Here is a 109,980-nt window from a genome sequence, read left to right on the forward strand (position 1 = left end):
GGAACAGCAGTGCCGAGACGCCGATGAGGCCAACGGCGAAAGCCACCGGCCGGTCCTCGTAGATCTGCCGCAGCCGGGAGACGAGGCTCTGTGGCTTCTTACTGGTCTTGTTCGGGTCTCCTGCTGGACTCTTCCGGGTCTCGTCGTGGTCGGTCATGGGTCTGCATCCCTTCTGATCGGTGTGTGGTCTGGTACTGGGCGGTGGATGGTCTCGTCGAGGGCTGGTGCGGGTCCCGTCAGAGCCCCGACTTCAGCGGCACGACGATGTCGCCGACCATGAGCACCAGGCTCATCGACAGCATCGCCAAGCCGATCACGTAGGCGACCGGCAGCTGCCTGGCGACGTTGACGTGACCGGGATCAGGTCGGCTGAACCGCCGTGCCAGGCAGCGCCTGGCCCCTTCAAAAGCGCTGCCCGCGATGTGGCCGCCGTCCAGCGGCAGCAGCGGTATCAGGTTGAACACCCCGATGAAGAGGTTGAACGAGCCGACCACCAGCCCGAGCAGCGCAGCCTTGCCGCCGATGTCGAGGCCGGGTTTGGTAGATGCCGCGACCTCGCCGGCGAGCCTGGATCCACCGATGACCGACATGGGTCCGTCCTGGGCACGCTCGCCCTGACCAAAGATCGCCTGGGCGACGTTGTACACCCGGGCGGGCAGCTGCACGATGGAAGACACTGCGTGCCCGGTCATCTCACCCATGCGCTCCATCGTGTAGACCGGGCCGTGCCTGGTCACCACCTCGCGGGACTCCGGCTCGACACCGAGGAAGCCCACTGTCGCGGTCTGCTTCGGGCCGCCACCATCGAGGTCCCGCGGCATGGCGATCGTGTGCGAGGCCTGGAGCTTCACCTGCGTACCATCGCGCTCCACCTCCATGGCAGCGACGCTGTCGCCGTTGGCGTGGATCAGGTCCGACAGCTGTGACCACGAGGTGACTGGCTGGCTGTTGAAGCTGACGACCACATCGCCGGGACGCAGCCCCGCCGCCCGGGCGGGGGAGACCTGGTCGCTGTCTTGGCACGCAGTGCGCTTGGCGTCCTGGGGGATCACGCAGTCGGAGACGACGGAAACCGCAGGGCGGCCGGTCGGCTCGACCGAGTGCACGCCGTAGATGCCATAAACACAGAGGAAGCAGAGGAACGCCAAGGCGATGTTCACCCCGGGGCCCGCCACCATCACCAGGATCTTCTTCGCCGCGGGCAGCTTATAGAACAGACGGTCAGCGTCGCCGGGTTCGACGAGCTCGAACTCCGCCGCCCGGGTCTGCGAGACCATCTGTGCGAACAGGCCCGTGTTGGACTTGCGCAGCGTGAGGGGCGCATCCGGGGTCGCGGCGCTGGCTGCAACGAGGACGTCGCTGTGAGCTTCCTGGCGTGCCGGCGCGGCTGCTGTATCGGCTGGCACCTGCTCGCCGCGGGAAATCTGCTGCTCGCGGTCCGTCTCGGGCGGGAACATACCGATGATCTTCACGTAGCCGCCGAGCGGGATGAGCTTGATACCGTACTCGGTCTCGCCCTTCTTCAGGGACCAGACCGTCGGACCGAAACCGACCATGTACTGGCTCACCCGGCACCCGAACTTCTTCGCGAAGTAGAGGTGCCCCAGCTCGTGCAGCGCGATCGAGACGAAGATCGCGGCCAGGAAGATCACCACACCGAGCGCGTACAGGGCGACCTCCGGACCCGTCACGGCGTGTACCCCTCATCGGGCCGGCTCTGTGCGATCGTCATCAATGCATCCCCTCGTCGTGCCTCGTCTGTCGATGCTCTATCGCGATAACAGCGAACATCGACTCGTATACGTCAATTCTCGCATGTCGAATGTCATTCAGACAGGACGCGGCATTGATGCCGAGAGATGCGAAGAGCCCTTCCTGATCCTCTTTCGATGATCAGGAAGGGCTCTTCGCCCACGCGGACCCGGGTCAGTCCGAGTCACCGCGCGTCAGCTCAAGAGCAGCCGCCTCACGCTCCCTGTAGACCTCGTAGAGCGTCCGGCCCGCCGCATCGACCTGCAGGAACGCCAGCAGCGCCTGGTCGACGTCGATCATCCCGGCGGCCACAAGCGCGAGCTGCGCCTCGAGCCAGGTCTTCATCACGCGCCACGCAACACGCTCAGCCTGGGCCCGGCTGGTCCGCTCGGCGCGCGATCCCGCCTTCAGCCGGCCGGCGGCGTCCTCCTTCCGCAGCAGCGCCTCCATGCGGTCGACGCTGGCTGGAAGAGAGAAGCCGCGCTGACCATGCGGCGTCGCGAGCAGGAAGTCCAAGGAACTGGGCACGCCGGAGGCGTCGTAGTCGACGCTGATCCGGCGGGCCCCGTGCTGCGCGAGCAGCGCCTGCATCTCGGCGACGGTCTGCGCCGCCGAGATCTTCGTGGAGTAGTTGACCGGCGCGGCCACGGCTCAGCTCTCCTGGTCGTCGTCCACCGGCACCAGCTCGCCAATGCCGCGGACCGTCCAGTCGCCGCTCGCCACATTGACGAGCGTGCAGTTCGACCCGGCGGTCGCCTCCGAGTCATACTCCTCGAAGACGTAGACCCGTGGCGGCGTGTGCACGCCTTCGTAGACGTCCTCATCGAGCATCACGCGGCCGCCGAGCTCGACGCCCTTGTGCACGACGACGTCGGGCGACTGTTCCGCCTCGTCGTCCCAGTCGACGGCGTGGGTCCCGGCGGCCGGGGCCGGAGCCCCGGCCAGCGAGCCGAGAAGCTCGGTCCGGCGCACATCGAGCTCAGTCAGCCGACCGAGGAGCTGACCCTGCTCGTCCTGCAAGGCCAGCAGCTCGGTCACGGCCACGGAGGGGCCAGGCGCGACTATCACGCCGCGGCCTTGCTGCGCTTGCCCTCGGGCTTCTGGATCTCGACGGCCTTCGCCGCCAGGTACAGGCCCTCACGGTTCAGGTGGCGCGAGTACGCGGCGTCGAGGTAGAGCACCGGGATGCCGCCGGCGGCCTTCTGCAGGACAGGGCGCAGGATCTCCTTGATCGGGCCCGAACCGCCGCCGTAGACGTACACCACCTCGGTGGTGCCGCCGACCTCGGCGAGGACGTCCTCGAAGCGTGCGCCGATCTCCTCGGCCAGGTATTCGGCCTCCTCGTCGACGTAACCCTTGGCGCGGTCAAACCTGCCCTGGAGGAATACGCTGGGCTCCTGCTGCAGGAAGTCGGCCAGCGCCTTGCGGTTCTTGAACCGCAGGTCCTTGTCTCCGCTGGTGCTCATGCGGTCCAGCGCGTTCGTCAGCGCGGTGCCGTAGCCCTGGTCCAGCGTGCTGGCCGCTTCGGAGTTGAACGCGCCGTCGGTGAAGACGGGGAAGTTCACGGTGCCCTCGCCGACGTCGACGCCGACGGTGTTGCGCACACCGACCAGCACCTCGGCGGTGACACCCTGCAGGCGCGCGGCCTCCTCGGGGTCCGAGGCCCGAAGATCGTCCAGCAGAGCCTGCGCCAGCGGCGCGCCCTTGTCGGTGATCGCGAACTGCGCGGACGCGCCCTCGGGCAGGACCTGCACATCCTCAAACTGCAGGCGCACGGTGACCGGCGTGGAGAAGTTCTTCACGGTCACCAGGTGCACCGTGGGGTCAGCCGCGCCCAGGAGTCCCACGAACTGGGCAGCGTAGGCGCTGCGGCGCTGCACGTACTCGGCAATCGGCAGAGCGAGGCCCGTGCGCACTGAGGCACGCAGCTCGCGGTCCGGCAGCGCGCCGTGCTCGCGGACATAGTCGCGCAGGGCCTTGGCGGCGAAGACGCCCAGGACAAGCACCGAGCTCAGTTCCTGGTCAGCCTTCGAGCGGGATCCGACGACCTCGAACTGCGTGAACTTCGACCCCGGGGTGCTCAGTGCCGCGCGGCCGAAGGTGCGCAGGTCCGAGTGCCCGATCAGGGGAGTGGTGAACGAGGCGGCGACGCGGTTGTAGAAGTCGTCCTCCACCACGATCTTGAAGGCATCCGAGTCAGCCTCGGGCACCTTGGGCGTGGAGCGCGAGGTGCTCACCACGGCCGAAGGAAGGTCGATCGTGTCGAAGACCTCCTTGCCGTGGACCTCGCCGCGGATGACGCCCTTGACGTATCCGTTGCCGACGTCGATGCCGCCGGTGAGCTGGATGGTCTTCTCGGCGGTGCGGGTGTTGCTCATGGTTGTGTCCCTCTCGGTCAGGAAGTCGGTGTCTCAGGAAGTGCGGTGCGGATCAGCGGGTGAGGAAGGCGTCCAGCCCCGAAGGGACAGAAGGCTCCTCGACGGGAACAGGGTGGGGCTCGCGGACGGGAGGCGTGGGCGGCGGCTGAACAGCCTGGGCTGCCTCGACGCGCTGCACGGGCTCTGAAGGAACAGCAACAGGCACGGCAGCCTCGTCACGGCTTTCGCGACTCTCGTGCTGGCTTTCACTCCCGTCACGGCCGTCATCGCCACGTTCCTCTCCTTCATGGGCCTCGCTGCGCCCAGGGTCCTGCTCGCCCTGCGGCGGGCGGCCGCGCCGGGGAAGCTGCTCGACGGGACGGTTGACCACGTCGATGTAGCCGTCGCGCTGGATGGACTCGCGGATCAACAGCTGGAGCGACCTCGAGATGTCGTACTGCTCGTCGAGCCACCGGTTCGTCGACTCGTCGGCCCGCGGGACGCTCCAGCGCAGACGGCGCGGCTCGGCCTTATCGGTCATTGCGAGCACCCCCTTGCGCCCTCGTGCTGATGGACACTGTCCTCGGTCATCGCGGCCCCCTCTCATGCGCGGTCCCCGAGGCGCTACTGCCAGTCGGGGACCTTTCGACTCATTTATCAGTCATCATTCTACTGGTCTTTCAATGGTCTCTGCAAGGACCACGCCAAGACCAGCAAAAGGCCACCAGCAGATCAGGCCTGCATCACCGTGAGCGACCCCTGGCCGCGGCGGGGCCCGTGGGAGCCGCCGGCAGGACCCGCAGAAGACCACGGGTCAGCCGAGGAACCAGAAGACACAGGACTCATCAAGGGCTCACCCGGGACCGGCACGCGGTCCGCTGCGGACCAGCAGAAGACCTCGATCAGGCCACGGCACATTGGAGGGCGCTCGGTGGTCCCACACAAAGCACAGAAGCGCCCTCGAAGAGACCAGCAACAGTCCACCGTCGCGAGCCGGACCAGAGCAGACCTGTAAGAGACCATCATGGGACCAGCAGGACGCCCGAAGCGGCCCCGAGGAGTGCCCTCCGGAACTCAATGGGGTCTGAATGGCCTTTCTGGACTCTCTCGGGTCTTGTATGGGTCTGGTCTGTGTCCCTGTCTGGCCATGCCGGTGCAATGATCTGTCCACTCGGGGACCAGAAGGGGTCCAGCGATGCGGCATGGACCGGTACCTGGCGACAGTCCTGGAGCGAGCGGAAGAGCTGTCGGAACATGGTGGAGCAGCTGTGGTTGCGCCTGTGGCGTCACCGACCCGCCCGGGGGCCGCAGGGAGAGCGGAGGGAAAAGGCGAACCGGGTAGTAGGGCCCCGCATGGAGCGAAAGGGCAAATACTCCGCTTCCTGGAGAGGCTCACGGGCGGTGGGGGTCCAGAAGGTGAGAACCCGTGAGCCTCTCCAGGAAGCTGCACCTGGTGGGAGACCCGGACGGCTCGGTGACGCTGTGGAAGCGGGGGCTCCCGTTGGATCCAGGGAGGCTTCATGCTTCCCGGGAAAGCTCCTCTTCTGATGCGTCCACGAGGGACAGGCCGGGCGGTGGCCGTCGAGGACTCGCTGTCGCTCGTCCGGGGGTGCAGCTGCCACCAGGAGGTGCAGGCGGTCGGCCCGGAACGGACCCCGGCCAGGAAGCGGTGGGGGCCCGCCTCGGACGCGGAGCGACAGGTGCTGGCGCGACCGCGAAACAGAGCCGGAGTGAGCGCCGGCACACCGGTGCGACGAGCGCACCGACAGATCACTGCAGTGCTGTGACAGCAGAGTTTTCCACAGCCTGACGCGACAGGTCGCGAGGAGTGGTGGACCGCTGCGCGCCGGGTCTGATGCGCCTGCGGCAGCAGGATGCACCAGGGGGTGCGGACCGGGCTGCGCCCGACGTCGCTAACGCTACGTGTGAGGACCTGTACGGGTACCCGCTCGTGCCTCGCGGTGGTGCGGAAGATGCATCCGTACGGCGTTGCAGCGGACGGCAAAAGGGCTGTACACCCAAAAGCCCGTAAATCCAGCGGAAACGACGTGACCCGTACACCCGCTGCGCGGATGGAGAGGGGGTGTACGGGTCAAGGGTGTACGGGTCGTTTCCCCTGATATTCCAGGCTTCCGCTAACGCTCCAGCCGTGGAATGGCGAAATGGCGGCAAGAGAGGAAAAGGGCATAAGGGAACCTGGCAACAGCGGTCCTGCGGACCCTCCGCTTCGCTCCGGTCTCTCGCTGCGCTTCGAGACGCTGTTGGTCGGCATAGCCGACAGGTTCCACCGCTCGCTTCGCTCGCCGGTCCGTCAGTCGCTGCGCTCCCTCCGGCTATGCCCAGCGCTGCGCTTGAGTGGAGGACGCCCCCGCCTGCCCCGCCGCATTTGTCCACAGGTGGACGACGCGGCAAAGGGTGCAGCCAGGCGGTGGATCACCTGGCGCTGCGCACCAGGTTTGTCCGAGGAGGACGGCCCGTCGGCCGGCCCGCTGCGCGGCCCAGTCGGAGCAGTTCCCGACACGGTTCACCAGTGGGCCGTCAGGCCAGCGGAGCTGGCACGGGAGCTGGACCGTACATCGAGTCTCCGCGGACCCCTGGCGGGACCTGCACTCGATGCCCGACACCTGCATCCCGAGAAACAGAAGAGGCATCGTCATGACACACGCCCGGAAGGCATCCAGGTCCGCACGCCGGCCACAGCCGCAGCTCTCGCCCTACGACACCGGAGCCAGGTGCGAGGCCAAGCCGTGGATCCCCTACGGAGAGCGAGTCACTGCGGCGACTCCGGCGGAGAGCTTTGGCAAGGTCGACTTCGACGATGAAGAGAGCGGCACGGTCTGCGTCGCCTACCTCGAGCGCGACATGGACGGTGGATACACCCTTCACGTCGCACCGCTCAGCGAGGACCGGAAGGTCCGGCTGGCAATCCATTACGAACGCGGCGTTGCCAGGGTCAACGGTGCCCAGGCGTCGGCAGCTGCCGCGTAGTGACCTGCCGACTGAGAAGGAACACCGGGAATCATTCCGGAAAACATTGCGGCGAAAGAGAACGCGAATGATGCAGCGACAGACGAGTATCACAATCCGGACTGCCACCGCGGCGGCCTCGGCGGGATCTATGCCGATGACCAAGATGACCAGCCGGGAGGCATCACGATGACCAGTGGATTCAGCCATGCCCTGCTCGTGACCGGTTCCCGAACCTGGGACGCCGCGGAGGCCATGAAGGCGGCTTTGAACGAGGCCTGGAGAGCCTGGGGACCGTCTGCGGTCGCCCGACCCGTGCTCCTGTCAGGGCACTGTCCCAAGGGTGCTGACGCCATGGCCGAGCGGCTGTGGCGGGCTGCCGGCTTCGAAGTAATTGAGTTCCCGGCCGACTGGAGCGCTGAGCCCAAGGCGGCGGGCTTCACCCGGAACCAACGGATGGTCGATGCCCTCGTCGCCATGCGCGCCGGGGGAACGCAGGTCCGTGTCGCCGCCTTCCTGGACCTTTGCAGCAAGTGCGACCAACGCACCGGCCAGCAGCAGCTGATGCCCGGAACGCCAGGGCACTTCTCACATGGCACCGTGCACGCCCGCTCCCGCGCCCTGGCTGCAAGCATCGAGGTCGAAGACATCATCCACCCGCGCCTGCCTCCGTTCTGACGGGTGCCCGGCCCGACATGACAACAGCCCTGCAGCTGGTGCTGCAGGGCTGTTGATCCTTGATGCGATTAGGTGGCCGGAGGTCTCTCCGGTATGGCCCGAAAGACTGCGGAAAAGGTGGACTAGAGAGTCCGCTCGATGCCGTGTGCCTCATCGTGGGCCTTCATGACAGCTTTCGGAATGCGACCAAACTCGGGCACTTCATGACCGTTCTCGCGCGCCCACTTACGGATCTCCTCACGTTCCTCGGGCGTCGTCTCGGGCACGAGTCGCTTCTTCTCGCCCTTCTTAGTGGCCTTTCGACCCTTACTGATGTATTCCTTGAGATTCTTCTCAAGCTCTTTGCGCTCTTCGTCGGTCAGGTCTATCTCGAACCAGGTGTCGCCCAGTCCGAAGGTGACTGTGGCAGCATCCGGCTTGCCACTGATGTCCGACTCCACAATATTTCGAATAGCCATGTCTTGAATGGTAGACGATCCGAACCACCTTAGAGAAGTCTTTGGGCGCGCCAGAACGACAGATCTTTCGAATGCCTTCATCATAGGCCGAAAACACTGCAATACCAGCATAATCCACCTGCCACACTGCTAAAATCACACTGCCAGTGCGTGCCTTTCCCCACCCCTGTAAACCGACCATTCGACACGATCGAGAGGCCCCCCACCATGACCATTCTCCAGACCGTCGACGACCATCCGCTGACGGACGACGGCGTCGACCTGTTCGCCCTGATGTGCCAGCGCCGCGGCTGGACCGACGAGTACCTCCGCGAGATCGAATCAGCTGAACACGACGAGCTCCTGGGCCTGGCCGAGATGGTCGAGGCCCTGGAAGACGCCCGGGCCGCCGGCCACAAGGTCACCATCGCCCCTGACTTCGACATGGACGGGATCTCCTCCGGTGTGCTCGGCTACGCCGGACTGTCAGAGCTCGGCTTCGACGTCGAGCTGCACGTGCCCGACTACCGCCGCGGCCACGACCTCACGCCCGAGGACATTGCAGAGATCGCCGCGACGTGGCCGGACACCAAGGTCCTGCTGACCTGCGACGGGGGAGTGAACTCCCACCGCGGGATCGCCGCCGCCCGGGCTCTGGGATGGAAGACCCTGGTCACCGACCACCACGAGGAGCTCGAACCCGGTTCGAGCGCCGACGTCACCGTCGACCCCTGTCGGATGGACGAGACCTACGCCAACACCGGCATCTGCGGCGCGCACGTGCTCTACCAGGTGTTGGAGGCCTATGCCCGCGTCCACCGGCCGGAGAAGCTCTGGGAGATCCGCCTGCTGCGCCTGTTCGCCGGCCTGGGCACCGTCTCCGACGTCATGCCCGTGCTGTACGAGAACCGGCAGCTGGTGCGCGACTCGCTGTCCATCGCACGGCTGCTGTACGCGCCCGCGCCGCGCACGGTCCCGACCCCCTGGGGCTTCGACCCGGACCCCGAGGCGATCGACGTCGGGCAGTCGACGCTGATGCAGCTGCTGCGCGTCGACCCGCACCACCCGGCCTTCGTCCGGGCCTTCGAGGGCTTCGCGGTCTTGCTGAAGGCTTTCGGCCAGGCAGGCAAGGTCCGCGACATCGACAGCATCGACGAGGGCTTCTACGGGTTCTACCTCGCGCCGGCGATGAACTCCCCGCGCCGCACGGGCGACCCGCTCGCACCGTGCTTCGGCGTGTTCACCGCGCCTGACCAGGACTTGATGCTCGAGGCGGCACACCAGGTCATCGCGACCAACGAGAGCCGCAAGGAGCTTGTCGAGGTCCACGCCCGGGAGCTCGAGGAGGGTGATCAGCCGCTGGCCCCCTGGGTCTACTTCTCCGAGGCTTACCCGGGCATGTACGGTCTGCTCGCCAACCGGCTGATGGAGCGCCACGGCCACCCGGTCGTCGTGCTCAACCGTCCCGCCGGGCCGGATGACTACGTCGGAGGCTCCGGCCGGGCACCGTCGTGGTTCGGCATCATCGACACGCTCGAGCACCAGGACGGCATGCGCGCCATCGGCCACCAGCAGGCCTGCGGCGTCAAGGTCGACCGGGCGGAACTGCTCGACGGTCTGGTCGAAGCATTGCGGGAGGCCACGCAGGTTGCCCTGCTGGCTGTCGTCCAGGATGAGCGCCGGGCCGACCTGGTCCTGGGCCCGGACCGGGACTGCGATGCTGGCCTGGACGACCTGGAGCCTCTGGTCGGCTTCGTCCGGCGTGTGGAAGCGCTGCGGCCCTTCGGCCACGGCTTCGTCGAGCCGGTGGTCGAAATCGCTGTCGAGCCCCTCGGGCTGCGGGTGGACCGGATCGGTTCCGATACTGACTGCGGCCATGAGCGCACCGACGCCAACCTGATGACCAACGCCCGCGGCTACCGCGTGTGCCGCCTGTGCAAGAAGCACCTGCGGCTGGTCACCAGGTCGGGGCTGTCCTGCCTGTGGTGGAACGTCGCCGAGGAGAAGGAGCCGGAGATTTCGGCTCTGACGCGGTCGGCCAGCCGCACCGAGGTCGGAACGCTGCGTTTCATCGCGAAGCTGCAGCTGAACACCTTCCGCGGCGAGACCCGCGTCCAGGCCGTCATCGAAGAGCAGATCCCCGCGTCTGTCTGACCACGGAAAGGAGGCGGGGATGCCCGCTCCACCGATCAAGTCCCGGCTCGTCTCCATCGCGTGGTGTGTCCTCGTGCCCCTCGGCGTGCTCGCCGCCTACCTGGGACTTGGCCTTGCCGTAGTTTCCGTGGTCGGCGAGCCCGTCCTGGGCACGGCGGTGCTCGGAGGCCTGGTGGCGCTGCTCGTCGGCGCTGCCAGGCTCTTCCGGCCCCGGTGGTTCGCCAACGCGCCAACGGTCCGACCGATGTCCGGAACACCGCGCTTTACCCGAACGGTGCTTGGGTGCCTGGCTCTGGCGTTCTTCGCCGGCCAGTCCCTGGCCCTGTGGCTCTATACCCTGGGCGGCTCGGCGGGATTCGATGAATCGACCCGAGCCAGGACAGACGCCGGTCCCGTCGTGGCCCTCCTGCTCGCACTGGTGGCAGCGCCGGTGGCCGAGGAGATGCTTTTCCGCGGCCTGCTCTACCCGCTGCTGCGGCGCAGGGTCGGCATCGTCGCGGCCGTGCTCGTCGCCGCCGCGGGCTTCAGCCTGCTGCACGCCAACGTCGTCCAGTTTGCTGCCACGCTGCCCCTGGCGGTGCTGCTGGCGCTGGTCTACGAACGCACCCGCGTCCTGTGGCCGTGCGTGCTGCTCCACCTGGCCTTCAACCTCGCGGCCGTCCTTGTCCCCGCCCAGCTGCTGGGCGCACTGGCGAACCCCGTCTCAGCGCTGCTGATGACCGCGGCGTTCCTCGCGTGCGCCCTGGCGGTGTATCGCATGGCGGCACCCGCGCCCGGGCCTGCACAGGACGACAGGGAAGCCGGCGGGGAAGAAGGCAGGGAAAACGAGCCACAGGCCGCATAGCGGCCGGGCTCAATGTGCAGGACTGACGCTGGTGCCCTCCGGGCGACCTTTCGGCCGTGGGCCGACGGTCGCTCCGGAGGGCCTGCTCTCGGGTGACCGGGGTGATCCGGTCACCGGGGGATTGGCTGAAGGATTTTCATCAGCCAGACCTGAGAGGAGGAGGATCCACCATGGCAGTCGTCAACAAGTGCGTGTACGACGCACAGGGCCGGCTCGTGCGCCCCAGCGACAGCGACGTGCGCCGCGCGCGGTTCGCCCGCGACTTCGACACCGGTGAGAGGCCGACCTTCGATCGAGGGTCCATGCACTTCTTCGCCATGAGCACCAGCGGCCTCACGGCCGAGCAGGCGCACGAACGCGCCCACGAGATGCTCGCCCGCTTCTTCGAACGCGCCGAGTCCGTCGCCGGCTTCCGCAAGCTCGAGATGCGCCGGAGGCAGGGTGTGATGCCCTGCAACCGCAACGTCTCCATCACCTACGAGATCCTGTACGCCGTCGAGGACGGCCACCGGGTCCGTGCCCACATACCCGAGTCCCCCTATGCGGGATGCCGGCGAGGCCGCAGCGCGGTCGCCTTCTAGGCAGCCGGCGCACCCAGCGCCTCGCACCAGCGTGAACGCGCAGAAAGGCCGGAGAGCTCCCTTCCCACGGGGATGCTTCTCCGGCCTTTCTGTTTTCACGTTCCTGTGACAACAACACCTGGTGACGGTTCCTGACCCTAACACCGATGCCCACTCTATCAGTGTCGATTCATCATGTGCAATGCAATCGACGCGGCATTCCAGCATCCATTCACAGATCTGTCTCGAATCACTCGAAAGCCCGGACTGCCAGGACGTCAGGCCCATCGCGATCGCTCCCGTCAGGGCCATCAGGACCTGATGCCCGGCGGCGCGGGAGGACGCAGCTCCGAGGTGTACCACGTGTCGTGGTACATCTCCCGATCCCAGTGCTGGCCTGCTCAAACGGCCTGTCGGGCGACCCTGGCCAGGGAAGGTGTACCACGTGCCCGAGCGGACGTGGTACGCCGTTTTTCCTTGGTAGATCAGCGTTTCCGGCCGATGTACCACGAGTACCACCAGATTCCGGGCGTTTACATATGTGCGCGAAGGACGCCTTCCGACCGGTCGTCCGGCCAGTAAGAGCTCTTATCCCCCATGCGCATATATCTACTCTTTATTTAGTGGTACAAGTGGTACAGGGGGTATATAAAGCCCGTCTGACCAGGGCAAACGCCTGTACCACGTGCAAATCTCCACGTGGTACACCCGGTTTGGAGAAGTCCTGAAATCCCCGTCTGACCAGGGGAAATAGGTGTACCACCTCAAGTGGTACATCTTCCAGTACCCATAGGGGGTATACCGGCTTTCTGCGGCAGCCGGATACCAGCCTTGGAGGTTCCCGGCCGGCCGGTCGGAAGAACTCCCCGAACCCCGACCAAATGGTCGGGCGGCTCACGCCGCCCGCGGGGGAGTGCTCGAGCACGAGAAGCCAGCGGCTCCGTGGGGCATACGCCCCCGGAGTCGCTGTTTCTCATTCCAGACCGCACGCTCTCGTCGTGTCGCTGTGGCCTCCGGGTCTCGCGCGCGACCCCTCCGAGCCCCGACCGGGTGCAACCCGGGACCTCTATCGGACCACGAGTCGACTATCAGTCGACTCGTTGCGAAAGACCATTCGGATGACTTAGAGTCGTGAGCACGTTCCTATTCGATTACGAGACCAATCGGCTTCCCACTCACTGCCGGCAGGTGCTCGACGCGATCGAGAAAGACAGCAGCATGACGACTCCTGACGACCCAACGCCCGTCTTCGACGAGGACTTCGACACCCCCTCGACCAATCCTGTCGCCGACGCCTTCACCGAGGTCATGACATATTTCGCCGACGGTGGCGACATCGCCCCGCAAAACGAAATCGTCACGCGCGCGACCGAGGTCTACCTCCAGCTGATCGACCCGTCGGACCCGCCGGCACCGCGCCTGCTCGAGAAGCAGCTGCTCGCCATCGTCAACGGCGTCTCCAAGGCCGAGAACAGCAAGACCAAGGTGGCTGCCGAAAAGCTGCCCCTGGCGCGGCACCTGACCTACTGGCAAGTGGCGCAAATCCTCCTGAGCCTGCACCACGTGATCCGCATCGCCCCCAGCGCCAAGGACACTGACCGCGAGTACGACCTGCTGGCGATGTACCAGGCCACCGGCCCGGGCCGCGGCACGTACACCACCAGCGAGGACGACATCCGCACCACGGCACGCCGTTACAACACGCAGCTGACACTCAAGGAATTCGCCGAGGTCCTGGCAGTACTCCGCGAGGACAGCCCGCGCCGGCACCAGTGCAGCCACAGAGACCTCATCGCCGTGAACAACGGCGTGTTCCACTACGGCCGCGAGGCCCGGGACATCCATGAGGGCGGCAAGGCCTTCCACTTCGAACCCAAGTCGCTCGTACCCTTCGACCCGGCACTGGTGTTCCTGGCCAAGTGCCACATCGACTACGTCGAAGACCCGGACAACCCGGTGATCGTCCACCCTGTCGACGGCTCGGTCTGGGACATCGAGTCCTGGATCCGCGAGCTCTCCGACGAGGAGGGTATCCCCGAGCTGCTCTGGGAGGTCATCGGCGCGATCATCCGGCCGCACGTCAGCTGGGGCAAGACTGCCTGGTTCTATTCAGAACAGGGCAACAACGGCAAGGGCACGCTGTGCTCGCTCATGCGCAACCTGTGCGGGCCACGCTCGCACACCTCGATCCCGCTGAGCGACTTCGGCAAGGACTTCGCGCTCGAACCGCTCGTGCGCGCCAACGCGATCATCGTCGACGAGAACGACGTGGGCACCTTCATCGACAAAGCGGCCAACCTGAAGGCGATCGTCACCAACGACGTCATCCAGATCAACCGGAAGTACCGGATGCCGATCGCCTACCAGTTCTTCGGCTTCATGGTCCAGTGCCTCAACGAGTTCCCGCGCGTGAAGGACAAGTCCGAAAGCTTCTACCGCCGGCAGCTGTTCGTACCGTTCAACAAGAGCTTCACCGGCATGGAGCGCAAGTACATCAAGGACGACTACCTCCAGCGCCGCGAGGTCCTGGAGTACGCCCTCTGGTACGTGCTCAACCGCGCCGGCGCAGCCGACCCGGGCAACTATTACCAGCTCTCCGAGCCGGTGGCGACCAAGGACGTCCTGGCCGAGTACAAGGAGGCCAACGACCCCGTGCGCGCCTTCTGGGAAGAGTTCCGCGAGCGGCTGGTGTGGGAGCTGGTGCCTTTCACCTTCACCTATGACCTCTACAAGGCCTGGTTCGCAGACGTCTCGCCCTCGGGGTCGCCGGTGAGCAACAAGCAGTTCATCACGGACCTGGTGGCGATCGTGCGGCCTGACCCGCTGTGGCACTGCCCGGACAAGAACAAGAAGATCCGCCCCGGCCAGATGATGGCCACCCCGGAGACGACCATCGCCGAGTACGAGCTGAAGAAGTGGATGAACCCGCACTACAGCGGCTCGGACCCGAAAAAGAAGTCGCAGCCGGTCCTTCAGGCCAACTACCGCGGCCTGCTCCGGCACACCGGTCCCGCCGCCCAGGTGGACGCCGACGACGAGGACACCACAGGAGAGGACTGATCCGACCATGCCCACAATCGCCAGGGCCATCACCGAGCTCGCCCGGGCGGTGACCGACCTCGCCAAGCAACAAGGCAGGGCGAGCACCGCGCTGGCCGATGTCGCCCGCGAACAGCGGATCACCAACCTGATCGTCCGCTCGCAGATCAGTGCCGACCCGGAGGAGAAGCGGCGGCTCGTGGCTGAGGCCTCCAGCCGGATGGACGCCCCGCGCCGCCGCTCTCCACACAACCCGATCGACTGAAGACAAGAACGGAAAACACGACATGACGCAGCCGCACCCGAACGAACCGGACTGGAAAGACGGATGTGCAGGAGAGGGAGTCTCACCCGGAAAGGAATGCGCCGACTGCACCGGCCAGCGTGAGCACTTCGGCTACTCCCTGGTGGGAGGTCGATGGGCCCGCGGTGCCCGGCCGGTCCCCGCGCCCGTCACAAGGAAGAAGCGCCGCCTAAGGCCATACGCGGCAGCGCCCGGCACCCCGACCAGATAACTGCATACCCCGGCCGTGACGGCCGGTGACGACCGAAAGGCCAGACCCATGACCACCCAGCGCACCCCCGTCACAGCTGAGACCGCGCTCTTCACGTTCTACGACATCGAATCGCTGTCGAACGTCTTCACGCTGTGCGCCTACACCCCGCGGCCGGGCCGCGCCGTCCACGACCTGGAGATCTTCTTCCTGGCCGACGACCCGGCGCTGGTCGCCTCCGTCGACCCCCAGGCCCTCTACGACACCGTGATCCGCTCCAACCCGGGGCTGCCCGCGGTCAGCGTCCAGCTTTGGAACCTCGGCGGCGAACGGGGCAGCATCCGGCTCGCCGAACTGATGGGCCTCTCGAACGCCGACCAGGTGTGCAACCACTCCGACCCAGGCGGGTACCCCGCGGCGCTGCGTCCGGTCTGCGACACAGACCCCGAGTACGACCCGGCACTGCATCCGTTCCTTGCTGGCTACAACTCAATGAACTATGACACGACCATGGTCGCGCTCTACCTCAACGAGGCGTTTCCGGCCCCGGGCAGCGGTCGGCCGTTTCAGCCGACCACGGCCCGTACTCTGCGCGACCACAACGACCAGCTCTTCTCGTCCCAGCACATCGAGTACATGCCTGGCTACCTCGGCTGGGACGGGGCGGCTGCGAAGATCCGCCGCGCCATGCTTCACTCGGGCCGGCACCTGGACGTGGCCCGGCTGAACGAACTGCAGTCCAAGGTCAGCCTCAAGCGCCTGCTCGGGATGCTCGGTCGCCAGATCAAGGAATCCGAGAAGCTCAGCCATGACACGAGCATGGAGGCGGTTGAGGATCTCTATGAGCTGCTGGCCTACAACGTCTCGGACTGCCTTGGTCTGGCCCAGCTGTTCCGGCACCCGGCGTACGCGAGCAACTTCGATCTCAAGGCCGCTCTGCTTGCCCAGTTCACCGAAACGGTGTTCACCAAGAACGGTGCGGTGCGCAAGGACCGGCTGGCAGTCGACTCCTCATCGGCAAAGTTCGTGGGCCGCATCCTCGCACCCTACGCCTCACTGGATGACATCGAGGCGGTGTCCTTCGTATATCCGCACCCCGAGGTCGCTAAAGAACGCGGGATCGAGCCGGTCAACGTGCTCGACGAGTGCGTGCGCTTCTTCGAGGAGAACGTCGCGCCCGACCCGGCCACCCACTCCGAAGTGACTGCAGCCCAGCGCGAGGCCCACCGGCAGTTCCTGCAAGTCGTGGCGTACTACCGCTCGATCGAGGGGCAGAACTTCAACGACTCCGAGGAGTACCGCGACAAGTTCAGCCTTCCGGCCCGGTCTCTGCGCGATGTGCCCAAGACCCCGAACAACGTGCCGTATTTCCGGGCGGACGCCTCGCCGTCGTCCTGCTTCGCCACGTTCTCCACCGGCGGCATCCATGGGGCCGAAGCCGACCTGTCGGTGTTCAACGCCGAGAAGGTCGAGCACAACGATCAGACCATGATGCTCATCCGGGCAGCGCAGGCCTTCCCGGACGCAAAGGACTTCGTGGCCGAGGCCAAGCGTCAGCACGCCATGCTCCGCCTGCCCGACGGCACCTTCGTCGACAAGCGGCTGGTCCTGCTGGGTTCGGACCCGGAGAAGGTCAAGTACCGCAAGCCGAAGAAGGACGACCCTGACCAGGCCGGGCAGCTCGCCCGCGCCCAGGCCCAGGTGCCTGACCCGGCGGACCTGTTGACCACCCAGCGGCCCGAGGCGAAGGCGCTGAATGTCGTCCTGCCCGACGGCGGTGTCCTGGAAGGCAAGGTGGTACTCGCCAACAGCACGGCCACCAATGCCGCCTACCGCGATGAGCCGGCCAAGAAGAAGCCGGAGCTGTTCATCGCCAAGGAAGACGGCTCCGACAAGCTGCACCCGAAGTTCGCACGCACCTCGGCTGGCCTGGTGATCCACGAGGACTTCACCAGCTACTACCCGAACCTGCTGCGCAACATGCGGGCGTTCTGGAACCCCGAGCTGGGTGAGGACCGCTACGCGAAGATCTTCTTCGACAAGGAGCGCTACGGCCAGGAGATCAAGGGGCTGAAGAAGCAGCTGGCGCAGCTTCCGGGCGACAGCCCTGAAGCTGCGCGGCTGAAGGCTCAGATCGCCGGGCTCGGCGTGCTGCGCAACGGCACGAAGCTGATCCTCAACTCGGCCTCGGGCGCAGGCGACGCAAGTCACCGGACGCCGATCCGGATGAACAACCGCATCATCTCGATGCGCATCCTTGGCCAGCTGTTCAGCTGGCGGATCGGACAGGCCCAGACCCTGGCCGGGGCGCGGATCATCTCCACCAACACCGACGGCCTCTACTCGGTCGTCGGCGGCGAGAACGGATTCGACGAAGCGACCAACAACCGGGTGCTCGCCGAGCAGCAGGAGGCCATCGGCGTCGACATCGAACCTGAGCTGATGTTCCTCATCAGCAAGGACTCGAACAACCGCCTGGAGCTGGAGGCCCCGGAGCCGGGGCGGTCCGTGGCAGACAGTCCGATCATCGCCGCCGGTGGCGGCACGCTGGCCTGCCACGCGGGCCCGACTCCGACGAAGTCGCTGGCCCACCCGGCCGTGATCGACTTCGCCCTGGCCCGCTACCTGCAGACGGTGGCGAGCAGGGGAGAGTCGGCGATCGCGGAGCCCTTCGACCTGATGCTGGGCCGGAAGGTGATCGAGGAGGCGGTCCTGGAGGACGACCCGATCCGGTCGCTCCTGTTGTTCCAGAACGTCATCGCGGCCTCCCGCGGCTCGATCACCTACCCCTTCTCGGCTGCACCCATCGACCCCGCCGTGGGTGTGAAGTACAGCGAGCAGGGTCACGTGACCAACGTCCGCGACCCGCAGGTGCTGCAGATGGTCAACCGGGTGTTCATCGTCCGCGAGGGCACTGAGAACGCCCGGAGCCTGCTCAACGCCGGTGCCTGGAAGGTCACCGCGGCCAGCCAGGCCAAGCGCCGCGAGGAGGACATCGGCCGGACCAAGCGCGACCCGGTCGCGCTGGAGGTGCTGCGCCATCACGGCTGGGCCCGCTCCCGCGCCGAGGCCAGCATGTCGGACGGGCTCGCCGTGCTCCCGGACGACCAGGACGTCGTGGTGCGGCGCATTAACGCCATCGACCCAACCTGGTCGATGGTCGTCGTCAACGACGACCTGCACCAGCTGCCGGCCGACCGGATCGAGCGGCTCATCGCCTCGCTGGACCTGGACACCTACGTCCGGATGTTCGAGGAGACGTTCACCAAGAACTGGATGAACGAGGCCGCCTGAACCGATCGACCACAGCCCGCACAAGGGGGCCGCGCACGCCGCGGCCCCCTTGTTCAACTCTGCGCACCATTGCGAATGGTCCCCACAGATCATTCACTTCGAGTCATAATTGAGTACGAAAGGCAATTCGGACTCGACACGACACGACCACGAGAGGCCATCATGTCCCAGTCAACACTCCCTGTCCGCTCCACTGACCCGGAGACCTCCTACGCCGCCGCCGTGAAGGCCGGGCTCGGCGCATCCCGCGTCCGTCCCATCGTGCTCGACATCGTCCGCGAGAAGGGCCCGCTCACCCACGACGAGCTCATCGCCGCTTACCACGACCGCGTCGTCACCAGCCTCGGCGAGGTGCCGCGCTCCTCGGACTCCCGCATCCGCACCCGGCTCAAGGAGCTCGCCCACCAGGGCCTGGTGACCGTCGCCGACATCGACGGCTTCTCCAACTACGGCACTGCGGCCAAGCGCTGGGTCGTGGTCGACCCTGACGACCCGAGCTTCGTCTACGACCCGGACGCCATCGCTGCCTACATCGACGACGAGGACATCGTCGGCTTCGGGCACTTCCTTGACGGCGACGCCTCCGACGCTGCCGGGACCGACGAGGACTGAGGCCCCATGCCGAGGAAGAAGAACCAGCGGGAGAAGGCCGTCGAGCAGTACCTGCTCACGCAGTGCCGCCGGCACGGTCTGTTCTGCCTGAAGTTCGTGTCCCCGGCCCGCGGGGGCGTCCCCGACCGAATCGTCCTCACGCCCACCGGCACGGTCTTCGTCGAGGTCAAGCGACCCGGCGGAGACCTCGAGAAGCGCCAGCGCGTCATGCACGCCAAGATGCGCCGTTTCGGTGCCGAGATCCACGTCGTGGATGACGAGCAGGCCGTCGACGCCTTCATCACCCACGTGCTTGGTTACCGCCGGATCGAGAGCCAGCAGAAAGCAGCATCATGACCGCAACAGCCACCGCCGCGGGCCCGGAGACAGCCGCCCGCGACTACGAAACGAAAGACTCGGGATCACGCAGGGTCACCGCCTCCGGCATGCAGCGCGAGGTGAAGACAGGCCAGCCCCGCTTCGACCTGCTCGTACCGCTTCAGGTGCCCTACCAGGACCAGCTGCTCACCAGGACGGCCGCGCTCGTGGAGCGTGGAGCGCGCAAGTACGACTCGCGCGACTGGGAGCAGGCCAGCACTGCCGCAGAGATGGAGGAGTTCCGCGCCAGCGCCTTCCGCCACTTCATGCAGTGGATGTGCGGCGAAGACGATGAGGACCACGCGGCTGCCGTGGTGTTCAACCTCCTGGCCGCGGAAAGCACCCGGACGATGATCGCCCGCGGTGACGCCGGAACCCCGGAGGCCGCCCGATGAGCGGCCGCGTCACCAAGGGCAACGGCCAGGCCACCTCGGCCTTCCGCCAGCTCACCCGGGCCGACCTGGGCACCTTCGATCGCGAGGCCACGGAGCTCGTGCTCGAAGCGATGCGGGCCGGCTGCGTTGGGCGTGTCTCGTCCCGGGGCCACGCCATCCTGCGCAACAATGCCGGCGGATCCGTCTCAGTGCCGCGCAACATGACCTCACCCAACCGCACGGCGCAGAACGCCCGTGCCGACATGAAACGGCTGCTCGGCGGGCACCGGGCCGATCATGCAGTATCCGCCGCAGACCGCAGGCCACGCGGGAAACTGCAGATGACCGTCGCGGTGGCCTTCGTGGAGCACCCAGCCGCCTTCTCCCGCTGGTTCGACGCCCAGCCCGAGGGCCTGCCTGCGGACCAGCTCATCGAGGTCTCGTTCGACGGGGCCGGGGAGCCGGCCTTCCAGGCCGTGCCCGTCGACGCGCCCGCGCAGCCCGATGCACCGGAACAAGACCAGCCGGAGCCCGCGACGGCCCGGCCCACCCGCCGCCGGGGACACCTGATGATCGCGCCCGAGCCCGGGCAGGAAGCAGAGGACGACATGACCGCCGAGGCCAAGGAAGATTTGCCGTTTGCGACGCCCATACCCGATTCGGCCGTCGGGGATGCCTCTGCCGAAGCGGTGCTTGAGCGCGTACGCACCGCGCTGGGTGAGGACACGCGTGTCACCGCCCTGCAGCGCAGGATCGTCGGGCTGGAGGCAGAGCTCGCCGCCCAGACACGCCGGGCCGATGACGCCGAGGTCCGCCTGGGCCTTATCCGCGAGGCATTCCATGCCTGATCCCGACTACCGACAACCCACGAGAGGAGGCCGCACACCATGACCACGACCATCGCACCACCGCAGCCGTCACCCGCGCCCATCGTGCTCAAGCCCTACCAGCAACAGATCCACGACTTCCTCGTCAGCCGCCCCTTCGCCGGAGCCTGGCTTGGTGTCGGAGCCGGGAAGACGCTTTCGACCCTCAGCGTCCTGCAGACAGTCCGGCCGATGGGCCACATCCTCGTCGTCGCACCGATCGCGATCGCTCGCTCGACCTGGCTAGACGAGATCGACAAATGGGGATTCCCGATCCGAACCAAGTCGCTCATCGTCAACGAGAACGACCGGAAGCTGCCCAAGGAGAAGCGACTGGAACGCTTCCGGGAAGTCTTCTCCGACCCGCCGACGATGTACTTCGTCAACCAGGAGTTGCTGACCCAGCCCTCCCAGGGTGCGCGTCTGCTCCAGCTGACCGGCGACCCCACCGGCGATGCCATCGCCGCCGGGATCTCACCGGAGGCCGTGCGGCTGCGCGGGCTCATCGAGACGATCGGACCAATGGCCCAGGAGCAGCTGATCGGACACTTCCTGCAGCTGGCTGCCGGGCAGTCCGGAAACAAAGCCCCCACCAAGACCGCGGTCAAGGAGGCGATCAGCGAGCTCGTCACCCGCGGCGCGCTGGAGCGTGAGAGCCACGACTGTCGCAGCTGCGGCGGCGACGGCTGCGCGCAGTGCCGCTACGGCCTGGTCGACCAGATGCCGATCCAGTCCATCAACGGACAGGACACCCTCATCTGGCCGTTTCAGACGGTGATCATCGACGAGTCGCAGGGCTTCAAGTCCCACAGCAGCGCCCGGTTCAAGGCCTTGAAGGCGGTCCGCCCGGCCATCACGCGGCTCATCGAGCTGACCGGCACGCCGAGCCCGAACGGGCTGCACGACCTGTGGAGCCAGATCTACCTGCTCGACCAGGGCGAGGCCCTGGGCCGGACCATCACGGAGTTCCGCAACCGGTGGTTCATCCCGAAGATGGTGCCTGGCACCACCACCCCGGCGAAGTGGATCCCGACCCCGAACGCCGAGGCCGAGATCCATGAGGCCATCAGGCACCTGGTGATGAGCGCGCAGAACACCAACCTCAACCTGCCGGGCCTGACGATCCAGGACGCCAACGTCACCCTCCCGCCGGACCTCATGCAGGCCTACAAGGAGTTCAGGCGCGACCTCGTGCTCGACGTCGTGAAGACCTACCAGGACGAGGACGGCAAGCTCACCCAGAGCGTTGAGTCGATCGTCGCCGAGAACCAGGCGGTCCTCACCAGCAAACTGATGCAGTTCGCCTCGGGGACGCTCTACACGGCCGACCCGGAGGACCCGGCGACCAAGGGCCAGTACGAGGTTATCCACGACAAGAAGCTCGAAATGGCCGAGTACCTGGTGCGCAACAGCGGGGGAGACCCCGTGCTGGTCGCGTACCACTTCCGCTCTGACCTGGAGCAGCTGATGGCGCGCTTCAAGAAGGCGGGCATCGACGCGCAGGTCTTTGACGGCTCGCGGGAGATGGTCCGCCGGTGGAACGCCAAGCAGATCCAGGTGATGCTGCTGCACCCCGCGGCCGCCGGCCATGGCCTGAACCTGCAGGACGGCGGCTCGACGATGATCTGGTACACGCTGCCGTTCTCGCTCGAGCACTACCTGCAGACCAACGGCCGTCTCTACCGCACGGGGCAGACCAAGCCCGTGGTGATCCACCGGATTATCACCAAGGGCACTCAGGACGAGCGGATGCCCGGAGTCCTGGCAGAGAAGCAGCAGGTCCAGGACGACCTCATCTCGGCTGTGTCCGGCGAGGAGGCGATCCTCGTCGCCCTCGAGGAGGAGATCCAGGACGACCTCAACGACCTGTGGGTCTCCGAACGGGTCTGACCAACCCATTCCGACGCCGCGGAGCGCCAGCCACACGCCGGCGCTCCGCGGCGCACCACCCCGACCCCAGTGCCACCCGGCCCGAGGAGGACTGATCCATGAATGACCCGAAGCACCAGGCCTGGCCCGACGGAGCGCGCGTGCGCTTCACCGCCGAGGCCAGGGAAGCCATGCAGGTGCGGCCCGGAGCGAAGCCGCTGCGCGCACCGGCCCTCGGGCCGAACACGGACTACACGATCGACAACACCGACGACGGCCTGCACGACGTCGTGCTGCGCGAGACCGGGGAACGCTACGGCGTGCTCTGGCTCCAGAGCGCAGAGCACGAACCCGTCGACCCCGACGTCGCGCTGCTCGAGGAGCTCTTCGACCGCGAACTGCCGGCCAGCTTCGACCCCGCCCGGGGGACAAGGAGCGTCACTCGCCATCACGGAGCAGGGATGGCCACAGCCGGAGCCCGGCCCGCCACGACCGTAGTCCCGCGCGGCAACTGGATGCAGACCTACACGGGTCGCCGGTTCTACCCGCTGGACCCGCGGCCCGAGGACGTGGACATCGCCGACATCGCACACGCGCTGTCCATGCAGTGCCGCTACAACGGCCACGTCCGCCGGTTCATGTCCGTCGCCGAGCACTGCGTACTCCTCTCGCGACTCGTCGCCCCGGAGCATGCGCTCTGGGCGTTGCTGCACGACGCGACAGAGGCATACGTGGGCGACATGGTCCGCCCGCTGAAGCTTCACATGCCGGAGTACCGGGCCGTCGAGGACGGTGTCATGGTCGCCATCGCCCAGAAGTTCAGCATCGACCCCGCCATGCCCGCCGAGGTGAAGCACGCCGACTCGCGGATCCTGCTCGACGAGCGCGCGGCGTTGCTGGGCGAGCCGGCGGGGGACTGGGAGGTTCCAGGTCAGCCCTTCGGGATCGAGATCCAGGCCTGGAGGCCGGATGCTGCCGAGCTCGAGTACCGCCTGCGCTTCGCCGAGCTGACTGGAGACCCGGCCGGTCTGCCCGTCGGGCTGTGCGGAGACCGGGAGGACCACCTGCCCCACACCCACCGCAGCGCCTCGCTTGGCGGGCTCTGGTGCTCCGCTGACCAGGACTCCCGCCTCCCCTGGGCCGCCGAACGTCGGCAGACCCAACCCGGAAACGCAGGAGAACAGCCCCATGGCTGAGACCAGGATGACCGGGACGGAACGCATCGCAGCTGGTTCATGACCGACCGGTGACCAGCACCCTGCGGGTGCTGGTCACCGGAGGGCACAGCGTCGGGGTCGGCAGGGCCGACCCGGGTGCCGGGGCAGTGATGTCGGGGGTCGGGTCCCGGCCCGGTCCCCCTCATTGCCACGACACCACAACGAGAAGGAGCGAGTCCCATGGCTGAGCAGCCCATCTACCGGCTCCCGCCTGCGGGCTGGTCGGACTTCGGCGCACACATAGACCAGCCGGAGGTCCAGGAGGTCCGCCTCGAGTTCTCGGCCGAGACCGGCGAGGACGGGATGCCGCTCTGGGAGCGGCCCATCGACATCCGTCACGACGACCAGGAGGTCTCGCCATGAAGGCGTACAGCACGCAGACCGAACGCACCTACGATTCCTGGGAGGACCTGGTGGCCGAGGAGGCCAACGGCTACGGCGTCGTGGTGATGATGCAGGCCGAGAGCCTGAAGTCCGCCAGCCCCCAGACCTACTCGCGCCTGATTGGGCCGTTCGACGACCAAAAGAAGGCCCGGAACAAGGCCGCGGCCGTTCGCCGCGCCTGGAAACGCGCCAAGGACCGCGACCCCCGTATCCAGCTGCTGGGCGTCTCGGTCGAGCCCATCTGGCCCGACCTGCGCTTCGGCACCAGGGACTGAGCCCTAATTCCACAACCAGCGCCACGGGCGCGCTGTCGGGGCCGACGCTCCGCAGACCATCAACGAAACGACCGACAAGGACATCCGCCATGACCATGACGACCACCACCCGCCCCGCACCTCCACGCCTGCAGGACCCGCTCGACGCCGTGATGCGCAGCTGCCTGCGCGATGACGCAGTCTGGGCCGAGGTCACCACCACGCCGGCCGGCCTCAACCAGACCGAGCACTGGCTGAAGACCACCGCCTCAAGCATCGACCAGCAGCTCTCATTCCGCCAGGACGACGCCGAGATCTGGCGGCTGTCCCCGCTGGATCACAGCACACAGCTGATCGAGTTCCTCGAGTGGCGCAAGGGCGCGCTCTACCTCAAGAGCCTCTGCGAGAAGCGCCTCATCGACATCAAGCGCCTGCGGACCGCCGACGAGGAGCGCGCCGAGGAGATGAAGGTCCTGCTGGTCCGCCTGGCGCAAGCCGTCGTCGCCCACGAGGGCGAGCTGATCGGAGACGAGGACCTGTACGGAGCCCTCGACCGGATCTCGCTTCCCGGCGCGGACGCGCCGACCCTGCGGGAGTACCTCCAGTTCCGCGACGGCTCGAAGGACTGACCCAGACCACACGACCGCAGCCTCGCCGCGGCCGGGTCCCTGTGGGACGGCGGCGCGACGGGGCTCCTCGATCCCGGGCCAAGCGGCCCGGCGGAAAGAACCGCATGACGCCCCAGACCACCATGACCACCGCAGAAGAGCTCGTCCCTGAGATCGAGCAGACCCTGCTCGATTCGCGGGCGGACCGTGCCCTGCACGAACGCCGTGGGGTGCACGAGCACTCCGAGCAGACGGAGCTGAGCGACCACGAGCGCACCGTGATGCTCGACGTCACCCTGGCGCTGCTCATCAGGCATCGGCTGCCCATCGACGCCGACCGCGCCGCGAAGGCGGTGGCCGACGCGCAGACCGCCGATGCCCGCACGTGGGCGGCTGGCTGCGCCCGCCACATCGCCCGCATGGCGAAGGAGAAGAACCCATGAGCCGAAAGCGCAGGCAGCACTACTCCACCGAGGGCTTCCGGCCATCGGCGAATCCCGAACAGGCGCACTGGATGCGGGAACTCCGCAAGTCCAGTGCGACGCAGCGGCACACCCCCAAGCCCCGCAAGGGCACCCGCCGCGAGCGGGAGCGACAGGCGATCCGCGACCAGCAGCGACACCGAGGAGACCACCCATGACCGACAACAACCGAGGGCCCGCAACCGGAATCGCGCTCGACGCAGAGTCACTGCGCACCGAGCTGCGGGAGGCCCCGGAGGCCCACGGCCTCGATCCGGAGCAGGCGGCGGAGATCGCAGCGCTCCCAGACGGACAGATCAACAGCTGGATACACGAGCTCGCCGCGCGCGACGACGCCTTCTGGGCGCTTTACGACGGGCTCCGCCGGCGCACCATCGCCCATCTCGCCGAGATGCACAGCACAGCCAAGGACGTGGAGCCGTGAACGCGCCCCTGCCCGACTGGTGGGTCGACGCGACGCCGGACGGCAAGCGAGCCAAGCACCCCGGCAAGCACGAGGTCTACGTCTACGGCCAGCAGCGCGCAGACGGCATGGCGTGCATCGGGTGCAGCTGGCAGCACAGCACGGTCATGTCGACACCAGCAGCCATCGCCCGCCACGACGCCGACCAGCACCTCGAGCACGACCACGGGCTCTGGGTGCCCATCCATCGCGGCCCCCTCGCGGGCACCTGCCCGTGCGGGAAGCCCGGGCTGTACGCCGACTCGGTGCTGCGGACCAAGGTCCGCGCAGTCCTCCACCAGGCGCAGCCGTGGAGCCCGACACCGGACCAGCTGGCGGACCTGCTCGTCGGCGCGCTCGTGCCCGACCACGGCATCCTCGTAGCCTTTACAGCCGAGCAGCAGACCGAGTCCGACTGGGAGCTGGGCTACAGCGCCTCGTACACCGACCTCGCTGCCCCCGAAGTGCTCGGCCACCGCCTGAGCGAGCGGGAGCTCGCCGAGCTGTACTTCCAGATCGAGGCCATGGGTGGACTCGGCGAGTCCGAGGCCTACCGCGACCTGGATAAGGCCGTCGAGCACCTCGGCGAGGAACCCGCCCGGCAGCTGCGCGAGCGTGTGGCCCAGCCCGGACTGTTCGACCTGGAGCCCGACGTCTGAGAGCCAGGGCCTCCACACCACAACGACCCCAGCAGGGGAGAGAAGGAAACCAAGTCCCATGACCCCCACCACGATCGGCGACCTGCCCCGGACCGCCCACACCGCGCCGAAAATCACCATCTACGGGCCGGCGGAGTGCCCCAACTGCGACAAGGCCAAGAGCCTGTTCGATCGGCAGCAGCCCGCGATGCAGTACACCAAAATCGACATCGAGCAGGGCGATGAAAACCACCGCCACATCACCGAAGACCTCGGATACGCCCAGGCACCCGTGATCGTCGTCAAGCTGGCCTCCGGCCGCACCGTCCACTGGGGCGGGCACCGCCAGGACATGCTCACCGCCCTCGTCCGGCTGTGCACCAAGGGCATCGTCCCGGAGGACCGGAAGGCGGCGTCCTGATGGCAGCGGCACGGCAGCGCCTCGGCCTCAGCATCACCGCCCGGCAGGCCGACATCCTGCTCGACACGCTCGTCGACAAATCCGTCGAGACGGACCACTACCTGCTGTCCTATCCCAAGGACGAGCCCGACAAGACCGACACCTGCTGCGACGCGCACCTGGCCCGGTTCGAGCAGCGCGCACTCCAGCGCAAGGCGCTGCTCGAACGGAAAGCAGAGGTACAGCACCTCATCGCGCTCATCGAGGCGATCCGGCCGGCGTTCGAGGCCTCCGGGTCCTCCCCGGTAAGCACCACGGCCGTGGACCTGTCCGGCGTGACGCTCGTCTACCGGGACACGGCAGGCAAGACGCACGAGCAGCCGCTGGCCGACATCGGATCCGCCGGGACCCTCATCGACCCCGACAGCGGAGACGACCTCGAGCTCATCGCCGCGCTGGTCGCAGCAGACCCCACCCGAACCAAAACCCAGGGAGCAACCCCATGAGCCTGCACATCGACAGCCTTGCCGACCTCGTCCGCGGAGCTGTGTCCGGCGGCGACACCACCCGGGAAGACTTCGAGCGTGCGCTCGACCAGGTCTTCCCCCAGGATCAGCTCGACCCGTTTGAGGGCACCGGCAGCGAGGAGTACCTCGTCGGATGGACGATCGACCAGGATGCTGCATCGCCCGCTGAGGCCGCCAGCAAGGTCTGGCGGGAGGTCTTCCATCGCGGACCATGGCAGCCCAGTGCTGACGAAGGCTGCGTCTTCACGGTCTCTCGTGGGGGCCAGCGTGTCGAGATTGACCTCAGCGACGAACACTTCGCGCACCTTTTCAGTGACTAAAAGGAACAGCGGGAGCAGCGCGCGGCGCAGCCGCCCCGGAGTACAGGACGGAAGCCTCGCGCACAGAGCCCCGGAGGAATGGGATCCTCCGGGGCTCTGTGCCCGCACACCCCAAGAATAAGTACCGACACACGCACGACAACTTCGAGGAGGAGCCACGGTGCACGCACAGCAGAACACACGCCTCCCGGCCGCACCGTCATGAGCGGCGAGGACCCCGACGAGAAATGGCGCAGGGATGCCCTGTGCGCAGAAACAGACCCCGACGCGTTCTTCCCGGAGAAGGGCGGCAACACCACCGACGCCAAGAAGGTCTGTGCCCAGTGCGGGGCGCGCGCACAGTGCCTGGATTACGCGTTGAGCGCCGACGAGCGCTTCGGCATCTGGGGCGGACTCAGCACCGCCGAACGCGACCGCCTTATCAAGACTTCACCGGTGGCACACCGTAGCGCCGCCCAGGCGCAAAAGCAGGAACGCGACACCCTCATCGTCGCGATGGCCGGCAGGGGGATCGACCCCCGGACCATCGCCGACATGGCCGAGGTCACCGACCGCACCGTCTACCGGGTGCTCGCCCGGCACAAGGAGCGGGAGGACGCCGTCTCCGCCTGAGCGCAGCACCGTCAATTGAAAGGACCGCCATGCCACTGTTCCCGCGCCGCTTCGGGCAGCAGAACCTGCTGCCCGGGGACGCCTATCCCCCTGAACGGACTACAGGCGCGCCCATGCCGGCCAGGAAACGCGCCGCCATTGACCGCAAGCTCCGCCGGATGGTGAAACAGCATCGGCTCCCGGCCGAGCCGGGAGAGTACTTCGACGCAACGGGCGACCGCTGGACGCTCGACGCCCAAAGCGGCTGGACCGACGCCGGCGGCGTACACCGCGACGCCCGGTACGTGCCGATCATCGCCTTGTTCGTCCACAACTCCGGCCCGTTCACGCGCATCGAGAGCTGATGGCCACCCCCGCCGCAGAAGGAGCAACCATGCACCCCCGCATCGAAGACAGCCACCTCGACCCCGGACTCCTGCCGACCGTCAATCCACAGCAGCGCACCGACACCCAGCTCGTCGAGCCGGTGCTCCGGGCCATCCACGCCGCCGTCGCGGACTGCAGCGTGACCGCCGCCCAGATCTTCGCCGGCCGGATCCACACGCGCAAGAACGAGGAGTGCACGACAGCGTTCGGCCGGCCGCCCAGCGTCGGTCACGCATCTGACGCTGACGACTTCTACTTGCAGATCGGCGTCCGGGTGCCCTCGTACGCAGCCGCCCCGGTGCTCGAAGCGATCCACGCCGTCGAGGACGTCGGACGCGCAGGCGCTGCGCGAGGCGCGTGCCCGGCTCGCCGAGGCCAGGGCGCGCACCGCCGCGGCACAGAGCGAAGAAGCCCGGGTCGAGGCCGAGATCGCCCGCCTCGAACCAAACAAGGAGTAGACCATGAGTGCCATCCAACCCCTGGCCGCCCGCATGCGGCCCACCTCCCTCGACCAGATCGTGGGCCAGGAGCACCTGGTCTTTCCCGGCTCGCCGCTCGAGCTGCTCGCCCAGGGCGAGGGTGCGACCTCGGTCCTGCTCTGGGGTCCGCCCGGCGTCGGCAAGACCACCATCGCCTCGGTGATCGCCCGCCAAACCAGCCGCCGCTTCGTCGAGCTCTCTGCGACCAGCGCCGGGATAGCCGATATCCGCAAAACGCTCGCCGGAGCCCAGAAGGCCCTCGACGACGACCTCCAGACGCTCGTGTTCATTGACGAGATCCACCGCTTCTCCAAGGCGCAGCAGGACGTCCTCCTGCCCGCCGTGGAGGCCGGGGTCATCTCGCTCATCGGCGCGACCACCGAGAACCCGAGCTTCTCGGTCAACTCGGCACTGGTCTCGCGCTCAATCCTGCTGGTCCTACGCCCTGTGGAGGACGGCGAGGTCGTGAACCTGCTCTCGCGTGCCCTAGAGGAGGACCCGGTCCTCTCAGCCACCGGGATCGGGTTCGCGGACCCCGCGCTGCAGATCATTGCAGGGCTGTCCAGCGGCGACGTCCGCCAGGCGCTGAACCGGCTGGAGACCGCTGTCGCAACTGCGCAGGCCGCAGGCAAGAGCGTCGTCGACCGCGAGGTGCTGGAGCAGGTCACCGGCGCTGCGCTGCAGCGTTACGACCGCGATGGCGACCAGCACTACGACGTCGTCAGCGCATTCATCAAGAGCATGAGAGGCAGCGACCCGGGTGCGGCCCTGCACTGGCTGGCCCGGATGATCGAGGCGGGGGAGGACCCGAGGTTCATCGCACGGCGATTGGTGGTGCACGCCTCCGAGGACGTCGGCATGGCCGACCCCTCGGTGCTGGGCATCGCAGTGGCCGCCGCCCAGGCAGTCCAGCTGATCGGTATGCCCGAGGCGCGGCTCAACCTCGCTCAGGCAACTGTCGCAATCGCCACGGCCCCCAAGTCGCCGGCCGTCATCCGCGGCATCGACCAAGCGCTGGAAGACGTCCGGCGCGGCCGGACCGGGAGCGTGCCGGTGCACCTGCGCGACGCGCACTACCCGGGCGCGAAGGGCCTCGGGCACGGAGAAGGCTACTTCTACCCTCACGACTTCGAACACGGAGTTGTCTTGCAGCAATACCTACCCGATGCCGTCCGCGGCACACAGTATTACCGTCCTACCGGCTATGGCTTCGAACAAACCATCGCCAGACGGTTGGCTGCGATCGATCAGATGACCGTGGAGGACAGGAACCCCCCTCGACTAGATCGCGGACCAGAGGTAGAACCGTGACCGCATCATCCTGGATCGTCGCTGCATGGAAAATCACCAGCAAAGTCGTCGGCTTCCACAAGACCTACGAGAGGGGATGAGCATGATCAACGACAACACTGAACGCGCGAGGCAGACCCCGGAGTCCGACAAGCCCAGGACTGTGGACGACCGACTCTCAGCAGATCTTGGTATCGACGTCGCCGCCGCCGAAGCGCAGGCACGGTTGCATCTCGACCTGCTGCGCATGCAGCGCCGCGAGCCCGGCGAACTAGGCTACGTGCTCATCGACCGGGAGTTCCATCCCCGCACAGCTGTCGTCTTCGCATCTCCCACAGAAGCCCGCAGCGCGCTGGAAGGCCACCCTTTGATCGATGCCCTCTGTGAGGAGGACAGCGTCGATGCACGGGTCCCGGATCCGGCCGTTCTCTCCGACCTCGCCTCCCGCGAAGTCATTTTGCCCTGATCGCACGAAATCGCGAAGGAATGGAAACATGACCAACACCGGTATCTTCACCCAATCAGCAGCTTCAGTCCTGCAGGACGTCGAAGAGTTCTACTTCGGTGGCGCGCTTCCCTGGTACCACGGGAGCAAGCTGACAGAGGACGGCTTGCACGTGAGCATCACACTTGACGATCCAGAGTCTGATGACGAGTCCAAGACCAAGGACTACGAGCTGTCGGCCGCCCAAATCAAGGAAGCCTTTCGAAAGGCCAAGCAGAAGGGGTACCACCTCTGCTGCTCTGCCGCCATCGAGTCCGAACAGCTCGGATTCGGCTGCGTCCAAGACCTTGACATCATCCTTCAGACCGCTTGCTACGGCGAGCTGGTCTTCGGCTGACGCCGCACCGGCTCGACTTCACCAGTGGAACTACTTCCACTAGGATGCAATCTCAGAGCTACCCAGTGGACACGGACCCCAGCACAGCCGTCCTTGCTCCTTCGTGAAACCACCCTGCTCACCCTCACTTCGCCGACCTCGACCGATAGGCTCCGATCACATGAACGACCAGGAAGTGCGCCGCGGCGCAGGTATCTACAGCAAGCCGGTGCTGGGCTTCTACGACCTGCTCGTCGTGAAGTTCTCCAATTCGCTGGCCTGGCGATGCCCCAGCCAGCTCATGCTAGACCAGTACAACCGTTGCATCGGCACCCGCCATCTCGATGTCGGTCCCGGCACTGGTTGGTACCTCGCCAATGCCGACCTCCCCGAATCTGCTGAGATCACACTCATGGACCTCAACGAAAACAGCGTGGAGCACGCAGCGTCCAGACTCGCCCACACCCACCACGTAAGCACCAGAGGTGTGACCGCGAACGTCCTCGAACCGATCCCCGAGGCTCTCGGCCAATTCGATTCCATCGCGGCGAACTACGTCTTCCACTGCGTTCCCGGCTCCTGGGCGGACAAGGGCGTAGCTTTCAAACACCTAGGGGAGCGGCTCGCTGCTGACGGTGTGCTGTTCGGCGGTACCATCCTGGGCAGTGGCGTGAGCCACAACCTCATCGGCCGCGGCTTCATGGCCCTGTACAACCGCCTGGGCATCTTTCACAACCGCGAAGACGACGCCGCAGGACTTGAGGCTGCACTGCGGCGAAGCTTCGACCAAGTGAAGGTCGACGTCATCGGTACCGTGGCGGTGTTCAGTGCACGAAACCCGTTGCGAAACGGCGGGGCAGGTGGACTCGACTAAAAGTCGAGCCTGATGACTGCATCCCGCCCTTCAGCCCCAGACCTGACTCCGGTGGCGGTGATGCGCACATTCTGCACGGAACCGTCGACCCGGCGAAGCGCCAGACCCATCGATTGAGAACGAGCGGTATCCCTCGCCGCAGCCGCGATGAACCTGTGCAACTCACCTGAAGTGTCAATGGCAAATTCACCAAGGCCGCCGACATACCCGAAGTCTTCCCGACGCCACGATGGCGACGTCATAAGAACATCCAGCGTTGCAGAGTCGACGACGGCCATCGGTTCCTTGGCCAGGGCCATGACTCCGCGAAGCACGTCGTCCACGCGCCCCGCATTGGCGTCTTGCTCGAAGGCCATATCGTGAAAAGTCTCCGGGGCCTCGTAACTGAAGCCCTGCAGATAGATCTTGTCGTGATCGGGCTCGATCGGCGGAATCACGCCGACCAGGCGCATGTGCCGACGGTCCTGTGAAGCCGTGCCGTAACCTGTGACGATGTTGTAGGTCAGGCATCGGACCTTGCCCGTTACGCCCATCAGCCCGTCCTGGATGCCGTCGCGGATGAGGCTGTTCACGCGCATCCGGTCGGACTGGTCGATGAGCTCGCTCGCCCATTCCCCGGCTTCCCAATAGCCACTGCGCTGCTGGGCGACGCTTGTGTCGACGTCATAGATACGAAACAGGTTCCGGTCCCAGTATGTGCGCCGGCGCAGTGTTGGTTGACCGTCGGCGTCACGCTCGATCTCCCATTCCCAGCCACCGACCAGCGGTGGTTCCGGAAGCGGATCAGCCGCTTTGGCCACGCCGGCGAGGACACCGATCGCCGTGGAGGTACGTGGAGAGAAGACGGGCCGTACCTCAACTGCCCACTGCTCGTCCGCATGGGGGACTGTCTCGGTAATTACATTGCCACTGCGCATCACCTGGGCGATGCGGTTCTCATCAAGTAGAAGACGCCTGGGAATTGCACGCGTGGGCTTCCGAGCGGAGACCGGACCACAGGGCTTATCGTCCACCAGAACCAGCTGCTTGCCGTCGCTTCCGCAGAAAAGGCCCCAGGAACCTACATCCAGCTGGACCTGCATGATCAAATACCGCCTGAGACCTGCACAGTGGCCCCCGACATGTAGGTATTCTCCGCGGTGTGAATGATCGCCGAAGCGACTTCATCTGCCGTCCCGAACCGACCCAGCGGGATTCCTTCCAGCATTGCCATCCGTGCCTCCTCAGCAACATCAGCCATCATGTCCGTATCAGTTGCGCCCGGAGCAACAACGTTCACCCGGATGTTCCGGGCTGCGTACTCCCTGGCCATCGATCGTGCAAACGCTTCCAATGCCCCCTTGGATGCAGTGTAATTGCACTGGCCGACAACTCCGTACTTCACGGACATGGATGAAACCAGCACGATCGATCCGCCGCGCTGCCGCAGCATCGGCCCCAGGGCCGCCTTGCAGGCCAGCATCGGCCCGATCGCATTGACCTGCATGACCTCGCTCAGGTCCTCCTCGCTCATCCGCATGAGCAGCTTGTCGCGGGTGATCCCTGCTGCGACGACGAGCACATCCAAACCACCCAGGTCGGCGGCAGCAGCCTTGACGCCAGCTGCGATCGAATTACCGTCACGCACATCCATCTCGAGGGGGAGCACCCCCTCGGGCACGGTCCCCCCGGTACGATGCGTACCCGCCGTCCGGTAGCCGGCGGAGAGCAGGGCTCGAGCCGTGGCCGCCCCGATCCCACGGGTTGCACCGATCACCAGGGCAGTTCTCCCCATGTCGCTCATTTTTTTCTTACCCTCCCAGGTTGTAAAGTTGTGACACGGAACTTTACTGGACTTGTACCCCTTCGTTGACAAACGACAGGCGGTGTCCGCTCTTCTCGCTATTTAGAGGAACGCTGATGCCTGCCTTCATTCCATCCGCTGCGACCGCCAATACGCCTCGGAACGGCCAGCCCCGTCACCCCCTGTTCGCCCGACTGATGCGCAAAGGCGCTGCCAAGGTCGGTCCCACCAGCTGCACCCCGAAGCCCGCTCAGCTCGACCTCTTCGACTGGCCGAACGAGTTGAGCCTCGAAGCACTCGGGAAAGCCATCGCCTCAGCTTGCGGCCTCGAGATCGTGATATGGCCCATCCCGGATGAGATGCGCCATCATGAGGTCAGCGGCCTCACCACTGTGATCGGACGAGTGGCCCACGTCTTCTACGACCCTGAGCTCCCGCCCCTCAACATTGAGCAGACAATCCTCCACGAGTTCGCCCATATCCTGCACGGCGACGTCCGGGCCGACACCGACTGCACCCATCTGCGCAGCATGTTCGACGACCCGGTGGAGAAGCGCGCCGAGACCACCGGCATGCGGCTGATGGATGCTCTGCACCGGAAGCGGCGGGCATCGGAAGAACGCAGCGAGGTCCTCGCCTTCCTGTCCGGATCAAACGAGGACGATGAGATCTGATGACTGAGATCATCATTGTCGGTATCACCATGGGCCTGATCATCATCGTCTCTGCCCTGTATCAAGGACGCCGACGCCGGGTTAACCTTCTCAGGGTCACCTGTGCCGCCCTCTTCGTGGCCACGGTCTGCCGTGGCGTGGAGCCGCCCTTAGACGGACCTGCCGTCGACCTCCTCAAGCGCCTTGCCATCCTGACCGCCCAGGTATCCGTGGCGCGGCTCATCCTCACGTTCCGCGCGACTCCGCTTTCACGACGTGCAACCCGGTTCATCTACCTCTTCGCCGGGATCATCGCCCTGGGCGAGGCCGTGCTGGTGTGGTTCATCCCCGTCCATGCCGACGGCACCATCTACGACCGGGTCGACATCGACGCCGCCCTTGCCCGCGGCCAGGCCTGGGCGCTGATCTCCTACAACTTCCTGTACCTCTCTGCATTCGCCGCGGCAACTGCCGTAGTTGCCGTCGGCTGTTGGCGGACCATGACGCAGAAGAACCAACCCTTCTCCGCCCGCCTTCCGGTTGCATTCGTCTTTACGGGGGCCATCGGATCTGCCCTGTTCATCGGCTCATCACTCCTGGACCTCTTTGGCAGTCCGGTGGTCGGCGGAACTGAACTGAGGACACAACTCCTCGTCACCGTTGTCAGCTTCTTCTTCCTGGGACTCGCAACAGGGGTCATCCGCCGCATCAGCATAGAAACGCAGGTGAGGCTCGCGCTCCGCCTCGCGCACGAGGTCGTCGTACCTCTGTGGCGAACGACCACCACTCTTCATCCCGACGTAAAGCTTCCGCCCGAAGACAGGCAGGGGTTCGATCAGCTGATGACGCTCTCAAGGCTCACCATCGAAACCCACGACGCGCTCAGACTCATCCGCGAGGACCACGACCCCGCACTGGAACCCCTGCACAGGCAGCACCCCGAGGATCCGCACCTGTCGGCGGGGCTGGTGCGCCATCTCAGCGGCGAGAACGCCGTTCCCAGCCTCGGGTGGTTCACACTCGCCCTGAGCCGGCTCCGCACGCTCAAGCTGAAAGACGACGAAACCCTGGCCGCCTCTGTGCAGAGCCTCTACGAGATCCGAGTGGCGATGAGTGCCATGAATGGGACGGACGGGCGATGACCGGGAACGGAACGAAAATCCGCATCCCCGCGGCCGGCGATCCTGCGACCCGGGCCGCCCGGATCCTCAGTGACGTGTTCGCGCCCGCTGTGTCCGTATTCCTCATCTGCGTCCTCTGCGGCGTCACAGGCCACCCGCATACATGGGTTGGTCTCGGATGGGGCATCCTGATCGGCTCTTTCTGCGCAGTGATCCCGACAGCAACCATCCATGTCGCGGTGCGGCGCGAGCAGCTCACCGACCGACACGTCACCCGGCGCGATCAACGCTGGTGGGTCTTCCTGGTCTGCGTGGCGTCTGTGCTTGGAGGCATGGCAACGGCGGTGCTGCTGGACGCACCGCCCACGCTGCTGTGGATCCTGCCGACGATGGTTGCCGGGCTCGTCCTTGCCGGGGGAGTGACCCTCCTGGGACCGAAAGTCTCCATGCACGCGTTCTGCTTCACCTCCCTCGTCGTCCTCGCGGCGATGCTGCTCTCGCCCTGGTGGCTGCTCGCCCTCCCAACCCTGCTGCCCGTGGTCGCCTTCGCCCGGCTGAAGCTAAAGCACCACACACGCCTCGAGCTCACACTCGGATCCGGCCTGGCGGCCGCCGTGATGCTCGGAGCCAGTGCGTACATGCCCACGGCCGGCTAGGACTGCCCGCTGCTCCGGCGCAACCGGAAATGTGCCGATGCCACCGCATTGGAAGATCTTCCACTAGTATGAAGGTGTCGTCGCGTGCACCGTTCGCCTCGATGACTTCATGTCTGAAATCACGAGGAGGATCCAGCTCCGTGACCATCGCCCAGCGACTAGAACGCTTGTTCGCGGAGACGGCGGGACCACACGGTCGCCCCGTCACCCTGCAGGAAATCGTCCAGAGAATGGAGCAGCGCGGCATCTCGTCGATGTCGCTCAGCTACCTGCAGCAACTGCGCAAGGGGGAGGCCCACAATCCCCGCCTGCAGCACCTCCGAGCCCTGGCCGACGCCTTCGACGTCCCCCTGTCCTACTTCCTGGAGGAGAACGAGCCAGACAGCGCCACCGAGCAGGAGCTGACCCCGCAGGAGCGCACCATCGCCCTGCGTGTGCACGGGCTCAGCGACGGAGCACTGGCCAGCATCCGGGCCATTGTGGAACTGGCGCGCAAGAGCGAGCAGCTCGACGACCCTCCCAAGAGCCCTGATTCCGCTCAAGACTGATCCCGCCGCGGGGTCCCACCACCCTGCGGACGTCTTCCTCGTGCCGGCGTTTGGTATTTGAGTGGAATCTTTTCCACTCCTGTGGCAGGATGGGAACCACAGCCCGGCGATTCCGTACATCGTGATGTCCCGCCGGACTAAGGTGATCACGCCCGTGAAGGAGCATCAGATGGTCGATATGCAGCCCCCCTCCGACGAGTTCCGCGGATTCGACGAGGCCCGGTCGATCATGTGGTGCTACGAAGCCCGCTCACGCACCTATGCCCGTCTGAGCCAGACGGACTTTCTCGCCAACGACGCCGTGGCCGCCGTGCATGTCGAGAACACCTCCCGCGCCGACCGCGTCTTTCTCGCCGCCTTCGACCGCTCCGGCGGGCTGCTGTTCGGCGACACGCTTTACATCGACGACCCGACACAGCGGCTCGACGTCACACCCGAGTTCGACCACGACTTCACCGGTATGACCGTCGCCGCTGACTCCGAACTTGAGGAAGCCGTCGAACGCGAGAACGGCTGGGTGGTCAACCTGGATGCCCTGCGCGACTACGACCCGCTGGAGGACCGCCGGACCACGCAGCGCGCGGTGCTCCTGGCGCACCTCGGGGACATGATGGCCAGCGGCCAGGCCCGGGGTTTCCTGTTTGACAGGCACGACGCTGCCGAGGATCCCGGTGAGGCCGACACCGACGCCGCCTGAGCGCGGCGCAGCACTTCTTCCGGCGCTCGATCGACCCCGCCCGGCTTCGGCCGAGGCGGGGTCTTTTGCTTCCCTGGGGAACCGGTGGAAAAGACCGTGGACCGGCTCACGCCGGTCCCGGGGGTCGTTCCGTGGTGGTCGCAGCCGCGCGGTGCGCGGCGCGGCCACCGTTACCGAATCGTCTGTTCTTGAGAGCCACGACCCACAGGAGTAGCCCATGACCGTCCCTCTCCGCGCAGCCCAGCTGCCCGTCAAGTACGAACGGGCCGAAGGCTCCGCCCGGCACGGCCGGACCATCTACGAAGTCGCCGGCTCCGGGCTCTACCAGGTGACTGCGGCCAGGGAAGAGTTCGCCGTCTCGACACTCACGCAGTCGGGATGGACGGAGCTGATCACGCTCGACGAAGGCGACGGGGTCTCGAACGTCCTGGAGGCCATGCAGGTCTGGCTGGACATCCAGACCCCGTCGCCCCCGGCCGGCGACAGCGCCGCAGGGAAAGGCGGCGGTGCCGATGACTGACCCGACCGGAACGATGGCAAGCCTCACCGAGAAGGCCGCAGCCGCTGTCGTCACCTCCCGGGGCCTCACCCATGAGGACGGGGAGTCCGCCCTCGCAGCCCTCGGCTGGGCCCAGGGCGCGGCGATCACCCACGAGGACGCGTTCCGGGCCTTCACCCGGGCCCTGATCGACGAACTCGGCGTGCCGGACCTCCTCGCCGCCAAGATCGAGCTGCTCGCCGAGTACAAGCTCGACTACCCCCAGGACTACGCGCCGGACGACGTCGCCCGCATGCAGGCCGAGCTAGCGCGGCTGCGATCGCTGCAGCAGATGCTTGCAGGACCCGCCGACTGACCGTTTCCGGACACAGCAAGAGGCCCGGACTGCGCTGAAGGTCGGCGCAGTCCGGACCCCAGGCCTGCTCTCACGCCGTGGGCGGGATGAGCAGCGAGGCCCCGGCGTAGATGAGATTCGGATCCTGGATCCGGTTCTTCTCGACCAGGGCCCCGATCGGCACTCCGGTCTCCGCCGAGATCTCCGTGAGGGTGTCACCCCACTGGATCACATACACCCGCGGCTGCGGCTTCGGCTCGGGGACCTGCGCCGGCTTGTCCTCGTCGCCCTTGCCCGACGCCGAGGTGCCCGAACCCTGGCCGTCCGCAGAGTTGCCGTTACCGGCCTTGGCCTCGAAGGCGTCCGGAACCCCGTTGCGGTCCCGGTCCGGCAAGGTCACCGTCACGGTGCCCTCCTCGTGCTGGGAAGCTGCCGCCGCATCGCTCGCCGGGCTCCGGTCAGCAGTGAGGAGCTGCGTCGCGCCCCAGCCGGCGAACAGCAGCGCGCCACCGGCCATGATCCCGGCCGCCAGCACCGGTCCACCGCCATAGCCCAGGGGCCCAAGCCGGTCCCGCCGCTGCACCGCCACCCGGGCCGGGGGAGCCGCATCAGCGACCTTCTCCTCGGGCCTGTGCATCGTATCCGTCATCCCTGTCCCTCTCTATCCAGCTCACCATTTGTGACCATTCGAGTCCTCATGCACATTCTACTCGTAGTCCAGTGCATCTTGATAGAATAGGAGAAGGGATAGACGAGTCATAGACCAGTCCGACGGGCCGCCACGAACCACCGAATCACTCAACAGAAGGAACCCACCACCATGGCCAACTACTCCATCTCCGCCAACCAGCTCACCGAGGGCACCAGCGTCTTCATCCGCGGCAAGCTCGCCTTCGCCCGGCTGACCAGCCTCATCGAGGGTGCTGCCCTCGCCGCCAGCGACCAGCGCAAGGTCCAGAACGGCATGAGCCCCGTGGGCAAGCCGCACACCACGGCGACGATCACCGAGGCCGAGGTGCAGTTCGCCGACCCGGCGAACCCCACGGTCGAGGAGCAGTTCGTCTCCGAGCGCCGCTACACCTCGAAGAAGAACCCAGCCTCGGGCGCGAACTACTCGATCGACTCCAAGGGCACGAACCTGCCGATCATCGCGATCCCGTCCGAGAAGGGTGATGGCACCTACGACCAGGACACCTCCGGCCAGGAGCTGGCACAGGGACTGGACGTGACGCTCGTGCTCCGCGTCTACAAGCCGAAGAACTTCGCCAACCGCGGCCTGTCGCTCGACCAGGTGATTGTGCACGAGACCCCGCGCTACTACAACGCCGGCGGCGTCGCCAGCGGGGAGCTCGCGGCCCGCGGCATCGTCTTCAACGCCCCGCCCCGCGCGGTCCAGGCCCAGCCGGGCTCGGGCTCCGCCGTCGGCAACGGCGAGGAGCCGGTCGCCACCGAGGTCGAGGACGGCTTGTCCTTCCCGGCCCCGCAGCCCGCCGTCGCGGCTTCAGTCGCGGCACCGGCTCCGGCCCAGGTGCACACGCAGGTCGCCACCGCACCGGTCGCGGTGCTTCCGGAAGCTCCCGCGGCTCCGGTTCCCGCCCCGGTCCCCGCGGTGCAGCCGCAGCAGGAGACGCCCGAGCAGAAGCTCGCCCGCCTCGAGCGTGAGAACGCCGAGTTGAAGAACGCGGGTTCGGCCGTGGGTGCTCCCGCCGGCCAGGGCCCGTGGGGCGGCTCCGGCGATGCCCAGCAGGCCGGAATCACCTACCAGGGCTGATCCAAGGCCGATCCGACCGACCGAACCCCCAGACGAGACCCCCGTGCAGGCATCCATGCCGTACGGGGGTCTCGTCTTTCAGGGCCAGAGTGCAACCCGGCCCTGTTTTCATCCGCTCCCGACAAGAAGGCATTGATGTGACCGCCGTCGATCCCCGCGCGATCTTCCCCAGCTTCTATGACAACCCCGCGATTCGCGCCCTGGCGACCGCCTGCCGCTGGACCATCTCCGGCCGGCTCGGCGAGCTCGACGACGAGGACTCCGGCCGCAAGGCACCGATCGATGTGCGGCACCTGCTCGACGGCTGCAATCCGGGCTGCCGCCACGCAGGCCCCCTGCGCGGAGCTTTCGCCCTGGACGCGACCTGCCTGCTCACCCTCGACCAGCTGGCCGACACACTGCCGAACGCGGCGAACGCTGCCTTCTACCTGCAGGCCCCCTCCGACGGTCTGATCGTGATCGACGTCGAGCCCGGTTGCCCGCCGGACGTGGCCGCAGACATCCTGCGCCTGCCCGGAATCCTGTACTCGGAGCTGTCGATGTCGGGCCGGGGCTTCCACCTGGTCGCCCCGCTGCCCGCCAACCTCCACGACTTCCCGATCGCCGCTGACAAGCGCGTCCTGCGTGAGGAGCACGGCTGGTACGAGATCCTCCTGGACCATTGGTGCACGTTCACCCGCAACCCGGTGCCGCAGCGGATCGTCGAACACGTTGCGGCGCGACCAGCCTCCGACCGGTTCTCTTCGGTGGCGGACCTGTATGCAGACCTCGCCGCCAAGGCCAAGCCAAGCATCAGCATCCCCTCGACCGCCGTCGGCACAGACGGCGAAATGCCCGACATCCCGTACGCCGAGGCCATCGTCGAGCAGACACTCGCCGGCTCCCGCGACCGGCTGAAGACGCCCGAGGACTTCGACAACGACCGCTCCCGCTGGGAGTTCTCCGTCCTGGGTGTCCTCTACACCGGCATGCAGCTGCCGTTGCGCACCTACCGGTCCTTCGGCGCGCAGTTCTCCTCCGGTGACGAGGCCTGGCTGCTGTACAAGACCTCGCTGGCGGTGATCGAGCCTCGGCCCAAGCACGCCCAGATGCGCAACGGCAGGCCGTTCCTGCTGGACCGTGCCGCTGCCCTGGTGGCGGCACGGGAAGCCTCCGCCGAGGCGGGGTGAACCTTCGGGGGTTGCCCATCGGTTTGGCGGTGGAACAAGGACTGGATCGGGCGGAGCCCGATCGGGGATGGGGAGGCGGTGGGCTTCTGAGCCCGACCGCCCCCGTCACCGGGCCTTGTGGCCCTGCTTCCGACATGTCCCGTACGGCGCTCAGCCCTGCCGTGGGTCCGTCTCCCGTCTCACCTGCTCACAGCTCACCCACGACCAGAAAGACATTCCCATGAAGTTCAACGACACCCTGACGACTCTGATCCAGCAGTCCCTCGAGGTCGGGGCCACGCCCGCGCTCATGGGCGAGCCCGGCATCGGCAAGTCCTCCTTCGTCGAGGCCCTCGCCTACTCGATGGGCACCAAAGCCTTCGTCCTGCCCTGCAACCAGCTCGCCGACAAGGCCGACCTCACCGGGGCGCGCCTGGTGCCCTACGAGAAGACCGACGGGACACAGTCCTACAAGCAGGTCTTTTACCCGCACCAGGTCATTCAGGAGTGCATCGACTACGCGCTGGAGAACCCGCGCGAGTGGCCGATCCTCTTCCTGGACGAGATCAACCGCACGACCTCCGACGTGACCTCCGGCGCGCTCACCCTGGTGACCCTGCGGCGCATGGGCCACATCGAACTGCCGGAGAACGTGCGCCTCATCGTGGCGGGCAACGACAAGGGCAACGTCACGACTCTCGACGAGGCCTCGCTGTCGCGCTTCGCGATCTTCCACGTCGAGCCCGATGCGACAACCCTCATGTCCGTCCTCGGAGACGCGCTCAACCCCTGGGTGAAGAAAGTCCTCACCCAGCACCCCGGACTCATCTTCCAGAAGTCGACGCCGAACTCCATCGTGGCCGACGGCCGCGATGACGACGATGACGACGGCAACGTCACCATGGCCGAGCTGTTCGACGGCGGCGAGGAGATGAACCAGCTCACCACGCCGCGCACCATCGACCACCTCTCCCGGTGGCTGAACAGGGTCGACCGCCAGGAACTGGCGAGCCACCTCGCGACCCCGGTCCACATTGGCAGCCGCGAAACCTCACTGCTCAACGAGGCCATCGAGGCATTCACCGGCGACACCATGTTCACCACCCAGCTCGTGGCGGTCATCGCCGAAGACCTTGCCTCGAACTCGGGCGGCCCGGCACACAACCGCGTCAACGTGCCCAAGCCGAATTGCTACGCAACCCTCAAGTCCGCGGGCACGGTCACCGACCTCGCCGCGCAGATCTCGGGCCTGACCCAGAACGAGGTCTCCGGCTCGCTGCTCTACGCGATGAAGGAGAAGGAGGACAACTCGCGCCTCATCGAGCAGCTGGCGCAGGCGGCCGTCCAGATTGAGCCGGAGCACACGCGCACCCTGTTCGAGCTGGTGACCACCGGGCAGTTCGACCGGCAGAACCTGGAGGCGTTCCTCGAGGTCGACTCGCCGATCGTGGCCGCGGTCAAGCCGTCCCTGTCGGCCTTCCTCTGAGCCGACCCGGCACCGGGCGGCGGGGGATGCCACCGGCTCCGTTCCGGAGCGTTCCCCGCCACCCCACGACACCCGTCGCCTCAGACCGCATTAGGAGACCACGATGACGATCACCGTCACGAACCAGAAGCCGGCGGTGCTCGACGCCCTGCACACGATCTCGTGCACGGGCGACTACGACCCCATGCCGGCCATCCAGAAGGTCCTGGTCGACCCGCTGCTGGAGCCGCTGAACCCCAGCGCTCCGGCGAGCATCGTCGACGGCTCGGGCCACGACATCACCGGCGACGTCCTGGACATCGTCATGCGCTGCCTCGGCGAGACGATGGACCCGGCCGCCGAGAAGAACGCCAAGGAGCTGCTCGGACAGACCCTGGTCAGCTATGACCAGGGCACGCCCCTGCCGGTGGGTGAGCTGTTCGCTGTCCAGGCCGGGCAGCAGAACAAGTGGCCCGCGCCGTCAGCCCGGGTCCTGTACTCAGCCCAGAACGATGTCATCCCCGCGGCCAAGGGCCTGCTCGCCGGCTCCGCTGACGAGAGCGCCTTCTTCGCCTCCGTCGCCTACACCTACCACCCGAATACCCTCGGCTTCTGGTTCCAGTCCTCTGCCGCGTTCGACGGCTTCAAGATCTGGCTGAACCAGCAGGTGCAGGCGATGGCCGGCGCGAACGCGATGCCGGCGGACACCCTCCGGCTGCTGAACGACTTCGCGAACCTCTCGCTGAAGGGGTTGACCGAGTCGCTGCTGCTGCGCAAGGACGACTCCGACGGCAACGACGAGTTTTCTTTCGCCCGGCTGGTCATCCGCATGCTGATGACTTACGTCGACCAGCAGCGCAAGGCCGCCTCAACAGGCGCGGCCGCCCTCGACACCGGCATCATGCCGTTTACCGTTGGGGAGCTGTTCTGCCCGCGGTCGCTGGTCCTGGTCAACGTCGAGGCCCACGCCCGCGCCACCGCCGCGAAGGTAACGGGGGAGTGGAACCTCATCAACCAGTCCCTCGCCTCGCCCGTGAAAGTCGTCTCCAACGCCGCTCTGTCCAAGCTGACCTCGCTCCCGCGGGCAGCTGCCAGGGCTGCCGCCATGGGCGCACGGCAGCAGCCGGGCCAGCCGGGCTCGCGTTCGGCCCAGGTAAAGTTCCGCAAGGCCCCGCCCACGAAGCTGGACCTGTTCAAGGACATCACCCGGGTGCTCAAGCGCATGGGCAAGGTCAACAAGTCGCAAAACATCTACCGGACCACGAAGACGACCTTCCTCAAGGCCAACCGACGCAACCCGGACGACTTCAACAAGCCCGGCCGGATCACCTCGGTGCAGTACATGCCAGACCTGCACATCTACATCGACACCTCCGGATCGATCTCCGAGGAGAACTACCAGGAGGCGGTGCTGATGCTGATCAAGATCGCCAAGAAGCTCAACGTCAACCTGTATTTCAACTCGTTCAGCCACATGCTCTCCCAGGAAACGTTGCTGAAAGTAGAGAACAAGTCGACGCGGCAGATCTGGAATGAGTTCCGGAAAGTGCCCAAGGTCACCGGCGGCACGGAGTTCAAGCAGATCTGGGACTACATCAACGCCTCGCCGAAGCGCAAGCGCCGGCTGTCGCTGATGATCACCGACTTCGAGTGGCCTCCGCCGTCCAGGCGCGAGGAGCACCCGGCGAACCTCTACTACGCCCCGTGCTCGGCCATGGACTGGAAGTACATGGTCCGCTCCGCCGAGGCGTACGCGAACGGCATGCAGCACATCGACCCGAGCATCCGGCAGAAGCTGCTGGGCATGGTCCTCTAACCCTGCCCTCCAGCCATGGAGGAGACGCCGACCGGCCGAACCGGCCAGCGTCTCCTCCTCCCTCAGACCTACCCGTAACCCTGCCAGGCATCCCGGCGCGCCCACCCAGCGCACCGCCCGGCGAACCCCACCGAAGGAGGGACCCCGCGATGGGCCTCAACAACTTCACGTCGAGCTCCGACGACGACACGAACAGCGGCGGCACGCCTCCGAGCTTCCCGCCCATGGGCGGCATCCCCAGCCAGGGCAGCCAGTCCGACGACGCCGTCAAGGGGCTCCTCGTCGACTACAACGAGAAGTTCAAGAACGCCGACCCGACGATGTTCCGCAACGCGCTCATCGAGCAGGTCCTCTCCGTCCTGATCAGCCGGAACAAGCCGAACGTGCTTCTGAAGGGCTCCGCAGGCGTTGGTAAGACCCGGATCGTCGAGGACATCGCCCGCCGGATCGCCCTGGGCGACACCCTCATCCCCGATCAGCTCAAGGGCTTCACCGTCTACGAGCTGCCGATCACCAACCTCGTCGCCGGCTCCGGCATCGTCGGGCAGCTGGAGGAGAAGGTCCAGTCCGTCATCGACTTCGCCTCGGACCCCAAAAACAAGGTCATCCTGTTCATGGACGAGATCCACCAGATCACCGGTGGATCCACCTCCCACACCGACTCGGTGCTGCGCAAGGTCTCGCAGGTGCTCAAGCCTGCCCTGGCCCGCGGCGACATGCGCGTCATCGGTGCCACCACCTCCACCGAGTCCCGGGCCTTCGACGACGACCCCGCCTTCGCGCGGCGCTTCACCCCGCTCATCGTCGACGAACTGACCGCCGAGCAGACCCTCACGGTGCTCGGCAGTGTCCGTCCGGGCCTGGTGGCGCACTACCGCCACCAGATCGCGGTCTCTGACGACGTCCTGGCGGAGACGGTCCGGATCGCGGAGGAGAACTCCCGTGCCGGGCAGCACCGCCCCGACAGCGCCATCACGCTGCTGGACCGCGCAATGGCCGACCGTGTGCTGGAGCAGAAGAAGCTCATCGTCCAGGCCGAGGCCGCCGGGGACACGGCACTCGTGAACACCCTGCGGTCGATCCCGCAGGTGCCGCTGACCACCAAGCGCGTCCTGGACGTCGCCAAGCGCCTGATGACCGGCAACGCCCAGCGCCCTGAGTTCGACGTCGCGACCCTCCGGGCAACCCTGCTGGGCCGCCTGCGCGGACAGGACGACGTGCTCGAGAATCTCGTGGACCGCCTGGCCCGCGAGGAGCTGGACCTGTTCCCGACCTCGACTCCGATGACCTGGATGCTCGCCGGGGCCTCGGGCGTGGGCAAGACCGAGACCGCGAAGATCATCGCCGAGCAGATGACCGGCACCGAGCCGATCATCCTGAACATGACGGAGTTCCACACTCCCTCGGACACCGCGAAGATCGTCGGGGCACCTCCGGGCTACGTCGGCTCGGACTCCAACCGCGAGCTGCCGTTCGACACGCTCGAGTCCAACCCCCACCGGGTGATCCTGCTCGACGAGTTCGAGAAGGCGGACAAAGCCGTGCAGCGGCTGTTCCTCTCGGCCTTCGACGAGGGCTACATCCGCAACGCCCACGGCAAGGTGCTGGACTTCTCCAAGGCGCTGGTGATCTGCACGACCAACGCCGCGCGGGAAGCCCTGAACCGCAAGCCGGTGGGCTTCGGCTCGGCCCCGCCGGCGGTCTCCCACCGGTCCCTGACCAAGGAGCTGGCTCAGTTCTTCGACGCAGAGCTGCTCGGGCGGTTCTCACTCGTCGTGGGTTTCAACCCGGTCGACGAGCAGGCCTACCGGGAGATCCTCGCGGCGGAGTACAGCCGCCAGCGCGAACGGATCCTGGACGCCAGGCCCCGCCTGGGCCAGACACTGCCCGCGTCGATCCCCGACGACGAGCTGCGTGCCGTCGCCGAGGAAACCTACGTCGACTCCCAGGGTGCGCGTCCGGCCGGCAAGGCCGTGCGCGTGTGGATCGAGGACCGGCTGCTCGCCGCCCAGGCTGCGTCGGCTGCGTCGACTGCGTTCATCCCACCCGCTGCCGCCGTCTCCGACGAGCCGGAGGCGCTGGCCGTCGATTGATCCCGGCACCACACTGCGTTCGAGCGCCCCTGTCCCGGATACCCGGGGTGGGGGCGCTCGTGCGTGCGCGTACCGCGTTCGAACACAGGAAGAAGGACGTCACTGCCATGACCACCACGACCACCACCGCCGTCGGCACAGTCCGTGCGGCACAGCCCGAAGACAGGAGCGAGCAGATCTGCGACGACGCACTGCTGCTGGTCTCCGCCCACTCGGCGGCGCGGCCGACTGCCGTGATCTCGCACTCATGCTCGGCCTTGTCGAGGTGGACCCCTCCGGGTCCGTCACCAAGGCCAATCCCTGGAACGCCGACTGAAGGTGCTTCCCGCCGGGCCTACCCAAGAGGTGAGCCTGCGATTGACCGCCGCGCGCATGGGTAGCGCGCGGTGTCCGGGTCCGCGGGGCTAACGCCGCCGCGCCCGGATTCAGGGGCCTCACGGCCCCTGACGGGTGGGTTGAGAGGAGCGCGGGAGGGCTCGTCGCCAGAGGCGAGCCCTCCCGCTCTCATGCCCGCGCCAGTGACCCAAGCGCTCGTCTACGAGCATTCGACTGACCATTCACCTCCTGTGAGAATGGTCTATGCGGCTTCCATTCGACAAACCCTCTCGACCCGCCTACTGATTCGTTCGAAGAAAGACGACACCATGCCTATTCTGCTTGACGACATCGACCTTTCCGCAGCCGCCGTCGCTGCCCAGAAGACCGTCGACCCGAAGTTCTTCTCCTCGCGCCTGACCGGGTCCGGCAAGAAGACCGGCCTGCTCAATGAGAGCCTGCGGCCGATCAACACTGCGACCAACACCGCCTACGCGGTTGACCGCGACATCGAGGTCAAGCAGAGCTCGACCCACCACGACATCACCACCGCGCTGGTGCCGCTGGCCCCGATCACCCGCCGCTCCCTGCTCTCGGGCGGGTCGTTCACGCTGCCGGTACCGCATGTCGATGACCGCTTCGAGCTCGACATCGCCACGCCGACCAACTCCTGGGACGTGCACTTCGACATGACCCCCCAGGCCCTGACCGTGTACGAGGACAAGTCCGGCGACAAGATCCGCCGTGACCTGGTGATCCAGTACCGCCTGGAGCTCTACTTCCTCAAGCAGGGATCGGCCGAGCCCGAGCGCGCCGTATCGGTGTCCCGCTCCATCGGCTACGGCAACCACGACGCGGCGGTGTTCCTGCAGTGGGACACCAGCCCCGCAGAGAATGCCCGCGACGTCATCGAGGATGTGCTCTCGGCCGCAGGGTTGAGTGCCACCAACCTCGACAAGCTCGGCGACTGGATGGACGAGTACCCGATCTACGAGCGCATCACGCGCCTGGCCCAGATCTGGGACTCCGAAGCCATCTCGGACACCGTCTGCCAGTACGTGCAGGACATGCCGGCCAGCCCCACCGAGGAGCAGCTGAACATGCTCGCGGTGCAGCTGCGCTACCTGGAGAACTACAACGTCCCGCTGGAGGCCTACCGCCGGATCCACCAGCAGCTGGACACCACGTTCTCCGCGCCGATCGCGGCGAAGCTGTCCAAGCAGAACCTCAGCCTGCTGATGAACCACACCCTCGACCACCTGGAGCGCATGAAGGGCCAGCTCATCACGCCGCCCCAGCCGGCCACGGCCCCGGTCTTCCCGCCAGTCCTGTCCAAGCAGCAGCTCGACGCGCTCAGCACGCACGAGCCGCTCGTGATGACGCAGGCCGGCGCGGGCACAGGCAAGTCGACCGTGATCCTCGAGCGCATCAAGTACCTCGAGACCTGCGGGGTGCCCGCCAGCGACATCACCGTCCTGTCGTTCACCAACGCCGCCGCCGACAACATCACGGAGAAGAACCCGAACGTCGGCTCGATGACGATCGCCAAGATGATCATCGACATCTATTCGATGAACCACCCGACCCACAAGGTCTCGGCCATCGACACGATCATCAACTCGATCGACATCTTCTACCCGAACAGCCAGTTCGCGGCGACGTTCCGACACCGCCTGCTGGAGGTCGACCAGAACAAGACCGGCGCGTTCACGGCCCTGAACACCTTCGTCGAGAACCACTTCGACGAGGTGATCGCGCTGCTCGACCGCATCGAGCAGACCTCGCTGGAGCTGCAGATCATCATCTGCTACCAGAAGATCGATGACATGTCCGAGCCTGCCCACGTGCAGAGCAAGTACCTGATCATCGACGAGGTCCAGGACAACTCGGTCTTCGAGTTCATCTACGTGCTGAAGTACATCACCAAGCACGCCCAGTCGCTGTTCGTCGTCGGCGACGCCAGCCAGACGCTGTACGAGTTCCGCTCGGCCAACCCGAGGGCGCTCAACACGCTGGAGGGCTCGGGGGTCTTCGCAACCTTCCGGCTCACGACGAATTACCGGAGCAACCAGGAGATTCTCGACTTCGCGAACGTCGTGCTTGGCGGTCTGGAGACCAACCAGTTCGCCAACATCCAGCTGCAGGCCAACTCGCTGGCGGTGCCCACGGCCGACTCCTTCCAGGAGAAGGTCACCCTCAACTACCACGAGGTGGCCCGCCTGACCGGCTTCATCGCCAACGACCTGCAGCCGCTCGTGCGCAACACGGTGATCCCGGAGTACGTTCAGGCCTGCCTGGACCGCGGCGAGCAGGTGGCCTTCCTGGCCTACGCCCGCCGTGAGGTGGCGCTGATCCAGGAAGTGCTCGAGAAGGCCTACCCGAATAAGCACGTGGCCTCGCTCGTCAGCGACCGCGTCTACGCCACGGACATCTTCTCGAAGTACATCAAGTTCTTCTGGAACGACGTCCTGCAGGTGCAGCCGGCCAACGCCTCGTTCGTGGTCTCCCAGGGGATCAAGGACAACATGGGCAAGCTGACGAAGAATGCCGGAAACGTCAACGTCGAGAAGGCAATCCTGCGCACCATCTCCGAGTGGTGGGTCGAGAACAGCGCCGCGATCAACGGCTGGGTGGCCCTGTGCAACCAGGGCAGTCTGCCTGCGAACGTGTTCTTCGACCGGCTCCGCGACAACCTCCTGTCCTTCGAGATCACGCGCAACCAGCAGAAGCTGAACGTGAACAAGCAGAAGAACCAGGAGCGCAAGCGGAAGAACCTCGAGTCCAAGGCCGATCTCGTCGTCTCGACGATCCACGGTGCCAAGGGCCTCGAGTTCGACAACGTCGTCGTCCTCTACAAGGAGGACGCGAAGATGACCCAGGACACCAAGCGGATGTTCTACGTCGCGTTCACGCGCGCTATGAAGAGCCAATACGTGCTCTCCTACGGCACGGCGAAGAACCCGCCGATCCAGAGCAGCTACGAACAGATCGTCAACGCCCTCACCGAGCGTGACGAGAAGAACGCGCAGCGCGCTGCGGGCATCGACCCGACCCTTCTGGTCGACGACGAGGACGCCGGTACCGCCGGCGACCAGCAGCAGGTCGCAGAAGCCGTCTGACCGACGGCACCGGCGCGGGCGCTCCACCTCCACGAGAGGTCGGAGCGCCCGCGCCTCCTGCTTCCCATCCCATAAACACAGCCAATGCAGCTTCGAAGGAGCACGCCATGACCGCCACTGGAATCCAGGCCGGCTCAGAGGAGCTCGTGCCGGGCCCCGACAGTGCCTACGACCTGGTCATCTGCCACGACGACCGGATCGTCTTCCACGACCACTACCCCTCGCCAGCATTCCGGCTGCGCATGTGCGCGCAGCTGCTGACCGCCTCGGACGTCGTTCTGGGCGCAATCGACGCCTCCGCCGCGAACGAAGTGCACGAGCTGTACCAGTCCAGCTCCGGGCAGTGGGAGAGCGCCCCGGACAGCGTGGTTAACGCCATCGCCAAGCTCTGCCGCCGATGGGGCGTCCAGGTCTACGTGAGCACAACCCGCAAGAAGACCGAGGTTCCCGCCGCGCTCTATTCGGTGATCACCGAGTACGGCCCCGGACAGACCGTCGCCGAGCACTTCACCTCCAGAGAGGCCCGCCGGGCCAGCCTCATCGAGCGTGCCGACATGTTCTTCAGCTCCCGCGGCAGCATCCCCGAGCGGGTGCTGGCCGACGAGCAGCGCCTCGCCGCGCTCGTGGGTGCGTTCCTCATGCCCGCCACCGTGCTCCTCACCGAGGCCTTGCTCGACGAGGCCGACGGCCACTACAAGCCCTCCGGCCGGCCACTGCCGATCCTCTGAGCCCTGCCCGGGCGGACGGCCCCGACCACAACCCTGACCAGCAGACCCGGAAGGGACCCGCCATGTCCGCACCTAACACCGTCAAGCCCGAGAACCCGTACGCCCATACGTACGCCGACTTTCTCGCCCAGACCCGGGAGCACGTCCTCGTCGTTCTGCACGACGAGGATCTCTACCGCCACTTCAGGATCCAGGCCCCAGGGACCCGCATGTGGTCCTGGGACGTCACCACCTGGCCCGGCCACCTGGCCACCAGCGGCGACATCGCCGACGGCTACATGTTCACCCGAGAACCAGACATGATCGGGTTCTTCGCGTCGGCCGGCAAGAGCGAGGGCTACTACTCCGACGGTGCGCCAAGCATCGACTTCCGCTACTGGGCCGAGAAGCTCTGCGGCGGCCGCTCCCGCGAAGTAAAGCAGTACGACCCAGATCTCTTCATCCAGCTGGTGCGGGAGCACCTCGAAGAAAGCGAGGGACTCGGCACCGAGGCCCAGGAGGTCCACCATCAGCAGTTGGCGCTGCTGGCGCGCCTGCACGAACTGCGCGGCCTTGACGGGGACGCACAGTTGGCGCTCTTCGAGGCCCACTGGAACGCCCAGGAGCACCTCGCGGCCACCGGCACCGTGCTGAACCACGAGCGCCGGAACGCGGCCGCTGCCGCGCGCGCTGCCCTCTGGAGCACCGACGGCATCCCCGACGAGAAGTTCGACCGGCTCACAGAGGAACACAACTGGATGGAGCTCGCCGACATCGAGGTCCCACGACATTCCCCTGCCGAGCGGCGCATGGAAATCATCGAAGACGCCCGCTGGCACGCCGACAGCGAGTCGGAGGCCCACAAATGGCTGGCTGAGCACGAGGACACCGTCGGCTCCGACACCTGGGAGTGGGACCTGCGCGACTGGGACATCCACTTCCTGTTCACCTGCTACTGCGTCGACCTGGCTGTGCGCCTCTACCGCGAGCACGCCGCCGCGAAGACACAGCAATCCGCCGCCTGAGCCGATCCCACCCACATCCCGACCCAAGGAGAACCCATGAGCGCCGATATGCTCACCGCGGCCATCGCCGTCCCGGCCGACCGCACCAAGCCGATCGACTTCGAACGCGGCCGCCTGATGGTCGAGGAGACCGCGGACCCTGAATCGTTCCGGTTCGACGACCCCGAGTCCCAGCTCGAGGAGCTGGTCGAGGACTTCGACCCCGACATGCACCTGGACGCCGAGGGCGAGCCGAGCCCGGAGGTCATCAAACGCGTCGGCCGCAGGGTCATCGACGAGCTCGAAGAGGCGCTGAACTCCAGCGAGACGGACACCATCGAGGTCGCCGGCTACCGGCTGTACCTCTCCGGCGGACTCTCCTCGGGCGATTCCCCCACCGACGCCGCCGACGCGATCTGGCACGCCCACCACCTGCCGGTGACCGTCCTGCTTGCCATGGGATTCATCCCCGACTGCCGCAGGCCGCTGTCCCGGACCAACGGCAACCCCGGACCTGTGACCGACACCGACATCGTCGACGCCATTGCCCTCGGCCTCGGCACCAAGCCGGAGTGGTCCGGTGCCGACGAATTGGAGTGGATCGCCAACGCGATCGGCTCCGTCCGGCCGCACCCGGGAGACCGGGACCCTGCCGAGTACCACACGGAGTTCGCGGAGCGGCACGGCTTCGATCCGGTCGACGACAACTTTCTCATCGGCTATGTCAGCCAGTACGACAACCAGGAAGGCGGGGACTGACCTTGGCCAGCGGTGTTTTCATCCTCTGCGCGTGCTGCGCCCTCAAGCTCGTGAACGACGACGAGTCGGCCTGCCGCGACTACCACGGCCACGACCACGCTCCGCTGCAGGTGCCGGCTGGCACCGCGATCACCCAGGGTCCCCAGGAATGGGCGGGCTCCCTCGAACTGACCTGCCATGGCCATGAGAACGGGACCATCCAGCCCCTCGGGGAGTACTGGGTGGCCCAGCCCGGTCCCGCACCGGCCGAAGAAGGAGTGCGATGAGCAGCCGGACACCAGTGCCCGATGCGCTCTTCGACGCCGATCTCTGCCAGCCTCTCGGCCGCGAGGACTGGGTTGACCGCTTCGACTGGGTGATCATCGACAGACGCGTTGTGCACGCGCCCGTCACCTGGACATGGACGTGTCCCACATGCGGAGAGTCCGGCGTCATGCCCGATGGTCCCGACCTGCTGGCAGTCCCGCACGGGTCACAGCATGCTGCAGGACTTTTCGGGACGATCGTCCCGCTCGACGTCGAGGCCGAGCGTCCGTTTACTGAATAGCCTCACCGCCCGGAAGGAGGGACCCACCATGACAGAAATCAGCACTGCTACGGCCGCGGTCCTCTCGCCGGCCGTGATCGTCGACATCGACGGGACGGTCGCAACGCACACCCTTCCCGACGGACGCTTCATCAGGAGACACCACGAGTACCGGCTCGTCCCCTGGGACCTGCCCAACCCGCCAGTGATCGAAACCGTGCGCGCCCTGCACGCTGCCGGACTTGAGATCGTGTTCTGCTCCGGCAGGCCGGTCATGGACGACAACGGCTGGGACGTCGGCCGCGCGACCTACGCCTGGCTCATCGAACATGTGGGGGAGTGGACTGCCAGCTGCCCTCTGTTCATGCGCGGACATGGCGACCGCCGGCCGGACGACATCGTCAAGCCCGAGATCTACGAGGCCTTCATCCGCGGGCGGTGGGACGTCCGGCTCGCGCTGGATGACCGGCCCAGGGTGATCCGCGCCTGGCAGGCACTCGGCGTGCCGGTGTTCGACGTCCAGCCCGGCTCGGGCGAGTTCTGATGCATGGCCCGCGCCCTCGACCCGCAGTGGGCCGCAGGGCGCGGGCCTGCTTCTCTTCAACTGCCCCGCTACGCCATTCCCCAGCGACTCAGTGTCCATCAGGAATGGTGGAATATGAGGCACTGGCATCCCATTCGACCACGAATAGACTGGAACCATGACTGACGACAAGACCCCCCAGGCCCCGCGCGAGGGCTCCCTGCCGAAGTTCTCCGTGAACGTCGCCCCGACCCAGAAGATTACCGCCGCCGACCTGGGCACCCTGCTAGAGCGCTTCCGCGCCGGGGATGCCGAGCCCCTGATCTTCGGTGACGGGAACGTCCCCGAGGCCGCCGTGATCCCGTTCGCCGACTTCGTCGACCTGCTCCGGCGGGTCCACGCCGACGAGACTGCCTTTCGGGCAGAGCTCTCCCGCCGCATCCGTGCCTCCGACGCCTCCGAGGAGCCCGGCCTGACCCTCGATGAGCTTGGCGATGAGCTGGGTGAACCCGCCCGGTCAATGATCCGCAAGGTGCTCGACGATGACTGAGGGGCTGCGGATCAATGTCCATCTCAGCCCCGGGGCCCGCCAGGACATCGAACGGCTCAACCAGCGCGCCCTGAAGAATGCGCACAGCCGGGACGAGGCGCTCCTTGAGGCCACCATCGTCATGCTCCACCGGCTCAACGGCCGCCGTCACCCGACTAAGCCGCTGGACTACGACTCCCGCTTTGCCGACCTCTCCGACTGCGACACAACCTACGTCGGTGCGGACCCCCATGAGAAGCCGCCGCTGCGCATCGTCTCACGCGACGTCAGGCCCGAGCCGCCCGGCGGCATCACCCGGCGCGAGATCGTCGCCATCGGCGCACGCCGCGACAGTGAGGTCTACCGGACAGCCGGCCAGCGCCTCGGGCGGCCCGTCGGGGTCACCCTCGACCAGCTCGCCGCCCAGCGCCGCGCATCCGCGGCGAAGAACCATGCCCCGCAGGCGGGCAGGGGGCTCGACACACCCGCACCAGTCGGTGCAGACCTCGAGTTCGACTGACCATTCGCCCTCGTTTCTGTTCGTCATTCAGCCTTTCTCATAGAATGGACATGAATGATGATTCGATGGAGACGGGATGAAGTGATGCACGACTACGACACGGACCACCAGACCTGGGATCCGGCAGTCGCGGAACCACGCCGGGGGATGAGCCCGCGGGCGCAGCTAACAATCCGCCGGAGCCTTGCCCTGGCGATCGCCCTGGGAATGGCCTACGGCATCTTCCATGTGGTCTTCCGCACCGATGTTCTTGCGCCGGTGCTCGCGTACGCCGAACCCGTCAAAGACGGGATCACATGGGTGATCGAGGACCCGAAGCGGGCCTGGCTGGCCTTCGCCGTGCTCGTCATCCCGCACATCGGGCTCTACTACCTGCTGTTCGAGGACCGGAAATGAGGGGACTGGCCATGCTCAGGAACACCAGAACGATCGTGGGGCTGTGCGCGCTCAGCGGAGTCTCGGTCACCGCCGTCATCGGCTGGGCTACCGGCTTCTTCGCCTGGGCCGTGGGCTCCGTCCGTAGCCTGTGGGATGGCTTCATCGCCTTCCTCAACTCGCCGTTCAGCTGGGAGCACCTCGCCGCCGGCGCGGGCGTGCTGCTCATCCCGATCATCATCATTGTCGTGATCTTCGCCATCGCGGATAACTGAGTCGCGCGGCATCTTTTGCAGAACCCGCTCCGGCCGCCGATTCTTGCTTCAGCGGGTACAAATTGGCTGCTTAGGCCCGCGACAGCTCGGAATGCCGCTCGAGGCTGTACCGGATCAAATCCATAGCCGGGGTAAGGGTCCAGACAAGCAGCCTCATGGTCGGCCGGTTTTCCTTGGCGATGACATCATCCGGCAGAGAAGTTGACTGCGCCGGCTTCAGCACGGCATCCGCGGCCCAGCGCCTGCCGTGGGCAAAACCCGAGCACAACTGCCATACGGACAAGGCGGACGTCCTGGGCACCAGGTCGCGGACCTGCGTGAGTATGTGCGTGCTGCTGGGGAGAATCAACTTTCCAGCGGCCCCGGAGGCATCGAGAATAGCCTGCAGTTGCGCCTTGTCGCTGTCGAAGTCCGGAAGCGTTCCCTGAAGATTCGGATGGCGACGTGCCAGTTCGCTGTACGCAGTCTCGCGGTCTTTGGCTACCTTCAGCGACAGAGACAGCGAACGAACTATCCTGGTCGCCTGTTCTTCTGGCGCTGAAATCCAGGCGGCCTGTGCGGCGCACTCAATGGCTGCCCTGACCAGCGAGAACGAGGCAAGAGTATGTGATGCTCCGGCACCAAGCATGATGCTGTCCAGCGCGTGCAAATGATCGATCGCGCTGACTACCGCATTGGCGATGTTGTGCGACGCCTGGTGGGGTTTGATGAGCCCATCGTCCTGCGCCAGACGGCTTCCGGCTTCCGGGATCCACGCCTCGTGGGAATCCCGGAAGCCCAGCCAGGTCCTCAGCTCCTGAAAATACGAGTCGGCAATCTCGAACTCTTCAGGTTCATCTTCTCGTCGCATGACTCCATTCTTCACATGGCTACATTCTTTATCGCCAGGCACGCTGGAAGCCTTCCGGGAGGGATACTTCCGTCGGCGACAACTCAGGCCTGACCCGCATGAGGCGGACTGAATGCCGGAATGCCTGACCCGACCAGGCTATGTCGGCCGAGACTTCAACCACCAACGGCTCCACCAAAGTCAGGCGAGTGATGCCGCCCTCCTTGGTAAAGCGGTCCATCACCCGTTCGCTGATTTCCTCCGGCCATGGATGCCTTCCCTGGGGAGGACGAAGATATGTGGCCAGATCCCTTCCCGCACGAGCCGTCAAGGACGTGGACCGGCCGACAATGCGCAGCCGTCCGTGAACCGGCAAACCCACTACCGCTGCCCGCGGGTGCGCCATGGGACCTATGACCGCCGCAAGAACCACATCAAGGGCGCTTCTGCTCTTGACCTTCAGCCAAATTCGCCGGGGCTCGTACGTCTGCCCTTCACCCTTGATCACAATTCCTTCCACGCCCGTGGCGGTCATGTCACTGAACCACGTGGCCGCCAGGGCCCGGTCACTGGTCACCGGTGACAGATGCAGTGGCGGAACCCACCCGCGCGCCAGCTCCTCGAGCAGAGCCCGGCGGTCCCGGAATTGAAGCCCGCGGGTATCCTGCCCGGCCACTGCCAGGACGTCGAAGGCGATCAGCGAGGCAGGGCTTTTCATCACGAGCTCCGCAAGAGCCGCCTTTGAGCTCACCAGGCGCATCTGCAGCGCATCGAAATCCAGCCGCCCTTCGGACCACACCACAACTTCGCCATCGACAACACAGCCCGGAGGGATCTGCTCACGCACGGAAGCCAACACGTCCGGAAAGTACCTGCTCAGATCCTTGCCCTGTCTGCTGTAGAGCCACGCCCCATCCGAACCGACCAGGCACACTGCCCGGAAACCGTCGAACTTCATCTCAAAGACTGAGCCGCCGGACAGTGCGTCACCGCGTGGTATCGACTCCACGGCCTTGGCCAAAGCAAGGGCAACAGGAGGATGCAGGGCGGCCGGCAAACCTTCGAACATCGTGGGCACAGCGTAAGCCCAGCGAAGCAGGGGTGGAAACAAGGCTTCCTCCCGGCTGGATACAGCACCAAGCACCGGGAAGCGTCACAGCAAAGCTGTGACCGGGTCCTTCTTCGATCAGGGAAACCAACCACATTCGAAACAGGAGTCGTCATGTCCACTGAAGCTGTTACAAACCCCGCTGGGTCTGCCGGGACTGCCGGTGGCCGGCGCTACAAGGAACCCACCTCACAGCAGATTGAAGATGCCGCAGCCCTGATGTTCCTGGAAGCGACAAAGAAAGCTCTGCGGGACCAGCAACACATCTGGGACGTCAAGCTCGAGCTGGAAGTCACCTACACCGTGCACAACCAGCGCAGGTACTGCGTTCATGCCAGCACCCGTACAGGTGACAGCATTACTGGCGCACGCGGTGTCCTCGTGCATCCGGCCAACGGAACTGCTGAATCGGCTGCCTGGAGCATTGCCGAAGCGGCCCGGACCGCAAGTGCCAAACGACGGCAAAAGGCCGCCATCAAGGTCCTGTGACCTGCCGGTATTTACCGGGGCGCAGCTGCCGGGGACTCCTTAAACGTAGCTCGTGCTTTGTCAGTGCCGATTCTTTGCCAGAACCAACCGACATACCAAAGAATCGGCCCCAGCCCGATCACAAAGCTGCCAAGCAACAAAAGCACCTGCAGCCCCGTGCACAAATAAGAACCCCGGTGATGCTTCCGCATCGCCGGGGTTCTTATTTTTCCGTGAGCAACTTTCCCTCGTCTATCCCGCCGCCCGGACCAAGCCCTCCTCAGCCTCGTCAAACTCGTCAATCAATCGCAACGCCTCCGGATTACCAAGGTCAGCGTCCGGATCGAGCCGTCGATTGATGCTGCGTGACGCGGAGAACTTCAGCACCGAGTAGTCATCCACGTCCTTCTTGCCGAACCGGACCTTGTGGCCTTTGTGCGTCTGCCGGGCGAAGCGGCCAAAGCCAGTGAGCACGACGGTGTCTCCACGGCGCACGGCGTCGGTGAGCTCCGCGATGAGCGACTCATACACCTCACTCACCACCCTGATCGGCTGTCCGCTGCGGCCGGCCACCTTCGAGATGAATCCACGCTTGCTGATCCGCGGATGAACCGTCGTCTTCATGCCCACACCTTTGTCCTATCATCCCTCGTCGTCCGCTTCCTGCTTGAAAACCAGTTTATCCGACAGGCCTGTCGAAAAGCGATCCACAGACCTGTCGGTATTCATTCAACTAAAGCTCGAAATCCGGATCAATGGACTGGCGGTCGTCCTTGTACTCGTAGTCAACTGACTCAATAATCGACCGGGTCTTCGGATCGCGCCGTGTGCTGACGATCTTGTCGTGGGACTCGTCGAACCGCTGCTGGTCGGCGATCCGGTGGGCCGCGTTGAGCTTGGCGTTGATGTTCTTGTCGCCGAACTCCATCATCGAGTTCACGGAGGACTTCGCACCCTGCTTGGTTGCGTTGACGTTCTTCTTGTTCTGCGCACGCTGCTGCTCCCAGCGACCGCGGTCCTCGGGCGTGACGTACCCGAACATCTGGGCGAGCCGGGAACCGTACCGCTCCTGCTGCTCTACCTGCTGGTCGTCGCTCATGGTCCTGTCTCCTTCTCGTTCGTTTCCGGACTATGCCGGCTGGTAGTCCTCGGCTCCGCGGTCGCGGCTCCACTGGCCCTCCGGCCCCGGCCGGGCCGAGGGGCCGGGCCCCTGTCGGAAGGGCTGGGGCCGCGTGCGCTGCGCCGCCAGGAAAGTAGCGGGATCGTCGACCGCGGCCCGCATCGTGTCCTGCCAGTCCTCGCCGAGGGCCAGCTTGAGCTCGTGCTCAAAATCCGGGTCCTCCTTGTTCAGCTCCTCGATGGCGTCCACGTAGGCGTTCGAGTAGACACGCTGCTGCTCCTCGTCAGAGAGACCATCGATCTCCATGCTTGCGAGCATGCTCTCGGACTGGTCGAGGCGCTGCTGGAGGTCCTCGGGCAGCCCGCGGGTGTCCAGGCCCTGCTTCTTGGCCGCGAAACCGATCATGTAGCCCATGACACTGCCGCCGAGGGCCTGTCCGTCGCCACGCTGGACGCCGTCCAGCATCGCCGCCTTCATGGTTTCCGCCAGCTGGACCTGGTGCTCGTCCGGCTCCATCGGCAGGCGCAGCGTGAACATGCCCTCGTCGGGGATCCGCCGGCCCAGGTGGTCGTCGAACTCCCCGGTCCAGACCTCGCGTACCCTGTCGGTGCCCGCGAGGCGGGCCTCGTGCGGCGGGGCCTTGACGATGCGGCCGTGCGCGACGCCGTTGAACATCAGGCGCAGCTCCGGCTCGGACTCCATCCGCTCGCCGATGATCGTCCGGGCGCGCTTGACCACCTCGGCACGGTCGACCCCGTCGTCCTCCATCTGCTGGCGCAGGCGCTTGCGCAGGGCCTTGTAGCTGGCGTTGATCTGCTTCGCGTCCTGCTCGGGGTCACGCATCTTCCAGAAGGCGTTCTCCATGAGTGCGACCTCGGTCATGGCCGCCGACTCGGGAGTAAACAACTCACGGTTGCCCCGCTCGCGGCGCTCCAGGTCCTCCAGGCGGGTACGCCAGCGCCGGGAAAGGAAGTCGTCCCTGCTGGTGCCCCACCGCCCGCCCGACTTCCCGGACTGCTTCCCGCCGTCGTCGCCGGCGGCCTCCTGCGCCTCCGGCGCGCCCCCGAACAGATCTCCGACCAGGGCCGCCTGGCGCTCGGCCCTCTCGCCGATGTGCCGGGTCTTCGCGTCGATCCGGTCCTGGACCTTGTCCTTGAACGGCTGCAGGTAGGAGTCCATCTCCTTCCTGAAGTCAGGAGCGAGCATCCGCATTGCCATCATCATGCCGGCGGCCTGGATGACCGAGTTCGGCTTCACGCCGCGGGTGAGCGGACGCAGGCAGCCCTGCATCATCATCTGCATGTAGACCGCGTGCATCGCGTCGAACTCCTTCGTGCGCTCCCCGTCGTTGAAGCCGGGCACGAGCAGCTTCGAATCGCGCAGCGTCTGCATGTACGCCTCGCCCGCCAGCCGCGTCTCCGCCCGGAGCTTCAGCAGCCGCTCCCGGTCGTCGAGGCCGTCATCGTCGGCCGCAGCGCGCTCCTGGTCGCGTGCACGCTGGCGCTCCCGCTCCTCGGTCCGCTCCCGCGTCGCGGCCCCGAAGAAGCCGCGGGCACGGTCGCGCAGCCGCTCGCGCTGCCCGCGTGAGGTGTCGTGTCCGGCCTGCGTCTCCGGCTCGTCGACAATCTCCGCGTCGATGATGTCCTCCTCCCCGCCGTCCATCCCGCACACGGCATGGACGTCGCCCAACGGGTCGACAGGCAGTGCCTTGCGCCCCCGGCCCCTGCCGCCCGGACCCATTTCCTGCTCCGTGTCCTGTGTCATGTCAGCCTCCCAGTCCATAGTCGTCGTCACTCTGCTGCTGCCCGGTCTCGTAGCTCGGCGTCCAGGCCGGGCGACGGCCGCCCACGCCGACGGCGTGTGCCGAGCGCCGGCTGGCACCGCGCGCCCTGGCGGCCCCGTCCCCGGTCTGCGCGAGCACGTCACGCTTGAGGACCGAGGCATCCACCGCGGCCTCCGCGGAGTCCAGGCCGTCCAGCCCGTCGAGGCCGTGCGCCGCGAACGCGTCGAGCTCGCGCGCCGCCGCGGCCCGGGCACGGCGGGTGCCCGCTGAGGCGAACTGCTCGTTCTTCTCGCCGTCGAAGACGCTCTCGCGATTCTTCGCAGCCTGCACCAGCGCCTCGAAGTCGCCGCCGTAGGCCATACGGTCCATCACCGTGCCCGCCAGGGACGGGTCCTCCTCGAGGTTGCGCACCAGGCCCGACTTCGGGTCCTCCAGCGCGCGGGCGACACGGGCGACGCAGTCCGGGTTGACCGAAACGTTGAACCCGTCCTTGGCCTCGTAGAACTCAACGAACTGGGCCTCCCACTCCTCGGCCGTGGCCTGGACAGCCTCGCCGTCGGCGAACTCGGGACGCCACTGGCCGGGGCCGGTGTGCTCAAGCTTGCGGCCGCGCCACAGATCGCGCCCGGGACCCTGCAACATCTCGTACTTGTGCCGGGCCTCCGCAGCGTCGTGCTTGGCCTGCAGGATCGACTGGGTCACCGGATAGGTCACCTCAAGCACCGCCTTCAGGTCAGCGCCGCGCAGGGCGCGCACCGCACGCTGGGAGAACGAGCCACCCAGTCCCGTGCCGTGGGCCTTGATCGCCGTGGCGAACATCGAGGCCTCCTGGTCCTCCTGCGTGATGCCCGGCGTACCCTGCTCGTCGCCGAGGTTGCGGGCGTAGTCCCCGAGCTTCTTCTCGCTGCCCTTGGCTCCGGTCTCGACGCAGACTTCGCGCACGCTCTGCAAGTGCGCCTCGCGGCTGCTGAAGGTCAGCGCCGAGCCGAACTCGCCGCGCTGTGCCGAGCGATAGAGATCGCTGAGCTCCTCGACGAGGACCTCGTGGCCGGCGGCAACCTCGTGCGGATCGCTGACGAACCGCAGGCGGTTCGCCTCCTTGACGGCACTCTCAAGACTCTCCGCCAGCTCCGGGTTCTTGGACAGCGCCACCTGGGTGTCCAGCGAGACCTGCATGGCCAGCGGGTGCGAGCCGTCGGCCTTCACCACGCCGGTGTCCAGGAGGTTCGCTCCGACCGAGAGCCTGGCCATCGCCTCGGCCTTGGCGGCCTCGCTGTGCAGCCTCACCACGGCGACCGCATCACCGTCGAAGTCGCCGTCGAAGCACTGGTCCATCACCGGGTTGATCGCCGCGCCGGTGAGCCGGTCGTCGATCGCCACGCGCATGTAGCGCACGCCGGCGTCGCGCAGGACCGGGTCGCGCCAGACCAGCGCGTGATCGCCTTCGGCCAGGCCCAGCTGCTCGGCCTTGACCGAACTCAGAGCGATCTGATCGATGTCCAGCCGAGGGTCGGCGGTCCAGACCATCGTGGCCGAGTCCGACAGGCGCGAGCTCATCAGCCCGGTCTTGAAGATGTTGTTCTTGCCGGTCAGCACGCGGTTCTGCACGTCCGTGGTGATCGCCTCGAAGGCACGCTGTGCCCGCGAGACAGACTCGCTCATGCCCCGGCGCACCTCGGCGCGCTTGTCCGGCGACAGGCCGTGGTCGTCCAGCTGCTCGGCCATGTACCGGTAGCGGCAGGCTTCGACGAAGACGTCCTGGTAGCTGCGCGTGTAGTCGTGCGTGACGGACGTGCCGTCGTCGAACTCCTGTCCGCTGCGCAGGTGCGAAGAGAGCACCGGCAGCTTCCACGAAGTCGCGCTGACCGTCTCGGTCAGCTGACTCGTCGGGGAGGTCAGCGGAAAGGGGATTTCCATGTCACCGCCACGATCGCCGATCAGGTCGCCGAAGGACTTGCGCATGGCCGTGGTGTTCAGCCCCGGCGTCGCGCCTTCGCTGCGCGGCTGCGTGCGCATCAGCTCCGGCATCGGGATCAGACGGCGCTCGGGCCGCTCGTCGACACTCTCGGCCTGGCCCACGACACGCAGGGTGCCGTCGGCCTCCATGTCCAGTCCCGCCACCAGCAGATACTCGCGCAGGTTCGACTCGGCACCGGAGTTGTGGCCGTAGAACTCGCGCATGATCGCCGGGCAGTCCTGGGACTGCAGCGCCCAGGCCAGCTGCGAGGAGGCCTTGCGCCCCTTGCCGGCGCGCACCTGTTCGTCGTCGTAGATCTTGGTCTTCTCGTCGACAGCCATGTGGGTGACCACGAACCGCATCTCGCCCAACCCTCCGTCGACCGGCCCGGCATCGGGGCCCTGGACGGCCGGGCGGCGGATGTCGCCCACGGCACCACCCATCAGCTCGCGCGCCGATCCGGCGTTGCGGCGGGAGATCAGCGAGAACGGGCTCATCACCACGTCGATGCCCGGGTTCTCCCTGAACCAGGCCACCTCCTGCTCCAGGCCCTGGACACGCGCCTCGTCCGGGTCCATGTGGCGGTCGACCACCAGAGAGACGACACCCTTGTTGCCGTGCAGATCGCTGATCTTGTCGCCCACGACGAGGTCGCGCAGCTGGCCACCGGCCCCGCGGATGCGATGCCGCTCGGAGAACTCCGTCGACACCACGATCGGGTCGTCGGCCGTCCAGCCGCCGAAGGTCATCAGAGCGGTGCCGGTCGGCTTCGTCACCTCGGAAGACTGCATGATCGTCGAGGCCGTCATCTGCTGGCGGTCGAACGGGTCATAGCGCAGCGTCTCCAGCTCCGGCCGGCTCATCAGCGGGGCGCGGGAGCCGGTCACGGTCTCCGGGTCACCCGGCTCAATCGTGCCGTCGGGGCGCACGGCGGCGTCCTCGGTGAGGTAGCGCACGATGCCCTGGTTGGTCGCGCCGCCGGTCATCACCGGATCGAAGAAGCCGCCGGGAGCCGTCACATGGTTACGGTCGGTTCCCGTGAGCACCGTCATGTTCCGTCCACCGGTGAGCCGCCAGGCGTCGAAGACGTTGTCGTCGGCCGGGTCGGTGCGATCGCGTTCGGCGCGGTACTCAGCGTAGATCGTCGAGCCCTGCTTGATCTCGTTGGAGTAGCGCACGCGCTTGGCCTCGGTCTCGAGGATCGAGGCCGTCCACTCGTCCAGCCGTGCGGTGGCCTTGCCGGTGGCAGGGTCGACCTCATACGTCGTGGCCCGTTCGAGGAAGTCAACCGGGTGCTTGGTGCCGTAGAGCTGCGAGTACACCGCGTTCAGCGAGGCCGGCTCGCCGGTCCGGCTGCGGCCGGAGACGAGGTCACCGGCAAGCTGGTACTGAATGCGCTCGTGCATCAGCTGTTCGTAGCCGCGCAGCACCGTGCGCTCCTCGACCGACTTGGGGGCCTCGCCCGGGGTCTGGGCCTTGATCCGCGCCTCGTAGCCGGGGACGATCAGCGCGTTCTCGCCACTGGCGAAGCGCGTGACAATCTCCCCATGGCTGCCGACATCGAAGACCTGGCCGATCTCACCGGAGACCGGCGTGGCCTTGCCGTCACGACGCAGCTTTTCGGCGGTCCAGCTGATGACGCCCTGCGCGTCGACCAGGATCTCACCCGGCGTCGCGGCGTTGCGCTCGATGCTCTCCCGGACGGTCTGACCGATCCGGCGCATGAACTCCGAGGGATGCTCGGCGATGGGGGCGGCGGTGGCCGCATGGAAGGAGACGATCCGGTCCTTGAAGCGGGTCGTCTGGAAGCTGGTACCCATGAGCTCGGTGGGAGGCACCCCGCAGCGGCGCAGCGCCGAGGCAAGGTTGTCCAGGTTAGACCACTGGCCGGTCGGGCTGGTCATGTACTTGGCGACGCGGGCGGGGTCGAAGCGCTGGTCGAGCCACTCACCGTCGATCAGGTGCGGCTCGGCATCCCAGGTGCCGACCAGCTCGAACGGAACGTCATCAGCGTGCGCACGGACCTTGTCGGCGGCCGTGCCACCATAGACGAGGTTGCCCAGGTCCGGAAGCTCACCGGCCTGCAGCTCGCCGATCTCCTCCAGGCGCTCCTGGTACATCTCCTCGGTCGCGCCCGGACGCAGCAGCTCGCTGCGCGCTCCGGTGAGCACGTCCCAGTAAGAGCGCTGGATCGCCGCGACCTCGGGGTCAGAGGCATACTCCGGGGGCTCGATCTCGTCGAGCGCGCCCTCGGTGCGCTGCAGCTCAGACTCCGCGCGCAGGATCAGCTCCTCGACGCCCAGGGCGGCGCGCAGGTTCTCCCGCGCGGTGTCCACGGCCTCGCGACCGTAGGCCTCGGCCGGCTCTGCATCCACGAAGAAGGTCGGCAGGGAGCGGTTCTTGGCATCCCGGCGCAGCATGACCTTGGACCCGGGGCGCGGGGCGCTCTCACCGGGGACGACATAGTCCGCGACGACGAACATGCTCTCGCGGTCGACGTGATAGCTGTCCGGCACGTCGATGAGGGAGCGGCCGCGGCCATGCTCGGGGTGGCTGGAGCCGACGACGCCGACCACCGTGCCGGGAAGATCCTCGCGTTCGATGGGCAGGCCTTGGGCAAAACGCAACAGCCGCACGGCGTCCTCGGAAGTCGGGGCGGGCACGGCCATGCCGCCGGGCACCCGGTGATTGGTGCTGTAGCGCAGCACCGTTCCGTTGTCGTAGATGCGCGCCCCGGCGTACTCCTCCTGGCGCGTGTCAGTGAGGCGGATCTCCATGCCGGTCCCGGAGATCCGGGCCTTGATCTGCCCGGGCTCACGGTCGCGCAGGACCTCGTAGGCCACGCCCTGGGACTTCAGCTCCTCGAGCAGCGCCGCCGAGCGCGCCACCGCCCGCTGGGACATGAAACGGTTGCGGTCAACGCGGCCGGTCTGCGGGTCGCGTCCGCCGTCGATGACCCACTCGCGGACCTGGTCGTACTCCTGGCGGCTCATCTTGTCCATGAGCGCCGTGAGGCCTGCGGCGTCGTCGTTGGTCATGGCACGGCCGGCCTCGTACGGCTTACCGTCCTCGTCGAGCCGCCAGAGCGTCATGTTCCCGCGGCGCGGCTCAGACAAGGACTCCACCTCGCCGCCGGCGTTCTTCACGATCGTCTCGTCGGGAATGTACAGCAGCTCGGTACCTGCGCGCTTCACCGTCGCGCGCTCGGACCAGGCCGGGTCGTAAGGGCTGATCGGCAGTCGCGCCGAACGCGGGTCGATCTCCGCTCCGACGCCCGTGGCACGGGTGAACTCGCGCTGCAGCGTCTGGTAGCGCTCGTTGGCGGGGGAGTGGTCGCCGAACTGCGCCTCGTAGTCCGGGACGCGCTCGGAGAAGGCCGTGTCGATCGCAGTCAGACACGCGGTGACGCCGAGTCCGGGATCAGCCAGGGCGGTTCCGCGCTGGCTGAGGATCTGGTCGACCCGTGCACGGATGGCCTTCGCCTGGGAGATCGGAATGATCTCCCCGCTCTGCTCCCGGGCCTGCTCGACTGCCTTGTAGAGGACGTACTCGTAGAAGTACCGCCTCAGTCCGTGTGCCTTCTTCATTGCTACTCAGCCTCCTGTGGACGCTCGGGGACATAACTATGTATAGATCATACCCTGATGATTCGAATGGAGGCGATAGACGAGTCAGAAACGAGCCAAAAGACGAATACCGGGACAGTCGAATTGCATCGACTGTCCCGGCACGGAGCGAATAGACCCGCCGGCACTACCCCCGGGACTTCATCTCTACGGCCATGGCCCGGTCGAAAACCCCGTCGGCCAGGACCTCCCAGCTGGGCAGCGAGGCCAGGTACGTGTAAAAGGCGGCGTGCACCTTGACCGTGGCCAGCGACCGCAGATCCTCCTCGGTCACGTCCTGCTCGGCGAACACGCGCGAGCCCTCGTCGCTGATCTGGCCGTTGATCCTGCGGGCGGCGTCGGTGTAGGCATCGGAACGGACCTGGCTGATGTAGGTCTTTGACCCGTCGGCGCTGCGCAGCTCGCCGTCCCCGCCGACTGAGAAGTGCTCGCGGTCCCGCTGCATCTCCACCAGCGCGGTCTTGTACGCCTCACCAATCTCAAGGTCCAGGGCCTTGACCTTCGCCGAGCCGTCGAGATTGGTCAGCATCTCCTTGCTGACCGTGCCCTCGGCGTAGACCAGGCGCTTGTGGTCCTTCTGCGTCGCCTGGTGGGCAGCCACGGTCGCGGCCACCTCCACGTCCTCCAGGAACTCCTCGTCGTTGCCCAGCATCATGGCCTCGTAGTCGTCCGGGTCCACGACCACCGGGGCGTTGGGATCGCCACTCTCGTCGGTGAAAACCATCCGCGTGATGACCTCCATGACCTCGTCCGAGTAGACGTCCGGGTCGAGGCGCTCGATGTCGATGTCCTTGTAGTCGTACGTCTCCTGGTAGAGCGTCTTGGCGTCGGCCGCCCTGACCGCCTGGGCCATGCGCTTGTCGAGCATCTTGACGAAGTCCGGCTGGTTCATGCGCACGTCGAACTCCATCGCGGAGCTGAGCGTGGGGATCGTCTGCAGCGAGTACTCGTGCCCCGGGTGGGTGATCGTGTTGCCGAGCAGCTTGAATGACATCGGCAGGATCGTCTCGTTGCGGTTCCAGACCGGCGCGTCGCCGGCGCGCAGCACGATCGAGTTGCGCGGCGAGAGGAAGGCAAAATCGTTGTACTTGATCAGCGGCTCCTCCTCCGTCGACCAGGTGCGCGAAATCGCTCCGTCCGTCTTCCCGCCGACCACCTTGTCCAGGTTCTGCGTGATCTGCTTCGAGCTGGCGTGGGTACGGTGAGTCTTGCCGCTCATCTTCTCCAGCGTCTCAATCATCGAGTCGTCGGTCGACTTGAGGAAGACGATGTTGCTCGTGTTTCCCTGCACAATCTTGTCGACCGACTCGCCGTAGACGTCGCGCAGCTGCTGCAGCGTCTGCAGGATAAGCGTGAACTGCTGCTCCTGGCCGAGGCCGATGGAGAGCATGGTCTCGAAGCCGGCGATGCCATTACCGTCGGACTGCAGGTTGCCGAGCTCGTCGAGCATGAACCGGGTGCGGTAGAGCGGCTTCTGGTTCGACTTGGTCATGTACGACTGGTCAAACGAGACGTCCACCAGCTGCTTGACCAGGATCAGGATCAGCTTGGCGTACTTCATCAGGTGCGGGGGAGTGACGAGAAAGACCGCCTTGGGCGACTCCGAGTACCGCGCCATCGTCTGCGTGATCGCGCGCGCCCGGACCTCGACCTCCTCAGGGTGCCCTCCGCCGGAGAAGTCCAGCTTGCGGCTCGGAAAGGTCGTGTCGCCGGGCTGGAACGAGAGTATCTTCCCGTCGCGGGTGCCACCCTCCCGCACTGGTCGCAGCTCGCGCAGCACGCCGTTCTTCACGATCTTTTTGCCGGTGACCGGCTCGACCACGAAGTGCCGGCCGTTGAGGGAGAGCTGGTAGCTCTTGCGGAAGTGGAAGTAGAAAGTGCGCACGAGCATGCCGCTCTGCGGGTTCTTCAGCTCCAGCTTCAGCCAGGCCTCGTCGCCGGGGAAGATTCCCTTGAAGTTATAGCGCGCCCAGCCCACGCGGCCGACGATCTCCGAGTGCTCGAAGTCCTTGCCAAGGTTCTGGGTGAACATCGGGTCCGCGTACGCCGACCAGCTCGCCATCTGCCCGAGCAGGTGGTCGCGCTTCATGAAGTTCGGCGAGAACCGCACGCCCAGCCGCCGCGGGAAGGACAGGCCCGCCAGGTCAGTGTTCTGGCTCGGCTTGCCCGAGGTCAGGGTCGAGATCGTCGGGTCGGTGAAGAAGCTCATGCCCGTGATCGCGATGCCGTAGACCGAGGACATCATCTTCTCCGCACCGGCCATGGCGACCAAGGCGTTGTGGGCGTTGCCGACGAGCGTGCGCATCGAGTTGCGCGGCAGGGCCTGGGTGGCGTTGAAGTAGAGCGTGAGCAGGTCCTGCTCGGCCTTGCCCTCCCATAGGAAGTCCTTCTCGGCGACCTTGGCCTGCTCCTCGGCCAGGGCGTCCTCGTCCTCTTCGAACTCGCCGTTCTTGATGCGCTTCTCCAGCTCGGCAGCGGGGTTCTTCCACTTCTTCGAGGTCAGCTGCACGAAGAGCTGGTAGCAGTTGTACAGCGTGACCTTTCCCCACATGTCGTCCAGCCGCTGCTCCAGCGTGCCCGGGTCCATGCCGGTGGCTGCTGCGTACTCGCGCAGCTCACGCTCCTCCTCGAGGTAGTAGTCGATGAGACCGTAGGCGGCCCGTTTGAAGGCGTTGTTCGCCGCGTTCGGCCAGACCGGGTCCTCACCGCCGTCCAGCGGGAAGAAAACCTCGCCGATGTTCTCGATGTACAGCGCGCACTTGGTCGAGTCGCCCTCGCGGGCGGCGTCGGCGGCCATGCCCAGCGGGTTGTAGATGTCGGTCTTCATCGCGTTGATCAGGTTGAACTGCACCGGCTCGAAGCCGCGCGTGACCAGCGGGATGTAATTCTTGACGAGCAGCTCGCCCTTGGGGTCGTTGATGACCATGTTCGAGGGCTTCTTCTCCCGCGACCACATGTCGATCATCGGCTCGATGTAGGTCTGACCCTTGCCCGCCCTGGTGATGGCCAGCACCATCGTGTTCACGGGAGCAGTGTCGACGATGTAGGCACCGGCAGGGCGCTGGACTTCGTACGCCGGGAACTCCCAGTCATCGGTGATCAGGTCCGACACCGTACGGTAGGGCCCGAGCTTGTCACGGTTCGCGCCCTGGAGCTTCCCAGGGTCCTTCGCCTCTTTGGCCTTGCGCTGGCTCTCCTCGGTGGGCGGGTTGTACGGGATGACCGTTGCGTCATACTTCCGGCGCAGCCGCTTGTCCCGGGGCAGGCCCGAGGCGTCAAAGAGCGCCTCGCCGAACTCCTCGTCGATCAGCGGCAGGGTCTCGACCAGCGGCTCGCCGTCGTCGCCGTCCATGACCTCACCCTTGTAGTAGACGATGTTGCCGTCCTGGTCAATCACGTCGGAATCTGCGCGCCGGGAGACCTTGACCGTGCCCAGCCCCTTCTTGCTGAGCATCATGTGACTGATCATGGAGCTGACCTGCACCTCCGAGTGCGCACCGGCGTCCGGGAACCAGTCGTAGTTCTGCTGGACCTCCTCCGGCAGCGCGATGTGCTGGTCGTTGCGGTGGTCGTTGATGTCCGTGTGGTCGACCGTCGCGTTGTGCTTGGCGACCTGGCGTCCGGTCCAGGTGGAGATCACGATCATGACCAGCGCGCCCGATCCCAGCGTCAGGAAGAGCTTGAACACGGTGACGGACCCCAGCTGCCCGCCGACGTTCGTCGCCGTGGGCGTGGCCCCCTGGTCAGCCTTCGGGGCGTCCTGGGCGGCGCTGCCTGCGTGGGTCCACCACGCTGGCACCGGGACGTCCCTGAGATCCGGGTAGCACTTCGAGCCGATCTCGGGGTTACCCTTCTCGTTGACGGCGCGGTAGCACGTCATCGGGGCCCCGCCCTGGCCTGTCGTAGTGTCCTCCACGTAGTACGAGTCCGGCTTTCCGCTGCTGTTTCCGCCCAGGCCACCGCCCATCGTCGCCCCGAGCGTGAGCACTGCCGTAGCAATGACCGAGTACAGCACCCACGCCACGATCGCGACCAGCAGGCCAGCGACGCCGGCGAGCACGAGGCCCGACGTGTTCGACTTCTTGCTCAGCCGCTCGCCGCGGTCCAGCTGCTGGTCTTCATAGATGTCCCGGTTCGTCAGCGTCTCCTCCGGCCGACGCGCCGAGATCTTCTCCCAGCCGCTGGCCTCGGGCCGTGCCGCCCTGCGCTTGCTGCCTGCCATGATTCTCCCTGCCTGTTTCCGCGTGTGTCTGTGTGTCCTGCGCCTGTTGTGATCCGGAAGACGCCGACGGCGCACGGGGTGCGAGCCCCATGCGCCGTCAGACCCCCGTCGATCTCCGAGTCGGATCAGCCGCCCATGGCCGCCCCGCCGATGAAGCCGGCGAGGCCGCCGAGCACGGGCAGCGCGACGATCAGGGCGATGAGCATCTTGTTGTAGCGGCTCTGGATCTCCGAAGCCCTTGCCAGCTCGCTGGCGTAGGACTCCTTGTCCGCAGCCATTTCCTCCAGCCGCGCCTCGTAACGGCGCTTGACCGAGTCCTCGACAACCTCCATCTGCTGCAGCAGGTCCGTGTTGCGCTGCGTGGCCGAGTCGGTCTTCTCCTTCTCGAGGGACAGGCTGTGCTGCCATTCCGTCTCGCGGGCCTGCATCTGGGTGATCGCGTCCTTGCGGTTGCGGTCGAGCTCGTCCTCCATCCGGCGGATGCGGTCGGCGTGCTCGTTGCGGATCGACTCCAGCAGCGCCTCCTGCTCGCGGCGCAGGACGCCGATCTCGTCGGTGGTGCGCTGGTGCTCTGCCAGAGCCTCGGCCTGGGCGATGTCCGCCTTGCGGTTGTCGTCGACGATCCGCTGGATCTCGGCCTTCCACTGCCCCAGACGCTGCTCCTCGGCCTCGAGGTAGGCCTTCTGCTTCTCGGCCAGGACCTCGAAGATCCGCGTAGTGCCGACCTGCATCTTCAGGGCGGCGTCGGAGCGGCGCACGCGCAGGATCTCCTGGCGGTCGTGCGAGTAGGAGTTCTCGAGCACCCGCTCGATCTCGGCGACGGCGTCGGCCTGCTCGCGCTCCATGCGGGAGCGGTTGCGCTCCTTGTACTGGATCTCCGCCTGGAGGGCGGCCTGCTCGGCAAGCTTCTTCGCCTGGGCCTCGTAGTCCTGGACGATCTCGGCCTTGCGGGTGCGGATCCGCTGTTCCTTCTCGGACTCCCGCTCGCGGTGCGCCGCCTCGGTGCCGTCCTTGAGTGCCTTGTAGCGCGAGCCCTCGCGGTCGGTGGCCACGTCACGGATGACCTGCTCGACGTGGGCCGACATGAGGTTCACGTACAGCGTGCGCAGTTCGTCCTCGTGCGCCCACCGCAGCTGGGCAAGGTCGGCGTTCGCCTGCCGGTTGAGCTGGGCGACCTGGTCGCCGAGCCATTCGGTCGCACCCTGCGGCACCTCGATCTGCACGACCGGCGCGCCGATGGCGAAGGTCGCATTGAACTCGTCCAGGCGCACGTCGAGGTCCAGGTCCTCGGAGAGGAAGCGGCGGGCGATGACCTCGCGCACCTGCTCCTGGTTCTCCAGCAGGACGGCTTCCTCCTCGGCCGGGGCGTACGCCGTATCGTCGGCGGTCACGGGACCGGACTCCTCGTCGAACTCCTCGAAGCCGGCCGTGCCGTCGAAGCCGGGCTCCGGCTCCACCGCAACCGGGGCCGCGTCCTCGTCTCCGAAGTCGACGGCTTCGTCGTCGAACACGGGCTCATCGCCCGCAGCGTCGAAAACCGGCTCGTCACCGGCACCCTCGTCCCCACCGGAGATCGAGTCGAAGATCGGGTCACCCTCGTCGGCGGTATCCACGGCAGCAACAGTGTCCGCGTCCGCCGCGGGACGGGTCCCGGGCTCGTCGGTGGTGACGCCGCTGTGCTCGCGCCAGGCCTGCGCTCCGACAGCCTCCTCGAGGCTCAGCGTGCCGGAAGCGACCTCCTGGGCCTGCTTGAACGTGGCCTCGGCGACCAGGTCCACCAGCAGCTCGCCGCTGGGCTTCTGCCAGACGACGGCCCAGGAGTACTCCGCGCCAGCCAGGAGCGAGTACTCCTCCATGCGCGCAAGCGTCTCCGTGTTGGGGATGATGCCGAAGACCTCTTCGCCCAACATCTCTGCCGTGGCGACGGTCTTGATCTGGTCGGAGTCAATGAGCTCGATGAGCGAGCCCTTCGCCTCGTCGCGGCCGTGCCGCTTGCTCAGCCCGCCGATGGACTCGGCGGCCAGCACGAGCATGACCCACGCCGTGCCGCTGGGGAAGACGAACTTCGCGTTCGTCCGCAGCAGTTCGACTGCTGCGGGGATCGCCGTCTCCCTGACCACGGACGACAGCAGCTCGTCAGGCTTCTTCTTCCGATCCTTGTTCCGGCTTCCCGCAGCCGTGCCCAGAATGCCCATTGGTGTCGATCCCTTCGATGATGAAACGCAGTTCGCCTGGTATATGAGTATCCTATCGCTCAGGAGTCAATAGGTGCAATGATAGACAATTCGACACGACGCCGAATGGCCCACAATGGCCGCTGGCTCAGATCAGCGCACGGGGCTCACCTCGATGCACGCATCGGAGGTGAGCATGTCCTTGTGGTCGCTCGCCAGCTCGCCGACGACGTCGATCCGGATCCGCCGCTCAGAGGGATGCTCGTTGATGAACGTCGCCACTCCGGTGGTGACCTCGTCGGTCATCTTCGCCACCGCGCCACGGGCACCGCCGGCATTGGAGTCGGTGTCGCCCTTGTCGTCAATGAGGTACTGCAGGACCCTCTGGTCGATGTCCACCCGCACGTTGTGCTTGATGAGGACCTCCTGCACCATGTGGCGCAGCTTGTTGCGCACGATCTTGCGCTGCGTGTCCTCAGAGAGCGGCTGGAACGGGACGATGGCGTCGATACGGCCCAACAGCTCGGGCGGGAAGCGGTTATCCGCCGAGGTCTCGGTGATCGAGCGGCGGATGAGCTTGTCGTACTTCAGCAGCTGCTCGCCCGAGCCCGTGTCGTCGGCCGCGTACTGCGCGATGGTCTTGTAAATCTCCGAGCCTGCGTTCGTCGTCATGACGATATAGGTGTTCAGGAAGCTGACCTCGCGGTTGTTGTCGTCGGAGAGCCGGCCGTCGTCGAGCACCTGCAGCAGCAGGCGGGTGACCATCGCCGAGGCCTTTTCGACCTCGTCGAACAGCAGTACGGCGTGCGAGAGGTCCCAGACCCGCTTCGTCAGCTCGGAGCGGAACAGGTCCATCGAGGAGTCCTGGGCGTACTCGGACATGTCGAAGCGGATCAGGTGGCGCTGGTCGTCACCGAAGAGCAGCCGTGCCAGCTGCTTGGCAAGCTCGGTCTTACCCACGCCGGTCGACCCCGTGAACAGCAGCGAGGCCTCCGGCCGGCCCTTGTCGTTCAGGTCCGCGACCGACAGCTGCAGCCGCCGCGCGACCGCACGCGTGGCCAGGTCCTGGCTGAACACCTTCGAGTCCAGCTGCTCCTTGATCTTCGCGCCGTCGACCTTGAAGGCAACGTTGACGCCCAGGGACTCCTGGAGCACGTCCGAGAGCAGATCGCGGTCCAGCGCCCGCTTGGTGAGGCGGTGCCAGCCAACCATGCTGTCCAGCACCAGGATCGACTTGCGCGGCTGCGAGCTCGCCGGCATGTAGCGCTCGGTGTACTCATAGATCTGCCGGTAGATGTGATCGTCGTAGAACTGGTCGGCGACGTCGTAGTGCTCGGCCATGCCCTGCAGAATCCGGATCGTCGTCTCCTGGTCCGGCGGCGTCAGGTTGATGCGCTGCAGCCGTTCAACCAGCGGCTGATTCGGCGCAATGTGCCTGTGGAACTCGTCATAGGTCGTCGCGGCGATGATTCGGATGCCGCGTGCCCCGGAGGCCGCCAGCACCGGCTTGATCGCCTCAACCGCAGCGTCGGAAAGCTGGATGATCTGGTGGAACTCGTCGATGAACAGGACCAGCTCCTGCTTCTCGTACGCCACGAAGTGCTCGGCCTCGTCGAAGAAGCCCTTGAGCATGGCGGCCATGCGGTCCGAGTCGCCGGCCTCGGAGATCATCCGGGACGGATCGACCTCGAGATAGAGCCGCTCGGCATCAGCGGCCATCGTGGCCTGGACGAGAGCGGTCTTACCCGTACCTGCCTCGGCCAGGAGCAGGGCGTTGCACAGCTCCGGCCTGCTCATCGAGGCCAGCAGCTGGAGCTTCTCGTGCTCGCGGCCGACGATCTCGCGCTCGGCCCTCTTCAGCGGGTCCGACAGCTTCGACAGGAGCGGATAGCCCTCATTCAGGTGCACTTCATGGAACATGCCGTGGAAGACCTCTCGCCAAGACTTGAATTCATCTGATAGATCAGTCAAAAGTCTATCATGGCACCATTCGGCTCGACTGCAATAGGACAGTGAAAGGCCCCCGGACTCATATCCGGGGGCCTCTTGGCCATTCACTCCGTAGGGGTGCTGTCACAGCCCCTGCTGGCGGTCCTCCTGGGACGAAGCCCCATCCTGCTCGAACTGGTAGTCGTACCGCTCGCTCAGCGGCCTGCTGGACTCCCGGTCGCGCCGTGCCCGCTCGTTCGCCTCCCGCTGCTGACGCATCGAGGCACCCACGCGGTCGACCAGTGCGCGCCCGGCCTCGGCCCACATGTCCTTGCCCTCGTCCGGGGCCGTGATCTCGTCCAGGCCCAGCTCCAGCAGGCTCGTTCCGCTCAGTGGGCTGGGATCGTTCGTCGCCATAGCCTTCTCCTCCTCCGTGCCTGTCTCAGGCCCCGCGCTGCTGCTCGGTGCCCTCGGGCCCGCCCTGGCCCTCGAACTGATAGTCGTACCTCTCGCTGACCGGCTTCCGTCCCTGCGGCGAGGTGCCCGGCAGCTGCTCCTGAGCACCACGGTCGACAACCGAACCCATCCGCCCGACCAGGTCCGCCCCGGCAGCGGAGCCCTGGGGGGCCTTCTGTCCGCCATGTCCGTCCAGCTCCGTGTGCAGCCCGCGGGCTGCACCCACGGCAGCTCCCCTGACGGCGCTGGCGGCGACGCCCCTGGTCGATGCACCGGACTGCTGGGCACGTTGGGCGTGGGCCGCGGCATCCTGCATGGCCTCGGTGCCGAGCCGCCTGGCTCCCTCGCGGAGGCCTGCGGACTGCACGGCCTGTCCGACCTTCGACCCGGCGGCCCGCTGGGTGAGCGGGACCTTCACTGGACCCTGAACCGTGCCGCCGGCATGGGCCTGCTTCGCCTGGGGCTGCTCCTGCCGGGACGATTCCGGCTTCGGCGCATCCGCTGAAGTGATCATCCCCGGTGCCGGCTCAGCCTGCGGGCGCGGCCGCCGCTCGACCACGTTGGGGTTGAACCTCGAGCCCGGCTGGCCGGGAGCGGGGGAGGAGGGCACGCTGTATCGGGGACCCCGCACCGAGCCGAGGCCCGCCTGCGAGCTCGGGCCCCGCTGCTCTCCGGTATCGGGGGTGGCCCCGCGGATCGCCACCAGCTGCTCGGGCGTGTACGACGTCGGGCGCTGGCCGTGCTCCGGTCGGCCCTGGGAACCTTTACTGAGATCTGCCATGATGATTCGTTCCTCTCTATGCGAAAGGCCCCCGGAGAGGTCTCTCCGGGGGCCTTTCAATGAGTTCTGCTGAGCCGTGGATCGGTGTCAGCCGACCGCGGGGGCCTCGGCCTCGACGACCTGTTCGGCCTGGGCGGTCTGCTCCGGACCGGCCTGGCTCTGCTTGGCAGCCGCCTGGGCCTCCTTGGCCGCCTTCATGGAGGCGAACTGGTTGTCCAGGGTCTTGGCGTCGACCTTGAAGTCGCTGGCCTCCACGGACTTGGTGTTGACCACCAGACCGGTGCCGCGCGAGGCCGGCATCACGTTGCCCTTGAAGCCGTAGACGGTGCCGACCTTCTCGCCGTCCTTGTTGAGCAGCGGCTCCGTATTCGGGCCCGCGGCCTTGACGATCTCCTCCAGCTGGCCCACCGAGTAGGGGGCGGTGTTGGCGAAGCGCTCCTTGCCGTCCGGGCCCTTCACGCGCTCGGACTTCAGGTGCAGGTTGCTCTGCTCCGGTCCGCGCGAGTCGCGGGCGTCGACCTGGATGTCGGCGTAGTGCGACTTGCCGTCCTTGGTCGCGCCGTTGTCATAGACCTTGGCGATGAGGTTGACCCCGGTCATTGCGCCCTTGCCCTTGAGAAGTGCCATGATCTCGTCCTTTCGTCGTTCCGTCCGCCACTCGGCAGAACGGCCTTGATCATTCACGTCGTCCGAGCAAAGCCCCGAAGTGCAGTGCCGAACTGCTCTATACACTAATACTCCTATAGAGCATTCCGCAATCATTCGAATGGTCTTTCGACTCGTGTCCCTACTCGTTCTGGATGCCGTCGGACCGGCCTGCCGGCTCCGGCTCGGGGCCGGGGAGGACCCCGGCACCAGCCACCGCGGCGTCGACCCGCTGCTGGACACGCACCACCAGGCCGGCGTCGAGCGAGGAGGCCTTCGAACGGCGCATCCGGGCCGCCTGTTCCTGCTCTTCGCGCAGCGCCGCGATCCTCGAACGCAGAACTGGCCGCGTGGAGCCGTCCTCCACCGGAACCAGTTCCCGCGAGACCCGGGTCATCGCGGCGATGTCGTCGACAGGGAGGTCGGCGATCGCCTCGGACTGGCCTGACTGGTCGAGGTACTCCATGGCCGCCAGCAGCAGCCGGCGGCGTTCGGCCGCGGCTGCGGTGAACTCCCGCCGGGCCCGCTCGCCGATCTCGACATCGGCCACGAAGTCGTAGCCCAGGTGATGCAGGTCCAGTGCCTTGACCTCGTCGAAGGGGTGCACCGTCCCGGTCTCGATCGACAGCTGGGTGGAGACCTCCGGATCCCCGCCGGCGACGGCGCTGCGCTGGTCAGCAGGACCGGCGACGAGCACCAGCCCCGAGTCGGCCAGGTCGGTGCGCAGCTCCTGGAGCCGTTCGTCGTAGACCTGCTTCATCGTCTCGATGCGCGCGTCCAGCACCGCCCGTCCGGCCTTGCCCGCGGTCAGGTGCCGTCCGCCGGGCTGGCGGTAGATCTCGCGGCCCATCTCCTCGGCCTGGTCGGCGTCCTTCATCCGCTGCAGCGAGGCGTCCTGGCGCAGCGCCATCAGCGAGAGCAGGCGCTGGCCGTACGCGGCGACCTCCTGCTGCTGGGCGTACCACTGGCTGGCGTCGCCGACAAACGGCAGGAAGTGCTGGTACTTGCTCATCACCCGCCGGTGCCAGTCCTCTTCGTAGCGGTAGAAGTCGTAGAGCGGCCGGGAGTCCTCTACGGCCACTTCGGCCTTCTCGGCACGCTCCCATTGCCGGGCCAGGTCGCTGTAGGCACTGGCCTTGGACTTGTGATGCTGCAGGCGGGAGGCATAGCTGCGCAGCCGGAAGCCGAAAGAGACGACATCGTCCTCCGAGCTGCCGTGCTGCTGCTGGCGCTCTGCGGCCAGGGCGGCCATCTCGGCGTAGTCCATACCCATCACCTCAAGCATCGGTGTACGCACCCGCAGCTCCTCCTCGGGCAGGGCGCGCAGCATCTGGTAGACCCCGTTGACCGCCCGCTCGGTGATCTGGTTGCGGCCCGCGTCGACCAGGCGCTGCCACGCGTCGGTGCGCAGGCCCTCGGCCTCGCGGCGCTGATTGGCGTACTCCACGACCCTCTCCATTGCCGCCGGCAGCGGACAGCCCGGCCGCTCCAGCTGCTCGGCCACCAGCTCGGAGACCAGACGGTTGGCTTTGCGCATCCGCAGATCGTTGGTTCCGGCGCGCCACAGCGAGCGGTCGGCGGGCAGGCAGGCCAGCAGGAACTGGGGGAGGGCCTCTGAGCGCATGCGCTCGTGTGCCCAGCGCTTGATGAAGGTCGTCACGTTCCTGCGTTCGTAACCGACGGCGCTGGACAGGTGCGCGACGGCCTGCTTCTCGTCCAGCCAGGCGTCCACGCCGCGCCGCAACCGGGACTTGTGCCGGTCCAGAAGCTTGCCCCGCTGGGTGCCGTCCTTGGCCAGGTGGCCGTGTCCGGCGTCGACCATCGCCAGGTGGCAGTGGACGTGCTCGGTGTCGACCTGGATCACGCCGACGTAGCGCAGGTCGTCGAAACCGCTCGTGCCCGAGCTCATCCGCTCCAGCCCGTGCATGATCGCCAGCCGCAGCTTCATCTGGTCGATGTGGCCGCGGTAGTCCCCGCGGCCTTCGCAGTGAAAGTCCTCGCCGACGATGCGGTGCCGTTTCAGGTATTCCTCATCGAAGGAGAGCACGGTCTTCAGCACCGTCTTGCCGCTCTCGAAGTGTTTCTGGATGTCCCGGGACGCAGCCCGCAGCTGCTCGTCGGAGAGCGACACTGAGCCGTAGCCGAAGGCCACGCCGCCATCGCCCTGGGCCTGGCGCATTGTCGTCTTGGCCTCGACCCTGCTCGTCCCTGCGCGCTCGACCGCGCTCTCGCGGGCCATGTAGCGCAGGATGAAGTCGTCCGTGCGCAGCCGCTGGATCGGCGCGAGCGACTCAGTCGCCTGCTCGCGCGCCATGTACCGGGTGACGTAGTCGCCGGGGGTGCCGCCCCGGGACCCCTTGCCGCCGGGCAGCGGCACACTGAACTCGTTGACGATGACCACTGACTGCTTCAGGCCCATCCCGCCTCATCCCTCCGTCGTGTGAATGCACAGAACCCCGGCCGCTGTCCTCCAGCGACCGGGGCCCGTCCTGACTGCTCTGCCCGCCTCGGCCTCAGTGGCCCAGACCGTGCCCGTCTTCCTCGCCGAAGTCGAGGTCGGCGGCGCGGCGGGAGGCCTCGCGCTTGCGCTCCTCGAGCGTCGGCGCGGGCACCTCCTGCCCGGTGGCCTCCTCATCCAGACCAAAGTCCAGATCGTGGGTCGCGCCGGCATCCGGCTCCGCGTCCGCAGGGGCGGCAGCATCCTCCGGTCCGTCCAGGTGCAGGGCCGGGGCCACACGCTGGTGGTACAGGTGCTCGGGCGTGCCCTCAGTGCGCTCCAGCTCAGCCTGATACTGCTCGCGCTCCGCGGTGATCTCGGCCTCGACCGCCAGCAACTGCGCGGTGACGCCCTCGGCAGCCGGCCGCTGCGCCTCCGGCCGCTGGAGGTTCTCCGCCTGCGCGACCAAGTCGAGCTCGTCCTCGTTGAACAGCGAGTTGATCGCGTCGGAGCGGGCCCGCAGGCCCCGCTGGTCGACGACGGACTCAACCGGACCATGACCACCCTTGGAGCGATCAGCGAAGTAGGCCGCCAGGTCGTACTCGGTGGAGGCCAGGTCGATCTCGAGATCGGCGATGCGGTGCACGTTCATGAAGACCACGGGGGCATCGGCCTGGTCCCCGGACGGGGTGAGCACGAGGGCATCCGCCCTGGCGGGCAGCTCCCACTCGATCCCCGTGAGCTGGTCGGGCACAGTGAACGAAGGGCTGAAGTAGCCCTTGGCCGCCAGTGCGACCAGCTGCTCGTCGTCGAACTCGTAGAAGGCGTCGACCTTCTCGCCCTGGCCGTGCGAGTAGGTCACCTGGGTGATCCCGTACGGAAGCGGCTCGGCGGGAGTGATCGAGCGCAGCTCGCCCACGACGTGCAGGTAGGGCCGGTAGTTCTCCTCCTTGCCGCGGTGCTTGAGCTCGACAGAGTCGACCAGCACCCCGATCTGGGCATCGAGGCCGTCGTAGCGGGGCGCCTGCACGCCACGCTCCCGCAGGGCCCGGTCGGCCCACACGTCATTCATCATCAGTCCAGCAGTGCGCATCAGTTGCTCCTCTTCCGGTTGGTCTTCTTGCTCGGGTGGGTGGTCCTGGGGGCGGAGGTGGCCGGGGCCAGCGCCGGGGTGCGGGCGTCGCGTACAGCCCGGATCCGGCGGGTGGACCAGCGCCACATCCCGCGCATCGCGGCGATCTCCGCGGCGGCCAGCAACAGGACCACAAACAGCAGCGGGGCGATCCACATCGCGACGGTCCCGGCCATGGTCAGGTCGCCGCTTGCTGCGCCCGACTGCCGGTGCAGCCACGCGCCGAGCATCGGGATCACGACCATCGCAGTCATTGAGGCCAGCACGTAGTCGGCGATGAGCACGACCGAGCGGAAGAACACCGCCCAGATCAGCACCGGCGATCCGCCGGAGCCCTTCCCGGGGGCCAGGCGGCGCAGCGCGCCGGCCAGCTTCGAAGGGCCACGCCCGGGCTTCGGCTTGGCCGCGGCCTTCTCGACGGGGACTGCAGTGGCAGCCTCCACCCGGGCTTCGTGCTCGGTCGCGCTGCCGGTCTTGTCCAGAGTCTGGATCGTCATTCGTCTCGTCCTTCGTTGTTGTCGTGTCGTGTCTGTGCGGGTGTCCCGCCGGTCAGCCGCTGTGGCTGGGTCCGGGGCTGGCGGTCTCGGCCGGTGAAGCAGAGGCAGGCGGCCTCTGCGCGACAAGCTGGTCCCGCGTCCGGCCCGAGGCCCGGTACGCTTCGAACGAGGCGACCGTGCCGTCCTGTCCGGTGGCGAAGGTGAAGACCACGTACTCACTTTTGGCCGTGGACTTGCCGTCGGCGGAGACCGGGTCCAGGCGCGCCACTCCGATGTAGGAGTAGTCCAGGCCCTTCACCGCGGCAACGTCGACGTCGAAGTCGGCCAGCTGGTACGCCGTCCCCGCGCCCTTTCCGGCACCGGTCGCTGCCATCCATTCCGGGATGAACTCGGTGAGGATCCGGGACGAGGTCCCGAGAAACGCGTACCGGGCATCGAGGGCGGCCTGCGTCTCCTTGACGGTCCGCGAGGCAGCCGAGGAATCCGTCAGGCTCAGCAGCACCGAGCGCGCTGCGGCCCGGTCCCGGTCGGCCCGCTCGGCATCCATCCCCGGCAGGGCAGCCAGCAACCGGGCGTGCTTGGTCTCAAGTGCCGACTGCGCGTCCTCCTGCTTGCCCTGGAGCTGGACGATGAGCTGGTCGGCCTTGGCGTCGGCGTCCGCCGAACCGTCGGCCAGCAGTGCCAGGGCCAGAGAGAGCAGCGACAGCGCCAGCAGCGTTCCGGTGCTGCAGACCAGGACCTTCCCGGCCCTCGCGCGCACCCAGTCCTTCACGTCCTCGATCACGGTGCCTTCACCTCCTGCCGCAGGGCCTCGCCCGTGGTCGTCGTTCCGGTCTGGACCCCGGAGAAGCTCTTGCGGGTCATGTCGTAGTCAGCCCGGGCCCAGGCCAGTACCGCCCGGGCCTGCCCGGCCGCCGGGCGGGTCTGCACCGCCAACCAGGTGACCCGGATCGTGCCGTCCACCTCGACCGAGTAAGGGCGCTGGGCGACCCACTTAAAGCCGGAGTCGAAGCTCATCGGAATCTCGTTGCCCGCGGCGACGTCCTTGTCGGAGGCCAGCAGGTACCAGGGTTGGAGCGTGGCCTGCCCGACGTCGGGGGCGAAGTGCGGGGTGAGGTTCCGGCGCGTCGGCTCGGCGGCAGCCTGGTCCAGCGTCCCGCCCGAGTCCGCCACCGAGGGTGTCAGGTGGCGGTACTCGTTCTGCAACCGGGCGATCTGTTCCGCAGCTCCCTGTGCGGTGACCAGGGCGCGGTCAGCGTCCTTGGCCTCCGGGAGGGCGTCGGTGCGCACCTCGGCGGTGCGGATCTGCTCGCGAAGGGAGACGATCTGCTGAGCCTTGTCGTGGCTTACGGTGGCCTCGCCACCAGAGAGACCTGCGCCGGCCAGGAAGCAGAGCAGCGCAGCTGCCCCCATGCACACCCCGCCGATGGCCGCCCGGCGGCTCATCAGTGCACCCGGGACATTTCCGTCCCCAGTGGGGTCGGCGTCGCCCGGTGCCGCACCGGCGTCAGGCGCGGCCACGAAGCGGGTCTTGCGGACAGGCTTGTCAGCCTGCACACCCGACTCGCCGATCTTTGTCGATGCCATTGCCCCTCAACTCGCTCTTCGTCTCGAATACCAGTACAACTCTATCAAGAAGATGAGTCGAAAGGGAGTCGGATCATCTGGAATGACGAGTCGAACCGCCAGCGGGAATGGCGGACAGACCAGAGACCTTCCCTTGCGCGTCGACGGTGAGGTACACCAGCACGGTCCGGTACGACTTGACCCGATCCGGTGCCACCTTGTTCTGGGACACCGCATCGGAGGTAGCCGCCACCTCGACCTGCACGGCATACGTGTACTCGTCCGCGGTGACCTTCACGACCTCGAGGTCCGCGTCGGCATTGACCGCCGAGTTCAGCCCTTGGGTGTCGATGTAGTAGTAGCGCTTGCCCGAGGCGTCTTCATTGAAGCGCGCCGGCGGCATGAACTGCTTCAGGAACTGCTCGTCCTCGGACAGGTGGTAGCGCTCTTTCAGGTCCCGGCGAGCGGCCTCGTAGGCCTGGCCGGAGTCCCAGGTGAATGCCGTCTTCACCAGGCGGTCCACGATCTGCGTGTCGTCGTGGATCCGGCTCTGGCTCACGCCGAGCGACTGCATGACATCCTGCTCGACCTGCTCGGACTTCGCGGTCCCGACCGAGGCAAGCTGACCCTGAAGGCCCGTGATCGTCTGCTGCTGCTGATCCAGTGCGCTGCGCTGGGACCCCCATGTCAGGCCGGTCACCGTCACGGCGGTAACCAGCAGTACCGCGACCCCGACCACCAGAGCGTTGCGCCGCATGAAGCCCTGTCCCGGCGCTGCCGTTTCGTCCGTGCCGTCAACCTGCTGCTCCTGCACCATCAGCCCTCTCCGCTTCCGTTGCCCGTCGTCGATGCGCCCTGCTGGTGCTCCGCGCCGGCGGCGGTCACCACGACCTTGAGATCGGCGAAAGTCCCGGCCTTCCCGTCGTAGGAGTAGGCCGCGTTCGCCCACGCCAGCACCTGTCCACCCGCGGTGTCCCGGCACAGCCAGATCACCCGCGCCGTGCGCGTGGTGCCCGTGGCGTCCTGGGTGGCGAGGTCCGGCATCACCGACTCGACCGACCAGGCGTATGCTCCGGGCGAGGAAGCCTTCAAACCCTCGTAGCGCACATACCAGGGGAACCGCGGGTCGATCTGCGTGCTCGGGTCGAACGGCGTCACAGAGGTCCAGGAGTAGGCCCCCTTCTCGTCGGCCAGGAACGAGCGCGGGCTGAACAGGGGTGCCAGCGTCCGGCGGTGCTCGGCGATCTGCAGTGTCGCCGCGTTCGGCGTACCGTTGCCCGCATTGGGCTGTGTCGCCGCCTCGTGGTGCAGCTGCGCGAAGCGCTGCTGGGCCTCCGCGACCTTCTGGGCGTCCTTTGCGGCTGCCTCCATCAGCCGCGTCATCTTTCCGGTCAGATCCGGGTCGACCGGAGTGCTCCTGGCATCCTCGATCTGGACCTGGAGCGCGGAGATCCGGTCGGCGTTGGCCGCGTGCTCCGCCTCGAATCCCTTGCCGCTCACTCCCGCGGCCGCCGCGAGCCCGAGGATCGCCACGCCCATCGCGGCGCTCAAGACCAGGCGCGTCCGCCCCGCCGAGTCCTCCGGAGTGCGTGCCTGCCGCTCTCCTCGCCGGTCGGAGCGCCAGCCCTCGAAGCGGGCCTCGAGTTCGACCCCGCTGACCCGCCTGCGGGTGGCGGGGGCCTTCAGCTTCTTCGGCGCGCCGTCCTCGTCCTCGACCGTGTCCCCGGCCCTGCCACGCGCATCATCGTCCGCACTCATCACGATGCCCGCCCTTTCTCGCGTTGTCCTCATATGTGACTCCCAAGTCTATCTGCAATGGTCATTCAATAACGAGTCTGCCCCATTCGACAGGTTACTGCGCACGGATCGGGACGCAGAAAGGGCCGGTGCCCGGATCGTCCGGACACCGGCCCTGCTTCCGCCGGCTACGCCGGCAGGTTGCCGCCCGTGGTGATGAGGTCCGTGACGTCGACGAACACCCACCCCTCGGACTTCATCCGCTCCGCACTGTCAACGCGAACGCGGCCCATGAACGCGCAGTAGCCGGCCTCACCGAGGATGACCTTGTCGCCCTGCACGCCCAGCACCACGAGGGTGTGGCCCGCGGACCCCGTACCCGGCCCGGAACCGACCGAGTACGCCGTCGGCGTACTCGAGACCTGCTTGCCCGTCATGGACGCGATCGCGTGGGCTGTCTGGATGCCGTCGCCCGGCGGGTACTGCTGGAACGAGGTGTACTTGTTCATGAAGTAGACCGAGAACGACACGCAGTTCATGGCGTGGTTGTCGCCGCAGGAGCCCGGTCCGCCAGCGCCGTACTTGTCGTCCAGGAACTTGTCGCCCTCCTGGTTGTACAGGTCGATCAGCTGCCGGGCCTGCTCCTCGTTCATGCCGCCGTCGACGAGGCTGCCCGGGCGCACCTTGGTGTCGCTGTCGCACTTGCCGAAGATGGAGCGGAGCCCGCTGCCGACCGTGTCGACAATGCCGCCCACGATGTCCTGGACCCCGCCCACGACCGAGGTGTCGACGGTCCAGCCGCTCATCTTGCCGAACCACATCTCGGCGTCGGCCTTACGCTCCTGCAGCTGTGAGGCGTTGTCGGCCGAGCGCTCCCACTTGTCGTGGAAGTGCAGTGCAGCAGCAGAGGGAGAGCCCTGCGAGGTCTTGATCATGTCCTTGAACACGGCCACGTCCCCCGGGCTGTCGCCCTCCGCCATGAATGCCAGCTGGGCCTTGATGGTGTACCAGTCCAGGTTCTTGGACTTGGCATAGTCCAGGAGCATCGTGGTGCGCCCGTTCGACCACTGGCCCAGACCGATGCCGCCGTGCGACTGGCCGGGGATGTGGGTGAAGTTCCCGTCCCAGGCGGTCTGCTTGCGCGGGCCGATCTGGTAGGGCTCGTTGTAGATGCCCTCCACGCTGGTGGGGTCCACGCCCGACTCCTGCGACCAGTTGCCCAGGATGCCCGCGATGTTCTCCTCTGGCATACCCCAGGTCTTCAGCACGGAGTAGATCGCCCGGGCGTTCGCCTCGGTGTTCGCCGGGACGTCAGCGCCGGGGCCGTTGCGGCTGACGTTGACGATGCAGTTGGTCATGGTCGAGCCGCGGCCGCCATCGAGGCCGGCCTGGTCGAGCACACCCGTGAGGACCGTGCTGAGCACAGCCACCGCGGCAACGGTCGCAGCCACCCCGGATGCGGCCGTGGCCACCGGGGCGACGGTGGCCGTAACGGTGACCCCGAACACGGCTCCTGCTGCCTTGCCGACCAGCCCGCCCAGTGCGATGAACGGCGCTGCGATCGTGTGCCCGACCGCCTTGGCAACCCCGAGGATGAAACCCCAGATCATGCTGGCCGCGTTGGCGGCCATCGCGAGCATTGCGAAGAACATGGTCTTGAGCCACTTCAGGAAGGCCATGACCATGAGAAGCCCCGCAGCCGGGGGAGCGGCCGCCGCGGTGCCGCCGACGGCGACACCCTTAGCGGTCTTGGACAGCAGCTGGCCGTCCTTCTCCTTCTGCGAGGTCCGCTCGTAGCCGGTGCCCCCGGCACCAAGCCGCTTGTCGGCAGACTCGGCGTCCGGACCTCCGCCGGTGACCTTGGACGCACCGTCGACAACATCCTTGCCGGTCTCCAGGCCCACATTCTTGGCAGCGCCGACCGCTGCCCCGGGCAGCGCGCCGACACCGCCGGCGGCGGCTCCGGCCTGGGCCCCGGCGACAGCTCCCGAGGCAGCCGCTCCCGCGTACCGGCCGGCACCGCGGCGGACCGCGCTGCTGCCGTCACCCTCGACCGCCTTGCGGGCAGCTCCCCCGGCCGCCCCGGCGGCGACGCCGTCAAGGCTCTTGGCAGCCTTGGCAGCCTTGGCAGCCTTGCTGTTCTTGCTGGCTGTGTCGGCCGCACCTGCGGCCTTGCCAGCGGCAGCCCCTGCGTCCGGGGCCGGTGCGGTTCCCAGGTGCTTCGACCCGCGGCCCGCAGGCGTCGGGTCCACGGGCTGCGGCGCGGGGGAGGCCCCCGGGGTTTTCGGCAGGCCCTTGGCTGCATCCCCGGACGGGGAAGGAGCGGAGGCCGCTCGGGTACGGGGCCCGGCGCGGCGTTCGCCGGACCCCTCACGACGAGGGGGCTGCGACTCCTCCTTCGCACCCCCGTCGGCGGACCTGCGGTCCCCGCGGGGCGATGCAGCGCGCCGGGCCGGGTCATCCCGCCGCGTCGGCTTGTCGATGGCCATAAGCTTGTCCTTTCCGGCTCGATGCCTGGGTGGTGACTGCCCGCTCCGTGGAGCGCGCTCAGTGATAGACGGTCAGGAAGTCCCCGGCCGAGTTCGCAGTGCTGTTGGACTGCACATCGCGCAGCTTCACGTCCAGGCCGAGCAGCTCGAGCAGAAGCCCGGACTGGTACTCCGACTTGGCCTTGCCGTAGTCCTGGTAGGCCTGGGAGAGGTTGTTCATCACGTTCGTGAGCGGGCGCATCGTCACATCGGAGGACCGGTAGTCCTTCTTCAGGTCGGTGCCGTCGGAGAGGACCCACTTCATGTCCGAGACCTGCTGGCTCGTGCTGTCGCTGCCCTCGGCGCGCTTGTCGGCGAGGAACTGCACATAGCCCTTCCCGGCGGGCACGAGCGTGTCGAGGTAGCCGTCATAGACGTTGCCCGCGCGCCAGTTGAAGTCGAATCCGCCGGGCACGACATGGCCCGTCTTCAGCTCGAGCGTCGCCTTCCCGTCCTTGGCCTCGGCCGCCGAGGCACCAGCCACCTGATCACCTGCGATGGAGGTCGGAACGGCCGGCGGACGGAGGAAAAGCCCATCGACCTTGGTGGTCGCCAGGTCGGAGGTGTACGACTCGACCTGCTTCAGGCTCGTGCGCATCGCGAGCAGCTTCTGGTCGAGCTTGTCCCGCGTCTGCTGCTCCTGGGTCTTCAGCACGACGTCGTAATAGGCCCGGGCCGGGTCGAAGCTGGCCGCGTCCAGGGCCGGGATGTCGGTGGTGCCCGACGCACCCGGGTTGATGATCACGCGCCACTGGTCGTACTTCTTGAAGCTCGAGTCGCCCACGACCTGGTCATCCCTGCTCTGCTGCCGCTCGTCGTAGGTCAGCTCGGCGTTCGCGCGGACGGTCAGGTTGAGCACCTGCCGGTCGAAGGGCCGGTCCGCGTCCAGGAGGACCCCGACGTAACCGGTCGAGCCGAAGACGTGGAAGGTGCCCCTGATTCCGCTGCTGCTGACCTTCTCGGTCTGCAGCTTGTCGTTGGTGCCCAGCAGGAAGGCCTGGTAGTCCGCCGCGTTGTACGAGATCGCCGCGCTGGCGGGGAAGTGCATCATGACCAGTGCCCTGTTGCCGGTGTGATTGGTGTAGACCCCGTCGACCGTGCCCTTGAGCTGGGTCTTCGAGGAGGTGAACTCGGTGTTGTAGAGCGCGGTGTGCGACACCGCGTCGCTGCCCGCCTTGAAGGCGGCGGCACCCGAGCCGGCCACCACGACCAGCCCCATCACAGCGAAGATGCCGAAGAACACCCCGAAGCGCTCGATTGCGTGGTGCGAGTCGAGCTTGAACCGCTTGCCGAAGGCCAGCGCCTTGTCCTTGATCCCCATGTCCGTTCCCGTTCGTCCTGTTCCTTGCTCTGCCTGTCCTGCTCGTCGTCAGCGCCGTCGTCCGACCCCGGAAACGACGCACCGGGCCGGTTGAGGCCTGGTGACCTCAACCGACCCGGTGCGGTCCGTCGACGCTTTGTGTGCCCGGCCGTTGATTCCTGCCGCGCCGGGCTTAGCCCAGGACGCCGCTGGTCAGTACGTGGCTGACCGTCTGCACGAGGACCGAGCCGCCGCCGAGGTCCTCGAGGGTCTTCTGGCCGCCGGAGCCGATGGTGTTGATCAGCGACCACCCGCCGGTGCCGAGCGCGCCGCCGACCAGGATGAGCAGGGCGATGGTGCCCCAACCCTGCTGCTGGCCCGCGGACTGCGGGGTAGCCATCAGCTTCTTGATCAGGAGCACGCCGCCCCAGACCAGTCCGACCGCACCCAGGAGCATGAGCAGCAGCCCGCCCCAGAGCTGGATCTGGGACTTCGCGTTCTCCAGGAAGCTCGTCAGGTCCCACGCCGCGGTGGGCAGGGCGACCCGCTCGAATGCCGCCTCGTAAATCTTCGTCATGGTTCTTTCCTCTCGCCTATCGAATGGTCGCTTGCATGACATGTGTCACGAGGCGACTGGCATAACCGATTCGCCTAGACAGAGCACAGCGCCCTATCAATGGTCTCTCCCGATGCGACGTGACTCCCCGTTGAGCGGGACGAAATGCCTGCAATCATGCGGCCGACCCCTCTCTAGGGACTCGTATACGTGCACATTTTCAGTGACCAATCTACATCATTCGAGTCATCAGTCATAGTCGTATCAGTGACGAGTCGGATACGGGTCCGGAATGTGCTCGAAGACCAGCGCAAACGAGGTGTCGGCGGTAGGACTGACGTTCTGCTCAAAAACGTGTAGATTTCACATGGCGGGGCGCGCGGTGTGCGGCTCCGGCACGGCTCGGCATACGCTTCTTGCTGAGCCCTTCGCGCCCATGTACCCGACCAGGAGCCCAAACCAGATGAACGCCTTGCCCGGAGACCTCTTCGCCCGCCGATTGCGACAGGAGAGGGAACGCCTGGGCATCAGCCAGGCTGAGCTGGCCCGCGGGATTGCCGAGATCCTCGGAACGAACGTCGACCCTTCGGCGGTGACCCGGATAGAGCAGCAAATCCGCGCCGTCCGCCTGGACGAGGCGGTCGCCGCCTCCAAGGCCCTGGACGTCCCCCTGGCGATCCTGGTCGCCGAGGATCCGGAGGCAGAGAGCGAGGCCCAGCTGCAGCAGTACCTCGCCGACCTCGCAGCGGCCCAGCGCGAGTGGGAGAAGAACAGGCTGGAGGTGCTGCGGCTCTCCAAGGCCATTCAAGTGCTCGGCGGCGGCGCTCAACTCAAAGGTGTCGTCGACTTCCGCCTCCTGGAAAGCATCGACGCCCGCGTCCCGGTCGAGGAGGACGACCAGCACGGGCACCGGGTTGCCCCCGGCATCGAGGGGTCTACAACCCCAGACGCATGACGCTGTTGCGTGCCGCAGGATTGAACTCGCGGTCGTAGACGTCTACCGTCGCTGCCCGGCTCCACCGGCCAGCGCGCATGATCTCCTCCGTGCTCGCACCGTTGCGCCGCGCCTGGGTTACGTGCCCGGCCCGCAGCGAGTGGAAGCCGTAGGCAGCAGGGTTCATCCCGGCCTCGACCATGCGCGAGAGCAGCATCGTGTGCAGCGCGTCGCCGCTCACCGCCCGTGCATGGATCCGGGCGTCCTTCCTGTTGCGGTACGTTGCCCGGAGCAGGGGCGCGCCCGAGGCCAGGTCGGCGCTGCTGATGAGCGCCGTTGAGCCGGCGGCCCCGCAGACGTGCTCCTCGAGACCGTACGAGAACAGCTGCTGCATGATCCCGCGACGCCGTGTGCGCGCGTCGTCCTGCCGGGCGAGCCCGAGCAGCACGACCCAACGGTGCACAGCACACGGGGGACAGGATGCCGGCGAGCTCCCGAACGGCAGCACGACCACGTCCGGCAGCGCGTTCTCCGGGTCGGCCTTCGAGGCCCCCACATGAACGTGGACACCATCGACCGGGTGCAGCTCGAGCCGGTTCAGCGTCAGGGCCGCCGCCTCACTCCTGCGCAGGGCCCCTGCGAACCCGAGCCACACCGCCAGAGCGTCCCTGGTAGCGGATACGCCTGCCGGATATGTGTCGTGCTCCATCACCGCGATGATCCGGACCACGTCATCCAGAAGCAGCGGGCGCTTGCGCCGGGGCCTGGTGGCCCGCAGCTTGGCCAGCCCGCGCACGAGATCCACCACGCCGCGGTGGGCCGTGGGATCCAGAAACCCGCCACGCAGGTGCCTCTCGCCGATACCGGCCAGGCGCTGGCGGATCGTCGCGACGGAGAACCGGGGGAGCCCGTCGTCATCGAGCTGCGTGGACATCCAGGCGACGTACCAGCGCACCGCCTCGGGGTGCGCAGGCAGCGCCTCCAGACTGTGGCATGCGCAAAAGTCCTCGAAGGCACGCCACGCGTTGGCGTAGGCACGCCGGGTGGCCGCCGATAGGGTGTGGCCTTCCAAGGACCGCGAGATCTCCTCGAGCTCGCGCAGCTCGTCGTCCACCTCCGGCTCCAGCGGGACCGTCGGGGCGCTCAGTGCTGCAAGCCTCGCCTGTGCTGCCATGACTCCAGTCTCGACTCACTGGCCGAAGAATCCAAGTCGCAATGGTCTGTCAGTGGCGATTCCCCATGTCCGCGATCGACGGGGCGACTTCGAGCCGGGTCTCTGGTAAGTGCGCTTATCAGGGCATGGAGAAGAACTGGTGTCGCGTGACGCGGTAGTGAATGACAGCACGAGATTCGACCTCATAGCCGACCTGGCAGAGGGTGACTGAGCCGATGTCCGACGCCGTCCTGCGCGATGTCTGGCTCGACCGGTGCACGGTCACCGGCCGAGCCAGTACCCGCTGTTACGGTCGGACCACGACCGGAATGTCGAACCGATGGATATTTCGGAGACCGAGGAGTGATCTTGCAGAAGGAACAAGACCTTCGGTCCCCGGCTCCGATGAGTGGTTTATGACTGCCCGGAGTGTGGTGCAAGGTAAGCGGGCGGCAGTGTCATTCCCACCAATCACGACCGCTGGCGGTAAGACTTCCGTTCCGGGCGACGAGCTGGGCGGTCGCGAATTTCCGCGCTGACCGCGTCGAGACCCGGCCGTCATGGTGCCCTCGTCCATAATTGAGGTACCGCTTTGAACGAAGGAACTTTATCTCTGTGACGATTACCCAGCAAGAGCTTGAATCCCGACTGTGGGACGCGGCCAACGCGCTGCGCGGCCCCGTCGACCCCGCCGACTTCAAGACTTACGTCTTCCCGATGCTCTTCTGGAAGTGGATCTCGGACACCTGGGTGCACGAGCGCGCCGCCGCCGTCGACGAGTATGGGGACGACCTTGACGGGGAGATTGAGGCCGATTTCCATCGGTTCGAGATGCCCGAGGGCACGCTGTGGTCGGAGACCACGACGAAGGTCAAGAACCTCGGTGCCGAAATCGCCCGAACGTTTCAGCGGATCGAGAAGGCCAACCCGCGCTCACTCGCGGGGGTGTTTGGCGATGCGTCGTGGGGCAACACGGAACGCATTCCCGAGTCGGCCCTGTTGGGCCTCATAAAGGCCTTCAACCAGATCAGGCTCGATCCGACCACCGTGTCGCATGACCTTCTAGGTGCTGGGTACGAATACTTATTGAAAAACTTTGCCGACGAGTCCGGGAAGAAGGCGGGGGAGTTCTTCACGCCCCGCGCAGTGGTGAACCTGCTCGTCGGGATCTTGCAGCCGCAGGCCGGCGAGTCCGTCTACGACCCGGCGTGCGGATCGGGCGGCATGCTCGTCGCGACCATTAACCAGCTGCGCGACGCAGGCATGGACCACCGTACGCTGCGCCTCTACGGCCAGGAGATCAACCTGACCACCTCCTCGATCGCGCGGATGAATCTGTTCCTGCACGAGATCGAGGACTTCGACATCAAGCGCGGCGACACCCTCCGCGCACCGGCCTTCAAAGACACCACCGGTTCAGTGCGTGAGTTTGACGTGGTGATTGCCAATCCACCATTCTCGCTGTCGAACTGGGGAGCCGAGCGTTGGGCGTCCGACCCACGTGCGATCTGCGGGGTGCCGCCGGCGAAGAACGGCGACTTCGCGTTCGTCCAACACATGGTCTCGTCAATGAACCCCGGCACCGGCCGAGTCGGCGTGGTCATGCCCCACGGTGTGCTGTTCCGCGGCGGGGCCGAGGCAAAGATCCGACAGTGCCTGATCGAGAAAGACCTGCTCGAAGCTGTGGTCGGTTTGCCACCAAACCTGTTCTATTCGACCTCGATCCCTGCATGCCTGCTCATCTTCCGCGACCAGAAGAGTCCCGAACACAAGGACCACGTACTCTTCATCGACGGCTCGGCGAAATTCGACAAGGGTAAGAACCAGAACGTCATGGCTGAGCACCACGTCAAGGCACTTGTTAACGCCTACCGCACGGGCGAGGCCCCCGACGGTGAGGGTGGCGCGGAAGTCCGTCTCGTGCCGTTCGAGGAAATTGAGGAGAACGGCTTCGACCTGAACATCGGCCGCTACATTAAGGTCGCAGCCGAGGAGACCGCCGACCTCGGCACCGCGCTTGTCGCATACGCAGACGCCCGGCAGAGGCGGATCGAGACCGAAAAGGTGATGTACGAGCGGCTCGCCGCGGCAGGGATAGACCTGAGCATGTTCGAGGTGCCGGATGAGTGACTGGGCGTCGACAACGCTTGGAAAAATCTTCGTAGTCGACAACACCAAGTTGGGTCCACACGTTGAAGAGCCGACCGTGATGAGCCTTTCGAAGTACGACGGATTCGTCCGCGCTGAAGAATACTTCGACAAGCGGATCGCTTCGTCGAATTTGGACGGCTACAAGGTCGTGGAACCGGGTGAGTGGGCTTTTTCGACTATCCACATTGACGAAGGGTCGATCGCTCGAAATAACCTCGGCGAGCGAGGCGTCATTAGCCCGATGTACACGACCATGCGGTTTGTCGCGACGGACTGTATTCCCGAGTACGCCGAACTCCTTGTTCGCCAGCCGGGCACCCTGGCCGAGTATTCGCGGCGGGCTCAAGGTTCTATCAATCGACGTCGCAGTCTTCCTTTCAAGGCGTTCGCTGAGATCGAGGTCGTCCTCCCGTCACGCGTCGAGCAGGGGCGAATCGTCGACGTCATGATCGCGATGGATGCACACATCGACGAGTTGGATGCTGAGAGGCAGGCGACAACTTCACTGCTAGCGGTCATGCGTGACGCATATCCGGAAGGTACCGAGCACGCTCTCAGTCATGTCGTTGCCGGGATCGATAGTGGGAAGAGCGTTCAGACCTCGGACGAGAGACCCCTGCCCGGAGAGCCTGCTGTTCTGAAGCTGAGCGCGATCCAGCTGGGAACGTTCGTGGCGTCCGAGGCGAAGCGTCTCGCTGACCTGACGGCTTATACCGACGCCCACCTGGTGGCTGAGGGTGATCTACTTATCACCCGAGCCAGCGGTTCATCCGACCGTGTTGGCTACGCCACCATCGCGCGGGACGTGCCGCCTCAGACATATATGCCTGACCTCATATGGCGCATCCGGACGAGGCCTGACGTCTGCCAGTCAACGTTCCTAGCTCATCTGCTGTGTTCCCCATCGGTGCGCTCGATGATCACATCATCGGCCCGTGGGACCGCGTCGATGAGGAAGATCAACAAGACCCTGCTGGGTTCTCTTCGCCTGCCGATCCCATCGCTGGAGGAGCAGTCAGCGTATGTTGAGCGTTGCGATGCTGTCGCGTTCGCGGCACAACGCCTGGATCTAGAGCTCACCGATCTCCGCGCTTTCCGCTCAGCCCTGCTCACCGCTCTGCTGAACCGGGAGATCGAGATTCCCGAGTCGTACGACTCACTACTTGAGGAGGTGTCCTGACATGGGTTGGACAGAGTCAAGCACTATCCAAAGATCCTTGCTCGAGTGGGCCGAAGAAGCCGGCTGGGAACGCTTCCGTGGTGACGAGCTGCCACGAGATGAGCACGATGTCGTCATCGAGAACTGGGCACGCGAAGCGCTGCTCGCGCTGAATCCTGAGCTTGTCGACGATCCCGAATCCGCGGAGCTGGTGCTTCACCAGCTCAATCAGGCTGTCCTTGACGCGAATAACGGCCTGGTTGCTGCCAATGAGCGCCTGACTGTGATGCTGCGTGGGGACCATTCATTCCCGACGATCGACGGTAGGCATGTGCCGCGGCGGCTGATCGACTTCGACGACCCCGACAACAACCGCTTCACAGTCTCCGACGAGGTCACTATTGCCGGTGCTGTAAAGCCGCGTCGGTTCGATGTGGTCTATTACGTCAATGGGTTCCCGCTGGTTGTCGCGGAGACGAAGACGCCGGTAAAACACACAGTGTCGTGGGTGAACGCCGCGAAGGACATCCACGACGTATACGAGGAGGAGTACCCAAACTTCTTCGCGACGAACGTCTTCAACGTCGCTACGGAGGGCCTCGAGCTCCGTATGGCTCCGATCCGGGCGGTGCCCGATCCGGATTCCGAGATTTGGGCTCCGTGGGGCTCGACGGAGGACGACCCGAAGGTTGTGACTGGGCCCGCTCGTGTAGAGCGCGCGGCGCGGCTGCTACTGCGGCCGGAAACGATCCTGCCGATCCTCAAGGATTTGGTGATGTTCAGGCATGCGCGGGATGCCTCCGAGGTCGACGTTAAGTTCCTCCCGCGGTACCCGCAGTTCGAGGCCGCCCTCGCGATCCACGACAAAGTGCTTGCTGATCGCCCTGGCGGCCTGATCTGGCACCATCAGGGCTCCGGCAAGACGGAGCTCATGGCGTTCGCCGCGGCCCGCCTGCTGCGCGACGACGCCGTCCTCGAGGAGTTTGGCGGCGCGCCAACCGTAATTGTCATCGCTGACCGCAAAGACCTCGTTCGACAGACGGCGGAGATGTTCGAGACCGCCGGCATGCCGCGCATGGCGGTTCCTCACGATAGGCAGGAACTTCACTCGCTACTGCGCGGCGGTGAACCTGGCGTCGTCATCACGACGGTCCACAAGTTCGCCGAGGCCGGGCACCTGAATGACCGGTCGAACATCATCGTCCTCGTCGATGAGGCGCACCGATCCCAAGAGGGAAAGCTCGGCGACGCGTGGCGCGCGGCTGTCCCGAACGCAAAGTTCTTCGGCGCGACGGGCACTGCGATCCAGGACAAAGACCGCTCGACGTTCAAGCTCTTCGGCGACCCGTCCGATCCGGACTTCGTCATGTCGCGCTACACGCCGGAACAGTCCATCGCCGACGGGTTCACCAAGCCGGTCATCGTCGAGGGTCGCTCGGTGGGTTTCAGTCTCGACAAAGAGGCGCTCGACGAGGCCTTCGACGAGCTGGCCGCCGAGGAGGACCTGGACGAGGAGGAGAAAGTCTACCTGTCCGGCAAGGCCTCCCACATCGAGACGATCCTCTCCAACCCGGAACGCGTCGCTGCCGTGTGCGCCGACATCGTCGACCACTTCCTCGCCTACGTAGCGCCCCTAGGCCAGAAGGCACAGGTCGTCGCGTACAACCAGAAGCTGGTCATCGCATATGCGCGTGCCATCGAGGCGGAACTCGAACGCCGTGGCGCGGTCATGCTCGACGGGCGGCTCCGCGAGGTCGGTGTGGTGATGCACGTCGCCGACAGCAAGGACACCCCGAAAGAGTATCGGAAGTACCTGCTTACATCCGAACAGGAAGAGGCACTAAAACGCCGGTTCAAGAAGGTGGATGACCCGATGTCGTTTGTCGTGGTCACTGCCAAATGGATGACCGGCTTCAACGCACCCATCGAAGGGGTGCTCTATCTCGACAAACCGGCCAAAGAGGCGAACCTCTTCCAGACGATTACGCGACCCAACCGGCCCTGGAAGAACCCGATCACAGGGCAGCGCAAGGACTACGGGCGTGTGGTCGACTACATCGGCCTCGCCAAGGCCATCGGCACTGCGATCGCGGGCCCCAAGGCGGGCGTGGACGAAGACGACGACCTAAATGTCGTTGACGCCTCCAAGTTGGCGGGAAAGTTTGTCTCAGACCTCACAAAGCTCCTCCATCTTTTCGCGGGCATCGACACCACGGACTCATCGTTTGAGTCGCTCGCGGCAGCGCACGAGCGCATCCCTGATGGCAGTGCGCAGCGTACAGAGTTCGTTGAGGGCTACGTCGCTCTGCAGACCGTGTGGGAGTTCCTCGATCCACACCCAATGTTGCTGCCCTTCAAACAGCAGTACTTGTGGCTCGCGAAGGTCTACGAGTCGATTCGGCCGAAGGACGTCTCCAAGGCATTCCTGTGGGCTCGTCTCGGCGCGAAGACCACGGAGCTCATCCACGGGCACATGAACGAGGTCTTGGTGAAGTCGATGGCGTCTAGAACCGTGACCCTTGACGCAGCGGGGCTCGCGCTGGTGAAGCGCATCGCTGAGCAGCTACGGCTACCCACGGACGAGCCAGCGGGTGACCAGCAGGTCGACGTCTACCAGCAGGTGCTCGACTCAATCGAGGCACGACTCCACCGCCGCCTCACGGAGAGCGAGAGCCCGGTGTACAGGTCGCTCGCCGAGCGGATCGAGAAGCTCCGAACCAAGGCGATCGAGAACGTCCAGGACTCGTTGGCGTTCCTCGAAGAGGCCCTCAAGATCGCACAGGACGTCGTTGCCGCTGATCGTGCGGCGGCGGAGGGCGACGAAGAGACGCTTGAGCGCCTCGCTGACCCGAAACGCGGCGTGCTGACGCAGATAGTGGAGGAGAACACGCCACCAGGGTTGCATCAGATCGTGCCGGAGATCGTGGACCGTATCGACGCGATCGTTCACGAGGTCGCCTACACCGGGTGGACTTCGAGCGACTCGGGCGACAAGTCTGTTCGACGGGAGCTGCGCGCGGTGCTGAAGAATTACGGGCTCCCGATCAAGGGAGATCTGTTTGACCGAACCTACCAGTACGTGCGAGAGAACTACTAGTTGCCATGAAAGCCAGCAGTTCAGGCGGCCACCCGATTTTTGGAGGGCATGGGCTGCGACGAGGCCCTGGCAAACGTCCGCGCTAAGGTCCCCGAGGGAGTCGAGTAATGTCATCTGCGCAAGCGACACATCCATGAAGGGAATGACCAATGGCGGTGAGATGGGCTTGTGGCGGGCAGAGGGCGGCCAACTGAGCCGCATCGTGCCGGCATCAATCGGCTTGGAATCCCAGTTGGAGGGCTACATCGAGTCTGACCCGTCCGTCCTCGGCGATCCGCTTCTCGTCATTGGCCGCCAAGTGCCGACCGCGCATGGGGGCTTTGTGGATCTGCTTGCGCTCGACGAAAGAGCCTGGCTGCACGTGATCGAACTCAAACGCGACAAGACTCCACGCGATGTTGCCGCTCAGACACTCGATTACGGCTCCTGGGCAGCGACCCTTGGCCGAAGCGACATCGACAACATCTTTGCCACCTACCGTCCAGGCCTTGCTCTTGAAGAAGCGTTTGCCGATCGTTTCGGCGACACCCTTCCTGAAGAAGTCAATACTGCACAGGAATTTACAATCGTTGCCGCCAGCGTTGACAACGCTACCGAGCGCATCGTGCGGTTCCTCAATGAAGACTTCGATGTCCCGATCAACGTTGTCTTCTTCAGGCATTTTCAGGACAACGGATCTTCGTACCTTGCCCGCAGCTGGCTGGTAGATCAGAGCGAACAAGCCAAGACATCCGTTTCCGCGATCTCGCGGAAGAACAAGACACGTGAGCCTTGGAACGGGTCTGACTGGTACGTCTCATTTGGCGAAGAGCCAACAGGCCGGCAATGGGTCGACGGTATGAAGTACGGTTTCGTCTCGGGCGGTGGCGGCAAGAGATACTCACAGACGCTGAAGAACTTGCCGATTGGTGCCAGAGTCTTTGCTTACATTCCCAAGATTGGGTATGTAGGAGTTGGTACCGTCACCGGCGAAGCCCAGCGATACGACCAAAGCACGCTCCTCGTAAACGGGGTCGAGCGACAGCTGCGTGAACTCGAACTCTCCGGGAATTATCGCCACGAGGGCGACGAAAGCGACGACAACGCTGAATGGGTTGTTCCGGTTGAATGGATACGGGCGGTCCCGCAAGCGCAGGCCGTGCGGAAAACGGGTCTTTTCGCCAACCAGAACACGGCTGCCAAGTTGCGCAACCAGTTCACGATCGAGCACGTCACCGCAACTTTCGGACTTGATAGCTGAGCATCGGGGGATTGTCCATCGAGGGTTATACGGACAAGAGCGGTCGCGATTAGCAGGCCTGACCCTCACCCCAGACGACGCTCTTGGCGAACCAGGCCGGAGTGGGAGAATCGTGAAGATGACGACGGCGCTTCCAGACCTTTGGACCGACTGGTGCTCGGTCATGGGCGTGCCTGCCGGAAGGATCGATGAGACCGCAGTCTCTCGCTTTGTGCAGCAGGTACAGCCGTCCCAGGCTGTGCTCACGGCACTGCGCCGGCGGCTGGCTCCCAAAGATCCCGTCGCCCCGGCCTGGCCGCGCGCTCACCGGGAGGACATCGGTTCCCTGCAGCGGCTGATCCGGCGCGGGACGGCGATCGTCCAGCACCCTGGTACCCACTGGGTCTTCCGGCTGCGGCTGCGCCGGATGCTGTTCGCCGCGGTACTCCTCGCGCCACCCTCCCAGGGAGGCCTCGGGCTGGACAGGTCAGGAGCGCTGGAGATGAGGCCGGAGAGGATGCGGCGACTGCGTCCCAGGGTCGGCGTCGCCGAGGACCCCGCCTCCTGCCCCTCGTGCGCCACCTGGTCGTGGCTTGATGTGATCGGGACCAACAGCGGGTGGTCGCACGGTTCCGTCCGGGCCCTGGGGCACCGCCTCGACGAAGAAGGAACCTCCCACCGGCACCTGCAGCCGGACCCCAACCCGGACTGGCACCTTGCCCTCGGCATGCTGCCCGCCGTCGACCGCTGGGGATGGATCGACAGCTACCGCTCCATGCACCCCTCGTCGCTGTCGGCGGTTATCAGTGCCGTGGCACTGCTGCTCGACGGTCCGGAGCCCGTACTTGCGCCGGGGCCTGCTGCAGTTGCGATGCCGGCCGGCCCCCGGCGGCAGATATCGCGCGAGGAGGAAGAGCAGATCCTCAAGCGCGCCGACGAACTCACCGCGCGCGTCGAGGCGATCCTTCGCGAGTTCGATACCGCCCGATAAAGTCGTGTGTATGGGATTCAACTGGGAGCAGGTCCTCGGGACCAAGGGCGCAGGCCTCTCCGACGCCTACGACCAGAGCGCCTCCGACGCGCTGTACCAGGACCACCCGAGCGCGGCTCCGCCAGCAGGTCCGGAGGACCCGGGCGATCAGGTCGTCCGCCTGCCGTTCGAGGAGAGCTGAGCCGCCAGGACTCCGACGCTGGGATGCGCGTTTTGGGGACATAACCCCAGGTCAGCACGCATCTATACTTAGGTGCGCAGTTCCCCGGGGGCAGGCAAAACTATGCTCGCAGAGCGCCTTCCCGGACTGTTGCCGGACCTCGCGGACCACGAAGCCATGGAAGTCACCGCCATCCACTCGCTCTGCGGGCTGCCTTCGTCGTCGGTCCAGCTGCTCCGGCGGCCGCCCTTTGAAAGCCCGCACCACTCCGCCACGGCGGCAGCCATCATCGGCGGCGGCTCGGGCCTTCCCCGGCCCGGCGCCGCCTCCCGCGCCCATCGGGGCGTCCTGTTCCTGGACGAGGCGCCGGAGTACGAGCGCCGGGTGCTTGATGCCCTGCGCCAGCCCTTGGAGAGCGGAGAGCTGGTGATCCACCGCTCCGCCGGGACAGCTGCCTATCCTGCCCGGTTCCAGCTCGTCCTTGCCGCCAACCCGTGCCCATGCGGCAAGGCATCCGGCAAAGGGCTGGACTGTACTTGCACGCCCATGATGCGCAGACGCTATCTGGCGCGAATGTCCGGGCCGCTCCTGGACCGCGTCGATATCCAGTTGCAGGTGGAGCGGGTTTCGCTGGCCGAGTTCGGTCAGGGGGGTGCGGAGGAGGACACCGCTTCCGTCGCCGCCCGGGTCCGGAATGCACGCGGGCGGCAGCTTGAACGGTTGGCGCCCTTGGGCCTGGAAACGAACTCGCAGGTACCGGGCCGCGTGCTGCGCGGAGAGCTTCGGCTGCCTCCTGCCGCCACCCGCATCCTCGACCATTCCCTTGAGCGGGGTGTCCTCACGGCCCGTGGCTACGACCGCGTCCTGCGCTTGGCTTGGACGTTGGCAGACCTCGGGCACCGGGAAAAACCCGACATGAACGATATTGGGCAGGCATTGGGCCTGCGGCAGGCAGCGGCGGTCGCGGCATGAATGGGAAGGCAGTGGACGAAGAAAGGCTTTCCCGTGCCGCCCTTGCCCGGCTCATGGAGCCCCAGGATGCTGCTGGCCTGGCCCTCGTGCAGGTGTGTGGCGCAGTGGACGCCCTTCGGATAGCCACCGGCCGGGCCGCTGCCGGGCCTGCGCTGGAGCAGGAGATCACCGCGCTGCTCGGGGACAATGGTTCAGCCACCAGCTGGGCCGGGATGACGGCATCCCTACAACGGTGGCAGCCCCGTATTCCAGACCTCGCTCCTGAGCGGGACCTCGCCACGATGGCGCGGCTCGGCGGCAGGCTGATTATTCCGTCGGACGAGCTGTGGCCTGTGCAACTGGCCGACCTTGGTATCCAGGAACCGATCTGCCTGTGGTGGCGGGGACAGGAGCAACCACTTCCCGGCGCAGACAAATGCATCGCACTGGTCGGGTCCCGGGACAGCACGAGCTATGGTGCTTCGGTGACCGGGGATATTGCATATTCGTTAGCCCAGCGCGGCCTGACCGTCGTCTCCGGCGGTGCCTACGGCATCGACGCGCACGCCCACCGCGCCGCGCTGGCGGGTGGTACCAGTGCCGTGCCCACCATTGCTGTGATGGCCGGCGGAGTAGACCGCTTCTATCCATCGGGCAATGAGGATCTCCTCCGCGCTGTCTGTAACCAGGGAGCGGTGATCGCGGAGGTTCCACCCGGGTCGGCACCTACCCGTTACCGCTTCCTTCAACGGAACCGCCTTATCGCAGCCCTGTCCGCTGTGACGGTGGTGGTGGAGGCCAGGTGGCGGTCCGGGGCGCTGAACACTGCCCACCACGCCGAAACGCTCGGCCGTACTGTCGGTGCTGTTCCCGGTTCCGTGCACAGTGCCAATTCGGCCGGATGCCACCGGCTGCTCCGGGATGGCGGTGCTGTTTGCGTTACCGACGCCGCGGAGATTGTGGAGCTCGCAGCGCCCAGTGGAGCCGGGCTGCTGCAGCCCCGCCAGGCCGGAGCCGAAGTCCAGGACGGGCTGACCCTCGAAGACCTGATCCTCCTGGATGCACTGCCGCTGCGCTCCACCACCTCGGTCGAGAAGCTGTGCTCGGTTGCCGGCCTGAGCCAGGAATCCGTCCGTGCGGGACTGGGCCGGCTCGGATTGCTCGGGCTCGCGGTATCCGAAAGAGGCGGCTGGAAACGGGGAAAGGCAACGGCCTGACAGGGGATGCATAACCGGAAACAGAACTCACACTGGCGGGTGTGCCGTGCCGTGTCAGTTTCGTTGACCAGCGGCCTCACCTGAGACAGTAGGAGGGTGGAAAACAAGGATTTGCCGCAGGAGCTGGACCAGGCATTAGGTGCCTTCTCGGGCTACCTGGCGGGGGAGCGGGCCGTATCGGCGCACACTCTGCGTGCATACCTTGGGGACTTGCGCAGCTTCCTTGCCCACGCCGCTTCCGAAGGTGCCGCCCGGCTGGAGGACCTTGAGCTGGGAACCCTCCGGCGCTGGCTGGGAACGCAAAGCCAGGCCGGTGTGGCTCGCTCCACCCTTGCCCGGCGGGCCGCCACCGTCCGTGCCTTCACGGCCTGGGCCCTGAGGGAAGAGCGCACCACCTCGGACCCGGCGTTGCGGCTCAAGGCTCCCAAGCGTGAACGCCACCTGCCGGGGGTCCTGCAGGCACAACAACTGACGCGGCTGCTGGCCGGCCTCGAAGAAGCCGCCGCCGGCGGCGAACCGCTGCCTGTCCGGAACCGGGCCGTCGTCGAACTGCTCTACGCCACCGGAATCCGCGTCGGCGAGCTGGCGGGGCTTGACATCGATGACCTGGACCCCGACCGGCGCACGCTGCGCGTCATCGGAAAAGGCAACAAGGAACGCACGGTCCCCTACGGCGTTCCGGCCGCCGTGGCACTGGACGACTGGCTGCGGCGCGGCCGGCCGCTGCTCGCCAGGGACAACAGCGGTCCGGCCCTCTTTCTGGGCTCCCGGGGCGGCCGGGTGGACCAGCGGCAGGTCCGGGAGATGGTCAACGGGCTCCTCGAGGCCCTGGGGGACACCTCCGCGTCCGGCCCGCACGCCCTTCGCCACTCGGCAGCGACACATCTCCTGGACGGCGGGGCCGATCTGCGTGCCGTCCAGGAAATCCTTGGCCACAGCAGCCTCGCAACCACCCAGATCTACACGCATGTCTCGGTGGACCGGCTGCGGAAAAGCTACCAGCAGGCACATCCCAGGGCGTAACAGGGGATAGCCGCAGGGCGCGAACGCAACCGCTAATCGCACTGGCGTAATTACGCGGCGTACGGCACAATAAGAGTCACGTCCGGCAACTTTCAAGTCCCGCTTGAAGCTCCTCGCTTCCTGCGGACCCGCAAGTCCGGACGCCGCTTAATCTGAACAACTGAATATGTGGCAAGGAGTTGCACCGCAGAACAGTGCACAGCAGTTCCATCCAGGCAGAGGTCGTTGGGGAAGACGTACCTAGAGCTATGGAGGATGGAATGTCTGTTGCAATGACCCGCGGTGTGCTGTTTGTTCACTCAGCCCCAACTGCTTTGTGCCCTCACGTTGAGTGGGCCATCGGCTCCGTCGTGGACAAGCGGACGGATCTTGAGTGGACCCCTCAGCCTGCTGCGCCCGGAATGTTCCGGGCGGAGCTTTCGTGGACGGGCGCGCCTGGAACGGGCGCGCAGTTGGCGTCCGCGCTGCGCGGCTGGGCCCACCTCCGCTATGAGGTCACCGAGGAACCCAGCCAGGGTGTTGACGGCGGACGCTGGTCGCACACGCCCGAACTGGGGATCTTCCATGCCGTCACCGATGTCCACGGCAACATCATGGTCTCTGAAGACAGAATCCGTTACGCGTACGAGTCCGGCGCAGGGGACCCCGCCGCCGTGTACCACGAGTTGTCCCTGGCGCTCGGCGAGGCCTGGGACGAGGAGCTCGAACCTTTCCGGCACGCTGCCGAGGGCGCTCCCGTCCGCTGGCTGCACCAGGTGGGCTGACCGCTTAGCCTACTACCGCCGTCGTCCGGCCTGCAGGGGAGGGCGACACAGGAACCCATCTCCATAGCACAAGAGGAGGCCCCGCCAGCCGGCGGGGCCTCCTCTTGCATGCGGGTGGCAAAACCCAAGCGATAACTAAACGCTGCGCACAGCCACCACGGCGTTGTGTCCGCCGAAGCCGAACGAGTTGCTCAGGGCCACGATGTTGCCGGCCGGCAGGTCCCGGGCGGAGGTGACCACGTCGAGCGGGATCTCCGGGTCCTGGTTCTCGAGGTTGATCGTGACCGGCGCTTTCCGGTCGTACACGGCCAGCACCGTGAGCACAGCCTCGACGGCACCGGAGGCGCCCAGGAGGTGGCCCATCTGGGACTTCGTGGCGGAAACCGCAACGTTGTCGATGTGGTTGCCGAGTGCGGCGCGGAGCGCGGTGTACTCCGGCTTGTCTCCGACGGGGGTGGACGTGGCGTGGGCGTTGACGTGGACCACGTCCTCGGCCTGGATGCGGCCGTCGAACATGGCCGCCTTGAGTGCGCGGGTAGCGCCCAGGCCTTCCGGGTCCGGGGCAGTGATGTGGTAGGCGTCCGCCGTCACGGAGGTGCCGGCCAGTTCACCGTAGATCCGGGCACCGCGGGCCAGGGCGTGTTCCTCGGCTTCGAGGACCAGCGCACCGGCGCCTTCACCCATCACAAAGCCGTCGCGGCCGAGGTCGTACGGGCGGGAGGCGCCCTGCGGGTCGTCATTGCGGCGTGACAGGGCCTGCATGGAGGCGAACGCCGCCAGGGGCATGGGGTGGATGGCTGCTTCGGCGCCACCGCACATCACAACGTCTGCCTTGCCCGAGCGGATCAGGTCCAGGCCCAGGTGCAGGGCCTCGGTGCCGGAGGCGCAGGCGGAAACCGGAGTGTGGGCACCGGCGCGGGCGCCGAGGTCCAGGCTCACGGCCGCGGCAACGCCGTTGGGCATCAGCATGGGAACGGTCATGGGGAGGACGCGGCGGGGGCCCTTTTCCTTCAGCGTGTCCCAGGCATCCAGCAGGGTCCAGACTCCGCCGATGCCGGTGGCGAAGGCAACAGCCAGCCGGTCCTTGTCGAACTCGGTGATGCCGGAGTCGGCCCAGGCCTCACGGGCGGCGATGACGCCGAACTGTGTGGAAGGGTCCATCCGCTTGGCTTCGACGCGGCTGAGTACGTCAGTGGCGGGGGTGCTGCACCGGGCAGCGAAGTGGACGGGAAGCTCGTACTTGGCAACCCAGTCGTCCTCCAAAGTGCGGGCACCGGAGACCCCCTTGAGCGCGTTGTTCCACATCGTGGGTACATCGCCGCCAATGGGCGTGGTGGCACCCAGACCGGTAATGACTACTTTGCGTGTCATGGGATCACTCTCTGTCGGTGGGAATCCGGCTCCGGCTTTCCGGAGGGTCCCGCGTATAGATGGTCGGCATCCTTCATCAGGAGAAAGGTGCCGGAAAAATGCGGCGGGGCGTCCGTCCGGCGGGGCCGGCCCCCGCGGCCCCCCACGCGCTCAAAAGCGGCAGGGGGGCCTGGAGACGTGTTGGGGCGCTCAATGAGTGCTGGCCACCGCCGCGCCGCGGGGCGTGTGTTCCTGTTCTGCTGCGCTCCCGCCGCGCGGTCTTCTCCCCTCGCTCCGTCTGTGTGCGCTGTGGAGGGGCCCACCGCGGTGCGACCCCGCGCGCAGGGCGGGGGTCACTCCCCGCCAGTCGATATCAGCTTTTCGGGCGTCTGCGCGCCCCCTACAGGGGGGGATCCACCCCGTTCCGAGTCACGGGGGGGGCCGAGTGAAGGGTGCGACGCTTCCTACAAAGAGAAAAAGGGGAAGAAAAGGGGGGGGGGGCGCGCCGGCGCCGCCTCGGCCGCCCGCCCCCCCGCCATGCCGATAAACGGCGAAGCGTTGACTAGGCCTGTGCTCCGGCAATGAAGCTGACGGCGTCACCGACGGTCTTGAGGTTCTTGACCTCTTCGTCCGGAATGCGCACGCCGAACTTTTCCTCGGCGTTGACCACGATGGTCATCATGGAGATGGAGTCGATGTCCAGGTCCTCGGTGAAGGACTTGTCCAGCTCGACGGCCTCGGGGGCCAGGCCGGTTTCTTCGTTGACGATTTCAGCCAGTCCGGCCAGGATCTCTTCGTTGCTAGCCATTGATGGCTCCTTTTCTTGAATTGCCGGCAGGGCTGCCGGAAATGGTTCAGGACGCGGTTGCGGCCTGTTGGGGGCGTTTCTAGGGAAGGACAACTACCTGGGCGCCGAAGACCAGCCCGGCGCCGAAGCCGATCTGGAGGGCCAGCCCCCCGCTGAGCTCCGGCTTTTCCGCGAGCAGGCGGTGGGTGGCCAACGGGATGGACGCTGCTGAGGTGTTCCCCGCATCGGCGATGTCCCGTGCCACTGTAACCGTCTCGGGCAGCTTGAGCTTCTTCACCATCTCGTCGATGATGCGCATGTTGGCCTGATGGGGGATAAAAGCCACGAGGTCTTCGGCCTGCACGCCGGCGGCTTCGAGGGCCTGCTGGGCCACCTTCGCCATTTCCCATACAGCCCAGCGGAATACTGTCTGGCCGTCCTGCCGCAGGGTGGGGTAGAGCTCCTGTGCTTCTTCGAGCAAGGCAAGGTCCCCGGTGGAGTCTGACTGCCGGGCAGCCATGCCGAGGTCGCGGACATCGAGCATGGAACGGGTCATCCCGATGGCATCCCATTTGCTGCCGTCGGATCCCCAGACTGAGGGTGCGATTCCGGGAGTCTCGGAGGGGCCGATGACGACGGCGCCGGCCCCGTCCCCGAGCAGGAAGGAGATGGTGCGTTCCCGGTTGTCGATGACGTCCGACAGCTTCTCTGCGCCAACCACCAGGACGTACTTAGCGGTACCTGAACGGACGAGGGCGTCGCCCTGGGCTATCCCGTAGCAGTAGCCTGCGCAGGCTGCGGAGATGTCAAAGGCAGGCGCAGGCGTGGCACCCAGGCGGTCAGCCAGGCTGGCGGCGGCCGACGGCGTCGCGTAGGGGTGCGTGACCGTGGAGACAATGACAGCGCCGAGGTCCGACGCTTCAATCCCGGCCTTTTCCATGGCTTCGCGGGCAGCGCCCTCGGCCATGTCGATCACGCTGACGTCAGCTGAGGCGCGGTGGCGGGTCACGATTCCGGTCCGCTGGCGGATCCATTCATCGGATGAATCAATCCACTGGCAGACGTCCTCATTGGTGACGATGACGTCCGGCCGGTAGGCGCCGATTCCGAGGATCCGCGTGTGTTCCTGAATGGGTGCCTGTTTCAGCGGGGGAACGCTCATGCGTTGCCCTCCAGTTCTGCGAAGAGCGCCAGGGCGGCGGAAAGGTCATCGGGGGTCTTGACCGCAACGGTCTTGACGCCGGGCATGCCGCGCTTGGCGAGGCCGGCAAGGGTCCCGGCAGGAGCAAGTTCGATGACGCCGGTGACACCGCGCTGGACCATATTTTCCATGCACAGGTCCCAGCGGACCGGGCGGGAGACCTGGGCGATGAGGCTGTCGACGGCGGCAGGGCCGTCGGTGACTTCCCCGCCGTCGTAATTGGACAGCAGCGGCACCTTCGGTGCCTGCGGCCTCAGCGCCGGCCCCAGAGCCTTAAGGGCGCTGACCGCAGGTGACATGTGGCTGGTGTGGAACGCGCCGGCCACCTTCAGCGGGATGACGCGCGCCTTCGTGGGCGGGTTGTCGGCAAGGGCCTTCAGCTGTTCGAAAGTTCCTGCAGCTACGGTCTGGCCTGCACCGTTGACGTTTGCAGGGGTGGCCCCGGCTGCTTCGATGGCGGCCAGCACCTCGGCCGGGTCGCCGCCCACGACGGCGCTCATGCCGGTAGGCGTAACGGACGCGGCCGCAGCCATGCTGTTGGCACGCTCGCGGACGAAGGTCATGGCTTCCTGCTCCGTCAGGACGCCGGAAAGGGCGGAAGCGGTGATTTCCCCCACGGAGTGGCCGGCGAGAACTACCGGCAGGGAGCTGAGCTCGACGTCGAAGAGGGAAGCCGCGGCTACCAGCCCGGCTGCAACAATCAGGGGCTGCGCCACGGCAGTGTCCTTGATGGTTTCTTCGTCGGAGGTGGTCCCATGGGCGATCAGGTCAATGCCTGCGATGTCGCTCAGGGAGGCCAGCTGGCCTGCCACCGGGGGCAGTTCAAGCCAGGGGGCCAGAAAACCCGGGGTTTGTGAGCCCTGTCCAGGGCAGACTATTGCAAGCACGTAACCAGCTTTCCAAATTACTGTGTGATCCAGCGGTGTTTGTCCGCACCAAGCTCACGGGGTCAGATTGTAGGAAGTCTACAACGCCTCAGGGCTGGTTTCGCGCCGGGTGACGCTCGACGGCGGCTTTGGGCGGGGCGGAAAGGCGGCCCACCACAAGCGCTGCCTGGAGGACAAAAGCCTCTCTGGGGAGGAGCGGATCCCAGCCCGTAACGTCGCAAACCCGCTTTAGCCGGTACCTGACGGTGTTGGCGTGGACAAAGAGTTCGCGGGCCGTTGCCTCGAGGGAATGGCCGAGTTCCAGGTACGTTCCAAGGGTTTCCACCAGCCCGTTGGACGCCGCCAGGAGCGGGCGGTAAATGTTCTTGATCAGAGAGCGGCGGGCGGCGTCATCGCCCGAGATCACGCGCTCAGGCAGCAGGTCATCCGCGGCAACAGGCCGGGGCGCGGACGGCCAGGCCCTGGCCGCCGTCAGGCCGGCGAAGGCGGATTGCGCCGAACTGCTGGCCTCCAGCAGCGAGCCTGCTTCGGCCCCGTACACCACGGGGCCCGGAGCGAACATGTCGCTGAGCTTCACGTAGGCGGTTTCCCGGTCCGAAACGCCGCCCAGGATCAGGATCAGGCGATCGCCCTGGATGCCCACGAGGGCGTCCTCGGCGTAGCGGCCTGCCATCCGCCGGAGTTCGCTGACGTAGCTGGCGCTAGGTTCGGAGGGGGAGTTGCCCACCATCACGGTGAACCGTTCCTGCGCCTTCCAGCCCAGGGCTGCGATCCTGGAGCGCAAAGCATCAGTGTTTTCGCCGCGAAGGATGGCATCGACGATCAGCGCCTCCAGGCGGGTGTCCCAGGAGCCGCGGGATTCGGCGGCCCGCGCATAGACGTCTGCGGCGGCGAACGCCACCTCGCGGGAGTAGCGGAGGACGGCCTCGCGAAGGGACGGCTGGTCAGCCTCCGGGGCGATGACCGGTACCTGGTCTTCCACCACCTCCACCACGATCCGGATCAGCTGCAGCGCTTTTTGCAGGCTGATGGACCGGGTGAGTTCCGTAGGAGCTGTCCCGAAGACGTCGGTGAGGATCCAGGACGGAGAGCTCGGGCGTTCATACCAGGTCACAAATGCTGCGATGCCGTTCTGCGCCACCATGCCGAGGGCTGAGCGTTCATCCGAGCTGAGCCGGCTGTACCAGGGCAGGGATTTTTCCAGCTCCCGCATGGTGGTGGTGGACAGCTGGCCCACATTTGCCCGCAGCTTTTTGAGGGTTTCGGACTTCTCCGGCGTGACCCTCGGCGTGGATGGTTTGCGCTTCGCGGACGGGGCGGCTGGTGCTGGCATTCTTTGAGCATACGGCCACTGCCCGGCAAGCTCCATTTGTGCAAAGGCTACAATCCCGTCGGTTGTGCGTCACACAGGGCTCCCGCCGTACAACAGACGACGGCGGCCCCCGCCTTTCGGTGGGAGCCGCCATCGTCAGCACTTCGCGGGATCGCCGCGGGTTACCTGTCAGTCCTAGGACTCGCCTCCGGCGTTGCCGGTGGAGCCTGCGTTGACGTTGTGCAGCCGGTACTTGTCGATTGCCTTGGCAGGTGCCTGCTGGTCAACCTCGCCGCGCCGGGCCAGCATCTCCAGTGACCGGACCACGATGGAGTGGACATCGATCTTGAAGAAGCGGCGCGCTGCAGCGCGCGTGTCGGAGAAGCCGAAGCCGTCGGCACCCAGGGTGGCGAATTCGTTCGGGACGAACTGCCGGATCTGGTCCGGGACGGCCTTCATGTAGTCCGACACTGCGACGACGGGGCCGGTGGCTCCTTCGAGCTGCCGGGTGACGAAGGGGACGCGGGCGGGTTCGCCGGGGTTGAGGAAGGCTTCCTCTTCGGCGGCGAGGCCGTCGCGGCGCAGTTCGTTCCAGGAGGTGACGGACCAGACGTCTGCGGAGACGCCCCAGTCATCGGCCAGGAGCTGCTGGGCCTCCAGCGCCCACGGCACCGACACACCAGAGGCGAGGATCTGGGTCCGGGGACCGTCGATCTTTGCCGGGGCGAGCAGGTAGATGCCCTTGATGACACCCTCGACGTCCAGTTCCTCCGGCTCGGCCGGCTGGCTGATGGGCTCGTTGTACACCGTGAGGTAGTACATGAGGTTCCGGTCTTCCGAATCCGGGCCGTACATCCGTTCCAGGCCGTCGCGGATGATGTGGCCCATTTCGTAGCCGTAGGCGGGGTCGTAGGTGACTACTGCGGGGTTGGTGGAGGCGAGCAGGGGGGAGTGGCCGTCGGCGTGCTGGAGGCCTTCGCCGGTGAGGGTGGTCCGTCCGGCGGTGGCGCCGATGATGAAGCCGCGGGTCATTTGGTCCGCGGCGGCCCAGAAGGCGTCGCCGGTGCGCTGGAAGCCGAACATGGAGTAGAACACGTAGACCGGGACCAGGGGCACGCCGTGGGTGGCGTAGGCGGTTCCGGCGGCGGTGAACGCTGCCACGGCGCCGG

General features: G+C 66.4%; 103 protein-coding genes and 2 pseudogenes (1 of these 105 cut by a window edge). 66 read left to right on the plus strand and 39 right to left on the minus strand.

All coding sequences use genetic code 11. The features are described 5' to 3' along the window. The 6 genes from M8J71_RS16025 to M8J71_RS16050 all read right to left on the minus strand — a co-directional run. Positions 1-157 carry the 5' portion of a hypothetical protein gene (locus M8J71_RS16025; RefSeq protein WP_142938850.1) on the minus strand. The gene continues 56 nt to the left of window position 1, outside the view, so 157 of the gene's 213 nt are visible here — the first part of the coding sequence; it begins with the start codon at positions 155-157; the stop codon falls past the left edge of the window. Positions 158-236: 79 nt separating this feature from the next. Beyond that, the gene (locus M8J71_RS16030; protein WP_202979321.1) at positions 237-1,691 is read right to left on the minus strand and encodes a M50 family metallopeptidase; all 1,455 of its coding nucleotides are present in this window, start codon (positions 1,689-1,691) and stop codon (positions 237-239) included. Between the two features lie 235 nt (positions 1,692-1,926). Continuing rightward, positions 1,927-2,400 (minus strand): hypothetical protein, encoded by a 474-nt coding sequence (locus M8J71_RS16035; protein ID WP_256248771.1) that lies wholly within the window; start codon positions 2,398-2,400, stop codon positions 1,927-1,929. Positions 2,401-2,403: 3 nt separating this feature from the next. Beyond that, positions 2,404-2,790, minus strand: a complete 387-nt coding sequence (locus M8J71_RS16040; RefSeq protein WP_256248772.1) for a hypothetical protein — start codon at positions 2,788-2,790, stop codon at positions 2,404-2,406. Between the two features lie 26 nt (positions 2,791-2,816). Next, the gene (locus M8J71_RS16045; protein ID WP_256248773.1) at positions 2,817-4,130 is read right to left on the minus strand and encodes a hypothetical protein; all 1,314 of its coding nucleotides are present in this window, start codon (positions 4,128-4,130) and stop codon (positions 2,817-2,819) included. Between the two features lie 52 nt (positions 4,131-4,182). Beyond that, positions 4,183-4,650 (minus strand): hypothetical protein, encoded by a 468-nt coding sequence (locus tag M8J71_RS16050; protein ID WP_256248774.1) that lies wholly within the window; start codon positions 4,648-4,650, stop codon positions 4,183-4,185. Positions 4,651-6,764: 2,114 nt separating this feature from the next. On the opposite strand from M8J71_RS16050, the gene M8J71_RS16055 reads away from it, so the two are divergent. After that, positions 6,765-7,097: a hypothetical protein gene (locus tag M8J71_RS16055; protein ID WP_256248775.1), complete on the plus strand. Its 333-nt coding sequence runs from the start codon at positions 6,765-6,767 to the stop codon at positions 7,095-7,097. Positions 7,098-7,265: 168 nt separating this feature from the next. Further along, positions 7,266-7,754 (plus strand): SLOG family protein, encoded by a 489-nt coding sequence (locus M8J71_RS16060; RefSeq protein WP_256248776.1) that lies wholly within the window; start codon positions 7,266-7,268, stop codon positions 7,752-7,754. Between the two features lie 122 nt (positions 7,755-7,876). Here M8J71_RS16060 and M8J71_RS16065 read toward each other — a convergent pair whose 3' ends face one another. Continuing rightward, positions 7,877-8,212: a histone-like nucleoid-structuring protein Lsr2 gene (locus tag M8J71_RS16065; RefSeq protein ID WP_056387574.1), complete on the minus strand. Its 336-nt coding sequence runs from the start codon at positions 8,210-8,212 to the stop codon at positions 7,877-7,879. Between the two features lie 207 nt (positions 8,213-8,419). Here M8J71_RS16065 and M8J71_RS16070 point away from each other — a divergent pair, with 207 nt between their 5' ends. The 28 genes and pseudogenes from M8J71_RS16070 (at position 8,420) to M8J71_RS16205 (ending at position 32,368) form a co-directional block, all read left to right on the plus strand. Then, on the plus strand, positions 8,420-10,345 hold the full coding sequence (locus M8J71_RS16070; protein WP_256248777.1) for a DHH family phosphoesterase: 1,926 nt from the start codon (positions 8,420-8,422) through the stop codon (positions 10,343-10,345). 19 nt (positions 10,346-10,364) lie between these two features. Then, on the plus strand, positions 10,365-11,189 hold the full coding sequence (locus M8J71_RS16075) for a CPBP family intramembrane glutamic endopeptidase (RefSeq protein ID WP_256248778.1): 825 nt from the start codon (positions 10,365-10,367) through the stop codon (positions 11,187-11,189). 170 nt (positions 11,190-11,359) lie between these two features. Beyond that, a complete protein-coding gene (locus tag M8J71_RS16080) occupies positions 11,360-11,770 on the plus strand; it encodes a hypothetical protein (RefSeq protein ID WP_256248779.1) in 411 nt (136 codons plus the stop codon). Between the two features lie 1,197 nt (positions 11,771-12,967). Next, on the plus strand, positions 12,968-14,809 hold the full coding sequence (locus M8J71_RS16085) for a DNA primase family protein (RefSeq protein WP_256248780.1): 1,842 nt from the start codon (positions 12,968-12,970) through the stop codon (positions 14,807-14,809). 7 nt (positions 14,810-14,816) lie between these two features. Continuing rightward, positions 14,817-15,053: a hypothetical protein gene (locus M8J71_RS16090; RefSeq protein ID WP_056387559.1), complete on the plus strand. Its 237-nt coding sequence runs from the start codon at positions 14,817-14,819 to the stop codon at positions 15,051-15,053. Positions 15,054-15,351: 298 nt separating this feature from the next. Further along, the gene (locus M8J71_RS16095; RefSeq protein ID WP_256248781.1) at positions 15,352-18,576 is read left to right on the plus strand and encodes a hypothetical protein; all 3,225 of its coding nucleotides are present in this window, start codon (positions 15,352-15,354) and stop codon (positions 18,574-18,576) included. Between the two features lie 162 nt (positions 18,577-18,738). Then, the gene (locus tag M8J71_RS16100) at positions 18,739-19,188 is read left to right on the plus strand and encodes a hypothetical protein (protein ID WP_256248782.1); all 450 of its coding nucleotides are present in this window, start codon (positions 18,739-18,741) and stop codon (positions 19,186-19,188) included. A gap of 6 nt (positions 19,189-19,194) precedes the next feature. Then, positions 19,195-19,524, plus strand: a complete 330-nt coding sequence (locus tag M8J71_RS16105; protein WP_071416422.1) for a VRR-NUC domain-containing protein — start codon at positions 19,195-19,197, stop codon at positions 19,522-19,524. Further along, entirely contained in the window at positions 19,521-19,940 is a 420-nt protein-coding gene (locus M8J71_RS16110; RefSeq protein ID WP_256248783.1) for a dATP/dGTP diphosphohydrolase domain-containing protein, read from the plus strand. The genes M8J71_RS16105 and M8J71_RS16110 overlap by 4 nt, the downstream gene beginning before the upstream one ends. Then, positions 19,937-20,767: a hypothetical protein gene (locus M8J71_RS16115; protein WP_256248784.1), complete on the plus strand. Its 831-nt coding sequence runs from the start codon at positions 19,937-19,939 to the stop codon at positions 20,765-20,767. The genes M8J71_RS16110 and M8J71_RS16115 overlap by 4 nt, the downstream gene beginning before the upstream one ends. Positions 20,768-20,806: 39 nt before the next feature. Continuing rightward, the gene (locus M8J71_RS16120) at positions 20,807-22,675 is read left to right on the plus strand and encodes a DEAD/DEAH box helicase (protein ID WP_071416425.1); all 1,869 of its coding nucleotides are present in this window, start codon (positions 20,807-20,809) and stop codon (positions 22,673-22,675) included. 98 nt (positions 22,676-22,773) lie between these two features. Continuing rightward, positions 22,774-23,850: a hypothetical protein gene (locus M8J71_RS16125; RefSeq protein ID WP_256248785.1), complete on the plus strand. Its 1,077-nt coding sequence runs from the start codon at positions 22,774-22,776 to the stop codon at positions 23,848-23,850. 201 nt (positions 23,851-24,051) lie between these two features. Beyond that, a complete protein-coding gene (locus tag M8J71_RS16130; protein WP_256248786.1) occupies positions 24,052-24,234 on the plus strand; it encodes a hypothetical protein in 183 nt (60 codons plus the stop codon). Continuing rightward, entirely contained in the window at positions 24,231-24,530 is a 300-nt protein-coding gene (locus tag M8J71_RS16135; protein ID WP_166185640.1) for a hypothetical protein, read from the plus strand. Before M8J71_RS16130 ends, M8J71_RS16135 begins: the two co-directional genes overlap by 4 nt. Positions 24,531-24,619: 89 nt before the next feature. Then, positions 24,620-25,138: a hypothetical protein gene (locus M8J71_RS16140; protein WP_256248787.1), complete on the plus strand. Its 519-nt coding sequence runs from the start codon at positions 24,620-24,622 to the stop codon at positions 25,136-25,138. Between the two features lie 104 nt (positions 25,139-25,242). After that, positions 25,243-25,560 carry a hypothetical protein gene (locus M8J71_RS16145; RefSeq protein ID WP_256248788.1) on the plus strand — a complete coding sequence of 106 codons (318 nt, stop codon included), beginning with the start codon at positions 25,243-25,245 and terminating at the stop codon, positions 25,558-25,560. After that, entirely contained in the window at positions 25,557-25,757 is a 201-nt protein-coding gene (locus M8J71_RS16150) for a hypothetical protein (protein ID WP_056387535.1), read from the plus strand. The genes M8J71_RS16145 and M8J71_RS16150 overlap by 4 nt, the downstream gene beginning before the upstream one ends. After that, complete coding sequence (locus M8J71_RS16155) at positions 25,754-26,023, plus strand: hypothetical protein (RefSeq protein ID WP_256248789.1); 270 nt, start codon at positions 25,754-25,756, stop codon at positions 26,021-26,023. Before M8J71_RS16150 ends, M8J71_RS16155 begins: the two co-directional genes overlap by 4 nt. A 146-nt stretch (positions 26,024-26,169) precedes the next feature. Further along, complete coding sequence (locus tag M8J71_RS16160) at positions 26,170-26,700, plus strand: hypothetical protein (RefSeq protein WP_256248790.1); 531 nt, start codon at positions 26,170-26,172, stop codon at positions 26,698-26,700. Between the two features lie 58 nt (positions 26,701-26,758). Beyond that, on the plus strand, positions 26,759-27,100 hold the full coding sequence (locus M8J71_RS16165; RefSeq protein ID WP_056387525.1) for a glutaredoxin family protein: 342 nt from the start codon (positions 26,759-26,761) through the stop codon (positions 27,098-27,100). Then, positions 27,100-27,585, plus strand: coding sequence for a hypothetical protein (locus M8J71_RS16170; RefSeq protein ID WP_256248791.1), 486 nt, complete (start codon positions 27,100-27,102; stop codon positions 27,583-27,585). The genes M8J71_RS16165 and M8J71_RS16170 overlap by 1 nt, the downstream gene beginning before the upstream one ends. Next, a complete protein-coding gene (locus tag M8J71_RS16175) occupies positions 27,582-27,926 on the plus strand; it encodes a hypothetical protein (protein WP_256248792.1) in 345 nt (114 codons plus the stop codon). Before M8J71_RS16170 ends, M8J71_RS16175 begins: the two co-directional genes overlap by 4 nt. A 228-nt stretch (positions 27,927-28,154) precedes the next feature. Continuing rightward, a pseudogene (locus tag M8J71_RS16180) lies at positions 28,155-28,352 on the plus strand (WhiB family transcriptional regulator); the annotation flags it as partial. Positions 28,353-28,567: 215 nt separating this feature from the next. Continuing rightward, positions 28,568-28,882, plus strand: a complete 315-nt coding sequence (locus M8J71_RS16185) for a hypothetical protein (protein WP_256248793.1) — start codon at positions 28,568-28,570, stop codon at positions 28,880-28,882. 483 nt (positions 28,883-29,365) lie between these two features. Then, complete coding sequence (locus M8J71_RS16190) at positions 29,366-30,694, plus strand: replication-associated recombination protein A (RefSeq protein ID WP_256248794.1); 1,329 nt, start codon at positions 29,366-29,368, stop codon at positions 30,692-30,694. 82 nt (positions 30,695-30,776) lie between these two features. Then, on the plus strand, positions 30,777-31,139 hold the full coding sequence (locus tag M8J71_RS16195) for a hypothetical protein (protein WP_256248795.1): 363 nt from the start codon (positions 30,777-30,779) through the stop codon (positions 31,137-31,139). 28 nt (positions 31,140-31,167) lie between these two features. Then, positions 31,168-31,515 (plus strand): hypothetical protein, encoded by a 348-nt coding sequence (locus tag M8J71_RS16200; protein ID WP_133830752.1) that lies wholly within the window; start codon positions 31,168-31,170, stop codon positions 31,513-31,515. A gap of 160 nt (positions 31,516-31,675) precedes the next feature. Next, on the plus strand, positions 31,676-32,368 hold the full coding sequence (locus M8J71_RS16205) for a class I SAM-dependent methyltransferase (RefSeq protein ID WP_256248796.1): 693 nt from the start codon (positions 31,676-31,678) through the stop codon (positions 32,366-32,368). On the opposite strand, the gene M8J71_RS16210 is transcribed toward M8J71_RS16205, so the two are convergent. Continuing rightward, complete coding sequence (locus tag M8J71_RS16210; protein ID WP_256248797.1) at positions 32,365-33,450, minus strand: hypothetical protein; 1,086 nt, start codon at positions 33,448-33,450, stop codon at positions 32,365-32,367. The two genes, M8J71_RS16205 and M8J71_RS16210, sit on opposite strands and share 4 nt — an antisense overlap. A gap of 2 nt (positions 33,451-33,452) precedes the next feature. After that, positions 33,453-34,151 (minus strand): SDR family NAD(P)-dependent oxidoreductase, encoded by a 699-nt coding sequence (locus tag M8J71_RS16215; protein WP_056387495.1) that lies wholly within the window; start codon positions 34,149-34,151, stop codon positions 33,453-33,455. A gap of 116 nt (positions 34,152-34,267) precedes the next feature. Between M8J71_RS16215 and M8J71_RS16220 the strand changes: the two genes are divergently transcribed. The 7 genes from M8J71_RS16220 to M8J71_RS16250 all read left to right on the plus strand — a co-directional run bounded on the left by M8J71_RS16220 (position 34,268) and on the right by M8J71_RS16250 (position 38,680). After that, positions 34,268-34,825 carry a hypothetical protein gene (locus tag M8J71_RS16220; protein ID WP_256248798.1) on the plus strand — a complete coding sequence of 186 codons (558 nt, stop codon included), beginning with the start codon at positions 34,268-34,270 and terminating at the stop codon, positions 34,823-34,825. Continuing rightward, positions 34,825-35,946: a hypothetical protein gene (locus M8J71_RS16225; RefSeq protein ID WP_256248799.1), complete on the plus strand. Its 1,122-nt coding sequence runs from the start codon at positions 34,825-34,827 to the stop codon at positions 35,944-35,946. Before M8J71_RS16220 ends, M8J71_RS16225 begins: the two co-directional genes overlap by 1 nt. Beyond that, a complete protein-coding gene (locus M8J71_RS16230) occupies positions 35,943-36,581 on the plus strand; it encodes a hypothetical protein (RefSeq protein ID WP_256248800.1) in 639 nt (212 codons plus the stop codon). Before M8J71_RS16225 ends, M8J71_RS16230 begins: the two co-directional genes overlap by 4 nt. Before the next feature lie 230 nt (positions 36,582-36,811). Continuing rightward, positions 36,812-37,129, plus strand: a complete 318-nt coding sequence (locus M8J71_RS16235) for a transcriptional regulator (protein WP_056387481.1) — start codon at positions 36,812-36,814, stop codon at positions 37,127-37,129. 169 nt (positions 37,130-37,298) lie between these two features. Next, positions 37,299-37,826, plus strand: coding sequence for a hypothetical protein (locus M8J71_RS16240; RefSeq protein ID WP_256248801.1), 528 nt, complete (start codon positions 37,299-37,301; stop codon positions 37,824-37,826). Between the two features lie 217 nt (positions 37,827-38,043). After that, a complete protein-coding gene (locus M8J71_RS16245; RefSeq protein ID WP_256248802.1) occupies positions 38,044-38,346 on the plus strand; it encodes a hypothetical protein in 303 nt (100 codons plus the stop codon). Then, entirely contained in the window at positions 38,339-38,680 is a 342-nt protein-coding gene (locus M8J71_RS16250) for a hypothetical protein (protein WP_256248803.1), read from the plus strand. Before M8J71_RS16245 ends, M8J71_RS16250 begins: the two co-directional genes overlap by 8 nt. Before the next feature lie 70 nt (positions 38,681-38,750). On the opposite strand, the gene M8J71_RS16255 is transcribed toward M8J71_RS16250, so the two are convergent. Further along, positions 38,751-39,308 carry a LysM peptidoglycan-binding domain-containing protein gene (locus tag M8J71_RS16255; RefSeq protein ID WP_197521577.1) on the minus strand — a complete coding sequence of 186 codons (558 nt, stop codon included), beginning with the start codon at positions 39,306-39,308 and terminating at the stop codon, positions 38,751-38,753. A 171-nt stretch (positions 39,309-39,479) separates the two neighbouring features. Between M8J71_RS16255 and M8J71_RS16260 the strand changes: the two genes are divergently transcribed. The 17 genes from M8J71_RS16260 (at position 39,480) to M8J71_RS16340 (ending at position 55,604) form a co-directional block, all read left to right on the plus strand. Then, positions 39,480-40,430, plus strand: a complete 951-nt coding sequence (locus tag M8J71_RS16260; RefSeq protein WP_256248804.1) for a hypothetical protein — start codon at positions 39,480-39,482, stop codon at positions 40,428-40,430. A gap of 137 nt (positions 40,431-40,567) precedes the next feature. Next, the gene (locus M8J71_RS16265) at positions 40,568-41,599 is read left to right on the plus strand and encodes a hypothetical protein (RefSeq protein WP_133830741.1); all 1,032 of its coding nucleotides are present in this window, start codon (positions 40,568-40,570) and stop codon (positions 41,597-41,599) included. Between the two features lie 220 nt (positions 41,600-41,819). Then, entirely contained in the window at positions 41,820-43,064 is a 1,245-nt protein-coding gene (locus M8J71_RS16270; protein ID WP_256248805.1) for an AAA family ATPase, read from the plus strand. Between the two features lie 103 nt (positions 43,065-43,167). Then, a complete protein-coding gene (locus tag M8J71_RS16275) occupies positions 43,168-44,859 on the plus strand; it encodes a hypothetical protein (protein ID WP_071416449.1) in 1,692 nt (563 codons plus the stop codon). A 149-nt stretch (positions 44,860-45,008) separates the two neighbouring features. After that, positions 45,009-46,952 carry an AAA family ATPase gene (locus tag M8J71_RS16280; protein WP_256248806.1) on the plus strand — a complete coding sequence of 648 codons (1,944 nt, stop codon included), beginning with the start codon at positions 45,009-45,011 and terminating at the stop codon, positions 46,950-46,952. Positions 46,953-47,059: 107 nt separating this feature from the next. Beyond that, the gene (locus M8J71_RS16285; RefSeq protein ID WP_256248807.1) at positions 47,060-47,332 is read left to right on the plus strand and encodes a hypothetical protein; all 273 of its coding nucleotides are present in this window, start codon (positions 47,060-47,062) and stop codon (positions 47,330-47,332) included. Between the two features lie 264 nt (positions 47,333-47,596). Continuing rightward, the gene (locus M8J71_RS16290; RefSeq protein ID WP_256248808.1) at positions 47,597-50,386 is read left to right on the plus strand and encodes an AAA family ATPase; all 2,790 of its coding nucleotides are present in this window, start codon (positions 47,597-47,599) and stop codon (positions 50,384-50,386) included. Between the two features lie 107 nt (positions 50,387-50,493). After that, on the plus strand, positions 50,494-51,114 hold the full coding sequence (locus M8J71_RS16295) for a hypothetical protein (RefSeq protein ID WP_256248810.1): 621 nt from the start codon (positions 50,494-50,496) through the stop codon (positions 51,112-51,114). Between the two features lie 62 nt (positions 51,115-51,176). Further along, complete coding sequence (locus M8J71_RS16300) at positions 51,177-52,118, plus strand: hypothetical protein (RefSeq protein WP_256248811.1); 942 nt, start codon at positions 51,177-51,179, stop codon at positions 52,116-52,118. 36 nt (positions 52,119-52,154) lie between these two features. Then, positions 52,155-52,856 (plus strand): hypothetical protein, encoded by a 702-nt coding sequence (locus M8J71_RS16305; protein WP_256248812.1) that lies wholly within the window; start codon positions 52,155-52,157, stop codon positions 52,854-52,856. Positions 52,857-52,858: 2 nt separating this feature from the next. After that, positions 52,859-53,122, plus strand: coding sequence for a hypothetical protein (locus M8J71_RS16310; protein ID WP_256248813.1), 264 nt, complete (start codon positions 52,859-52,861; stop codon positions 53,120-53,122). After that, a complete protein-coding gene (locus M8J71_RS16315) occupies positions 53,119-53,403 on the plus strand; it encodes a hypothetical protein (protein WP_256248814.1) in 285 nt (94 codons plus the stop codon). The genes M8J71_RS16310 and M8J71_RS16315 overlap by 4 nt, the downstream gene beginning before the upstream one ends. A gap of 28 nt (positions 53,404-53,431) precedes the next feature. Continuing rightward, positions 53,432-53,926, plus strand: coding sequence for a phosphatase domain-containing protein (locus M8J71_RS16320; RefSeq protein ID WP_256248815.1), 495 nt, complete (start codon positions 53,432-53,434; stop codon positions 53,924-53,926). A 157-nt stretch (positions 53,927-54,083) separates the two neighbouring features. After that, entirely contained in the window at positions 54,084-54,455 is a 372-nt protein-coding gene (locus M8J71_RS16325) for a hypothetical protein (protein WP_256248816.1), read from the plus strand. Next, a complete protein-coding gene (locus tag M8J71_RS16330; protein WP_256248817.1) occupies positions 54,448-54,954 on the plus strand; it encodes a hypothetical protein in 507 nt (168 codons plus the stop codon). The genes M8J71_RS16325 and M8J71_RS16330 overlap by 8 nt, the downstream gene beginning before the upstream one ends. A 54-nt stretch (positions 54,955-55,008) precedes the next feature. Further along, a complete protein-coding gene (locus M8J71_RS16335; protein WP_197521582.1) occupies positions 55,009-55,350 on the plus strand; it encodes a hypothetical protein in 342 nt (113 codons plus the stop codon). An 11-nt stretch (positions 55,351-55,361) separates the two neighbouring features. Next, positions 55,362-55,604 carry a hypothetical protein gene (locus M8J71_RS16340; protein ID WP_142938892.1) on the plus strand — a complete coding sequence of 81 codons (243 nt, stop codon included), beginning with the start codon at positions 55,362-55,364 and terminating at the stop codon, positions 55,602-55,604. A 70-nt stretch (positions 55,605-55,674) separates the two neighbouring features. Here the strand turns inward: M8J71_RS16340 and M8J71_RS16345 are convergent, their stop codons facing one another. Continuing rightward, a complete protein-coding gene (locus tag M8J71_RS16345) occupies positions 55,675-56,454 on the minus strand; it encodes a hypothetical protein (protein WP_256248818.1) in 780 nt (259 codons plus the stop codon). 28 nt (positions 56,455-56,482) lie between these two features. After that, positions 56,483-57,502 carry an ATP-dependent DNA ligase gene (locus tag M8J71_RS16350; protein ID WP_256249019.1) on the minus strand — a complete coding sequence of 340 codons (1,020 nt, stop codon included), beginning with the start codon at positions 57,500-57,502 and terminating at the stop codon, positions 56,483-56,485. A gap of 153 nt (positions 57,503-57,655) precedes the next feature. Here M8J71_RS16350 and M8J71_RS16355 point away from each other — a divergent pair, with 153 nt between their 5' ends. Next, positions 57,656-58,030 (plus strand): hypothetical protein, encoded by a 375-nt coding sequence (locus tag M8J71_RS16355; RefSeq protein ID WP_256248819.1) that lies wholly within the window; start codon positions 57,656-57,658, stop codon positions 58,028-58,030. Between the two features lie 231 nt (positions 58,031-58,261). Here M8J71_RS16355 and M8J71_RS16360 read toward each other — a convergent pair whose 3' ends face one another. From M8J71_RS16360 to M8J71_RS16455, 20 genes are all read right to left on the minus strand, one after another. Continuing rightward, positions 58,262-58,633 carry an HU family DNA-binding protein gene (locus M8J71_RS16360; protein ID WP_071416746.1) on the minus strand — a complete coding sequence of 124 codons (372 nt, stop codon included), beginning with the start codon at positions 58,631-58,633 and terminating at the stop codon, positions 58,262-58,264. A gap of 109 nt (positions 58,634-58,742) precedes the next feature. After that, positions 58,743-59,108 carry a hypothetical protein gene (locus M8J71_RS16365; RefSeq protein ID WP_256248821.1) on the minus strand — a complete coding sequence of 122 codons (366 nt, stop codon included), beginning with the start codon at positions 59,106-59,108 and terminating at the stop codon, positions 58,743-58,745. A 30-nt stretch (positions 59,109-59,138) separates the two neighbouring features. Continuing rightward, entirely contained in the window at positions 59,139-60,893 is a 1,755-nt protein-coding gene (locus M8J71_RS16370) for a hypothetical protein (RefSeq protein ID WP_256248822.1), read from the minus strand. A 1-nt stretch (position 60,894) separates the two neighbouring features. Next, positions 60,895-66,456 (minus strand): hypothetical protein, encoded by a 5,562-nt coding sequence (locus M8J71_RS16375; RefSeq protein WP_256248823.1) that lies wholly within the window; start codon positions 66,454-66,456, stop codon positions 60,895-60,897. A gap of 166 nt (positions 66,457-66,622) precedes the next feature. Then, positions 66,623-70,792, minus strand: coding sequence for a type IV secretory system conjugative DNA transfer family protein (locus M8J71_RS16380; protein ID WP_256248824.1), 4,170 nt, complete (start codon positions 70,790-70,792; stop codon positions 66,623-66,625). Positions 70,793-70,842: 50 nt separating this feature from the next. After that, positions 70,843-72,912 (minus strand): hypothetical protein, encoded by a 2,070-nt coding sequence (locus M8J71_RS16385; protein WP_256248825.1) that lies wholly within the window; start codon positions 72,910-72,912, stop codon positions 70,843-70,845. 132 nt (positions 72,913-73,044) lie between these two features. Next, positions 73,045-74,862 (minus strand): AAA family ATPase, encoded by a 1,818-nt coding sequence (locus tag M8J71_RS16390; protein WP_256248826.1) that lies wholly within the window; start codon positions 74,860-74,862, stop codon positions 73,045-73,047. Between the two features lie 102 nt (positions 74,863-74,964). Further along, positions 74,965-75,237, minus strand: a complete 273-nt coding sequence (locus tag M8J71_RS16395) for a hypothetical protein (protein ID WP_071416490.1) — start codon at positions 75,235-75,237, stop codon at positions 74,965-74,967. A gap of 25 nt (positions 75,238-75,262) precedes the next feature. Next, positions 75,263-76,057 (minus strand): hypothetical protein, encoded by a 795-nt coding sequence (locus M8J71_RS16400; protein WP_256248827.1) that lies wholly within the window; start codon positions 76,055-76,057, stop codon positions 75,263-75,265. Between the two features lie 87 nt (positions 76,058-76,144). Beyond that, positions 76,145-76,684 (minus strand): hypothetical protein, encoded by a 540-nt coding sequence (locus M8J71_RS16405; RefSeq protein WP_071416492.1) that lies wholly within the window; start codon positions 76,682-76,684, stop codon positions 76,145-76,147. Positions 76,685-76,844: 160 nt separating this feature from the next. Next, a complete protein-coding gene (mobL, locus tag M8J71_RS16410) occupies positions 76,845-79,103 on the minus strand; it encodes a relaxase MobL (protein WP_256248828.1) in 2,259 nt (752 codons plus the stop codon). Positions 79,104-79,215: 112 nt separating this feature from the next. Continuing rightward, positions 79,216-80,232 carry a hypothetical protein gene (locus M8J71_RS16415; protein ID WP_256248829.1) on the minus strand — a complete coding sequence of 339 codons (1,017 nt, stop codon included), beginning with the start codon at positions 80,230-80,232 and terminating at the stop codon, positions 79,216-79,218. Next, the gene (locus M8J71_RS16420) at positions 80,232-80,768 is read right to left on the minus strand and encodes a hypothetical protein (RefSeq protein WP_256248830.1); all 537 of its coding nucleotides are present in this window, start codon (positions 80,766-80,768) and stop codon (positions 80,232-80,234) included. The genes M8J71_RS16415 and M8J71_RS16420 overlap by 1 nt, the downstream gene beginning before the upstream one ends. A 52-nt stretch (positions 80,769-80,820) precedes the next feature. Continuing rightward, complete coding sequence (locus M8J71_RS16425; RefSeq protein ID WP_256248831.1) at positions 80,821-81,552, minus strand: hypothetical protein; 732 nt, start codon at positions 81,550-81,552, stop codon at positions 80,821-80,823. After that, the gene (locus M8J71_RS16430; protein ID WP_256248832.1) at positions 81,549-82,355 is read right to left on the minus strand and encodes a hypothetical protein; all 807 of its coding nucleotides are present in this window, start codon (positions 82,353-82,355) and stop codon (positions 81,549-81,551) included. Before M8J71_RS16430 ends, M8J71_RS16425 begins: the two co-directional genes overlap by 4 nt. A gap of 73 nt (positions 82,356-82,428) precedes the next feature. Further along, a complete protein-coding gene (locus tag M8J71_RS16435) occupies positions 82,429-83,151 on the minus strand; it encodes a hypothetical protein (protein WP_142938926.1) in 723 nt (240 codons plus the stop codon). Next, positions 83,151-84,092 carry a hypothetical protein gene (locus M8J71_RS16440; protein WP_256248833.1) on the minus strand — a complete coding sequence of 314 codons (942 nt, stop codon included), beginning with the start codon at positions 84,090-84,092 and terminating at the stop codon, positions 83,151-83,153. Before M8J71_RS16440 ends, M8J71_RS16435 begins: the two co-directional genes overlap by 1 nt. 167 nt (positions 84,093-84,259) lie before the next feature. Continuing rightward, a complete protein-coding gene (locus M8J71_RS16445) occupies positions 84,260-86,560 on the minus strand; it encodes a phage tail tip lysozyme (RefSeq protein WP_256248834.1) in 2,301 nt (766 codons plus the stop codon). 58 nt (positions 86,561-86,618) lie between these two features. Then, the gene (locus M8J71_RS16450; RefSeq protein ID WP_256248835.1) at positions 86,619-87,920 is read right to left on the minus strand and encodes a hypothetical protein; all 1,302 of its coding nucleotides are present in this window, start codon (positions 87,918-87,920) and stop codon (positions 86,619-86,621) included. Positions 87,921-88,092: 172 nt separating this feature from the next. Continuing rightward, the gene (locus M8J71_RS16455; RefSeq protein WP_071416501.1) at positions 88,093-88,476 is read right to left on the minus strand and encodes a hypothetical protein; all 384 of its coding nucleotides are present in this window, start codon (positions 88,474-88,476) and stop codon (positions 88,093-88,095) included. A 442-nt stretch (positions 88,477-88,918) separates the two neighbouring features. Between M8J71_RS16455 and M8J71_RS16460 the strand changes: the two genes are divergently transcribed. Further along, positions 88,919-89,410: a helix-turn-helix domain-containing protein gene (locus M8J71_RS16460; RefSeq protein ID WP_256248836.1), complete on the plus strand. Its 492-nt coding sequence runs from the start codon at positions 88,919-88,921 to the stop codon at positions 89,408-89,410. Here M8J71_RS16460 and M8J71_RS16465 read toward each other — a convergent pair. Continuing rightward, positions 89,391-90,563 (minus strand): hypothetical protein, encoded by a 1,173-nt coding sequence (locus M8J71_RS16465; RefSeq protein ID WP_256248837.1) that lies wholly within the window; start codon positions 90,561-90,563, stop codon positions 89,391-89,393. The genes M8J71_RS16460 and M8J71_RS16465 overlap by 20 nt on opposite strands. 594 nt (positions 90,564-91,157) lie before the next feature. Here M8J71_RS16465 and M8J71_RS16470 point away from each other — a divergent pair. The 10 genes and pseudogenes from M8J71_RS16470 (at position 91,158) to M8J71_RS16515 (ending at position 103,274) form a co-directional block, all read left to right on the plus strand. Continuing rightward, a complete protein-coding gene (locus tag M8J71_RS16470; RefSeq protein ID WP_256248838.1) occupies positions 91,158-92,672 on the plus strand; it encodes a type I restriction-modification system subunit M in 1,515 nt (504 codons plus the stop codon). Continuing rightward, positions 92,665-93,873, plus strand: a complete 1,209-nt coding sequence (locus tag M8J71_RS16475; protein ID WP_256248839.1) for a hypothetical protein — start codon at positions 92,665-92,667, stop codon at positions 93,871-93,873. Before M8J71_RS16470 ends, M8J71_RS16475 begins: the two co-directional genes overlap by 8 nt. A gap of 1 nt (position 93,874) precedes the next feature. Beyond that, positions 93,875-96,949: a type I restriction endonuclease subunit R gene (locus M8J71_RS16480; protein ID WP_256248840.1), complete on the plus strand. Its 3,075-nt coding sequence runs from the start codon at positions 93,875-93,877 to the stop codon at positions 96,947-96,949. Positions 96,950-97,082: 133 nt separating this feature from the next. Beyond that, positions 97,083-98,189 (plus strand): hypothetical protein, encoded by a 1,107-nt coding sequence (locus tag M8J71_RS16485; RefSeq protein ID WP_256248841.1) that lies wholly within the window; start codon positions 97,083-97,085, stop codon positions 98,187-98,189. A 118-nt stretch (positions 98,190-98,307) separates the two neighbouring features. Further along, positions 98,308-99,159: a hypothetical protein gene (locus tag M8J71_RS16490; protein WP_256248842.1), complete on the plus strand. Its 852-nt coding sequence runs from the start codon at positions 98,308-98,310 to the stop codon at positions 99,157-99,159. Between the two features lie 10 nt (positions 99,160-99,169). After that, positions 99,170-99,340 carry a hypothetical protein gene (locus tag M8J71_RS16495; protein ID WP_256248843.1) on the plus strand — a complete coding sequence of 57 codons (171 nt, stop codon included), beginning with the start codon at positions 99,170-99,172 and terminating at the stop codon, positions 99,338-99,340. Between the two features lie 84 nt (positions 99,341-99,424). Beyond that, positions 99,425-100,291 (plus strand): annotated as a pseudogene (locus tag M8J71_RS16500) (YifB family Mg chelatase-like AAA ATPase); the annotation flags it as partial. Continuing rightward, complete coding sequence (gene dprA, locus M8J71_RS16505; protein WP_256248844.1) at positions 100,288-101,487, plus strand: DNA-processing protein DprA; 1,200 nt, start codon at positions 100,288-100,290, stop codon at positions 101,485-101,487. The pseudogene M8J71_RS16500 and the gene dprA, both read left to right, overlap by 4 nt. A gap of 96 nt (positions 101,488-101,583) precedes the next feature. Next, positions 101,584-102,510 carry a tyrosine recombinase XerC gene (locus tag M8J71_RS16510; RefSeq protein WP_256248845.1) on the plus strand — a complete coding sequence of 309 codons (927 nt, stop codon included), beginning with the start codon at positions 101,584-101,586 and terminating at the stop codon, positions 102,508-102,510. Positions 102,511-102,770: 260 nt separating this feature from the next. Further along, the gene (locus M8J71_RS16515) at positions 102,771-103,274 is read left to right on the plus strand and encodes a DUF3145 domain-containing protein (RefSeq protein ID WP_163162703.1); all 504 of its coding nucleotides are present in this window, start codon (positions 102,771-102,773) and stop codon (positions 103,272-103,274) included. 135 nt (positions 103,275-103,409) lie between these two features. Here M8J71_RS16515 and M8J71_RS16520 read toward each other — a convergent pair whose 3' ends face one another. The 6 genes from M8J71_RS16520 to M8J71_RS16545 all read right to left on the minus strand — a co-directional run. Beyond that, positions 103,410-104,645: a beta-ketoacyl-[acyl-carrier-protein] synthase family protein gene (locus tag M8J71_RS16520; RefSeq protein ID WP_256248846.1), complete on the minus strand. Its 1,236-nt coding sequence runs from the start codon at positions 104,643-104,645 to the stop codon at positions 103,410-103,412. Between the two features lie 541 nt (positions 104,646-105,186). Then, entirely contained in the window at positions 105,187-105,432 is a 246-nt protein-coding gene (locus tag M8J71_RS16525; protein WP_009359314.1) for an acyl carrier protein, read from the minus strand. 79 nt (positions 105,433-105,511) lie between these two features. Then, the gene (locus tag M8J71_RS16530; RefSeq protein WP_256248847.1) at positions 105,512-106,573 is read right to left on the minus strand and encodes a beta-ketoacyl-ACP synthase III; all 1,062 of its coding nucleotides are present in this window, start codon (positions 106,571-106,573) and stop codon (positions 105,512-105,514) included. Continuing rightward, positions 106,570-107,499: an ACP S-malonyltransferase gene (locus M8J71_RS16535; RefSeq protein ID WP_256248848.1), complete on the minus strand. Its 930-nt coding sequence runs from the start codon at positions 107,497-107,499 to the stop codon at positions 106,570-106,572. The genes M8J71_RS16530 and M8J71_RS16535 overlap by 4 nt, the downstream gene beginning before the upstream one ends. Before the next feature lie 88 nt (positions 107,500-107,587). After that, a complete protein-coding gene (locus M8J71_RS16540) occupies positions 107,588-108,832 on the minus strand; it encodes a PucR family transcriptional regulator (protein WP_163162709.1) in 1,245 nt (414 codons plus the stop codon). Positions 108,833-109,006: 174 nt separating this feature from the next. Further along, positions 109,007-109,980, minus strand: a 974-nt coding sequence (locus M8J71_RS16545) for a transketolase-like TK C-terminal-containing protein (RefSeq protein ID WP_441338913.1), incomplete at its 5' end; no start/stop codon positions are given.

The sequence above is a fragment of the Pseudarthrobacter sp. R1 genome (assembly GCF_024494415.1).
Classification (GTDB): Bacteria; Actinomycetota; Actinomycetes; order Actinomycetales; family Micrococcaceae; genus Arthrobacter.

Bases quoted from the DNA above. Each gene is read 5' to 3' on its own strand.
- M8J71_RS16045 (WP_256248773.1), bottom strand. From the start codon at position 4,130: ATGAGCAACACCCGCACCGCCGAGAAGACCATCCAGCTCACCGGCGGC.
- M8J71_RS16050 (WP_256248774.1), bottom strand. From the start codon at position 4,650: ATGACCGATAAGGCCGAGCCGCGCCGTCTGCGCTGGAGCGTCCCGCGG.
- M8J71_RS16055 (WP_256248775.1), top strand. From the start codon at position 6,765: ATGACACACGCCCGGAAGGCATCCAGGTCCGCACGCCGGCCACAGCCG.
- M8J71_RS16060 (WP_256248776.1), top strand. From the start codon at position 7,266: ATGACCAGTGGATTCAGCCATGCCCTGCTCGTGACCGGTTCCCGAACC.
- M8J71_RS16065 (WP_056387574.1), bottom strand. From the start codon at position 8,212: ATGGCTATTCGAAATATTGTGGAGTCGGACATCAGTGGCAAGCCGGAT.
- M8J71_RS16070 (WP_256248777.1), top strand. From the start codon at position 8,420: ATGACCATTCTCCAGACCGTCGACGACCATCCGCTGACGGACGACGGC.
- M8J71_RS16075 (WP_256248778.1), top strand. From the start codon at position 10,365: ATGCCCGCTCCACCGATCAAGTCCCGGCTCGTCTCCATCGCGTGGTGT.
- M8J71_RS16080 (WP_256248779.1), top strand. From the start codon at position 11,360: ATGGCAGTCGTCAACAAGTGCGTGTACGACGCACAGGGCCGGCTCGTG.
- M8J71_RS16085 (WP_256248780.1), top strand. From the start codon at position 12,968: ATGACGACTCCTGACGACCCAACGCCCGTCTTCGACGAGGACTTCGAC.
- M8J71_RS16090 (WP_056387559.1), top strand. From the start codon at position 14,817: ATGCCCACAATCGCCAGGGCCATCACCGAGCTCGCCCGGGCGGTGACC.
- M8J71_RS16095 (WP_256248781.1), top strand. From the start codon at position 15,352: ATGACCACCCAGCGCACCCCCGTCACAGCTGAGACCGCGCTCTTCACG.
- M8J71_RS16100 (WP_256248782.1), top strand. From the start codon at position 18,739: ATGTCCCAGTCAACACTCCCTGTCCGCTCCACTGACCCGGAGACCTCC.
- M8J71_RS16105 (WP_071416422.1), top strand. From the start codon at position 19,195: ATGCCGAGGAAGAAGAACCAGCGGGAGAAGGCCGTCGAGCAGTACCTG.
- M8J71_RS16110 (WP_256248783.1), top strand. From the start codon at position 19,521: ATGACCGCAACAGCCACCGCCGCGGGCCCGGAGACAGCCGCCCGCGAC.
- M8J71_RS16115 (WP_256248784.1), top strand. From the start codon at position 19,937: ATGAGCGGCCGCGTCACCAAGGGCAACGGCCAGGCCACCTCGGCCTTC.
- M8J71_RS16120 (WP_071416425.1), top strand. From the start codon at position 20,807: ATGACCACGACCATCGCACCACCGCAGCCGTCACCCGCGCCCATCGTG.
- M8J71_RS16125 (WP_256248785.1), top strand. From the start codon at position 22,774: ATGAATGACCCGAAGCACCAGGCCTGGCCCGACGGAGCGCGCGTGCGC.
- M8J71_RS16130 (WP_256248786.1), top strand. From the start codon at position 24,052: ATGGCTGAGCAGCCCATCTACCGGCTCCCGCCTGCGGGCTGGTCGGAC.
- M8J71_RS16135 (WP_166185640.1), top strand. From the start codon at position 24,231: ATGAAGGCGTACAGCACGCAGACCGAACGCACCTACGATTCCTGGGAG.
- M8J71_RS16140 (WP_256248787.1), top strand. From the start codon at position 24,620: ATGACCATGACGACCACCACCCGCCCCGCACCTCCACGCCTGCAGGAC.
- M8J71_RS16145 (WP_256248788.1), top strand. From the start codon at position 25,243: ATGACGCCCCAGACCACCATGACCACCGCAGAAGAGCTCGTCCCTGAG.
- M8J71_RS16150 (WP_056387535.1), top strand. From the start codon at position 25,557: ATGAGCCGAAAGCGCAGGCAGCACTACTCCACCGAGGGCTTCCGGCCA.
- M8J71_RS16155 (WP_256248789.1), top strand. From the start codon at position 25,754: ATGACCGACAACAACCGAGGGCCCGCAACCGGAATCGCGCTCGACGCA.
- M8J71_RS16160 (WP_256248790.1), top strand. From the start codon at position 26,170: ATGTCGACACCAGCAGCCATCGCCCGCCACGACGCCGACCAGCACCTC.
- M8J71_RS16165 (WP_056387525.1), top strand. From the start codon at position 26,759: ATGACCCCCACCACGATCGGCGACCTGCCCCGGACCGCCCACACCGCG.
- M8J71_RS16170 (WP_256248791.1), top strand. From the start codon at position 27,100: ATGGCAGCGGCACGGCAGCGCCTCGGCCTCAGCATCACCGCCCGGCAG.
- M8J71_RS16175 (WP_256248792.1), top strand. From the start codon at position 27,582: ATGAGCCTGCACATCGACAGCCTTGCCGACCTCGTCCGCGGAGCTGTG.
- M8J71_RS16185 (WP_256248793.1), top strand. From the start codon at position 28,568: ATGCCACTGTTCCCGCGCCGCTTCGGGCAGCAGAACCTGCTGCCCGGG.
- M8J71_RS16190 (WP_256248794.1), top strand. From the start codon at position 29,366: ATGAGTGCCATCCAACCCCTGGCCGCCCGCATGCGGCCCACCTCCCTC.
- M8J71_RS16195 (WP_256248795.1), top strand. From the start codon at position 30,777: ATGATCAACGACAACACTGAACGCGCGAGGCAGACCCCGGAGTCCGAC.
- M8J71_RS16200 (WP_133830752.1), top strand. From the start codon at position 31,168: ATGACCAACACCGGTATCTTCACCCAATCAGCAGCTTCAGTCCTGCAG.
- M8J71_RS16205 (WP_256248796.1), top strand. From the start codon at position 31,676: ATGAACGACCAGGAAGTGCGCCGCGGCGCAGGTATCTACAGCAAGCCG.
- M8J71_RS16210 (WP_256248797.1), bottom strand. From the start codon at position 33,450: ATGCAGGTCCAGCTGGATGTAGGTTCCTGGGGCCTTTTCTGCGGAAGC.
- M8J71_RS16215 (WP_056387495.1), bottom strand. From the start codon at position 34,151: ATGAGCGACATGGGGAGAACTGCCCTGGTGATCGGTGCAACCCGTGGG.
- M8J71_RS16220 (WP_256248798.1), top strand. From the start codon at position 34,268: ATGCCTGCCTTCATTCCATCCGCTGCGACCGCCAATACGCCTCGGAAC.
- M8J71_RS16225 (WP_256248799.1), top strand. From the start codon at position 34,825: ATGACTGAGATCATCATTGTCGGTATCACCATGGGCCTGATCATCATC.
- M8J71_RS16230 (WP_256248800.1), top strand. From the start codon at position 35,943: ATGACCGGGAACGGAACGAAAATCCGCATCCCCGCGGCCGGCGATCCT.
- M8J71_RS16235 (WP_056387481.1), top strand. From the start codon at position 36,812: ATGGAGCAGCGCGGCATCTCGTCGATGTCGCTCAGCTACCTGCAGCAA.
- M8J71_RS16240 (WP_256248801.1), top strand. From the start codon at position 37,299: ATGGTCGATATGCAGCCCCCCTCCGACGAGTTCCGCGGATTCGACGAG.
- M8J71_RS16245 (WP_256248802.1), top strand. From the start codon at position 38,044: ATGACCGTCCCTCTCCGCGCAGCCCAGCTGCCCGTCAAGTACGAACGG.
- M8J71_RS16250 (WP_256248803.1), top strand. From the start codon at position 38,339: ATGACTGACCCGACCGGAACGATGGCAAGCCTCACCGAGAAGGCCGCA.
- M8J71_RS16255 (WP_197521577.1), bottom strand. From the start codon at position 39,308: ATGACGGATACGATGCACAGGCCCGAGGAGAAGGTCGCTGATGCGGCT.
- M8J71_RS16260 (WP_256248804.1), top strand. From the start codon at position 39,480: ATGGCCAACTACTCCATCTCCGCCAACCAGCTCACCGAGGGCACCAGC.
- M8J71_RS16270 (WP_256248805.1), top strand. From the start codon at position 41,820: ATGAAGTTCAACGACACCCTGACGACTCTGATCCAGCAGTCCCTCGAG.
- M8J71_RS16275 (WP_071416449.1), top strand. From the start codon at position 43,168: ATGACGATCACCGTCACGAACCAGAAGCCGGCGGTGCTCGACGCCCTG.
- M8J71_RS16280 (WP_256248806.1), top strand. From the start codon at position 45,009: ATGGGCCTCAACAACTTCACGTCGAGCTCCGACGACGACACGAACAGC.
- M8J71_RS16285 (WP_256248807.1), top strand. From the start codon at position 47,060: ATGACCACCACGACCACCACCGCCGTCGGCACAGTCCGTGCGGCACAG.
- M8J71_RS16290 (WP_256248808.1), top strand. From the start codon at position 47,597: ATGCCTATTCTGCTTGACGACATCGACCTTTCCGCAGCCGCCGTCGCT.
- M8J71_RS16295 (WP_256248810.1), top strand. From the start codon at position 50,494: ATGACCGCCACTGGAATCCAGGCCGGCTCAGAGGAGCTCGTGCCGGGC.
- M8J71_RS16300 (WP_256248811.1), top strand. From the start codon at position 51,177: ATGTCCGCACCTAACACCGTCAAGCCCGAGAACCCGTACGCCCATACG.
- M8J71_RS16305 (WP_256248812.1), top strand. From the start codon at position 52,155: ATGAGCGCCGATATGCTCACCGCGGCCATCGCCGTCCCGGCCGACCGC.
- M8J71_RS16315 (WP_256248814.1), top strand. From the start codon at position 53,119: ATGAGCAGCCGGACACCAGTGCCCGATGCGCTCTTCGACGCCGATCTC.
- M8J71_RS16320 (WP_256248815.1), top strand. From the start codon at position 53,432: ATGACAGAAATCAGCACTGCTACGGCCGCGGTCCTCTCGCCGGCCGTG.
- M8J71_RS16325 (WP_256248816.1), top strand. From the start codon at position 54,084: ATGACTGACGACAAGACCCCCCAGGCCCCGCGCGAGGGCTCCCTGCCG.
- M8J71_RS16330 (WP_256248817.1), top strand. From the start codon at position 54,448: ATGACTGAGGGGCTGCGGATCAATGTCCATCTCAGCCCCGGGGCCCGC.
- M8J71_RS16335 (WP_197521582.1), top strand. From the start codon at position 55,009: ATGATGATTCGATGGAGACGGGATGAAGTGATGCACGACTACGACACG.
- M8J71_RS16340 (WP_142938892.1), top strand. From the start codon at position 55,362: ATGCTCAGGAACACCAGAACGATCGTGGGGCTGTGCGCGCTCAGCGGA.
- M8J71_RS16345 (WP_256248818.1), bottom strand. From the start codon at position 56,454: ATGCGACGAGAAGATGAACCTGAAGAGTTCGAGATTGCCGACTCGTAT.
- M8J71_RS16350 (WP_256249019.1), bottom strand. From the start codon at position 57,502: ATGTTCGAAGGTTTGCCGGCCGCCCTGCATCCTCCTGTTGCCCTTGCT.
- M8J71_RS16355 (WP_256248819.1), top strand. From the start codon at position 57,656: ATGTCCACTGAAGCTGTTACAAACCCCGCTGGGTCTGCCGGGACTGCC.
- M8J71_RS16360 (WP_071416746.1), bottom strand. From the start codon at position 58,633: ATGAAGACGACGGTTCATCCGCGGATCAGCAAGCGTGGATTCATCTCG.
- M8J71_RS16365 (WP_256248821.1), bottom strand. From the start codon at position 59,108: ATGAGCGACGACCAGCAGGTAGAGCAGCAGGAGCGGTACGGTTCCCGG.
- M8J71_RS16370 (WP_256248822.1), bottom strand. From the start codon at position 60,893: ATGACACAGGACACGGAGCAGGAAATGGGTCCGGGCGGCAGGGGCCGG.
- M8J71_RS16375 (WP_256248823.1), bottom strand. From the start codon at position 66,456: ATGAAGAAGGCACACGGACTGAGGCGGTACTTCTACGAGTACGTCCTC.
- M8J71_RS16385 (WP_256248825.1), bottom strand. From the start codon at position 72,912: ATGGGCATTCTGGGCACGGCTGCGGGAAGCCGGAACAAGGATCGGAAG.
- M8J71_RS16395 (WP_071416490.1), bottom strand. From the start codon at position 75,237: ATGGCGACGAACGATCCCAGCCCACTGAGCGGAACGAGCCTGCTGGAG.
- M8J71_RS16400 (WP_256248827.1), bottom strand. From the start codon at position 76,057: ATGGCAGATCTCAGTAAAGGTTCCCAGGGCCGACCGGAGCACGGCCAG.
- M8J71_RS16405 (WP_071416492.1), bottom strand. From the start codon at position 76,684: ATGGCACTTCTCAAGGGCAAGGGCGCAATGACCGGGGTCAACCTCATC.
- M8J71_RS16415 (WP_256248829.1), bottom strand. From the start codon at position 80,232: ATGCGCACTGCTGGACTGATGATGAATGACGTGTGGGCCGACCGGGCC.
- M8J71_RS16420 (WP_256248830.1), bottom strand. From the start codon at position 80,768: ATGACGATCCAGACTCTGGACAAGACCGGCAGCGCGACCGAGCACGAA.
- M8J71_RS16430 (WP_256248832.1), bottom strand. From the start codon at position 82,355: ATGGCATCGACAAAGATCGGCGAGTCGGGTGTGCAGGCTGACAAGCCT.
- M8J71_RS16435 (WP_142938926.1), bottom strand. From the start codon at position 83,151: ATGGTGCAGGAGCAGCAGGTTGACGGCACGGACGAAACGGCAGCGCCG.
- M8J71_RS16440 (WP_256248833.1), bottom strand. From the start codon at position 84,092: ATGAGTGCGGACGATGATGCGCGTGGCAGGGCCGGGGACACGGTCGAG.
- M8J71_RS16445 (WP_256248834.1), bottom strand. From the start codon at position 86,560: ATGGCCATCGACAAGCCGACGCGGCGGGATGACCCGGCCCGGCGCGCT.
- M8J71_RS16450 (WP_256248835.1), bottom strand. From the start codon at position 87,920: ATGGGGATCAAGGACAAGGCGCTGGCCTTCGGCAAGCGGTTCAAGCTC.
- M8J71_RS16455 (WP_071416501.1), bottom strand. From the start codon at position 88,476: ATGACGAAGATTTACGAGGCGGCATTCGAGCGGGTCGCCCTGCCCACC.
- M8J71_RS16460 (WP_256248836.1), top strand. From the start codon at position 88,919: ATGAACGCCTTGCCCGGAGACCTCTTCGCCCGCCGATTGCGACAGGAG.
- M8J71_RS16465 (WP_256248837.1), bottom strand. From the start codon at position 90,563: ATGGCAGCACAGGCGAGGCTTGCAGCACTGAGCGCCCCGACGGTCCCG.
- M8J71_RS16475 (WP_256248839.1), top strand. From the start codon at position 92,665: ATGAGTGACTGGGCGTCGACAACGCTTGGAAAAATCTTCGTAGTCGAC.
- M8J71_RS16480 (WP_256248840.1), top strand. From the start codon at position 93,875: ATGGGTTGGACAGAGTCAAGCACTATCCAAAGATCCTTGCTCGAGTGG.
- M8J71_RS16485 (WP_256248841.1), top strand. From the start codon at position 97,083: ATGAAGGGAATGACCAATGGCGGTGAGATGGGCTTGTGGCGGGCAGAG.
- M8J71_RS16490 (WP_256248842.1), top strand. From the start codon at position 98,308: ATGACGACGGCGCTTCCAGACCTTTGGACCGACTGGTGCTCGGTCATG.
- M8J71_RS16495 (WP_256248843.1), top strand. From the start codon at position 99,170: ATGGGATTCAACTGGGAGCAGGTCCTCGGGACCAAGGGCGCAGGCCTC.
- dprA (WP_256248844.1), top strand. From the start codon at position 100,288: ATGAATGGGAAGGCAGTGGACGAAGAAAGGCTTTCCCGTGCCGCCCTT.
- M8J71_RS16515 (WP_163162703.1), top strand. From the start codon at position 102,771: ATGTCTGTTGCAATGACCCGCGGTGTGCTGTTTGTTCACTCAGCCCCA.
- M8J71_RS16520 (WP_256248846.1), bottom strand. From the start codon at position 104,645: ATGACACGCAAAGTAGTCATTACCGGTCTGGGTGCCACCACGCCCATT.
- M8J71_RS16525 (WP_009359314.1), bottom strand. From the start codon at position 105,432: ATGGCTAGCAACGAAGAGATCCTGGCCGGACTGGCTGAAATCGTCAAC.
- M8J71_RS16530 (WP_256248847.1), bottom strand. From the start codon at position 106,573: ATGAGCGTTCCCCCGCTGAAACAGGCACCCATTCAGGAACACACGCGG.
- M8J71_RS16540 (WP_163162709.1), bottom strand. From the start codon at position 108,832: ATGCCAGCACCAGCCGCCCCGTCCGCGAAGCGCAAACCATCCACGCCG.